General features: G+C 69.1%; 94 protein-coding genes (2 of these 94 only partly in view). 87 read left to right on the top strand and 7 right to left on the bottom strand.

What is annotated here, in order from left to right:
- The 6 genes from AC1G9L_RS10935 to AC1G9L_RS10910 all read left to right on the top strand — a co-directional run.
- Positions 1-271: the 3' portion of a hypothetical protein gene (locus tag AC1G9L_RS10935; RefSeq protein WP_019801425.1), read on the top strand. The gene continues 233 nt to the left of window position 1, outside the view; the window shows 271 of its 504 coding nt (coding positions 234-504); its start codon lies off the left edge, out of view; its stop codon occupies positions 269-271.
- Positions 271-729: an NUDIX hydrolase gene (locus AC1G9L_RS10930; RefSeq protein ID WP_010341730.1), complete on the top strand. Its 459-nt coding sequence runs from the start codon at positions 271-273 to the stop codon at positions 727-729. The genes AC1G9L_RS10935 and AC1G9L_RS10930 overlap by 1 nt, the downstream gene beginning before the upstream one ends.
- Complete coding sequence (gene mnmA, locus AC1G9L_RS10925) at positions 726-1,868, top strand: tRNA 2-thiouridine(34) synthase MnmA (RefSeq protein ID WP_481069019.1); 1,143 nt, start codon at positions 726-728, stop codon at positions 1,866-1,868. Before AC1G9L_RS10930 ends, mnmA begins: the two co-directional genes overlap by 4 nt.
- Entirely contained in the window at positions 1,865-2,479 is a 615-nt protein-coding gene (gene hflD, locus AC1G9L_RS10920) for a high frequency lysogenization protein HflD (RefSeq protein ID WP_019801423.1), read from the top strand. The genes mnmA and hflD overlap by 4 nt, the downstream gene beginning before the upstream one ends.
- A gap of 150 nt (positions 2,480-2,629) precedes the next feature.
- Complete coding sequence (locus tag AC1G9L_RS10915; RefSeq protein ID WP_019801422.1) at positions 2,630-3,820, top strand: methyl-accepting chemotaxis protein; 1,191 nt, start codon at positions 2,630-2,632, stop codon at positions 3,818-3,820.
- Between the two features lie 130 nt (positions 3,821-3,950).
- The gene (locus AC1G9L_RS10910; protein WP_371182188.1) at positions 3,951-4,250 is read left to right on the top strand and encodes a hypothetical protein; all 300 of its coding nucleotides are present in this window, start codon (positions 3,951-3,953) and stop codon (positions 4,248-4,250) included.
- A 720-nt stretch (positions 4,251-4,970) separates the two neighbouring features.
- Here AC1G9L_RS10910 and AC1G9L_RS10905 read toward each other — a convergent pair.
- The 3 genes from AC1G9L_RS10905 to AC1G9L_RS10895 form a co-directional block, all read right to left on the bottom strand.
- The gene (locus tag AC1G9L_RS10905) at positions 4,971-6,290 is read right to left on the bottom strand and encodes an ABC transporter ATP-binding protein (RefSeq protein ID WP_010341738.1); all 1,320 of its coding nucleotides are present in this window, start codon (positions 6,288-6,290) and stop codon (positions 4,971-4,973) included.
- A 16-nt stretch (positions 6,291-6,306) separates the two neighbouring features.
- Positions 6,307-8,064 carry an ABC transporter permease gene (locus AC1G9L_RS10900; RefSeq protein ID WP_481069016.1) on the bottom strand — a complete coding sequence of 586 codons (1,758 nt, stop codon included), beginning with the start codon at positions 8,062-8,064 and terminating at the stop codon, positions 6,307-6,309.
- 525 nt (positions 8,065-8,589) lie between these two features.
- Entirely contained in the window at positions 8,590-11,379 is a 2,790-nt protein-coding gene (locus tag AC1G9L_RS10895; protein WP_481069014.1) for a sensor domain-containing protein, read from the bottom strand.
- A gap of 163 nt (positions 11,380-11,542) precedes the next feature.
- On the opposite strand from AC1G9L_RS10895, the gene AC1G9L_RS10890 reads away from it, so the two are divergent.
- Positions 11,543-13,645, top strand: coding sequence for a PAS domain-containing sensor histidine kinase (locus tag AC1G9L_RS10890; protein ID WP_481069012.1), 2,103 nt, complete (start codon positions 11,543-11,545; stop codon positions 13,643-13,645).
- 4 nt (positions 13,646-13,649) lie between these two features.
- Positions 13,650-15,374 (top strand): EAL domain-containing protein, encoded by a 1,725-nt coding sequence (locus AC1G9L_RS10885; RefSeq protein WP_010341742.1) that lies wholly within the window; start codon positions 13,650-13,652, stop codon positions 15,372-15,374.
- 162 nt (positions 15,375-15,536) lie between these two features.
- On the opposite strand, the gene AC1G9L_RS10880 is transcribed toward AC1G9L_RS10885, so the two are convergent.
- From AC1G9L_RS10880 to flgA, 4 genes are all read right to left on the bottom strand, one after another.
- Complete coding sequence (locus tag AC1G9L_RS10880; protein ID WP_010341744.1) at positions 15,537-16,757, bottom strand: ATP-binding protein; 1,221 nt, start codon at positions 16,755-16,757, stop codon at positions 15,537-15,539.
- A gap of 84 nt (positions 16,758-16,841) precedes the next feature.
- The gene (locus tag AC1G9L_RS10875) at positions 16,842-17,186 is read right to left on the bottom strand and encodes a hypothetical protein (RefSeq protein WP_019800978.1); all 345 of its coding nucleotides are present in this window, start codon (positions 17,184-17,186) and stop codon (positions 16,842-16,844) included.
- The gene (gene flgM, locus AC1G9L_RS10870; protein ID WP_010341747.1) at positions 17,183-17,500 is read right to left on the bottom strand and encodes a flagellar biosynthesis anti-sigma factor FlgM; all 318 of its coding nucleotides are present in this window, start codon (positions 17,498-17,500) and stop codon (positions 17,183-17,185) included. Before flgM ends, AC1G9L_RS10875 begins: the two co-directional genes overlap by 4 nt.
- A gap of 66 nt (positions 17,501-17,566) precedes the next feature.
- On the bottom strand, positions 17,567-18,211 hold the full coding sequence (gene flgA, locus AC1G9L_RS10865; protein ID WP_019800976.1) for a flagellar basal body P-ring formation chaperone FlgA: 645 nt from the start codon (positions 18,209-18,211) through the stop codon (positions 17,567-17,569).
- Positions 18,212-18,324: 113 nt separating this feature from the next.
- On the opposite strand from flgA, the gene AC1G9L_RS10860 reads away from it, so the two are divergent.
- The 79 genes from AC1G9L_RS10860 to cheD all read left to right on the top strand — a co-directional run.
- Positions 18,325-19,275, top strand: coding sequence for a chemotaxis protein (locus AC1G9L_RS10860; RefSeq protein WP_160947292.1), 951 nt, complete (start codon positions 18,325-18,327; stop codon positions 19,273-19,275).
- A 157-nt stretch (positions 19,276-19,432) separates the two neighbouring features.
- Positions 19,433-19,831 (top strand): flagellar basal body rod protein FlgB, encoded by a 399-nt coding sequence (gene flgB / locus AC1G9L_RS10855; RefSeq protein ID WP_019800421.1) that lies wholly within the window; start codon positions 19,433-19,435, stop codon positions 19,829-19,831.
- A 2-nt stretch (positions 19,832-19,833) separates the two neighbouring features.
- A complete protein-coding gene (gene flgC, locus AC1G9L_RS10850; protein ID WP_019800422.1) occupies positions 19,834-20,241 on the top strand; it encodes a flagellar basal body rod protein FlgC in 408 nt (135 codons plus the stop codon).
- A 41-nt stretch (positions 20,242-20,282) separates the two neighbouring features.
- The gene (locus AC1G9L_RS10845) at positions 20,283-20,960 is read left to right on the top strand and encodes a flagellar hook capping FlgD N-terminal domain-containing protein (RefSeq protein WP_010341755.1); all 678 of its coding nucleotides are present in this window, start codon (positions 20,283-20,285) and stop codon (positions 20,958-20,960) included.
- 30 nt (positions 20,961-20,990) lie between these two features.
- On the top strand, positions 20,991-22,214 hold the full coding sequence (gene flgE / locus AC1G9L_RS10840; RefSeq protein ID WP_010341756.1) for a flagellar hook protein FlgE: 1,224 nt from the start codon (positions 20,991-20,993) through the stop codon (positions 22,212-22,214).
- A 106-nt stretch (positions 22,215-22,320) separates the two neighbouring features.
- Positions 22,321-23,076 (top strand): flagellar basal body rod protein FlgF, encoded by a 756-nt coding sequence (locus AC1G9L_RS10835; protein WP_010341757.1) that lies wholly within the window; start codon positions 22,321-22,323, stop codon positions 23,074-23,076.
- 102 nt (positions 23,077-23,178) lie between these two features.
- Complete coding sequence (gene flgG / locus AC1G9L_RS10830) at positions 23,179-23,964, top strand: flagellar basal-body rod protein FlgG (protein WP_019800423.1); 786 nt, start codon at positions 23,179-23,181, stop codon at positions 23,962-23,964.
- A 23-nt stretch (positions 23,965-23,987) separates the two neighbouring features.
- Positions 23,988-24,689 carry a flagellar basal body L-ring protein FlgH gene (gene flgH, locus AC1G9L_RS10825; RefSeq protein ID WP_010341760.1) on the top strand — a complete coding sequence of 234 codons (702 nt, stop codon included), beginning with the start codon at positions 23,988-23,990 and terminating at the stop codon, positions 24,687-24,689.
- Positions 24,690-24,697: 8 nt separating this feature from the next.
- Positions 24,698-25,816: a flagellar basal body P-ring protein FlgI gene (locus tag AC1G9L_RS10820; protein WP_010341762.1), complete on the top strand. Its 1,119-nt coding sequence runs from the start codon at positions 24,698-24,700 to the stop codon at positions 25,814-25,816.
- A 1-nt stretch (position 25,817) separates the two neighbouring features.
- Positions 25,818-27,026 carry a flagellar assembly peptidoglycan hydrolase FlgJ gene (gene flgJ, locus AC1G9L_RS10815; RefSeq protein WP_481069008.1) on the top strand — a complete coding sequence of 403 codons (1,209 nt, stop codon included), beginning with the start codon at positions 25,818-25,820 and terminating at the stop codon, positions 27,024-27,026.
- Positions 27,027-27,037: 11 nt separating this feature from the next.
- Positions 27,038-28,912 carry a flagellar hook-associated protein FlgK gene (gene flgK / locus AC1G9L_RS10810; protein ID WP_019801203.1) on the top strand — a complete coding sequence of 625 codons (1,875 nt, stop codon included), beginning with the start codon at positions 27,038-27,040 and terminating at the stop codon, positions 28,910-28,912.
- Positions 28,909-30,114, top strand: a complete 1,206-nt coding sequence (gene flgL / locus AC1G9L_RS10805; protein ID WP_019801204.1) for a flagellar hook-associated protein FlgL — start codon at positions 28,909-28,911, stop codon at positions 30,112-30,114. Before flgK ends, flgL begins: the two co-directional genes overlap by 4 nt.
- A gap of 335 nt (positions 30,115-30,449) precedes the next feature.
- Positions 30,450-31,637, top strand: coding sequence for a flagellin (locus tag AC1G9L_RS10800; protein ID WP_481069006.1), 1,188 nt, complete (start codon positions 30,450-30,452; stop codon positions 31,635-31,637).
- Between the two features lie 828 nt (positions 31,638-32,465).
- Positions 32,466-33,653, top strand: coding sequence for a flagellin (locus AC1G9L_RS10795; protein ID WP_371182205.1), 1,188 nt, complete (start codon positions 32,466-32,468; stop codon positions 33,651-33,653).
- 199 nt (positions 33,654-33,852) lie between these two features.
- The gene (fliD, locus tag AC1G9L_RS10790; protein ID WP_019801746.1) at positions 33,853-35,175 is read left to right on the top strand and encodes a flagellar filament capping protein FliD; all 1,323 of its coding nucleotides are present in this window, start codon (positions 33,853-33,855) and stop codon (positions 35,173-35,175) included.
- A 148-nt stretch (positions 35,176-35,323) separates the two neighbouring features.
- Complete coding sequence (gene fliS / locus AC1G9L_RS10785; protein ID WP_010341674.1) at positions 35,324-35,743, top strand: flagellar export chaperone FliS; 420 nt, start codon at positions 35,324-35,326, stop codon at positions 35,741-35,743.
- Complete coding sequence (locus AC1G9L_RS10780; protein WP_019801745.1) at positions 35,740-36,039, top strand: hypothetical protein; 300 nt, start codon at positions 35,740-35,742, stop codon at positions 36,037-36,039. The genes fliS and AC1G9L_RS10780 overlap by 4 nt, the downstream gene beginning before the upstream one ends.
- On the top strand, positions 36,036-36,614 hold the full coding sequence (locus AC1G9L_RS10775; protein WP_481069003.1) for a PilZ domain-containing protein: 579 nt from the start codon (positions 36,036-36,038) through the stop codon (positions 36,612-36,614). The genes AC1G9L_RS10780 and AC1G9L_RS10775 overlap by 4 nt, the downstream gene beginning before the upstream one ends.
- A gap of 90 nt (positions 36,615-36,704) precedes the next feature.
- On the top strand, positions 36,705-37,337 hold the full coding sequence (locus AC1G9L_RS10770; RefSeq protein ID WP_010341671.1) for a response regulator: 633 nt from the start codon (positions 36,705-36,707) through the stop codon (positions 37,335-37,337).
- A gap of 267 nt (positions 37,338-37,604) precedes the next feature.
- On the top strand, positions 37,605-39,008 hold the full coding sequence (rpoN, locus tag AC1G9L_RS10765) for an RNA polymerase factor sigma-54 (RefSeq protein ID WP_481069001.1): 1,404 nt from the start codon (positions 37,605-37,607) through the stop codon (positions 39,006-39,008).
- 15 nt (positions 39,009-39,023) lie between these two features.
- On the top strand, positions 39,024-39,407 hold the full coding sequence (locus AC1G9L_RS10760) for a response regulator (protein WP_010341669.1): 384 nt from the start codon (positions 39,024-39,026) through the stop codon (positions 39,405-39,407).
- On the top strand, positions 39,404-40,891 hold the full coding sequence (locus AC1G9L_RS10755; protein ID WP_019801389.1) for a sigma 54-interacting transcriptional regulator: 1,488 nt from the start codon (positions 39,404-39,406) through the stop codon (positions 40,889-40,891). Before AC1G9L_RS10760 ends, AC1G9L_RS10755 begins: the two co-directional genes overlap by 4 nt.
- A 271-nt stretch (positions 40,892-41,162) precedes the next feature.
- Positions 41,163-42,341, top strand: a complete 1,179-nt coding sequence (locus AC1G9L_RS10750; protein WP_019801390.1) for a DegT/DnrJ/EryC1/StrS family aminotransferase — start codon at positions 41,163-41,165, stop codon at positions 42,339-42,341.
- Positions 42,338-42,562, top strand: a complete 225-nt coding sequence (locus AC1G9L_RS10745) for an acyl carrier protein (protein ID WP_019801391.1) — start codon at positions 42,338-42,340, stop codon at positions 42,560-42,562. The genes AC1G9L_RS10750 and AC1G9L_RS10745 overlap by 4 nt, the downstream gene beginning before the upstream one ends.
- A 1-nt stretch (position 42,563) precedes the next feature.
- On the top strand, positions 42,564-43,604 hold the full coding sequence (locus tag AC1G9L_RS10740) for a 3-oxoacyl-[acyl-carrier-protein] synthase III C-terminal domain-containing protein (RefSeq protein WP_019801392.1): 1,041 nt from the start codon (positions 42,564-42,566) through the stop codon (positions 43,602-43,604).
- A gap of 2 nt (positions 43,605-43,606) precedes the next feature.
- Positions 43,607-44,368, top strand: coding sequence for an SDR family NAD(P)-dependent oxidoreductase (locus tag AC1G9L_RS10735; protein ID WP_019801393.1), 762 nt, complete (start codon positions 43,607-43,609; stop codon positions 44,366-44,368).
- Positions 44,369-44,382: 14 nt separating this feature from the next.
- Complete coding sequence (locus tag AC1G9L_RS10730) at positions 44,383-45,144, top strand: SDR family NAD(P)-dependent oxidoreductase (protein WP_481068999.1); 762 nt, start codon at positions 44,383-44,385, stop codon at positions 45,142-45,144.
- Positions 45,141-45,788, top strand: a complete 648-nt coding sequence (locus AC1G9L_RS10725; protein WP_481068997.1) for an acetyltransferase — start codon at positions 45,141-45,143, stop codon at positions 45,786-45,788. The genes AC1G9L_RS10730 and AC1G9L_RS10725 overlap by 4 nt, the downstream gene beginning before the upstream one ends.
- A 25-nt stretch (positions 45,789-45,813) precedes the next feature.
- Entirely contained in the window at positions 45,814-46,953 is a 1,140-nt protein-coding gene (locus AC1G9L_RS10720; RefSeq protein ID WP_019801397.1) for an SRPBCC family protein, read from the top strand.
- On the top strand, positions 46,950-47,567 hold the full coding sequence (locus AC1G9L_RS10715) for an acetyltransferase (protein ID WP_019801398.1): 618 nt from the start codon (positions 46,950-46,952) through the stop codon (positions 47,565-47,567). The genes AC1G9L_RS10720 and AC1G9L_RS10715 overlap by 4 nt, the downstream gene beginning before the upstream one ends.
- Positions 47,568-47,655: 88 nt before the next feature.
- Positions 47,656-48,585, top strand: coding sequence for a hypothetical protein (locus tag AC1G9L_RS10710; protein WP_481068995.1), 930 nt, complete (start codon positions 47,656-47,658; stop codon positions 48,583-48,585).
- 340 nt (positions 48,586-48,925) lie between these two features.
- The gene (locus tag AC1G9L_RS10705) at positions 48,926-52,420 is read left to right on the top strand and encodes a glycosyltransferase (RefSeq protein WP_481071097.1); all 3,495 of its coding nucleotides are present in this window, start codon (positions 48,926-48,928) and stop codon (positions 52,418-52,420) included.
- A gap of 258 nt (positions 52,421-52,678) precedes the next feature.
- The gene (gene fliE / locus AC1G9L_RS10700) at positions 52,679-53,041 is read left to right on the top strand and encodes a flagellar hook-basal body complex protein FliE (RefSeq protein WP_010341655.1); all 363 of its coding nucleotides are present in this window, start codon (positions 52,679-52,681) and stop codon (positions 53,039-53,041) included.
- 12 nt (positions 53,042-53,053) lie between these two features.
- Complete coding sequence (gene fliF / locus AC1G9L_RS10695; RefSeq protein ID WP_209249412.1) at positions 53,054-54,775, top strand: flagellar basal-body MS-ring/collar protein FliF; 1,722 nt, start codon at positions 53,054-53,056, stop codon at positions 54,773-54,775.
- Between the two features lie 10 nt (positions 54,776-54,785).
- Positions 54,786-55,775, top strand: a complete 990-nt coding sequence (fliG, locus tag AC1G9L_RS10690) for a flagellar motor switch protein FliG (RefSeq protein ID WP_010341652.1) — start codon at positions 54,786-54,788, stop codon at positions 55,773-55,775.
- Complete coding sequence (locus AC1G9L_RS10685) at positions 55,772-56,395, top strand: FliH/SctL family protein (RefSeq protein WP_481068993.1); 624 nt, start codon at positions 55,772-55,774, stop codon at positions 56,393-56,395. The genes fliG and AC1G9L_RS10685 overlap by 4 nt, the downstream gene beginning before the upstream one ends.
- Entirely contained in the window at positions 56,392-57,768 is a 1,377-nt protein-coding gene (locus tag AC1G9L_RS10680) for a FliI/YscN family ATPase (protein WP_209029224.1), read from the top strand. Before AC1G9L_RS10685 ends, AC1G9L_RS10680 begins: the two co-directional genes overlap by 4 nt.
- A 3-nt stretch (positions 57,769-57,771) precedes the next feature.
- Positions 57,772-58,233, top strand: coding sequence for a flagellar export protein FliJ (gene fliJ / locus AC1G9L_RS10675; RefSeq protein ID WP_010341649.1), 462 nt, complete (start codon positions 57,772-57,774; stop codon positions 58,231-58,233).
- A complete protein-coding gene (locus tag AC1G9L_RS10670; protein ID WP_481068990.1) occupies positions 58,230-59,546 on the top strand; it encodes a flagellar hook-length control protein FliK in 1,317 nt (438 codons plus the stop codon). The genes fliJ and AC1G9L_RS10670 overlap by 4 nt, the downstream gene beginning before the upstream one ends.
- Before the next feature lie 249 nt (positions 59,547-59,795).
- Positions 59,796-60,314, top strand: coding sequence for a flagellar basal body-associated FliL family protein (locus AC1G9L_RS10665; protein WP_019800353.1), 519 nt, complete (start codon positions 59,796-59,798; stop codon positions 60,312-60,314).
- Positions 60,315-60,326: 12 nt separating this feature from the next.
- Entirely contained in the window at positions 60,327-61,334 is a 1,008-nt protein-coding gene (gene fliM, locus AC1G9L_RS10660; RefSeq protein WP_010343864.1) for a flagellar motor switch protein FliM, read from the top strand.
- Positions 61,331-61,669, top strand: a complete 339-nt coding sequence (fliN, locus tag AC1G9L_RS10655) for a flagellar motor switch protein FliN (protein WP_010343865.1) — start codon at positions 61,331-61,333, stop codon at positions 61,667-61,669. Before fliM ends, fliN begins: the two co-directional genes overlap by 4 nt.
- The gene (fliO, locus tag AC1G9L_RS10650) at positions 61,666-62,082 is read left to right on the top strand and encodes a flagellar biosynthetic protein FliO (RefSeq protein ID WP_019800352.1); all 417 of its coding nucleotides are present in this window, start codon (positions 61,666-61,668) and stop codon (positions 62,080-62,082) included. The genes fliN and fliO overlap by 4 nt, the downstream gene beginning before the upstream one ends.
- Before the next feature lie 2 nt (positions 62,083-62,084).
- Entirely contained in the window at positions 62,085-62,915 is an 831-nt protein-coding gene (gene fliP, locus AC1G9L_RS10645; RefSeq protein ID WP_029562219.1) for a flagellar type III secretion system pore protein FliP, read from the top strand.
- A 3-nt stretch (positions 62,916-62,918) separates the two neighbouring features.
- Complete coding sequence (locus tag AC1G9L_RS10640) at positions 62,919-63,188, top strand: flagellar biosynthetic protein FliQ (protein ID WP_010343869.1); 270 nt, start codon at positions 62,919-62,921, stop codon at positions 63,186-63,188.
- Between the two features lie 478 nt (positions 63,189-63,666).
- Positions 63,667-64,458, top strand: a complete 792-nt coding sequence (gene fliR / locus AC1G9L_RS10635; RefSeq protein WP_010343870.1) for a flagellar biosynthetic protein FliR — start codon at positions 63,667-63,669, stop codon at positions 64,456-64,458.
- 232 nt (positions 64,459-64,690) lie between these two features.
- Positions 64,691-67,603: a ligand-binding sensor domain-containing diguanylate cyclase gene (locus AC1G9L_RS10630; protein ID WP_481068988.1), complete on the top strand. Its 2,913-nt coding sequence runs from the start codon at positions 64,691-64,693 to the stop codon at positions 67,601-67,603.
- A 100-nt stretch (positions 67,604-67,703) separates the two neighbouring features.
- Positions 67,704-68,834 (top strand): flagellar biosynthesis protein FlhB, encoded by a 1,131-nt coding sequence (flhB, locus tag AC1G9L_RS10625; RefSeq protein ID WP_019800058.1) that lies wholly within the window; start codon positions 67,704-67,706, stop codon positions 68,832-68,834.
- Between the two features lie 17 nt (positions 68,835-68,851).
- Positions 68,852-70,912 (top strand): flagellar biosynthesis protein FlhA, encoded by a 2,061-nt coding sequence (gene flhA, locus AC1G9L_RS10620; protein ID WP_481071095.1) that lies wholly within the window; start codon positions 68,852-68,854, stop codon positions 70,910-70,912.
- 170 nt (positions 70,913-71,082) lie between these two features.
- Positions 71,083-72,720 (top strand): flagellar biosynthesis GTPase FlhF, encoded by a 1,638-nt coding sequence (gene flhF, locus AC1G9L_RS10615; RefSeq protein ID WP_481068986.1) that lies wholly within the window; start codon positions 71,083-71,085, stop codon positions 72,718-72,720.
- Positions 72,707-73,591: a MinD/ParA family ATP-binding protein gene (locus tag AC1G9L_RS10610; protein ID WP_010341540.1), complete on the top strand. Its 885-nt coding sequence runs from the start codon at positions 72,707-72,709 to the stop codon at positions 73,589-73,591. The genes flhF and AC1G9L_RS10610 overlap by 14 nt, the downstream gene beginning before the upstream one ends.
- The gene (locus AC1G9L_RS10605) at positions 73,588-74,337 is read left to right on the top strand and encodes an RNA polymerase sigma factor FliA (RefSeq protein ID WP_010341541.1); all 750 of its coding nucleotides are present in this window, start codon (positions 73,588-73,590) and stop codon (positions 74,335-74,337) included. Before AC1G9L_RS10610 ends, AC1G9L_RS10605 begins: the two co-directional genes overlap by 4 nt.
- Positions 74,338-74,356: 19 nt before the next feature.
- Positions 74,357-74,749, top strand: a complete 393-nt coding sequence (gene cheY / locus AC1G9L_RS10600) for a chemotaxis response regulator CheY (protein ID WP_010341542.1) — start codon at positions 74,357-74,359, stop codon at positions 74,747-74,749.
- Positions 74,750-75,361: a protein phosphatase CheZ gene (locus AC1G9L_RS10595; protein WP_019800186.1), complete on the top strand. Its 612-nt coding sequence runs from the start codon at positions 74,750-74,752 to the stop codon at positions 75,359-75,361.
- A gap of 4 nt (positions 75,362-75,365) precedes the next feature.
- Positions 75,366-77,129, top strand: coding sequence for a chemotaxis protein CheA (locus AC1G9L_RS10590; RefSeq protein WP_481068984.1), 1,764 nt, complete (start codon positions 75,366-75,368; stop codon positions 77,127-77,129).
- Between the two features lie 325 nt (positions 77,130-77,454).
- On the top strand, positions 77,455-78,195 hold the full coding sequence (locus AC1G9L_RS10585) for a flagellar motor protein (protein WP_019801692.1): 741 nt from the start codon (positions 77,455-77,457) through the stop codon (positions 78,193-78,195).
- Positions 78,196-78,202: 7 nt separating this feature from the next.
- On the top strand, positions 78,203-79,150 hold the full coding sequence (motD, locus tag AC1G9L_RS10580; RefSeq protein ID WP_481068982.1) for a flagellar motor protein MotD: 948 nt from the start codon (positions 78,203-78,205) through the stop codon (positions 79,148-79,150).
- Positions 79,150-79,932, top strand: a complete 783-nt coding sequence (locus AC1G9L_RS10575; RefSeq protein WP_209029213.1) for a ParA family protein — start codon at positions 79,150-79,152, stop codon at positions 79,930-79,932. Before motD ends, AC1G9L_RS10575 begins: the two co-directional genes overlap by 1 nt.
- Positions 79,929-81,302 (top strand): chemotaxis protein CheW, encoded by a 1,374-nt coding sequence (locus tag AC1G9L_RS10570; protein WP_481068980.1) that lies wholly within the window; start codon positions 79,929-79,931, stop codon positions 81,300-81,302. The genes AC1G9L_RS10575 and AC1G9L_RS10570 overlap by 4 nt, the downstream gene beginning before the upstream one ends.
- A gap of 108 nt (positions 81,303-81,410) precedes the next feature.
- On the top strand, positions 81,411-81,719 hold the full coding sequence (locus AC1G9L_RS10565) for an STAS domain-containing protein (protein WP_010341777.1): 309 nt from the start codon (positions 81,411-81,413) through the stop codon (positions 81,717-81,719).
- Complete coding sequence (locus AC1G9L_RS10560) at positions 81,716-82,081, top strand: response regulator (RefSeq protein WP_010341778.1); 366 nt, start codon at positions 81,716-81,718, stop codon at positions 82,079-82,081. The genes AC1G9L_RS10565 and AC1G9L_RS10560 overlap by 4 nt, the downstream gene beginning before the upstream one ends.
- Before the next feature lie 31 nt (positions 82,082-82,112).
- Positions 82,113-84,116 carry a chemotaxis protein CheA gene (locus AC1G9L_RS10555; protein WP_371182250.1) on the top strand — a complete coding sequence of 668 codons (2,004 nt, stop codon included), beginning with the start codon at positions 82,113-82,115 and terminating at the stop codon, positions 84,114-84,116.
- 718 nt (positions 84,117-84,834) lie between these two features.
- Positions 84,835-87,099 (top strand): methyl-accepting chemotaxis protein, encoded by a 2,265-nt coding sequence (locus AC1G9L_RS10550; RefSeq protein WP_019800689.1) that lies wholly within the window; start codon positions 84,835-84,837, stop codon positions 87,097-87,099.
- A 319-nt stretch (positions 87,100-87,418) separates the two neighbouring features.
- Positions 87,419-90,046 carry a methyl-accepting chemotaxis protein gene (locus tag AC1G9L_RS10545; protein ID WP_481068978.1) on the top strand — a complete coding sequence of 876 codons (2,628 nt, stop codon included), beginning with the start codon at positions 87,419-87,421 and terminating at the stop codon, positions 90,044-90,046.
- Positions 90,047-90,277: 231 nt separating this feature from the next.
- Positions 90,278-91,039: a transporter gene (locus AC1G9L_RS10540; RefSeq protein WP_019801589.1), complete on the top strand. Its 762-nt coding sequence runs from the start codon at positions 90,278-90,280 to the stop codon at positions 91,037-91,039.
- Positions 91,040-91,052: 13 nt separating this feature from the next.
- Positions 91,053-93,422, top strand: a complete 2,370-nt coding sequence (locus AC1G9L_RS10535) for a methyl-accepting chemotaxis protein (protein ID WP_481068976.1) — start codon at positions 91,053-91,055, stop codon at positions 93,420-93,422.
- 249 nt (positions 93,423-93,671) lie between these two features.
- Positions 93,672-95,921: a methyl-accepting chemotaxis protein gene (locus AC1G9L_RS10530; protein ID WP_481068975.1), complete on the top strand. Its 2,250-nt coding sequence runs from the start codon at positions 93,672-93,674 to the stop codon at positions 95,919-95,921.
- A gap of 352 nt (positions 95,922-96,273) precedes the next feature.
- On the top strand, positions 96,274-98,517 hold the full coding sequence (locus AC1G9L_RS10525) for a methyl-accepting chemotaxis protein (RefSeq protein ID WP_019799140.1): 2,244 nt from the start codon (positions 96,274-96,276) through the stop codon (positions 98,515-98,517).
- A 669-nt stretch (positions 98,518-99,186) separates the two neighbouring features.
- A complete protein-coding gene (locus AC1G9L_RS10520) occupies positions 99,187-101,685 on the top strand; it encodes a methyl-accepting chemotaxis protein (RefSeq protein WP_019799141.1) in 2,499 nt (832 codons plus the stop codon).
- A 271-nt stretch (positions 101,686-101,956) separates the two neighbouring features.
- Positions 101,957-102,460: a hypothetical protein gene (locus AC1G9L_RS10515; protein WP_481070966.1), complete on the top strand. Its 504-nt coding sequence runs from the start codon at positions 101,957-101,959 to the stop codon at positions 102,458-102,460.
- Positions 102,457-104,664: a methyl-accepting chemotaxis protein gene (locus AC1G9L_RS10510; RefSeq protein WP_019799143.1), complete on the top strand. Its 2,208-nt coding sequence runs from the start codon at positions 102,457-102,459 to the stop codon at positions 104,662-104,664. The genes AC1G9L_RS10515 and AC1G9L_RS10510 overlap by 4 nt, the downstream gene beginning before the upstream one ends.
- 59 nt (positions 104,665-104,723) lie before the next feature.
- Positions 104,724-105,506 carry a flagellar brake protein gene (locus AC1G9L_RS10505; protein WP_029562131.1) on the top strand — a complete coding sequence of 261 codons (783 nt, stop codon included), beginning with the start codon at positions 104,724-104,726 and terminating at the stop codon, positions 105,504-105,506.
- A gap of 121 nt (positions 105,507-105,627) precedes the next feature.
- Positions 105,628-106,122, top strand: coding sequence for a chemotaxis protein CheW (locus tag AC1G9L_RS10500; RefSeq protein WP_010343304.1), 495 nt, complete (start codon positions 105,628-105,630; stop codon positions 106,120-106,122).
- Between the two features lie 175 nt (positions 106,123-106,297).
- Positions 106,298-106,678 carry a hypothetical protein gene (locus AC1G9L_RS10495; RefSeq protein WP_244667628.1) on the top strand — a complete coding sequence of 127 codons (381 nt, stop codon included), beginning with the start codon at positions 106,298-106,300 and terminating at the stop codon, positions 106,676-106,678.
- A gap of 100 nt (positions 106,679-106,778) precedes the next feature.
- Positions 106,779-109,160 (top strand): methyl-accepting chemotaxis protein, encoded by a 2,382-nt coding sequence (locus AC1G9L_RS10490; RefSeq protein ID WP_481070964.1) that lies wholly within the window; start codon positions 106,779-106,781, stop codon positions 109,158-109,160.
- A 165-nt stretch (positions 109,161-109,325) separates the two neighbouring features.
- On the top strand, positions 109,326-111,551 hold the full coding sequence (locus AC1G9L_RS10485) for a methyl-accepting chemotaxis protein (RefSeq protein ID WP_481070962.1): 2,226 nt from the start codon (positions 109,326-109,328) through the stop codon (positions 111,549-111,551).
- 440 nt (positions 111,552-111,991) lie between these two features.
- Complete coding sequence (locus AC1G9L_RS10480; protein WP_481070960.1) at positions 111,992-114,223, top strand: methyl-accepting chemotaxis protein; 2,232 nt, start codon at positions 111,992-111,994, stop codon at positions 114,221-114,223.
- A gap of 97 nt (positions 114,224-114,320) precedes the next feature.
- The gene (locus AC1G9L_RS10475) at positions 114,321-115,187 is read left to right on the top strand and encodes a CheR family methyltransferase (RefSeq protein ID WP_019802525.1); all 867 of its coding nucleotides are present in this window, start codon (positions 114,321-114,323) and stop codon (positions 115,185-115,187) included.
- A protein-coding gene (gene cheD, locus AC1G9L_RS10470) for a chemoreceptor glutamine deamidase CheD (protein WP_010343316.1) crosses the window boundary here: on the top strand, positions 115,184-115,343 show its 5' portion. Its footprint extends 443 nt past the window's final position; only the first 160 of its 603 coding nucleotides appear in the window; its start codon is at positions 115,184-115,186; the stop codon falls past the right edge of the window. Before AC1G9L_RS10475 ends, cheD begins: the two co-directional genes overlap by 4 nt.

The raw sequence follows: 115,343 nt of genomic DNA, 5'->3' as shown, positions 1-115,343 counted from the left end.
GACCTTCGGCAGCTACCGCATCCGCGAGGTCTGGTCGCCGGCCTACCAGGCGCAGGGCGACAGCCTGCCCGCCAAGGTCGCCAACCGGCTGCTGGAAGACGCGCAGTCGGACATCCTCGGCGGCTGGGTGCGCCAGGGCGGTACCGCCGTGTTCGTGGTCAAGCTGCCCGCCGATGCCGACGATACGGCGCTGCGCGAGGCGCTGGAGGCCGCCGCGCGCGGCGCCGACGCGATGGACGCCGAACTCAACGGCGGCAAGGATCTGTTCTGATGACGGCGATCGCCGAGCCCTGGCAGCCGGATGTGACCGTGGCCACGGTGGTGGTGCGCGATGGGCGGCTGCTGCAGGTCGAGGAAGCGATCGCCGGTGCGCTGGTGCTGAACCAGCCGGCCGGTCACCTCGAACCGGACGAGAGCCTGATCGAGGCCGCGGTGCGCGAAACGCTGGAGGAAACCGGCTGGCAGGTGCAGCCGACCGCCTTCATCGGCGCCTACCAGTGGAAGGCCGACAACGGCCGCCACTACCTGCGCTTCGCTTTCGCCGCCGACCCGGTCGCGCACGATGCGCAGCGGCCGCTGGACACCGGCATCGTGCGCGCGCTGTGGATGACCCCGGCCGAGTTGGAGGCCGCCGCGCCGCGCTGGCGCAGCCCGCTGGTGTGGCAGGTGGTGGCCGACTACCTGGCCGGGCGCCGCTACCCGCTGGACCTGTTGCGGCAGGTGGCATGAGCGGCGCAGCGGTCATGGTCGGGGTTTCCGGCGGCGTGGATTCGTCGGTGGCGGCCTGGCAACTGGTCCAGCAGGGCGCGGCGGTGTCCGGTCTGTTCATGCAGAACTGGGCCGACGACGGCAGCGGCGACTGCCGCGCCGACGACGACCGCCGCGATGCGGTGGCGGTGTGCGGGCGGCTCGGCATCCCGTTCCATTTCCGCGATTTCTCGCAGGAATACTGGCAAGGCGTGTTCGCGCACTTCCTGGCCGAGTACGCCGCCGGGCGCACGCCCAATCCGGACGTGCTGTGCAACCGCGAGGTCAAGTTCAAGCATTTTCTGGACGCGGCGCGGGAACTCGGCGCCGAGCGCATCGCCACCGGCCACTACGCGCGGGTGGACTGCGTCGGCGGCCGCTGGCGGCTGCTGCGCGGGCTGGACCGCAACAAGGACCAGAGCTATTTCCTGCACCAGCTGGGCCAGGCGCAACTGGCCGCGACCCTGTTCCCGGTCGGCGAACTGCCCAAGGAGCAGGTGCGCCGCATCGCCCGCGAGGCCGGCCTGCCGACCCACGCCAAGAAGGATTCCACCGGCATCTGCTTCATCGGCGAACGCGATTTCCGCGAGTTCCTGGGCCGCTACCTGCCGGCCCGGCGCGGCGAGATCCGCGACCCGCACGAGCAGGTCGTGGCCGAGCACCCGGGGGTGTTCTACTTCACCCTCGGCCAGCGCGAGGGCCTGAACATCGGCGGGGTGCGCGGGCGTGCCGCGGCGCCGTGGTACGTGGTCGGCAAGGACGTCGCCCGCAACGTGCTGTACGTCGATCAGGACCGCGACAGCCCCTACCTGATGGCCACCTGGCTGCAGTCCGAGACCGCCCACTGGATCGCCGGCGCGCCGCCGGCAGGGCGCTTCGACTGCACCGCGCAGACCCGCTACCGCCAGGCCGACGAGCCCTGCACGGTCGAGGTCGGCGACGATGGCACCCTCTCGGTCCGCTTCGCGCGCCCGCAACGCGCCGTCACCCCCGGGCAGTCGCTGGTGCTGTACCAGGGCGAGCAATGCCTGGGCGGCGCCGTGATCGCCACCACCGATGCCCCGCTGGAGCGCCGCCTGGCGCAGCAGGCCCCCGCCGTACACGAGGACTCCATTCGATGACCGATTCCATGGACGCGCGCATGCTGGCGCTGGCGGGCCTGGCCCAGGCCCTGCAGCAGGTGCGGCGCATCGCCGAGACCGGCCAGTCGGAGGCGTCGCTGGTGCGCACCCTGCTCGACAGCGTGTTCCGCATCGACGCGCCCAGCCCCGAAGCGGTCTACGGCCGCCGCGCCGACCTGGCGCCGGGCCTGCGCCTGCTGCACAACTACTTCCGCAACCAGGGCCAGGACGAAGTGCTGCCGCGGCTGGCGATGGCGGTGATCCAGCTGGAGCGGCGCTTCGCCGGCGATGCCGAGACCGACGCCAAGGTCGACGCCGGCCTGGCGCGGATCGCGCCTCTGCTGGAGCGCCATGGCGACAGCACCCACCCGGAGGTGATCATCGCGCTGGGCCAGCTCTATGCCGACACCATCAGCCACCTGCGCCCGCGGGTGATGGTGCAAGGCAATCCGCATTACCTGGGCCAGGCCGGGGTGGTGGCGGAGATTCGCGCCCTGCTGCTGGCAGCGGTGCGCGCAGCGGTGCTGTGGCGGCAGATGGGCGGCAGCCTGTGGGACTTCCTGCTGGCCAAGCGGCGCATGCGCGAGACCGTGGACCGCGCGCTGCGCTGAGCACGGAGGCGGACGGCGCGGGCCGCCCCGCGCCCGTTCTGCGACGCCGATCCTGCGAAAGGACGCAGGTTTCGACGATCCGGCGATGACGCTGCTAAAGACCCGGGGGGGACGGCCGATACAGCAATCGTGAATCTGCCGAGAACTTCCATGTACTCACGCCTCCTGATCCGTCTGGCCGCCCCGCTCGCCCTGACGCTGCTGTTCCCCATCGCCACCGGTTTCGACTGGCCGGCCCCGGTCCGTTGGGCCATCCTCACCACCATGACGCTGAGCTGGCTCGGCTTTGCCGGCTGGACCGCGTACAGCCAGAGCCGGCGCTCGCCGGAGCAGGCCAAGGTCATGCGCGAGCAGGACCACCTGCTGACCGAGCTGCGCAGCTTCGTCGGCAACGAGATCGAGGGCTCCCGCTCCGAGATCGAACGCGCCCGCGAACTGATCCGCCAGGCGGTCAGCGGCCTGGGTGGCAGCTTCGAGGCGATGAACCGCAAGTCGCGGCAGCAGAGCGTGGCGCTGGCCCGCATCGTCGACCGCGCCGGCGAAGACGGCGGCGCCGGGGTGGACGTGGCCCGCTTCGCCCAGCATGCCAGCCAGCGCATGGAGCAGCTGGTCGAGGCGCTGGAACAGGTCAGCGGCCAGAGCAGCACCACGGTGCACTACATCGACGACATGTCCCAGCACCTGGACGGCATCTTCGCCCTGCTGGAGGACGTCAAGTCGATCGCCGACCAGACCAACCTGCTGGCGCTGAACGCGGCGATCGAAGCGGCGCGCGCCGGTGAGGCAGGCCGCGGCTTCGCGGTGGTGGCCGACGAGGTGCGCAACCTGTCCGAGCGCTCGACCACCTTCAACGAGCAGATCCGCAAGCTGGCGCACAGCTCCAAGGACGCCATCGCCAAGGTCCGCGAGACGGTCTCGAACATGGCCTCGCGCGACATGGACCGCTCCCGCGAGGCGCGGGCCGAGGCTGCGGCGATGCTGGACAACGTGGCCGCGATCAACCACTCGCTGGGCGACGGCATGCGCGAGATCTCCGAATGCGGCCGCGCCATCGACAGCAGCGTCGCCGAAGCGGTGCGCGCCCTGCAGTTCGAGGACATCGCGACCCAGGCCCTGGGCGGCGTGCACACCCACCTGGACCGCCTTACCGCGATCAACCGCGAGGCCGTGGCGCTGCAGGAACTGCTGCATCGCAATGGCGGCGTGTTCGACCACGAACTGCTCGACGCCCTGCAGCGGGTCGGCAACCGCCTGCGCGACATGCGCGTGGAGTGGGAGCGTCCGCCGCACAAGCCGGTGGCGCAGCAGAGCATGGGTGCCGGCACGGTCGAGTTGTTCTAAGTCCGTCTTGTCGCGCTCCACGCCATGAACCGACGAGTCCCCGGCCCCTGCCGGGGCTTGTCGTCTCTGCCCTTCCCGTCCGGCCCCGTCGATGTCGATGCATCTCCAGTCCCTGTCCCGAGTTGCGGCCATGTCCTGCGATGAAAGCAGCAGTGTGCACGTGCCTGCGTCCGAGCCGGTGGCCGATCCCGGCATCCGGCCGGCGGCAGCACCGCGCCAGCCCGGCCACGCCCTGCGACGGCTGGAGACGCTGGCCCAGGCCGAATTGCGGCAATTGCTGCTCGCGCGCGCGCCGGCACCGCAGGACGCGCGCATCGCCGACCCGGTCTGGGCCGGCCTGGCCTGGGACATGGGCCTGAACGGCAGCGCGGTCGCCGCGGCTGGTACGCCGGCGCCGCTGGTGCACTTCCCGCTCTACGACGGCGACTGAGTCGACGCGGCGTTGGCGATTGCTGTTGCGGGCGGCGAGTGGAGCCTTATGTGGGCATTGCGTTCAGCACGTCGCCAAACGTTTTGTCTCAGCTAGTTATTCTCGATTTCGCTTGCCGCATAAGACCGAGAGGGACGAGACAACCATGCGCGTCCCGCATCCGTAGGAGCGGCTTCAGCCGCGACGGATGGTCTCGGCAATGCTTCGTCGCGGCTGAAGCCGCTCCTACGAGGCGATGGCTAATCTCGCTAAAACACGGCAAAAGGCAGCGATGCGCAATGCCGTTCGGTCGCGAAAAGCGAGCGACACATGCCTGGCCGGCCGCATGCAGTCGGGACTGAAGTCCCTCCACAACGACTCCGATCGAATCGCGACATCGTTGCTGGAAAGGCGCATTCGGCGGCGAGCTACGACACATTGACCGATCGACGTCGCATCCAGGCGCGCGCCTGAACCCTTCTCCCGATCGCAAGCGCCCGGCCGCGGGGAAGCGTCACTGTGGGAGCGACTTCAGTCGCGACGCGCGATGCCGTCCGGCGCTTCGATGCGCCTGCAGTCGGGACTGAAGTATCTCCCACAACGACTCCGATCGGATCGCGACATCGTTGCTGCAAAGGGCATTGGGCGGCGAGCAAGGCCGTGCCTGACGCCGTTCCTGCAATGTTGGCCGTCCTGTCGCGGCTGAAGCCGCTCCTACGCGCGGCTGTACAGCTCGCTTGATCAGCTCGGATTCTCCAGCGAGAACAGGTCTGCCTGCTTGTCGTAGGCGAAGTACTCGGCGTAGCGCGCCCAGCTGGTGACCGCCTGGACCGTCTCCGCCGCATAGGCCTCGGACATGTGGTCTTCCAGTTCGTCGCGAAAACGGCGCGCCGGTGCGTGATGCGCCGGGCGTTCGTCGAGGACGCGGCGGATGTGCGCGGCCAGCGGCACGTAGGTGGCCAGGTGCTGGGCGAACAGCTGCTTGCGCGCGTCGGTGCCAAGTTCGGCGAAGCGCTGCCCGGCTGGGGTCAGTTGCAGGTCGCCCTGTTCGAAGACGGCGAAGCGCAGCAGTTGCAGGGTCTCGGCGATCGGGAACAGTTCGTCCACTTCCAGCTGCAGGCCGGCCGCCAGCGGCGGCAGGTCGGCGCGGCCGTGGTAGGGCTCGGCCGCCACCGCCTCGATCAGGCCGGCCAGCAGGTTGCTCGACACGCGCGGCAGGACCATGGCGATGCCGCTGCCCGGGAACACGCCTTCGCGGGTCTGCGGCCGCTGGGGGCTGGCGGTCATGCGCGCGTAGATGTCGTCGACCAGGGCGCGGAACGCCGGCGCCAGACGGTTGCGCGGCTGCGGCAGGGTCACCTCGATCTCGCCGATCACCCGCCCCGGATTGGCGCCGAAGATGACGATGCGGTCGCACATCAGCACTGCCTCCTCGATGTTGTGGGTGACCATCAGGATCGATTCGATCGGCATGCGCCCTTCCGACCACAGGTCCAGCAGGTCGGTGCGCAGGGTCTCGGCGGTCAGCACATCCAGCGCCGAGAACGGCTCGTCCATCAGCAGCAGCTTCGGCCGCACCACCAGCGCCCGCGCCAGGCCCACGCGCTGGCGCATGCCGCCGGACAGTTCCTTCGGGTAGGCGCCCTCGTAACCGTCCAGGCCGATCAGGTCGATCGCCGCCAGGGCACGCCGGCGGCGTTCGTCGGCGGCCACGCCACGCGCTTCCAGGCCCACTTCCACGTTCTGCAGCACGGTCAGCCACGGGAACAGGGCGAAGCTCTGGAACACCATGGCGATGTCGTCGGCGACCTGGCCGGGCGCGGCGTCGCGGAAGGCGATGCTGCCGGCGCTGGGCTGCAGCAGCCCGGCGATGGCACGCAGCAGGGTCGACTTGCCCGAGCCGGAGCGCCCGAGCAGGCCGACGATCTGCCCCGAGTGCAGGGTCAGGTCGACATCCTCCAGCACCACCAGCGGCGTCGCCCCACCCTTGTCGTAGGTCTTGCGCACGCCCTGCACGCGGACCAGCGGGGCGCGCTCGGGCACGCTTGCGGAATAGCTCATGGTCGGTCTCCAGGAATCAGTCGAAACGCAGGCGGCGTTCGGCGAACACGTACAGGCGTCGCCAGACCGCGCGGTTGAAGAGGGTCACGAACAGCGACATCACCGCCACACCGAGCAGGACCCGCGGGCCATCGCCGGCGGCGGTGGCGCGGGCGATGTAGGCGCCCAGGCCGTAGGCCTGTACCTGGGTGTGGCCCCAACTGGCCAGCTCGGCCACGATGCTGGCATTCCAGGAGCCGCCCGACGCGGTCAGCGCGCCGGTGATGTAGTACGGGAAGATGCCGGGCAGGATCACCCGCCGCCACCAGGTCCACGAACGCAGGTGGTAGATGGTCGCGGCCTCGCGCAGATCCGTGGGGAACGCGCTGGCGCCGGCGATCACGTTGAACAGGATGTACCACTGGGTGCCGAGGATCATCAGCGGCGACAGCCAGATGTTGGGATCGGCTCCGGTGCTGACGATGGCCAGCACCGCGAACGGGAACAGCACGTTGGCCGGGAACGCGGCCAGGAACTGCGCCAGCGGCTGCACCCGTTGCGCCACCTTCGGCCGCAGCCCGATCCACACGCCGATCGGCACCCACACCAGGCTGGCCAGGGCAATCAGCACCACCACCCGCAGCAGCGTGGCCAGGCCACCGCCGAAGGCCTCGGCCAGGTCGTGCAGGCCCAGGTGGCGGCGGCCGTAGTCGTAGGCGAACCAGGCCGCGGCTGCGCCGGCCAGCGCCAGCGCCGCGCTCCACAGCCGGTCGCCCCACACCCCGCTGCGGCCGGGTGCCTGCGGGGCGGGCAGCAGTTGCGGCTGGCGCCGCGGCGTCCAGCGCACCAGCATGGCGCGCTGCCAGACCCAGGCCAGCGGCGCGACCAGGCGCTTGGCCAGACGCGTGCGCCGCAGCAGGTCGTACAGCCACGACTGCGGCTTGTCCTGCGAGGCGGTCAGTTCGGCGCGGAACTTGTCCGACCAGGCCACGATCGGGCGGAACAGCAACTGGTCGTACAGCGCGATCAGCACCGCCATCGCCACCACCGCCCAGCCGACCGCGGCGAAGTTGCGCTGGGCGATCGCAAGCGCCAGATACGAGCCGATGCCGGGCAGCTCCAGGGTGTGGTCGCCGACGCTGATCGCCTCGGAGGCGACCACGAAGAACCAGCCGCCGGACATGGACATCATCATGTTCCAGATCAGCGAGGGCGTGGCGTACGGCGCCTCCAGCCGCCAGAAGCGCTGCCAGGCGCTGAGCCCGAAGCCGCGCGACACCTCGTCCAGGTCGCGCGGCACGTTGCGCAGCGACTGATAGAACGAGAACGCCATGTTCCAGGCCTGGCTGGTGAAGATGGCGAAGATCGAGGCCAGCTCGGCACCGATCTGCCGACCGGGGAACAGGCCCAGGAAGAAGGTGACGGTGAAGGTGAGAAAGCCCAGCACCGGCACCGACTGCAGGATGTCCAGCGCCGGCACGATCACCCGCTCGGCGCGGCGGCTCTTGGCGGCCAGGGTCGCCACCACGAAGGTGAACACCAGCGAGGCGGCCATCGCCGCGAACATGCGCAAGGTGGTGCGCAGGCCGTATTCGGGCAATTGCCACAGGTCCAGCGACACCGCATCGGTGCCGGCCGGCGGCAACGGCGCGCGCATGTCGGCAGCGCCGTGCAGCAGCAGCGCCCCCAGCCCCAGCAGCAGCGCGAACACCGCCAGGTCGTGCAGGTTGGGCAGCACGCCGGGGCGTGCGGCGAGCTGTCCGGGCGCGGTGCGGTCGCGAGCGAATGGCAGCATGGGAAGATCCGGCAGGAGCGGCAGCGGGCGCCGCAGGAAAAAGGACGCTGGCGCGGGTCGCGGAGCGGACCGCCCAGTGTGACCGGGGAAGATGTACGGCGTGCGTCAGCCGCTGCCGGCTGCGCGGGCGTCGCCAGGCAATGTGGCGCAGGCAGGACGTCGCCACCGCGCGCGGCTGGGCCGCGATGTCAGGTGGATCGGGAACGATGGCGATGGCAGGCGCATGGACGGCTCCGACGACGGGCAACGCCAGGGGCTACGCTCGGAGTCCTCGCGGATCGGGCTTGCGCACTTTCGGAATCAAGGCCAGCGCCGCAAGGGGCTGGCGAACGATCCCGTCCTGAGCGGACGGGACCCATCTGGGACGACCCAGACCGTGGCGGTCCTGTCAGCTCTGTCGCTGCAGCGTCGGTCTAGGATGACTGTCCAAGGAAGGTGGCCTCTGGCCGGGAAACGATGGGCGCGCGCAGTATAGCCAGCTGCTGCGCCGCCGCAAGTCGGCACGGCGCACGCAGCGCCGCGCATTCACTGCGCAGCCAGCACCAGCCGTGGATGCGTGGCCGGCGCCACCTGCTGGCGCGCGCGCAACCAGGCGGCCAGCTCGCGCGGCGGCAACGGCCGCGCGTGCAGATAGCCCTGGATCTCGTCGCAGCCCTGCTCGCGCAGCAGCGCCTCTTCCTGCACCGTCTCCACGCCCTCGGCCACCACCTGCATGCCGAGCGCGTGGCCGAGCTGCACGATCGCCTGGGTGACCTTGGCGGTGCCGCTGTCGTGCAGCATGTCCTGCACGAAGCTGCGGTCGATCTTCAGGCGCTGCACCGGGAAGCGGTTGAGGTAATGCAGGTTGGAGAAGCCGGTGCCGAAATCGTCGACCGCCAGCAGCACGCCTTCCTGTTCGAACAGTTCGAAGCAACGGCGCAGCGACTCGCTGTCGCGGATCAGCGCCGATTCGGTCAGTTCCAGTTCCAGCCGCTTCGGCGACCAGCCGTTGCGCTGGCACAGCTCGATCACCCGCTCGGCGAAGCCGCGGTCGCGCAACTGCATCGCCGAAACGTTCACCGAGACCCGGTCGAAGCTCAGCCCCGCCGCATCCCAGGCCGCGGCCTGGCGGCAGGCCTCGCCGATCACCCAGTCGCCCAGGCGCACGATCTCGCCGCATTCCTCGGCGATGGGAATGAACTCGGCCGGGTTGCAGTGGCCATGGCCGGGGCGGTGCCAGCGCAGCAGCGCTTCCACCGCCGGGGCGCGCTCGCCCGCCGCATGCACCAGCGGCTGGTACACCAGCGAGAACTCCTCGCGGTCCAGCGCGCCGTGCAGCGCATGCTCGATCTCCAGGCGCCGCTGCGCGCGCAGCAGCACGTCCTGGCTGTAGTAGTGGCAGGTGTTGCGCCCTGACTCCTTGGCCGCGTACATCGCCGCATCGGCCGCGCGCAGCAGGCCGTCGAAGTCCTGGCGCCCCTCCTCCATCAGCGCGATGCCGATGCTGGCGCCGATCTTGATCACGTTCTCGCCGCTGTGCAGCGGCTCGGCCAGCGCCGCGATCAGCTTGCGCGCCACGTGCCCGGCGTCGCCCGGCTCGGCGAGGTCGCGCAGCACCACCACGAACTCGTCGCCGCTGAAACGGCCGAACAGGTCGCTGGTACGCAGTTGCTGATGCATGCGGGTGGCCGCCAGCTTCAGCAGTGCGTCGCCGGTGGCGTGGCCGAAGGAATCGTTGATGCTCTTGAAGCCGTCCAGGTCGACGAACAGCATCGCCAGCGTGGTGCCGCGCTCCACCGCCTCGTGCATCGCCTTCTCGGCCTGCTCGCGCAGCAGTTGCCGGTTCGGCAGGCCGGTCAGCAGGTCGTAGTGGGCCAGCAGCTCGATGCGCTCGCTGGCCTCGCGTTCGCGGGTGATGTCGCGGAACAGCACCACGAAGCGCGGCGGCAGGCCGTCGCGTTCGTCCAGCTCGATCAGCACCTGCACCCAGATGCGCTGCCCGGAGGGCCGGTGGAAGCACAGGTCCAGTTGCTCGGGCAGGCCGCCTTCGGCGATGCGCACCAGCGCCGACTCGAAGGCATCGCGCGAGTCCTGGGTGTACAGCGCCAGTGCGTGGTCCAGATCGATGGCCTCCTTGCGCAGGCCATGGATGCGGTAGCACTCCTCGGTCCACTGCATGCGCCGAGTGCCGACCTCGATCTCGCAGCCGCCGATCTTGCCCAGTGCCGAGACCCGGTTGAGCAGTTCGGTGCGCCAGCGGATCAGCGCGTCGGTCTGGCGCTGTTCGGTGATGTTCTGCACCTGGCCGAGCACGCGCTGGATGCGGCCGTCGGCCTCCACCTGCGGCTGCGCCCACACCCGCAGGTGCAACGGCGACTCGCCGCCGCGCACCAGCTCGACCTCGAAGTTGGCCGGCTTGGCCTCGCGCGCCATGCGCCGCCATACCGAGATCAGCTGCGCCATCGAATCGCGGCTGAGCAGGCGCAGCCAGCCGCGGCTGCTCGGCGCCTGCTGTTCGTCCAGGCCGGTGACGCGCAGGAACTCGCGCGAGCACCACACCCGGTCGCGCAGCGGGTCCCAGGACCAGTTGCCCATGCGGGTCATGCGCTGCGCCTCGCGCAGCAGGGTCTGCTGGTCGCGCAGGCGCTGCTCGAGCAGCTTCTGCTCGTGGATGTCGGTGTGCGTGCCGATCATGCGCAGCGGGCTGCCGTCGGCGGTGCGCGCCACGATGCGGCCGCGGTCCAGGATCCAGTGCCATTGCCCGTCCTGCCGGCGCAGGCGGAACTCGCACATGTAGGTTTCGGTGCGGCCCTCGAAATGCGCGCGGATCGCCTGGCGCAGGCGCTCCTGGTCGTCGCCGTGGACCAGCGGCAGCAGCGCGTTCAGGCCGTCGGCCGGGGCATCGCCCGCGTAGCCGAGCATCCGCTTCCAGCGCTCGGAGCGGAAGATGGTGTCGCTGGGGATGTCCCAGTCCCACAGGCCGTGCTCGGCGCTGTCCAGGGCGATCTCCCAGCGGGTGGCGCCGTCGCTGCCGACCGGTTCGGGCACGCTGAGGGTATAGGCCAGCAGGCCGCCGCCATCGTCGCGCACCGCGCGCAGCCAGCCGTCCAGGCGCCGCCCGGCGGTGCCGGGCAAGGCGCAGGCGAGCATGGTCTCGCCGCCGAGCAGGCGCTCGCGGGCCGCACGCAACAGCTCGGCATACGCCTCCACGGTGCGCGGCAGCTCCAGTGCCTGCGCTGCCCGGTTCGCCGCCAGCGGCCTGCCATCGGCGTCCAACAGGACGAGCGCCGAGGTGAGCGGGTGCTGCAGCAAGCTTGCGATGACTCCTTGATCCACGCCGAGATACTCCGTTTCGCCGCCCTGAAGGCCAGCGGTCGAAGGTGATAACGGCACCCGGAGGCATTAATTGAGCGCCGGCAGCGCCCGGCGATGGGCCGCGGCGGCCGTCAGCGGCTAAGATGTCCGCCGGACACGGACCACCGCAGCAGGCTGCCGGGGCATGCAACCACAACGCGACAGTTCCCTGCCCACCCAGGCGACCTCCGGCATGCGCCTGGCGCAGCGCCTGGACCGCGGCATCTGGCGGGTGGTGCTGCTGTATGTCCTGCTGGGGCTGGCGCTGTCGATTGGCAGCGATCTGGTTCTGGCGCATTTCGTAGACGATCCCCGCACGTTGATCGTCCTGCAGCTGGCCAACGACGCCTTGTTCCTGGCCCTGACCGCAGTCGCCCTGTACTACCTGCTGCGCCCATTGGTGCGCGCCGCGGTGCAGGCGCACACCCGGCTGGCGCTGTCGGAGGCCGGCTACCGGCAGATGTTCCACGCCAATCCCAGCCCGATGCTGGTCTACGACCTGGAAAGCCTGCGCATCCTCGACGTGAACCCCGCCGCGGTCGCTTTCTTAGGCTGGTCGCACGACGAGTTCGTCGGCCTGGAGCTGGCCCGGCTGTGGCCGCCCAGCGCCAGCGCCCGCCTGGCCGAGGTGATCGAGACGATCCGCCAGACCCCGTCCAAGACCTGCGTGGTGGCCGAGCCGCTGCGCCTGCGCGACGGCACCCAGTGCATGGCCGAGGCGCGCAGCACCAGCCTGGACTACCACGGCCGACAGGCGCGGCTGGTGGTCATCAGCGACCGCAGCGCCGAGTACGACGCGCAGCGCCGCCGCGACCAGGCCCTGCAGCATCTGCAGGAGGCGCAGTCGATCGCGCGGCTGGGCTCCTGGCAACTGGACCGGGCCAGCGGCCTAGGCAGCTATTCCGAGCAGGTCTACCGCATGCTCGGCCGGCGCGTGCCGGACCAGCCGCGCCAGCACCGCCTGGAAGAACTGCTGGTCCCGCCCGATGTGGCCTCGCAGGCGCGCATCCAGCGGGTGATCGAGGATCTGTGCGGCAGCGCGCCGCTGCAACTGGACATGCTGCTGCCGGTGCTGGCCGCCGATGGCCAGGCGCGCATGCTGCACCTGCGCGCCGAATCGGCCAGCGATGACGAAGGCGGCGCCTGCGTGCACGGCACCCTGCAGGACGTGACCGAGCACGAGCGCTCGCGGCGCCTGCTGCACGAGCGCGAGGAGCAGTTCCGCGAACTGGTGCGGGTGCTGCCGGATGGCGTGGCGATCCTGCACCAGGAGCACGTGCTGTACGCCAACGCCGCCTGCGCCGGGCAGTTCGGCTTCGAGGGCGAGAACCTGCTAGGCGAGCCGCTGCAGGGCCTGGTCGACAGCGCCGATCTGGCGCTGGTGCGGCAGCGGATGGGCACGGCGGGCGCCAAGGGGGAACGCGGCGCCACCGCGCGCATGTGCCGCCGCGACGGCTCGCTGTTCCATGCCGGGCTGTCGTTCGGCAACGTCCGCTACAGCGGCCGCGACTGCAAACTGATGATCGTGCGCGACCTCAGCGAACCGGAGCGCATGCGCGACGCACTGGCGCAGAGCAACCGCGAGCTGCAGGCGATGGCGCGGCGCCTGTTCTCGCTGCAGGAAGACGAGCGCCGGGCGATCTCGCGCGATCTGCACGACGACATCGGCCAGGCGATCACCGCGATGAAGCTGTCCGCGCATGCGGCGCTGGACGAGACCGACGCCGAGCGCCGCCGCGAGGACCTGAGCGAGATCGTGCAGCTGGCCGACAGCAGCATCACCAAGCTGCGCAACCTCTCCACCCTGCTGCGTCCGCCGCAACTGGACGCGCTGGGCCTGGAGGCGGCGCTGCGCTGGCAGGCCGGCATGCTGTTCCGCGCCTCGCCGGTGCGCCTGCAACTGGACATCGCCGCCCTGCCCGAGCGCCCCAGCGGCGAGGTCGAGCAGGCCTGTTTCCGCATCGCCCAGGAGAGCCTGACCAACGTGCTGCGCCATGCCAGCGCCGGCGAGGTGCGGATGACCCTCGGCGACGAGGAACGCCAGCGCCTGCGCCTGGAGGTGGTCGACGACGGCGACGGCTTCGATCCGGCCGGGCCACGCGGCCTGGGCCTGATCGTGATGCGCGAGCGCGCGCAGAGCGCCGGCGGTACCCTGCAGATCGACACCGCCCCCGGCGCCGGCACCCGGGTGACGCTGTGCCTGCCCTACACCACCGCGGCACCGCCGTCGCCCCCGCCTGGAACCTGAGCCGATGTGGAATCCCGCCAGCGCCGTACCCGTGGACGACGAACTGCCGTCGCGCCTGGGTGCGGGCCATCCCGCCCTGACCGGCATGATCGCCGAGGCGCTCGCCGGCGGGCCGGGGGTGATGTTGCTGCACATCGACATCGACCACTTCGCTTCGATCAACGAGAACATGAGTCCGGAGGTCGGCGACCAGGCGCTGGCGCTGCTGGCGCACCGGCTGCAGGCGCACCTGCGCGGCCGCGGCCTGCTGTGGCGCCACGGCAGCGACGAACTGGTGATGGCGGTACCGCGCACCGCCGACGTGCCGCCGCCGGAAGCCTTCGCCGAGGAGATCCGGCAGCAGATCGAACTGCCGCTGTCGGTGCTGCCGTACACCCTGTTCATGACCGGCAAGATCGGCGTGAGCCTGTGCCCGGAACATTCCACGCGCCTGTCGACCCTGCTCGACTTCGCCGAGGACGCGGTCTACCAGGCCGCGCGCGAAGGCGGCAACCTGGTGCGCCTGTACGCCGCCGACGGCCCGCCCAGCGCGCACAGCGAGAGCATCATCTCGCGGCAGATCGTCGACGCCATCCCCAACGGCGAGCTGCGTCTGCGCTACCAGCCGATGGTCAGCGCCCGCGACGGCCGTGTGGTGGGCATGGAATCGCTGCTGCGCTGGCAGTCGCCAACCCTGGGCATCCTGGTGCCGGAGCGCTTCATGCGCACCGCCGAGCGCCTGGGCGTGATCGTGCAGATCGGCACCTGGGTGATGGAAGGCGCGCTGCGCCAGGCGCGGCTGTGGCGCGACCAGGGCTTCGACGACTTCACCATCGCGGTCAACGTTTCCACCCTGCAGCTACTGCGCCCGACCTTCTTCAACGAAGTGATGTCGGCGCTGCAGGCGGCCGGGGTGCCGCCGCAGATGGTGGTGCTGGAGATCAACGAGAGCGCGCTGACCAACAACGTCAACTTCGTCCACGAAACCCTGGCCAATCTCTGCCGCGAAGGCATCAGCCTGAGTCTGGACAACTTCGGCACCGGCGATTCCAGCCTCAGCGCGCTGGTGCGCTACCCGGTGGACAAGCTGAAGATCGACCGCAGCTTCATCAAGAGCGCGCCGGCTGGCAACCGCGAGGCGGCGATCGCCCGCGCGATCATCGCCATGGGCCACCAGCTGGGCATGGTGGTGATCGCCAACGGCGTCGAGTCGCAGGCGCAGCTCGGCTTCCTGCGTCGCAACGATTGCGACATCTTCCAGGGCTACCTGTTCGGCGAACCGATGTCGGCCGAAGCCGCCGGCATGGCCCTGCGCCGGCGCTACCTGCGCCCGGAATCGTTCACCGAGACCCGCCCGGACCGCACCCTGCTGCTGCTCGACGACGAAGAGAACGTGCTGCGCTCGCTGGTGCGCCTGTTCCGCCGCGACGGCTACCGCATCCTCGCCGCCGGCAACGTCCGCGACGCCTTCGACCTGCTCGCCACCAACGACGTGCAGGTGATCCTGTCCGACCAGCGCATGTCCGACATGAGCGGCACCGAGTTCCTGGGCCGGGTGAAGATGCTCTACCCCGACACCATCCGCCTGGTCCTGTCCGGCTACACCGACCTGGCCACCGTCACCGACGCGATCAACCGCGGCGCGATCTACCGCTTCCTGACCAAGCCCTGGAACGACGACGAACTGCGCGAACACATCCGCCAGGCCTTCCGCACCCACGACGAACAGCGGCGGGATGCGGGGCCCTGAGGGGCTGGGAATCGGGAACGGGGAATCGGGAATGGGAAAAGCCGCATCGCGGCTTTTCATTTTTCATATCAGATCATTGATGCAAAATCGGGTACGCGGAAATCGAATAGCGGCAGTGCTGCCCGCTTTTCCGATTCTCCATTCCCGATTCCCCATTCCCAGCTACTTCGGCTGCCTAACCGGAATCACGATCCGGAACGTCGAGCCCTCGCCCACGACGCTGCTCACGTCGATGCGGCCGTGGTGCTTGTTGATGATGCCGTAGGAGATCGACAGGCCCAGGCCAGTGCCGCTGCCGACCGGCTTGGTGGTGAAGAACGGGTCGAAGATGCGCTGCAGCAGGTCTGCCGCAATGCCGGCGCCGGAGTCCTTGAACTCGATCCACACCTCTTCGCCGTCCTGGCCGGTGCTGACCACGATGGTGCCGCGCTCGCCGATCGCCTGGCCGGCATTGAGCAGCAGGTTCATGTACACCTGGTTGAGCTCGGACGGCAGGCACTCCACCAGCGGCAGGTTGCCGTAGTGGCGTTCCAGGGTGACCTTGTACTTGAGCTCGTTCCAGATGATGTTGATCGTCGATTCCAGGCCCGAGTGCAGATCCACCAGCTTCCACGACTCCTCGCGGCCGGAATAGGAGAAGTCCTTCAGGTCGCGGACGATGCGGGTGACCCGCTCGATGCCTTCGCGCGACTCGGCCATCAGTTGCGGCAGGTCGCGGCTGATGAAGTCGATGTCGAAGCGGTTGCGGATGTCGTCGATTTCCGGGATCAGCGCCTTCGGATCCGGCGCGCGCAGGGCGCGCTCGTAGGCCTCGATCAGGGTGAACAGGCTGCGCAGATATTCCTGCAGGCTGCCCAGATTGGAATGGACGTAGCCGATCGGGTTGTTGATCTCGTGGGCGACGCCGGCGGCGAGCTGGCCGATCGAAGCCATCTTCTCCGACTGCAGCAGTTTTTCCTGGGCGCCGTTGAGGCGCAGGTAGGCCTGGCGCAGTTCGGCGTGGCGCTGCTGCAGTTCCTGTTCGTAGTCCTGCTGGCCTTCGATGCCCTGGATCAGCATCAGGTAATGGCCGCCGTCCGCATCGGCATGAAAGTAAAGATGCGCCAGCACCACGTGCTGTTCGGTCGGCAGGCTGCCGCTCCAGCGGCCGCTGCTGCGCGCCTGCGACAGCGCATCGCCCGGCAGCCATTGCGCCAGGTGCGCGGCCAGGCCGCCGGTGTCGGCGCCGGACAGATGGCGGCGTGCGGCGCTGTTGGTCAGCAGCAACTGGCCGTCGGCGCGGAACAGCACCACGCCTTCGTACAACAGTTCGCTGAGGGCGAGCAGGCTCTCGCGCGCGGGCAGGACAAGTGCTGCGTTGGGATTGATTTCGGCGAAATTCACAACAGGCCGTGGGCGATCGATGGATGCCCAATATACGCCGTTGCCGCCGGCGGATGCGCGCCCCGCACCGGGACGCGATGCGGCTTACGCGATCGCCAGGGGACGCTGGGCGAGCGGCGTGCTGGACTGGCCGTTGGCGTCGTAGGACGAGGCGCTCTCACTGCGGCCGAGGTGGCGCAGCGCCCAGTTGACCTCGCGCCGGCGCCGCGACAGCAGCGCGCCGTTGGCGCGGTTGGCGTCAGCGAGTTCGCGCAGCCGCAGTTCGGCTTCGGCGCCGGCAGGCACGTCGGCCTCCAGGGCGCGCAGTGCCGCCAGCTTGGCGCTGGTCGCCTGCATGAGGCCTTCCACGTTGTGATCCAACAACGCCTGGCGCTCGCCGGCGAGCGCGTCGCTGAGCTGCTGCAGGGGGTTGGTCACCGACGTGTTCATGCGCTGAGTTGCCGATCCATGTCGATCATGCGGCTGGCGATCGCGTCGGGGTTGATCTTGTAGCTGCCGTTCTGCAGCGACGAGCGCACGGCCTCCACGCGGCTGCTGTCCACCGCCGGAGCGGCCGAGAGCTGGCGTTGCAGGGTCTGCAGGCCGGAGGCCTCGCCGGTCAGGCGCAGGCTGTCGGTGGCTGCGGCCGCACCGACCGCACGGTCCTTGCCTTCCTCGGACGCGCCGGAGGCGGCCTTGGTCGAGACGGACGAGGTGCGAAGGGTGGCCGGGCTCGGCAAATTCCCTTCAATTTTCTGTGTCATGGCGGAAATCCTGTTACGGGTTCGGTGTAGGTAACGGCACAGCGTCGGAGAACTTTAGCCGGATTCTTAGCGCGTCACTAAAACGTCGCCGTTTTGTGACACAGTTCCCTGAACGATGCGCTTGGACGACAGGTTTTCGACGGTCACCCGCTCGTTTTCGCCCGCATCGCCCAATGCACGGCCGGACATGCGCACTTCCAGGCCACCGCTGCGTGCCACCAGCGCCACATTGTCGCCGCGCCTCACCAGCCGCGGCGCGACCAGGTCGGTGGCGGACAACAAGGTGCCGGCCGGCAGGGTTCGCCGCACCACCTTGCCGATCGCCGCCTCCGGCTCGGTCATCGCGGCGCCGACGATGCGCGCCGCGTCGCGCTTCTCGGGGACGATATCGGCCGCGCCGATGGTTTCTCCAGCGGACAGGCCGCGCGCCAGCACCAGGACATGCTGCATGCGCCGCACCTTGACCGGCACGAACAGCCGCCACCCGGTATCGCGCGGGCAGCTCACCTCCACGGTGGTGGTCCCGGTCGGCTGGGCCTGCAACGGCACCGGGCACAGCGGCACCCGGACCGACGGGTCCAGGGTCGCCTCGGCATCGGCGTCGGGCCCGGCCAGGGACAGCGCCGCGGCACGGATCGAATCCACCGACTGGAAGTCCGCGGCCCAGGCCGGCGTCGCCGCCAGCAGGACCAGCAATAGGATCGGGCGCATCGCCGTCTCTCTCGGAAAGGTCGCCGACACCATGCAAAGGCCGTGCCGCAAACCGAACGTCCAATGCGGGACGCGCCCTCAAGTTCCGCCGCGAGGGCGCCGATATGAACGCCATGAGTCATGACCTTCTCAACCGAATCGACCAGCGCACCCGCTTGGCGGGCCACAACCGGCTTGCCCTGCTGCTGTTCCGGCTGGGCGGTCGTCAGCTTTTTGGCGTGAACGTCTTCAAGGTGCAGGAAGTGCTGCGCCGGCCGGAGTTGTTCCAGGTGCCGGGGCTGCCGCTGCAATTCTCCGGTGTCGCCGACGTGCGCGGGCGCTCGGTGCCGGTGCTCGACCTGGGCCTGGCCATCGGCCACCCGGAACGCGAGCCGAACGCGGACACCGCGCCAGGCTATCTGGTGGTGACCGAGTTCAACCGCTCGGTGCAGGGCTTCCTGGTCAGCGGCGTGGAGCGCATCGTCAACATCGCGGTGGAGGACATCCATCCGCCGCCGGAACTGGGCGCCGAGTCCAGCTACCTGACCGCGGTGACCCGCTTCCAGGGCGAGCTGATCCAGGTGATCGACGTGGAAAGCGTGCTGGCCGACATCGCCCAGACCCGGGTCGAGGCCAACCTGGACCCGTCGCTGGCGCTCACCGGCCCGCAGCTGCAGGTGCTGGTGGTCGACGACTCGCGGGTGGCGCGGCAGCAGATCCGCAGCGTGCTGGACCAGCTCGGGGTCGCAGCGACCCTGCTCTCGGACGGTCGCCAGGCGCTGGACCATCTCTTGCAGATCCACGCCGCCGGCGAGAATCCGGCCGAGCGCTACGCCATGGTGATCTCCGACATCGAGATGCCGGCGATGGATGGCTACACGCTGACGACGGAAATTCGCCGCCATGCCGGCCTGTCCGGCCTGTACGTGCTGTTGCACACCTCGCTGTCGGGCGTGTTCAACAACGCGATGGTCGAACGCGTGGGCGCCAACGCCTTCGTCGCCAAGTACAGCCCCAACGAGCTGGCCGAGTACGTGCTGGCCCGGTTGCGGGTGGTGGCCGCGGCCGCGCAAGCGGCCGCCTGACCCGGGCGCCGCGCCTGGCTGCGCGGCCTGCCTGACGTTCTAATGGAGCGCGGGCGCTCCCCGCCTCCCGAGGCAACCCTCTGATCTCACGGGCCTTGCGCCCAGCTTTGGCACGCGCCTTGCCTGTGGTTTCGGCAACGAACCGCGGGATCGTGCCATGTCCAATCCGATCACAGGCTATTTCGGCGTCCACGGCGACGCCCTGCCGCTGCGCGAGCAGCGCATGAAGCTGATCGCCAGCAACCTCAGCAACGTCGACACGCCCGGGTACAAGGCCCAGGACCTGGACTTCGATGCCGCGATGCGCGCGGCCCAGGGACAGCGCGAGGGCACCCAACTCGCGGTGGACGACAGCCGCCACATCGCCGTCGGCGGCGATGGGCTGAACCCGTTCCAGGTCACCCGGGCCGCCAGCCAGCCGAGCATGGACGGCAACACCGTCGATCCGGACGCCGAACGCGCCGCCTACGGTCGCGCCGCGCTGGAGTACCGCGCGTCGCTGAGCTTCATCGAGTCCAAGGTGCGCACCATGCTCACCGCGATCACGGGCCAATAAGCATGAGCAATCTGCCGATCTTCGACGTCGCCGGCTCCGCGCTGCAGGCGCAGTCGGTGCGCATGAGCACCATCGCCAGCAACCTGTCCAATGCCGATTCGGTGGCCGGTTCGGCGGAGGCGGCCTACAAGCCGATTGAGCCGATCTTCCAGGCGGTGCGCAACCCGCACGACAGCAGCCTGACCTCGGTCAACGTCAAGGAAATCGCGACGACCAACGCGCCGCCGATCAAGCGCTACGAACCCGGCCATCCGCTTGCCGATTCCGACGGCTACATCTATTCGCCCGATGTGGATCCGGTCTCGCAGATGGTCAACCTGATCTCCGCCTCGCGCAATTACCAGGCCGGCGTGGAGGTCCTCAACACCGCCAAGGAACTGGCGCTGGCCACTCTGACCATGGGCCGCTGATCCGCCATCCCTCCGCCGCGTCACGTCCCAGGACCGCTTCCATGACCAGCGTCACCAGCTCCACCGACACCACCTATTCCAGTCTGGGCCTGAGCGCCTCGAGCAACACCAGCACCACCAGCGGCAAGGCGCTGCAGCAGGCCGACTTCCTCAAGCTGATGACCGAGCAGCTGCAGCACCAGGATCCGCTCAAGCCGATGGACAACAGCCAGATGGTCGCGCAGATGGCGCAGCTGTCCACCGTGCAGGGCATCGGCGACCTCAACAAGACCGTCACCGCGCTGTCCTCGTCGATGAGCACCGACCAGGTGCTGCGCGGCGCCAACCTGATCGGGCACAAGGTGCTGGTGCCGTCGGCGACGCTGCCGCTGGCCGCCGAGGGCAGCACCGGCGGCCTGGTCGCGGCCAAGGCCGCCGGCGTGGTCGACGTCACCGTCAGCGATGCCAACGGCCAGCCGATCAAGAAGATCAGCCTTACCGCCGACAAGGCCGGCCAGCTCGACTTCGCCTGGGACGGCACCGACGCCAGCGGCAAGCGCATGCCGGCCGGCAGCTACAGCATCACCGCTGGGCAGACCGATGCCCAGGGCAACCAGTTGTCCCTGTCCACCTACGTCCAGGCACCGGTCGAGAGCGCCATCATCGGATCGGACGGCATCTATCTCGACCTGACCGGGCTCGGCACCACGCCGCTGACCAACGTCCTCCGCGTCAGCTAATCCCGCGCCGACCATCCACAGGAGTCCACCATGGGTTTCAACACATCGCTGTCCGGCCTCAGGGCGGCCAATACCGACCTCAACGTCACCGCCAACAACATCGCCAACGCCAACACCACCGGCTTCAAGGGCTCGCGCGCCGAGTTCGCCGACCAGTTCACGCTCAACGGCTACGGCCTGGCGCGCAACGCGGTGGGTTCGGGCGTGCGCGTCAGCAACGTCGCCCAGCAGTTCTCGCAGGGCACCATCGATCCGACCGGGCGCAGCCTGGACCTGGCCATCTCCGGCTCCGGCTTCTTCACCCTGTCCAACAACGGCGCCCGCGTGTATTCGCGCGCCGGCAACTTCCAGACCGACGCCAACGGCTATGTGGTCAATCCGCAGGGCGCGCGGCTGCAGGTGTTCCCGCCGGCGAGTAACGGCAACGGCTTCGCCGCCGGCACCCTGACCGACCTGCAGCTGCTGACCACCGACAGCCCGCCCAAGCAGACCAGCACGGTCAACCTGACCTTCACCCTGCCCGGCAACACCCAGCCGCCGACGGTGACCACGTTCGATCCGAACGACGCCAACAGCTACAACAACTCCAGCGGCGGCACCACGGTCTACGACTCGCTGGGCGTGGCCCACGTGCAGACCTCGTACTTCGTCAAGACCTCCACGCCGAACCAGTGGACCGTCTACAACTACGTCGACGGCGTCGCTGCGGGCGGTGCCAGCACGCTGCAGTTCTCCGACAGCGGCGCGCTGGTCAGCCCGGCCGACGGCAAGATCGCGCTGGGCACCTTCACGCCCTCCACCGGCGCCGGCACCCTGTCGCTGAACCTGAACGTGTTCGGGTCGACCCAGTACGGCGAAACCTTCGCCCTGCGTGGCGCGACCCAGGACGGCTACGCCAGCGGCAAGCTCAACTCGATCAGCATCGACGAAAAGGGCATCGTCTACGCGCGCTACTCCAACAATGCCGACAAGGCGCTGGGCCAGATCGCGGTGACCAACTTCGTCAATCCGCAGGGCCTGAGTTCGCTCGGCGACAACGCCTGGGCGGAAAGCTCGGCCTCGGGCATCGCCCGCACCGGTTCGCCGGCGACCTCGGACTTCGGCAGCGTGCAGTCCGGCGCACTGGAATCGTCCACCGTCGACCTGACCGAGCAGCTGGTCAACATGATCGTGGCCCAGCGCAACTTCCAGGCGAACTCGCAGGTGATCTCGACCCAGGATCAGGTCACGCAGACGATCATCAATATGCGTTGACGACCACCGGGAATCGGGAATGGGGAAACGGGAATCGTAAACGCGGTTCCCGCCACCGACCTCCCGCTTTCCCCCATTCACGATTCCCCATTCCCGGTTCCCTCCAATGGACAAAGCCCTCTACGTCGCCATGACCGGCGCCCGCGCGTCGCTGCAGGCGCAGGCCACCGTGTCGCACAACCTGGCCAACGTCGAGACCTCCGGGTTCAAGGCGGCGCTGGCCAATACCGAGGCGTATCGGATTCCCGGCGCCGGTTATCCGTCGCGGATCGATGCGCTGCATATCGACCAGGGGTTCAACCGCGATGTCGGCGCGCAGCACCAGACCGGCAATCCGCTGGACTTGTCGCTGGACGCCGACCGCTGGCTGGCGGTGCAGTCCGCCGACGGCAAGGAGGCGTACACGCGCGGCGGCGAATTGGCGCTGACCCCGAACGGCCAGCTGGTCACCGCCAGCGGCCATGCAGTGCTCGACGACCAGGGCAATCCGGTGTCGATCCCGCCGCACCAGTCGCTGGAGATCGGCAACGACGGCACGGTGTCGATCGTGCCGCTGGGCGAAGCGCCCACCGCGATGAGCACCGTCGCCACCTTGAAGGTGGTGCAGGCGCCGGCGGACCAGCTCACCCGCCGGCCCGACGGCCTGATGCGCAACGTCAGCGACGATCCGGCCAAGGCCTTTGCGCCGGCCACCGGCAATTCGCTGCGGACCGGCGTGCTCGAGGGCAGCAACGTCGATGCCGCCGGCGCGCTGGTGCAGATGATCCAGTTGCAGCGCCAGTTCGAAATGCAGGTCAAGGTCATCAAGAACGGCGACGAGAACGCGCAGTCGGCCAACACGCTGCTGCGTCTGAACGGCTAAGACGGGCCTCGGCGCCAGCGGCGCCGGTTTGGCACGGCACATGCTTCACTCCCTGCGCCCCCGGCGCGTCGTGCCGGGGCCACCATCAGAGGAACTCGGGTCATGAATCAGGCTTTGTGGGTCGCCAAGACCGGACTGGATGCGCAGCAGACGCGCATGTCGGTCGTCTCCAACAACCTGGCCAACACCAACACCACCGGTTTCAAGCGCGACCGCGCCAACTTCGAGGACCTGCTGTACCAACAGCTGCGGCAGCCCGGCGGCGCCAGTTCCTCGCAGACGCAGCTGCCCTCGGGCCTGCAGGTGGGTACCGGCGTGCGCGTGGTCGCCACCGCCAAGGATTTCGAGCAGGGCAGCCAGCAGCAGACCGACCGCGCCCTGGACGTGATGGTCAACGGCCGCGGCTTCTTCGAAGTGCAGATGCCGGACGGCACCTCGGCCTACACCCGCGACGGCAGCTTCCAGATCGATGCGCAGGGCCAATTGGTCACCAACAGCGGCTACCCGATCCAGCCGGGCATCCAGATCCCGGAAGGCGCGCAGTCGGTGACCATCGGCTCCGACGGCACGGTGAGCGTGCAGGTCGCCGGCACCGCCGCGGCGCTGCAGGTCGGCTCGCTGACCCTGACCGACTTCATCAATCCCTCCGGCCTGCAGGCCCAGGGCCAGAACCTGTACGTGGAAACCGCCGCCTCCGGCCCGGCCACCAACGGCACGCCCGGCCTCAACGGCCTCGGCAAGATCGCGCAGGGCGCGCTGGAAGGCAGCAACGTCAATGTGGTGGAAGAGCTGGTGAGCATGATCGAGACCCAGCGCGCCTACGAGATGAACGCCAAGGCCATCTCCACCACCGACTCGATGCTCGGCTATCTGAACAACAACGTCTGATCCCCTCGCCTCCGGAATCCGCCATGTCGCGCCTGTCCTCTCTTTCCTTCTCCGCCGCGCTGCTGCTGCCGGTCCTGCTCGGCGGTTGCGCCGGCCTGGGCGTGGCCGCCGGCGACGTGCGCCCGTACGCGCCGATGGCGCCGATCACGCCGGTGATGGCCCCGCAGGCCCAGCCCACCGCCGGTGCGATCTACGCCGCCGGCCCCGGCCTGCAGCTGTACTCGGACCGCCGCGCCCGCGACGTCGGCGACCTGCTGACCATCACCCTGGTCGAAAGCACCAACGCCAGCAGCACCGCCAACACCAGCATCAGCAAGAAGGATGCGGTGACCATGGCCACGCCGACCCTGCTCGGCGCGCCGCTGACCGTCAACGGCACCAACATCCTCAACAACGCCACCAGCGGCGACCGCAGCTTCGCCGGCAAGGGCAACACCGCGCAGAGCAACACCATGCAGGGCAGCATCACCGTGACCGTGATGCAGCGCCTGCCCAACGGCAACCTGGTGATCCAGGGCCAGAAGAACCTGCGGCTGAACCAGGGCGACGAACTGGTGCAGGTGCAAGGCGTGGTCCGCGCCGCCGACATCGCCCCGGACAACACCATTCCCTCCAGCAAGGTGGCCGAGGCGCGCATCGCCTACGGCGGCCGCGGCGCGGTCGCGCAGTCCAACGCGATGGGCTGGCTGAGCCGCTTCTTCAACTCGCGCATCTCGCCGTACTGAGGCCCGCCATGAACGTCCTGTCCCTGCCCTGCCGCCTGCTCGCCGCCGTCGCCCTGTGCGCCGGCCTGGCCGCCCCGGCCGCAGCCGAACGCATCAAGGACCTGGCCCAGGTCGGCGGCGTGCGCAACAACGCGCTGGTCGGCTACGGCCTGGTGGTCGGCCTGGACGGCAGCGGCGACCGCACCAGCCAGGCGCCCTTCACCGTGCAGAGCCTGAAGAACATGCTCGGCGAGCTGGGCGTCAACGTGCCGTCCAACGTCAACCCGCAGCTGAAGAACGTGGCCGCGGTGGCGATCAGCGCGCAGTTGCCGGCGTTCGCCAAGCCGGGCCAGACCATCGACATCACCGTCTCCTCGATCGGCAACGCCATTTCGCTGCGCGGCGGCACCCTGCTGATGGCGCCATTGAAGGGCGCCGACGGCCAGGTCTATGCGGTCGCCCAGGGCAACCTGGTGGTCGGCGGCTTCGGTGCGCAGGGCAAGGACGGTTCGCGGATCTCGGTGAACGTGCCCAGCGTCGGCCTGATTCCCAATGGCGCGACGGTGGAACGGGCGCTGCCGGACGTGTTCGGCAACACCGGCGAGATCACCCTGAACCTGCACCAGCCCGATTTCACCACCGTCTCGCGCATGGTCTCGGCGCTGGAGAGCACCTTCGGCCCCGGCAGCGCGCATGCGGTAGACGGCTCCACCGTGGCGGTACGCTCGCCCACCGACCAGAGCGCGCGCATCGGCCTGCTGGCACGCATCGAGAACGTCGAGCTGTCGCCGGGCGCGGCGCCGGCCAAGGTGGTGGTCAACGCACGCACCGGCACGGTGGTGATCGGCTCACAGGTGCGGGTCAGCCCGGCCGCGATCTCGCACGGCTCGCTGACGGTGACCATCAGCGAAGGCACCCAGGTCAGCCAGCCCAATGCACTGAGCGGCGGCCAGACCGTGGCCACGCCCAAGTCCACCATCACCGCCACCAACGAAGGCAGCCGCATGTTCAAGTTCGAGGGCGGCACCTCGCTGGATCAGATCGTGCGGGCAGTCAACGAGGTCGGCGCCGCGCCTGGCGACCTGATCGCGATTCTGGAAGCGCTCAAGCAGGCCGGTGCCCTGAGCGCGGAGCTGGAGGTGATCTGACATGCGTATCTCGGCCGCTCCCTTCGACCTGCACGCCTCTACCCAGAACGATCCGGCCAAGATCGACAAGGTCTCGCGCCAGCTCGAAGGGCAGTTCGCCAACATGCTGGTCAAGAGCATGCGCGAGGCCAGCTTCGGCAATTCGCTGTTCCCGGGCGAGAACCAGACCTTCCGCGACATGTACGACCAGCAGCTGGCCAAGGGCCTGACCGACGGCAAGGGGCTGGGCCTGCGGGCGATGATCGCCAAACAGCTCGGCGGCGGGCAGACGAGCGAGACCGGCACGCCGAACACCGCGCTGGACGCCGCCAAGGCGGCCAAGGCCTACTCGCTGGTGTCCGGCCAGTCGAGCAATGGCCCGATGCCGCTGCAGGGCGAGGCCGCGCTCGCCAGCGGTGCCGCGGCCGGCGCCGGCGTCGGCCCATGGAGCGGCACCGACGCGACCGCCTCCCCGCAGCAGCAGGTGCTGGACATGATCGCCGGCCGCGAGAGCAGCGCCATGCACCAGGCCATCGGCAGCAGCCCGGCCGACGGTAGCGCCGGCCTGTCCTGGGCCGGTGCCGACGACCGCTGGTCGAACGTGCAGGCGTCCGCCGACAGCAGCACCGCCATCGATCCCAGCGCCGCCGCGGCCGCCAACGCCGCCGCGGCCAGCCTCGGCGAGCGCACCCCGGAAGGCTTCGTCGCCAAGATCTGGAACCATGCGCAGAAGGCCGCGCAGGAACTGGGCGTGGACGCGCGCGCCCTGGTCGCGCAGGCCGCGCTGGAAACCGGCTGGGGCCGCCGCGGCATCTCCCGCGGCGACGGCGCCAGTTCCAACAACCTGTTCGGGATCAAGGCCACCGGCTGGGACGGCGATCGCGTGACCACCGGCACCCACGAGTACGTGGACGGGGTCAAGCAGTCGCAGACCGCCGATTTCCGTGCCTATTCCTCGCCGGCGGAGAGCTTCGCCGACTACGTGCGTCTGCTGAAGACCAATCCGCGCTACCAGCAGGCGCTGAAGGCCGGCACCGACATCCGCGGCTTCGCCCAGGGCCTGCAGCACGCCGGCTACGCCACCGACCCGGCCTACGCGGCCAAGATCGCCGCCATCGCCGGCGGCCCGACCATCGGTCGCGCGGTCGCCGCGATCGGCAGTGCCGCCGCCGGCGGCATCGAGCGCGTGCTGGCCAGCACCGTCGATTCGTCCGGCCTCGTGCGCCGTTGAGGTAGCCGCCCATGTCCATCCTCTCCACCGGTACCGGCGCCCTGCTCGCCTTCCAGCGGGCCCTGTCCACGGTCAGCCACAACGTCGCCAACATCAACACCGACGGCTACAGCCGGCAGCGGACGACGTTCGCGACCACGGTTCCCAGCCAGTACGGCAGCGAGTTCATCGGCAACGGCACCCAGATCACCGACGTCTCCCGCGTCGCCGACCAGCTGGCGATCTCGCGCCTGTTCGACAGCACCGGCGAAGTCGCCCGGCTGAAGCAGCTCTCCAGCATGTCCAGCCGGGTCGACGGCCTGTTCTCGGACAAGGCCACCAGCATCGCCGGGCAGTGGTCGAACTTCTTCGACGCCACCAGCGGCCTGTCCTCCGACGCCTCGGCCAGCGCCAACCGGCAGAACCTGCTGGACGCCGGCAGCTCGCTGGTGACCCGCTTCAAGCAGCTCAACGGCCAGCTCGACTCGCTCGGCAGCGAGGTCAACAACGGCCTGCTGGCCGGCACCGCCGAAGCCAACCGCCTGGCCACCGAGATCGCCAAGCTCAACGGCCAGATCGGCTCGAATGCGAACGCCGCCGCACCCGACCTGCTCGACCGCCGCGACCAGATGATCAGCCAGCTGATCGGCTACACCGGCGGCAGCGTCATCCAGCAGGACGGCGGGATGATGAACGTCTACACCTCCGGCGGCCAGGCGATGGTGGTCGGTACCAATGCCTCGACCCTGGTCACCAGTCCCGATCCGTACCAGCCGGAAAAACTACAGATCGCGCTGAAGACGCCCGGCGGCTCGACGCCGCTCGACAGCAAGGCGCTGAGCGGGCAGATCGGCGGCTTCCTGGAGTTCCGCAGCACCGTCCTGGATCCGACCAAGGCCGAACTCGGCCGCATCGCCACCGGCCTGGCCAGCAGCTACAACGCGCAGCACCACGCCGGCATGGACCTGTACGGGCAGATGGGCGGCGACTTCTTCAATCTGCCGCCGCCGACCGTGGTCGGCAACAGCGCCAACACCGGCACGGCCGCCTTCACCGCCAGCGTCAGCGACCTGAGCAAGCTCGACGGGCAGAACCTGCTGCTGACCTACAACGGCACCAGTTGGAACGCCAGCCGCGCCGACACCGGCGCCAGCGTCGCCATGACCGGTTCCGGCACCAGCGCCGACCCGTTCGTGGTCAACGGCGTGACCCTGCAGGTGTCCGGCACCGCCGCCAGCGGCGACAAGTTCCTGCTGCAGCCCACCGCCAATGCCATCAACAAGCTGTCCGTGGCCATCACCGACCCCTCGCGCATCGCCGCGGCCACGCCGATCCAGGCCAGCGCCACGCTGAGCAACCTGGGCACCGGCAAGGTCAGCAACGTCGCCGCGACCGACGCCAGCAACGCCAACCTGCTGACGCCGGCGAACATCGCCTTCATCGATTCCACCCACTACTCGATCAACGGCGGCGCGCCGCAGACCTACACCGCCGGGCAGACCATCAGCGCCAACGGCTGGAGCCTGACCATGGACGGCGTCCCGTCCGCCGGCGACAGCTTCGCGGTGGGCCCGACCGGGGTCGGCTCGAGCAACAACGGCAACGCCCTGCTGATGTCCAACCTGGACGATGCCAAGGCCTTCAACGGCGGCACCATCACCCTCAACGGCGCGGTGGCCGGCCTGACCACCACGGTCGGCTCGGCGGCGCGCCAGGCCAAGTACGCGGCCGACGCGCAGGACGTGATCCAGAGCAGCGCCCAGGACGCGCGCGACTCGCTGTCCGGCGTCAACCTCGACGAGGAAGCGGCGGACATGCTGCGGCTGCAGCAGGCCTACCAGGCGGCCTCGCGCCTGATCTCCACCGCCGACACCCTGTTCCAGTCCATCCTGAGCGCGGTCCGATGAGCAATCGCATCTCCAGCGGCATGATCTTCAATCAGTCGCTCAACACCATGCTCGGCAAGCAGGCGACGATCTCGCACCTGCGGCAGCAGCTCTCCACCGGCCAGCGCATCGTCAGCGCGGCCGACGACCCGGTCGCGGCCGGCACCGCGGTCAGCCTGGATCGCACGGTGGCCGCCCTGGCGCGCTTCGGCGACAACGCCACCAACGTGCAGAACCGGCTCAACCTGCAGGAGAACTCGCTGTCGCAGGCCGGTGACCTGATGGCGCGGGTCAAGGATCTGACGGTGGAAGCCAATAGTTCGGCGCTGACCACCCCCGACCGCAAGGCCATCGCCGCGGAACTGAAGACCCTGCACGACAGCCTGCTGAGCCTGTCCAACAGCACCGACGGCGCAGGCCGCTACCTGTTCGGCGGCACCGCCGACGACTCCGCCCCGTTCGCCGTGGTCTCCGGCAACGTGGTCTACAGCGGCAACCAGACACAGCGCAGCGTGGAGATCGCGCCGGATACCAAGGTCTCCGACACCCTGCCCGGCAGCGAGATCTTCATGCGCGTGCCCACCGGCGACGGCACCGTCGACGCGCATGCGGCCGCCGGCAACACGGGCACCGGCCTGCTGCTGGACTTCAGCCGCGACAGCTCCGGCAGCGCCTGGAACGGCGGCAGCTACAGCGTGGTGTTCACTGCCGCCACCACCTACGAGGTGCGCGACAGCAGCGGCGCGGTGGTCAACACCGGCACCTACGCCGCCGGAGAGAGCATCGGCCTGCCCGGGCTGAAGATGCGCGTGGACGGCGCGCCCGCCGCCGGCGACAGCTTCCAGATCGGCCCATCGACCACCAAGGACGTGTTCTCCACCATCAGCAACCTGGTCAACCTGCTCAATACCGATCCGATCACCCCGACGGCCAAGGCGGCGCTGCAGAACGGCCTGCAATCGTCGATGCGCGACATCACCCAGGCCTCGTCGAAGATGATCGACGCGCGCGCCGCCGGCGGCGCCCAGCTCGCGGCCATCGACAACGCCACCGACCTGCGCGAAGCCAACAACGTGACCCTGAAGACCACCCTGTCCTCGCTGCGCGACCTCGACTACGCCCAGGCGATTTCCCAGTACCAGTTGGAACAGTCGGCGCTGAAAGCGGCACAGACCATCTTCACCCAGATGCAGAAGATGTCGCTGTTCGACCGGCTCGGCTAAACAGGCGATATACCGGATATACCAAAAGGCCCGGAGCGCGGCGACGCCTCCGGGCCTTTTCCGTTATACAAAAGACCGCCATCGCCGCTGGCTAAGTAGACAACGCGCAGGCAGCCCTAAAGTTTGTCGAAGTGCGGCCGAGAAAGGCTCACCGCGGTGTTTCCAGGTGTTTTGCGCATCGCCGGAACGGCAAATTTTCTGCAGTAAATCGCTAAAGGTTGCGCGCCTGTCGCCGTTACTTATATCACCAGCCGCACTGGCCAAATTGATGGCCCCCTGCGGAGACTCCAGGCACCAACCGGTTGCCGGACAAATCGCTTAGAGGAGATATCAAAATGGCACAGGTCATCAATACCAACGTAATGTCGCTGAACGCTCAGCGCAACCTCAACACCACCAGCACCAGCCTGGCCACGACGATCCAGCGCCTGTCCTCGGGCCTGCGCATCAACAGCGCCAAGGACGACGCCGCCGGCCTGGCGATCTCCGAGCGCTTCACCACCCAGATCCGTGGTCTGGACGTGGCCTCGCGCAACGCCAACGACGGCATCTCGCTGGCGCAGACCGCCGAAGGCGCGATGGTCGAAATCGGCAACAACCTGCAGCGTATCCGCGAACTGGCCGTGCAGTCGGCCAATGCGACCAACTCCAGCACCGACCGCGGCGCGCTGAACTCGGAAGTCAAGCAGCTGGCCTCGGAAATCGACCGCGTCTCCAGCCAGACCAACTTCAACGGCACCAAGCTGCTGGACGGCTCGTTCTCCGGCGCCCTGTTCCAGGTCGGCGCCGACGCTGGCCAGACCATCGGCATCAACAGCATCGTCAACGCCAGCGCCGCCTCGCTGGGCAAGGCCGGCTTCGCCGCCACCCAGACCGGCTCGGCCGCCCTGGCCTCCGGTACCGCCACCGCCAGCGGCAGCTTCTCCGGTATGGTCGTCAACGGCGTCACCATCGCCTCGGTCTCGGTGGCCGTCGGCGACGTCGGCAGCGACATCTCCAAGAAGATCGCCTCGGCGATCAACGACAAGCTGGCCCAGACCGGCGTGTACGCCTCGGTCGACAGCACCAGCGGCGCGCTGAAGCTGGAATCGGTCAAGGGCGGCCAGGACTTCTCCTTTACGGCGGGCTCGGCCACCGGCGCCACCGGCATCACCTTCAGCAACGCCGGCATCGCCGCCAGCGCCGCTGCCACCGCCGGCACCACCAACTACCTGGCCGACGTGGACATCTCCACCTTCCAGGGCGCGCAGAAGGCGCTGAGCATCATCGACAACGCGCTGACCTCGGTGAACTCCTCGCGCGCCGACATGGGTGCGATCCAGAATCGCTTCACCTCCACCATCGCCAACCTGAGCTCCACCTCGGAGAACCTGTCGGCCTCGCGCAGCCGCATCCGCGATACCGACTACGCCAAGGAAACCGCCGAGCTGACCCGCACGCAGATCCTGCAGCAGGCCGGCACCGCGATGCTGGCCCAGGCCAAGCAGGCCCCGCAGAGCGTGCTGAGCCTGCTCCAGGGCTAAGCGTCGCCAGCCGCATCGCACCACCGAGGCCCCTCCGCAAGGAGGGGCCTTTTTTGTTCCCTGTTCCCGCCACGGGCCGTCGCATCTCGGAGGAAGCGCCATCTCCGCGCGTTGCCGGTCCTCGACGCCGAAGGCCAGAGCTGCGCTGCCTTGTAGAGCGGCGGCCAGCAGACGGCGTGGTCATGCTACCCGCGATGATCCCGGTGCATGCGACCCGTTGTGCGGGATCGACGGGAAACGGCCACGGCCACCGACCGCCGGACTGTCGCGCGCCCCTTGAGCAATGGATTGGATGGCGGTCAGCGTCGGCGATGACCGTGGCGGCGCTCCAAGACCGCCTGTCATGTGTCGTCAGCGCAGCACACGACCTGACAGCGCGCCGACATTGCCCACATCGCCGGACGACCGACACTCCTTCTACTTCATCGCCAAGGATGGCGGGAAGGCGATCGGAGAGGGAGAGGGAGAGATGGCCAAGCCGTCGCGTCGCGATGCGCTGCGTACCGGCAGGTCAAGCGTTCGCGTCGTCGACGCGACACACCATCGAGAGCATCGAGCACATCGCTCCCTGCACGATTCGGGCCGCCCTTTCTCCGACTTGGGCATGAAGCCTAAAGTTTGACAGAGCGCGGCCGAAACAAGCCTTTCGCCGCGTTTTTGGTGTCACGCAAATCGCCCAAACGCCAAATTTTCGGCAGTAAATCCCTAAAGGTTGCGCACCGGCTGCCGTTACTTATACCAGCAGCGGCAATGGCCAATTGATGGCCCCCTGCGGAGGCTCCAGGCACCAACGGGTTGCCGGACAAATCGCTTAGAGGAGATATCAAAATGGCACAGGTAATCAATACCAACGTAATGTCGCTGAACGCTCAGCGCAACCTCAATACCACCAGCGCCAGCCTGGCGACGACGATCCAGCGTCTGTCCTCGGGCCTGCGCATCAACAGCGCCAAGGACGACGCCGCCGGCCTGGCGATCTCCGAGCGCTTCACCACCCAGATCCGTGGTCTGGACGTGGCTTCGCGCAACGCCAACGACGGCATCTCGCTGGCGCAGACCGCCGAAGGCGCGATGGTCGAAATCGGCAACAACCTGCAGCGTATCCGCGAACTGGCAGTGCAGTCGGCCAACGCCACCAACTCCAGCACCGACCGCGGCGCGCTGAATTCGGAAGTCAAGCAGCTGGCCTCGGAAATCGACCGCGTCTCCAGCCAGACCAACTTCAACGGCACCAAGCTGCTGGACGGCTCGTTCTCCGGCGCCCTGTTCCAGGTCGGCGCCGACGCTGGCCAGACCATCGGCATCAACAGCATCGTCAACGCCAGCGCCGCCTCGCTGGGCAAGGCCGGCTTCGCCGCCACCCAGACCGGCTCGGCCGCACTGGCCTCCGGCACCGCCACCGCCAGCGGCAGCTTCTCCGGCATGGTCGTCAACGGCGTCACCATCGCCTCGGTCTCGGTGGCCGTCGGCGACGCCGGCAGCGACATCTCCAAGAAGATCGCCTCGGCGATCAACGACAAGCTGGCCCAGACCGGCGTGTACGCCTCGGTCGACAGCACCAGCGGCGCGCTGAAGCTGGAATCGGTCAAGGGCGGCCAGGACTTCTCGTTCACCGCGGGCAGCGCCACCGGTGCCACTGGCGTCACCTTCAGCAACGCCGGCATCGCCGCCAGCGCCGCTGCCACCGCCGGCACCACCAACTACCTGGCCGACGTGGACATCTCCACCTTCCAGGGCGCGCAGAAGGCGCTGAGCATCATCGACAACGCGCTGACCTCGGTGAACTCCTCGCGTGCCGACATGGGTGCGATCCAGAACCGCTTCACTTCCACCATCGCCAACCTGAGCTCCACCTCGGAGAACCTGTCGGCCTCGCGCAGCCGCATCCGCGATACCGACTACGCCAAGGAAACCGCCGAGCTGACCCGCACGCAGATCCTGCAGCAGGCCGGCACCGCCATGCTCGCCCAGGCCAAGCAGGCCCCGCAGAGCGTGCTGAGCCTGCTCCAGGGCTAAGCGCCAACGCAACGCAAGCGCCACCAGACCCCTCCGCAAGGAGGGGTCTTTTTTTTGACGCGGGCGGAAGCGGCACAGGATTTGCATCGCATTGCGGGCCGCAGCGACGCGCGGGCGGCGCTCAAGAAGCGGGCCCGCGCGCCGATACTCCCCTCAGCCGCTGGCGCGTCGCGCGCCCGCCACCTCAAGGAACGCGATCATGTCCACCACGTCGATCGGCTCAGGCCTGGACATCCCCACCTTCGTCGCCAAACTGGTGGCGAAGGAACGCCAGCCGCAGGAAGACCGGATCAACCGCGACGGCACCGCGTCCAGCGCGCAGTTGTCGGCCCTGAGCACGATCAAGAGCGCGTTGTCCAACCTGCAGACGGCCATGAGCACGGTCTCCGACAGCGCCGACAGCGGTGCCTACAAGTCGAGCGTGGACGATGGCGCCGGCTACACCGCCACTGTGACCTCCAGCGCCAGCGCCGGCAAGTACGGCATCGAAGTTGTGAAGCTGGCGCAGTCGCAGAAGCTGACCTCGTCGGGCTACGCCAGCGGCGCCGTGGTCGGCAGCGGCACCCTGACCATCGCTTACGGCAGCACCACGCTCAACGTCAACATCGATACGGGCAGCAAGCTCAGCGACGTGGCCGCCTTCATCAACAAGGCCGCCAACGGCGCCGGCGTCACCGCCAGCGTGGTCAGCGCCGACGATGGCGACCATCTCGTCCTCAACGCGGTGGACTCGGGCACCAAGGGCGCCCTGACCATCACCGCCTCCGGGGGCGACGGCGGCCTGGCCAACCTCACCTACCCTGCCGGCAGCAGCGGCGGCCTGACCCAGACCATCGCCGCCGACGACGCGGTGGTGAAGGTGGACGGCTTCACGCGCACCTCCAGCAGCAACACCATCGCCGACCTGGTGCCTGGCGTGGCCATCAACCTCACCAAGGCCGTTGCCGGCACCACCTTCAATCTCAACATCACCAACGACAACACCCCGCTGAAGGCCAACCTGACCGCCCTGGTCAGCGCCTACAACTCCGCCAACAGCGTGCTCAAGTCGTCCAGCGCCTACGACGCCACCAACAAGAAGGCCTCGCCGATGACTGGCGATGCCATGGTGCGAGGCCTGCAGCAGTCGCTGCGACGGCTGGTCAGCGACAACGTCAGCGGGCTGATGGCGCTGGGTGTCACCATCGACAAGAATGGGGTGATGAGCCTGGACAGCAGCAAGTTCGACACCGCCGTGGCCACCGATCCGTCGGCCGCCAAGACCATGCTCGGCAGCGCCGGCAGCTTCGGCGCCGGGATGACCACGCTGCTGAAGAGCAACCTGGACAGCACCAGCGGCACGCTGACCCAGCGGACCGATGCGCTCAACAAGCACATCTCCGACCTGACCGACCAGCTCAGCGATCTGGACGCGCGCATGCAGACACTGACCGACCAGTACACCGCCCGCTTCACGGCGATGGAAACGCTGGTGACGCAGATGCAGACAACGAGCGACAACTTGACCAAGCAGTTCAGCTGACGCACGCGTGGTCGCGGCTCAAGTCGAAGCGCGTCGCGGCCGATATAAAGAGTATCGACAGTCATTGTGGATCTGCGGCAACAACCGCCCGGCGTCACCGCCAACCGGCAAGGCGCCAGGCCCCGCACATCCACCCGAGGAGTTTTCCATGTACGGTTCCAGCCGCCAGTACGCTGAGCAATATCGCAAGATGGGCATTTCCACCAGCGTCACCGATGCCGATCCGCACAAGCTGGTCGCCATGCTGTTCGCCGGTGCCTGCCAGCGCATCCGCCAGGCCCAGGCCTGCCTGGCGCAGGGCGACCAGGCGCGCAAGGGCAAGGCGATCGGCGAGGCCTGCGCGATCGTCGGCCATCTCAACGGCTCGCTCGATCACGAGGCCGGCGGCGAGATCGCCGGCAACCTGTCGGCGCTGTACGACTACGTGATGCACCGGCTGACCGAAGCCAACCTGCACAACGACGACGCGGCGCTGACCGAGGCACTGGAGCTGCTCAGCGAGATCGACGCGGCCTGGGCCGCCATTCCCGCGCAGCAGCGCGAACTGGCAACGGCGAACGCGTCGTGAGCATCGCGCTCGCCGACCTGCACAACGACCTGCACGAACTGCGCGAGATCCTGCGCGGCGAGGATTACGCGCTGGCCCAGGCCATGGTCACCGACCATGCGCGGCGCCTGCAGGCGTATCTGCAGCAGGAAGGCGCCGACCGCTCGCGCGAGGCGCTGAAGCCACTGCTCGCCTTGCAGCAGGCGGTGACCGCGCAGATGCGCATGGAGCGCGACCACGCTGCGGCCTGGCTGCGCGCCAGCCGCCAGGCCAGCCATGCCGCGCGGAGCTATTCGCAGGCCGGACTGCTGGGATGAACACCGGCCCGGATGGCGCGGCGCAGCATCCGGCCGACGCCGAACTGTTCCACGACACCCTCAGTTGCGCGCTGGCGCTGCCGGCGGATTTCCGCCTGGGCAACGGCGCCGGCCGGCTGGCTGCCGGCGAGGCGCTGTTGCGCAGCCTGGCGCAGATCGAGGATCTGCGCGGCGAAGACGGCAGCGACGACCGCAGCGAAGCCACCGCGCAGACGCAGCGGATGGAGGCCAAACTCGACCTGATGCTGGTGCTGCTGGGCCGGTTGGCCCGCCAGCACGAGGATGCCCTGCCGTTGCGGCCGCTGTGCTGGTCGCGCCGGGGCGTGCGGCTGGACCTGGGCGCGCGCTCGGGCGCCGCGCCCGGCGCCGCCGGCCTGCTGCGCCTGCAGCCCTCGGACTGGCTGCCGGACCACCTGGAACTGCCGGTTCGGGTGCTGGCCGAGGCCACCACGGCCGGGGTCGTGCAACTTTGGCTACGGTTCGAGACACAGCCGCCGGGGCTGGAAGAGGCCCTGGAACGCCACCTGTTCCGGCTGCACCGCCGGCAGATCGCCGACAGCCGGCGGGCGCGCTGAGCCCGCCCCGCGGGCACCGGCCGCTGCGACGAGGTTGGCGGCGGCGAGCGGCTCGGCTAAGGTGCGGATCTGAATAGAAGGACCTGCACCGTGCGAGTCATCATCGTCGACGATCACACCCTGGTACGCGCCGGCCTGAGCCGGCTGCTGCAGACGTTTGCGGACGTCGACGTGGTCGCCGAGGCCAGCAACGCCCAGCAGGCGGTGGACCTGACCACCCTGCACCGCCCCGACCTGGTGCTGATGGACCTGTCCCTGCCGGGGCGCAGCGGCCTGGACGCACTCACCGACGTGCTGCACAGCTCGCCCAAGACCCGGGTGGTGATGATGTCGATGCACGACGACCCGGTGCATGTGCGCGATGCGCTGGACCGCGGCGCCACCGGCTTCGTGGTCAAGGACGCCGCGCCGCTGGAGCTGGAGCTGGCGCTGCGTGCGGCCAGCGCCAACCAGGTGTTCCTGAGTCCGCAGATCTCCTCCAAGATGATCGCGCCGATGCTCGGCCGCGAGCGCCCGGTGGGCATCGCCGCGCTGTCGCCGCGGCAGCGCGAGATCCTGCGCCAGATCGGCCGGGGCCAGAGCAACAAGGAAATCGCCTCGGACCTGGGCATCAGCGTCAAGACCGTCGAGACCCACCGCGCACGGATGATGGAGTCGCTGGGCTGCCGCCGCGCCAACGATCTGGTCCTGCTGGCCGCACGCCACCAGGGCGAGCTGAGCTGAATTGAGGACGGCATCCCGACACGGAAGATTGGCATAGCGCTTGCCTTAACCGGTCAGCAGGCGTGACGATCCCGCCGAACCCCGCCGCATCAGGCAATCCGCCGTCGACTGTCCGGCGCCCACGACGCAGATGTCGGGAAATTCCTGACACTCTGTCGGGAATTTGACTACTCTACTCAGGAACCCCCCGATTCTGTTACCGTCGGGCGACAAGCACTATGCGTTCCACGGGCGCCAGAGGGTTGGCGCCGAACCGAGGAAGTCCGCATGAAGCCGACCGTTTCCGCCCAACTGGGCCAGCAACTGCATCTGACGCCGCAACTGCTGCAGTCGATCCGACTGCTGCAGCTCGACGGGATGCAACTGGAACTGGAAATCCGCCGCGCACTGGAGACCAATCCGTTGCTCGAGCTAAAAGAGCCCGAGGGCGCGATCGAGCCGGTAGTGAAGCACGAGGATGCGGCGCTGGAAACCGCGGCATTCGACGAACTTCCCGAATCCTCGATGTGGGACATCCCGGCCGCCGGCTGGAACGACGGCGAAGACGACCGCATGCAGCGCATCGCCGCCGGCGAGTCCACCGATCCGCACCTGCGCGTGCTGCAGCGGCTGGCGCTGGAACTGCCGGCGGCAGAATTGGAGGCGGCCGCGTTCTGGCTGGAGCACTGCGACGATGCCGGCTACCTGGACGGCCCGCTCGACACCCTGCAACAACTGGCCAGCGCCCGACTGGGCCTGTCGGTGGCGCAGGCCGAAGCCGTCCGCCAGCGCCTGCTGCATGGCGACCCGGGCGGCCTGGGCGCCTGCGACCTGCGCGAGTGCCTGCAGGCGCAGCTGAGCGACCTGCCCGGCCGCGTGCCCGGCCGCCATCTGGCCGCGCGCATTCTCGCCGGCGACCTCGACCTGCTCGCCAGCCACGACTACGCCCTGCTGGGCCGCCAGCTCGACGCCGAAACCGACGACGTGCGCGAGGCGGTGCGGCTGATCCTGTCGCTGCAGCCCCGCCCCGGCGACAGCCTGCAGCCGCAGGACCTGGGCCACGTGCTGCCGGACGTGGTGGCCTGGCATGCCGACGGCACCTGGCGGGTGGCGCTGAACCCGGCCACCACCCACCGCGTCACCGTCAACCCGATGCACGAGCGCGCCCTGGCCGAAGCCGGCGACGCCGCGCAGCCGCTGCGCGAAATGCTGCAGGAAGCGCGCTGGCTGACCCGCGGCCTGTCGATGCGATACGAGACCCTGCTGCGCACCACCCGCGCCATCGTCGAGCGCCAGGCCGCGTTCCTGGTCAAGGGCGAGGAAGCGATGGCGCCGCTGACCCTGAAGGAAGTGGCCGATGCGATCGGCATGCACGAATCCACGGTCTCGCGCATCACCACCGGCAAGTACCTGCAGACCCCGCGCGGCACCTTCGAGCTCAAGCACTTCTTCGCCGTGCGCCTGGAGGGCGCGGCGGTCTCCGGGCAGGCCGTGCGCGCGATGGTGCGGCGCCTGATCGAATCCGAGCCGGCCGGGCGGCCGCTGGCCGACGAGGCCATCGCCGGGCTGCTGTCGCGACAGGGCGTAAACGTGGCAAGGCGCACAGTCGCCAAGTATCGTGAACAATTGGACATCGCTCCCGCACGCGAACGCCGCCGCGGCAGCAAAACGCTGCTGGCCCGTGCGGGCTAAGGAAAAACGACGCATATGAACAAACTGTCCGTGCTTCTGGTCGACGACCACGAAGGTTTCATCAACGCCGCCATGCGCCACTTCCGCAAGCTCGACTGGATGGAAGTGATCGGCAGCGCCGCCAATGGCCTGGAAGCCATCGAGCGCTCCGAGTCGCTGCGCCCGCAGGTGGTGCTGATGGATCTGGCCATGCCCGAGATGGGCGGCCTGCAGGCCACCCGCCTGATCAAAACCCAGGACCAGGCGCCCTACATCGTGATCGCCAGCCATTTCGACGACGCCGAGCACCGCGAGCACGCCATGCGCGCCGGTGCCGACAACTTCGTCAGCAAGCTGTCCTACATCCAGGAAGTGATGCCGATCCTGGAGGGACTTCGCACGGAAGGAGTGCCGGCATGAGCGAATCGCGGATCCTGGTGATCGACGACGACGCGGTGCGCGCCGAGCGGACCGTGAGCCTGCTCGAATTCATGGACCTCAACCCGCGTTGGGTGACCGACGTGGCCGACGTCCAGCCCGGCCGGCACCGGCAGACCGAATGGATGGCGATCCTGGTGGGCGGACTGGACGACCAGGACCAGGCCGATGCCTTCTTCGGCTGGGTGGCGCGCAGTTCGCTGCCGCCACCGGTGCTGCTGCTCAACGGCGACGCGCAGGCCTTCGCGCAGCGCCATGGCCTGCACGAAGCCAACGTGTGGCAGCTGGAAGCGCCGCTGCGCCACGCGCAACTGGAAACCCTGCTTCGCCGCGCCAGCCTCAAGCGGCTGGACGCCGAGCATCAGGCGGGCGCCGCGCAGGACAACGGCCCGACCGGCACCAGCTCGGCGGTGACCCGCCTGCGCCGGCTGATCGACCAGGTTGCGGCCTTCGACACCACCGTGCTGGTGCTGGGCGAGTCCGGCACCGGCAAGGAAGTGGTGGCGCGCGCGATCCACCAGCAGTCGCCGCGCCGCGATGGCCCGTTCGTGGCGATCAACTGCGGCGCGATCCCGCCGGACCTGCTGGAGAGCGAGCTGTTCGGCCACGAGAAGGGCTCGTTCACCGGTGCGCTGAGCGCGCGCAAGGGCCGTTTCGAGATGGCCGAGGGCGGCACCCTGCTGCTCGACGAAATCGGCGACATGAGCCTGCCGATGCAGGTCAAGCTGTTGCGGGTGCTGCAGGAGCGCAGCTTCGAGCGGGTCGGCGGCAACGTCACCATCCGCTGCAACGTGCGGGTGATCGCCGCCACCCACCGCAACCTGGAAGAACGCATCGCCGGCAACCAGTTCCGCGAGGACCTGTTCTACCGGCTCAACGTGTTCCCGATCGAGATGCCGGCGCTGCGCGAACGCAGCGACGACCTGCCGGCGCTGGTCCACACCATCGCCGCGCAGCTGGCGCGGACCGGGCGCGGCGAAGTGCGCTTCTCCGAAGAGGCGCTGCAGGCGCTGCGCAGCTACGAGTGGCCGGGCAACGTACGCGAACTGACCAACCTGGTCGAACGCCTGGCGGTGCTGCATCCGGGCGGCCTGGTGCGGGTGCAGGACCTGCCGGCCCGCTACCGCGGCGACTTCGCCTCATCCATCGACGTGTCGGCGCCGCCGGCGCCGATCGCGGCCGATCCGCGGCGGGTGCCCAACGTGGTGGACCTGCACGCCGGCGGCAAGACCGGCGGCGCGGACGCCGATGCGGCGGCCCCGGCTGCAGCGACGCTGCCGGAAAGCGGCCTGGACCTGCGCGGGCACATGGCCAACATCGAGCTGGCGCTGATCAACGAGGCGCTGGAGCGCACCCAGGGCGTGGTCGCGCATGCGGCACAGTTGCTGGGCCTGCGGCGCACCACCCTGGTCGAGAAGCTGCGCAAATACGGCATCGACCGCGACCAGACCGAACTGGCGAGCTGAGTCGGCGCACGGCGCCGGGTGCGACGGCACCCGGCGCGCCCGTTGTGCCGCCGGATGCCATCTCCCCTCTGCCTACCCTTGAGACCGGACCCGCGCTGGGGCTGCTGCGCTGCGCGCCCGCGGCGATCACGCCACCCTTCGTCTGCATTGCATCCCGGTCGAACGCGCCGACAGTGGACAGGCACCTTTGGCATGTGGCTTGCTTCACGTTTCCACAGCACCGGGCGGGCGTTCCGCACCGGGGACTTCCACCCGTCGCCAGGCAGGTCCCATGTCCATCCCCGTCACCAGTCCGCTGCTGCCGCCCCTGGAGGCGTTCGTCCCCTACCTGGAGCAGATCTGGCGCAGCCGCATCCTGACCAACGGCGGCGACATGCACCGCGCGCTGGAGAAGGCACTGGCCGAGTACCTGGGCGTGAACCACCTGGCGCTGCTGACCAACGGCACCCTGGCGTTGCTGACGGCGCTGCAGGCGCTGCGCATCACCGGCGAGGTGATCACCACCCCGTACTCGTTCGTGGCCACCGCGCACTCGCTGCTGTGGCGCGGCATCAAGCCGGTGTTCGTGGACATCGATCCGCAGACCATGAACCTGGATCCGCTGAAGATCGAGGCGGCGATCACCCCGCACACCACCGCGATCATGCCGGTGCACTGCTACGGCACGCCTTGCGATACTGCCGCGATCGAGCGCATTGCCGACACCTACAACCTCAAGGTCATCTACGACGCCGCGCACGCGTTCGGGGTCAAGGACGAAGGCGGCTCGATCCTGCGCCATGGCGACCTCAGCGTGCTCAGCTTCCACGCCACCAAGGTGTTCAACACCTTCGAGGGCGGCGCCATCGTCTGCCCCGACGCCAAGACCTACCAGCGCATCAGCCGGCTGAAGAACTTCGGCTTCGTCGACGAGACCACCGTGGTGGCGACCGGCATCAACGGCAAGATGAGCGAGATCAACGCCGCCTTCGGGCTGCTGCAACTGCAGCACATCGATGCCGCACTGGCGCAGCGCGGGGCGATCGATGCGCAGTACCGGCATCGCCTGGCGCAGGTGCCGGGGATCCGCTGCCTGGCGCCGCGGGAACCGGCACTGTCCAACTACGCCTCGTTCCCGATCCTGGTCGAGGACGCCTTCCCGCTGGCGCGCGACGAGCTGCACCGGCTGCTGCGCAGCCACGACATCCTGGTGCGCCGCTATTTCTACCCGCTGATCAGCGATTTCCCGATGTACCGCGGCCTGCCCTCGTCCGCCCCGGCCGGCCTGCCGGTGGCGCGGCAGATGGCCGACCGCGTACTGTGCCTGCCGATCTTTCCCGGACTGGAGGCCGCGCAGGTGGACGCCATCGTCGACCTGATCGCCGCGGCGGGCGGCGTCATGCCCGCGTCCGATTCCCGTCGCACCCTCGCCTCTCCCTCCTTCGCCCAACCCGTGGAACCTGCAGCATGAGCCAAGAGACGTTTATCGAGAATTTCCTGTCCGCGACCGATTTTCAGAATCCGGTTGAGGTGACCATGGATACGGTGCTGCGCGAACTGCCGGAATGGGATTCGCTGGCCGCGCTGGGCGTGATCGTGATGTTCGACATGGAGTACGGCAAGACCATCACCGGCGAGCACCTGGCCGCGGTGGTGACCCTCGGCGATCTGTACAAACTGACCGGGGCATAACATGCCGACCTCCACGCTGCGCAACGTCCGCTTTGCCGGCATGGCGACCTGCGTACCCAAGCGCGTCGTCTCCAATCTCACCGATTGCCGGCCGCAGATCCGCTCCGAGCGCGAGCGGCTGGTGCGCAACATCGGCATCCAGACCCGGCGCATGGCCGCGGACTGGCAGTGCTTTTCCGACATGGCCTTCGACGCGGCGCAGGTGCTGCTGGAGCGCCTGCAGTGGCAGCGCGAGGAGGTCGATGCGCTGATCGTGGTCACCCAGTCGCCGGACTACCCGATCCCGGCCACGGCGATCATCCTGCAGGACCGCCTGGGCCTGTCGCACGCCACCGTCGCGTTCGACGTCAACCTGGGCTGCTCGGCCTACCCGTTCGGCATCAACCTGCTCGGCTCGATGATCGCCGCCGGTGGGGTCAAGAAAGGCCTGCTGCTGGTCGGCGACCGCAGCGCCACCTTCGACGACCCGATCTTCTCCGACTCCGGCACCGCCACCGCGCTGGAGTTCAGCGCCGACGCGGCGCCGATGCACTTCGACCTCAACAGCGATGGCAGCGGCTACCGCGCGATCATCCTGCCGGTCGGCGGCCACCGCGAGCCGGTCGGGGTGCAGCACCTGATTCCGTACCGCGCCGACGAGAACGACCACTGGCATCGCGGCGTGGACCTGCAACTGGACGGCGTGGCGGTGCTGAGCTTCTCCACCCAGCGGGTGCCGCCGGCGGTGCAGAAGCTGCTCGACTACAGCGGCGTGTCCAAGGACGAGGTCGATTACTTCGTGTTTCACCAGGCCAACCGGATGATCAACGAGACCATCCGCAAGAAGCTCGGCCTGCCGCCGGAAAAGGTGCCCTCCACCCTGCACGATTTCGGCAACACCAGCGGCGCCTCGCTGCCGGTGACCATGACCGCGCGGATCAACAAGGAGCTGGAAGCCGGCCGCAAGCGTGTGCTGCTGTGCGGCTTCGGCATCGGCCTGTCGTGGGGCACCTGCCTGGTCGATATCGACGGCGCGGTGTTCCCCGACCTGATCGAGTCCTGACGATGGCGCCTGCCGCACCCACCGATGCCTTCGGGCTGCAGGGCAAGACCATCCTGGTGACCGGCGCCTCTTCGGGCATCGGTGCCGCCGTCGCCTCGCTCTGCGCGCGCCTGGGCGCGACGCTGGTCCTCAACGGGCGCGATGCGGAACGTCTGCAGGCGGTCGCCGCGGCGCTCCCTGGCGAGGGCCACCGCAGCGTCGTCGGCGACCTCACCGAGGACGCGACCCGCACGCAGCTGTTGGAGGCGGCCGAGCGCTACCACGGTCTGGCCTCGTGCGCCGGCATCGCGGCACTGGTGCCATTCCGGATGGCCGCCGAGAAGCACCTGCAGCAGATGCTGTCGGTGAACTATCTGGCGCCGATCGTGCTGACCCAACAGTTGCTGGCCAAGCGCCGGCTGCAGGAAGGCGCCTCGCTGGTCTACGTCTCGGCGCTGACCGCGCGCGCTGCGCCGCAGGCCAGCGCCGGCTACGCCGGCTCCAAGGCGGCGCTGGAGGCCGCGGTGCGGTCCTTCGCCCTGGAACAGGCCCGGCACCGCATCCGCGCCAACTGCATCGCCCCGGGCTATGTCGACACGCCGATGCTGAGCAAGTTGGGCAGCACGGCGGACATGGGCGACAAGATCGCTCTGACCCCGCTCGGCCGCATCGACCCGGCCGATGTCGCCAACGGTGCCGTCTACCTGCTGTCCGACGCCAGCCGCTGGATCACCCGCAGCACCCTGACCATCGACGGCGGGCTGTCCCTGCCGATCCGCCTATGAGCCCGGAGACCTCCATGTCCGTTGCGGAAACGCCTGCCACGCTGCTGCAGACGCTGTACGGCGTGCACGGCAAGCGCATCCTGGTGACCGGCGCCTCCAAGGGCATCGGCGAGGCGGTGGCCAAGGCCTGCGCCAGCGCCGGTGCGCAGTTGCTCGTCGCCGGCCGCGACCTGCCCCGGCTGCAGGCCCTGCTCGACGGCTTGCCTGGCGACGGTCACCGCCTGTTCGCCGGCGACCTCTGCGACGCTGCCACCGTGCAACGCCTGGCCGCCGAGAGCGGGCCACTGGACGGCGTGGTGCACAGCGCCGGCATCCGCGGCCTGTCGCCGATGAAACTGGTCAGCGAGCGCTTCCTCACCGAGGTGATGACCATCAACTACGTCGCGCCGACGATGCTGACCCGCCACCTGCTCGCGCGCCAGGCGCTGCGCCCCGGCGGCTCCATCGTCTTCCTCGCCTCGATCGCCGCGCTGACCGGCACCGTCGGCGTCGGCCCCTACGCCGGCTCAAAGGCGGCGCTGATCGGCATGCTGCGGCCGTTGGCGCTGGAACTGGCGCGGCGCCAGATCCGCGCCAACGCACTGTGCCCGGGCCTGGTCGAGACGACCCTGATCAACGAGGACAAGGCCTGGTTCGAGGAGAGCCGCAAGCGCTATCCGCTGGGCATCGGCGATCCCGAGGACGTGGCCCTGGCCTGCCTGTATTTCCTCTCCGACGCCAGCAGCAAGGTCACCGGCCAGGCCTTCAGCATGGACGGCGGCGTGGAGTTCGCATGAGCGCTGCGCCACCGCAACACGTGCTGATCGTCGGCGCCGGCGGCTTCGGCCGCGGCATCGCAGCAATGGCCTACAACGACGACCCGGGCCATGGCCAAGCCTGGGACATCAAGGGTTTCCTCGACAGCCGCAGCGAACTGGCCCCCGGTCTGCGCTGGCCGCTGCTCGGCGACCCGGATACTTACCAGCCGGTGCCTGGCGACCTGTTCGTGTGCGCGCTCGGCGATCCGGCGGCGCGCCGCCGCTACAGCCAGCCGCTGCTGGCGCGCGGCGCCGACTTCATGGTGCTGCGCCCGCGCCTGCGCGAAGCCTCGGACACCCCGATCGGGCGCGGCAGCCTGTTCGAGGTCGGCGTGTCGATCGGCGCCGACAGCCGCATCGGCGAATTCGTCACCATCCTCGCCACCACCATCGTCGGCCACGACGTGGTGATCGGCGACTACGTGCAGATCGGCAACTTCGTGTTCATAGGCGGCGGCGCCCGCATCGGCGACGACGTGGTGATCCACCCACACTCGACCGTGCTGCCCGGCATCGCCATCGGCGACGGCGCCGTGATCGGCGCCGGCAGCGTGGTGGTCAAGGACGTGCCACCGAATGTCACCGTCGCCGGGAATCCGGCGCGTACCATCTTCAGCCGTTGACCCTACGCGCAGGATGCCTCGCCGCATGACCCGCCACGCCCTCGACGCCGAGCACTACATCAGCCCGCACAGCCTCCGCCTGGAACAGCAGCGGCTGTTCGGCAAGCTGTGGATCTTCGTCGGCTTCGCCTCGATGGTGCGCGAACGCAACCAGTTCTTCGCGCGCCAGGTGGCCGGGGTGCCGGTGCTGGTGCAGCGCACCGAGGCCGGCATCCGCGCCTTCCTCAACCAGTGTCCGCACCGGCAGTCGGCGATCCAGATCGAGCCGCACGGCAAGCGCCCGTTGGTGTGTCCGTACCACGCCTGGTCGTTCGGCGCCGAAGGCGAGTTGCGCGGGCTGCCCAATTCCGGGCTGTACCAGTTCACCGCCGAAGAGAAGGCCGGCATCTGCCTGACCAAGCTGCATCTGCAGCAGGTCGGCGAACTGCTGTTCGTGAACATGGCCGAGCAGCCGCTGCCGCTGGAGGAGCAATTTGCGCCGGCGTTCCTGGAGACCATCGCGACCGCCTCCTCGCATCTGGATTCGCAAATCGCCTACAGCTGCCACCGGGTGCGCTACAACTGGAAGCTCAACATGGAGAATGTGAAGGACTACAACCATGTTCCTTTCGTTCACCCAAAGACGTTCGGCCCGCTGATGACGGAGGCGGAAAGAACCCCCGCCAACATCGAGCGCGCTGCCGATGTTCCTTCCGATGTCGAGCAACTCCTGAGCACGCACGCGCCTGCGCACTTGCATCGCTTGAGCTTCCCAGCCAAAGGAGCGCTTGTGCCCCAGGACAACTGGTTCCGGAGCCAGTGCGAGCGTTATGGCGACGAGTCTGCTTACTACAACTGGTTCATCTATCCGAACGTGAATTTCTGCTGCGTGCGCGGGGACCACTTCCTGCTGCAGCAGTACGATCCGGTCGCCCCAGGAGAAACCGACTATCACCTATGGGTCATGACCGCCCGCCGCAAGGACGCACGTACCGACTTCACCGCGTTGCTGAGCAGCTTGATCAGGGCCGAGCGGCTGGTGATCGCGGAAGACACGGCCTTACTGGAGCGCATGCAGGCCGGGATCGGTCCACACTCGCTGCCGTTCACGCATGGCGACTACGAAACCGAGCTGGTGCGCCAGCATCTCTGGTATCGGGCCAACGTGCTGGAGCAGCCGGCATGAAAACGCTGGTACTGATCGGCCAGGGCCACGCCTTGGAGCAGGCACAACGCACCGCGCAGGCCTGCAGCCTGGCGCACGCGAGCATCGCCCTGGAATCGGCCGATCGCTACAACTTCGACCTGGGCGCGCTGCATGCAAGCTATTCGCCGTCGGCGACCAACGTGTTCGTCGCGATGGACGAACGCGCAGTCAATCAGTCGCGGCACAAGCTGCTGGCCGACGTGCGCCTGGCCGGCTACGGCAGCGTCGATCTGGTGTGGCCGCAGGCGCACATCGATGCAGGCGTGCGCCTGCTCGGCAACGTGCATGTGGGCCCCGGCTGCAACCTGGCGGCCGGCAGCAGCATCGGCTCTGGCGCATGGCTGGAACGGCAGGTGATCGTCGAACAGGACGTGCGCATCGGCGCCTGCGTCACCCTGCATGCCGGCGTGCACCTTGGCCGCGACACCCAGATCGGCCAGGGCAGCACGCTGGGCGGCGGCAGCATGACCCGCAGCGGTTCCAAGATCGGTCGGCACTGCGAATGGCTGCTGCCCGGCACGGTGCCGGACGTGCTGCCGGACCGCTGTTTCTACGATGCGCTGATGCCTGGCGGCGCGCGGATCCTACGTTGAGGTTAGGACAGGCGCGCATGGCGCCCCCCGATCGGATTGCGGCCTGGTTGAGGAATGGATTACGCCAATTTCAAGGAGAATCGCCGTAATGACGCCAGACTTCGTTTTTATCGTGGGCATGGAAAAAAGCGGTACCACCGCGCTGGCCAGCTGGCTGGTCGACAACGGTCTGGCGCGCTTCAGCGTGCCGGGAGTCAAGGAACCGCATACCTATCTGCTGCCCGGAACCATGCAGCTTCCCCCAGCAGAACTGCCCTGGCTCGACGCCAGCGCCAGTTATGCAATGAGTCCGGACGCAATCGCGCGTTTGCCGCAACACCGCACGAAAATCGTATTGTGCCTGCGCAACCCGTTACAGCGCGCCTGGAGCGCCTACCGGATGAAGAAAATCGCGGCACTCGGCGGGGCTGCGGCATCGCAACTACACGCGGAATACACGCATCATGCGGGTTGCTTTTCCAGCAAGACCCCGGCAGGCGAGCCCAGCGATACTTCTACATTGAATGTTCTGCGCGACATCTCCTTACTGTTCTTTCCACGCGCCTCAGCGCCGCACGTCGAGCGCCACTTCGTTGCCGAGGCGCAGCGCCTGCGCACAACGACATTCGCCGACCGCGCCGCTTACGAGATGCGCTTCATGCTATCGCGCCGGGCGTTTCCGTTCCTGTCGATGCTGGAAGGCAGTTTCTGCTACAACGGCTTGCGCGCCATCGCCGACCGCTACTGCGCGCAGGACATCATCCTGGTCTCGCTGAATCGTCTGCATACCAGCGAGGGCCGAGCGGGATTCCTGCATCGGCTGCTTGGCCGAACGCCGACCACAGAGCCAGTTCCATTTGCGTTCTCGTCGCAGGATGTCCCGCTGGACGAGCTGCCACCGGACTACACAGCACCGGCGCTGAGCACGTTGCGCGACGCGCTGACCTACGATCTGCAGCAATGCATGCACCTGATCGCCTCATGCGGCATCGCCGACGATCTGCTGGATCTGAACGCGCTGCACCGCCATCTGCAGTGATCGCCGGGCAGCGGCCGACCTTGCGATGCAGTTCGGCCGACATGGCCAGCGCATCGCTGGTTCCCTCGACCGGTGCCGCATCGCCAACGCGAGCGGCATACCGGTTCTGCATGTGGCACAACGGCCACGGTGGCAATCCTGCCGCTCGCCCATCGAGGACGGCGATCCGGCGTCGCCACCCTACCCCGGCCAAGCAGCCTCCCCTGTCGCGCATCTCCAGCCGGCACACTTATTGCATTTCAGCCGTGCGGTCCGATCCTGCATCGGCATCGGGCCGCCCTGTTTCCCTTTCCGAGACGGTCCAACCTTCATGCGTTCCCAGCCCCTGGTCAGCGTGGTCATGCCGGCCTACAAGCTGCGCTACTTCGAGCAGGCACTCGACAGCGTGCTGGCCCAGACCTATCCGGCGCTGGAACTGGTCATCTGTGACGACAACCCCACCGAGGCGATCGCCGAGGTGGTGGATCGCCGCGCCGCCACTGCCCCGTTCCCGATCCGCTACCACCGCAATCCGGAGCGCTACGGCGAACTCGGCAGCACCGCGCGTGCCATCGCCCTGGCCCAGGGCGAGTACGTGAAGTTCCTGCACGACGACGACGTGCTGGCGCCGGATTGCGTGGCCGCGCTGGTCGCGGCGATGCAGTCCGCGCCGGACGTGCTGCTGGCCTCCTCGCGGCGGCAGCGTATCGACAGCCACGGCGCGCCGCTGGAGGACATCCACGCCACCGCCTTCCCGTTCGCCGGCGACGTGCTACTGGACGGGCCGGAGCTGCTGTCGTTCCTGGCCGACCACACCATCAACTTCGTCGGCGAGCCCAGCTGCGTGCTGTGCCGGCGCAGCGATTTGCTGGAGATCGGCGACGAGCTGATGACGCTGGCCGGCAAGGTCATCAACTGGGTCGGCGACCTGGCGCTGTACGCCAAGCTGCTGCACCGCGGCCACCTGGCGCTGCTGGCAAAGCCCTTGACCCGGTTCCGGGTGTCGGAAGAGCAATACAGCCAGGCCGGCCGCGACCAGCCGGGCATCGGCGACCAAGGCCACGCCAACTTCCGCCAGGGCGTGCGCGCCATGGGCTGGTACCGCGGCGATGGCGACGTCCGCCAGGTCACGGTGACGCCGCTGGGCGGCGGCCCCGGCACGCCGGTGGACCTGCTGCAGGCGATCCAGGACGCCTACGCGCGGGTCTGCGTGCAGGCCGCGCTGCGCGACTGGCAGGCGCGGCGGACGCTGACGCCGGCGCAACGCGACCTCCTCGACGCGCGCCTGGACGCCCTCGGCGGCGCGCCGCGGCTGGCCGTGCTAGTCGACGCACGCGGCGCCGACCGTGCCGCGCTGGACGCCACGCTGGACAGCCTGCTGCTGGAGGGCGCGCCGTTCGCGCAGGTGCAGGCGTTGGTGCTGGGCGACGCCTTCCTCCGCGTGTGGCCCGACCCGCGGGTGCGGATCCTGCCCCCGCTGCCGGCCGAGGCCGATGCCGCGGCGCTGTCCGCCGCGCTGGACGCCTCGCCGGCCAGCGACTGGTGCGTGCGCGTGGTCGCAGGCAGCCGTTTCTACGCCGGCGGCCTGCTGCGGCTGCTGCTGGAACTGGCGCGGCAACCGCAGTGCAACGCACTGTATGCGGACGAATGGCTGGCCGTGGACGCGGACACCCTGGCGCCGCTGCTGCGGCCCGACCCGGACCTGGACCTTCTGCTGGGCAACCCGCTGGTCACCGCCGGGCACTGGGTGTTCCGCCGCGCCGCGGTGCAGGCGCTGAGCGGCTTCGATCCGGCTTACGACGGCGCCAGCGAGCTGGACCTGATCCTGCGTTTGTTCCTGCGCGACGGCGGCGACGGCATCGCGCACCTGCCCGAGCCGCTGCTGGTCGCCACGTCGGCCAGCGCCGAGGCCGGCGGCCAGGCGCGCCAGCGCGCGATCGCCGCGCACCTGCAGGCCCGCGGCTATCCGCAAGCCACGGTCGAACCGTTGCCGGGCGGCCTGTTCCGCATCGACTACGGCCATGCCGCGCAGCCACCGGTCTCGATCGTGCTGTTGGCGCAGGACAACCTGCCGGCGCTGCAGCGCGCGGTGGTCAGCCTGCTCGAACAGACCGCCTACCCGGCCTACGAACTGCTGCTGGTGGACAACGCCAGCCAGGCGCCGGAGGTCACCGCGTGGATGCAGGCGGTCGCCGAACTGGGCAACGGCCGCATCCGCGTGTTCGCGCTGGAACAGCGGGTCTCCCAGGCCGAGGCGCACAACCTCGCCGCCACCCAGGCGCAAGGCGAGTACCTGCTGTTCCTGGACGCCGACAGCGCCGCGGTGCAGGACGGCTGGCTGCACGCGCTGATGAACCAGGCGCAGCGGCCCGAAGTGGGCATCGTCGGCGCCAAGGGGGTGTCCGCCGATGGCCGCATCACCCATGCCGGCCTGCTGCCGGGCCTGCTGGCCGGCGCCGGCCACGCCTTCACCGGCGAGGCGATGGCCCAGCCGGGCTACATGGGCCGCTTGCAGGTGGCACACCGCTACAGCGCGGTGTCGGCGCACTGCCTGCTGGTGCGGCGGGCGTTGTTCGAGCATTTGTCCGGCTTCGACGCGGCCGGCTTCGCCGCCGGCGGTGCCGACGTGGATCTGTGCCTGCGCGCTGCCGCGGCCGGCGCCTGGACCGTGTGGACGCCACAGGCGCTGCTGCTGCAGCCGGCCCCGGCCACCCGCAGCGAGGCGGCCGACGAGGCCCTGCTGCAACGCTGGCTGCCGGCGCTGGCGCAGGATCCGGCGTATTCGCCCAGCCTGGGCCTGGACCAGCCCGGCGGTTTCCAGCTGACCGAGTCCGAATTCTCTTGGCAGCCGCTGCCGTGGAAGCCGCTGCCGCGGGTGCTCGCCCACCCGGGCGACACCTTCGGCAGCGGCCAGTACCGGGTGATCCAGCCGTTCCAGGCGCTGGCCGAGGCGGGTCAGATCGACGGCCTGTACTACGCGCGCCTGCTCGATCCGGTGGAGCTGCAGCGCATCGGCGCCGACGCGGTGGTGCTGCAGCGCCGGGTCGGCGATGCGGAACTGGCGCGGATGGAGCGCATGCGCCGGTTCGGCAATGCCTTCATGGTCTACGAACTGGACGACTACCTGCCCAATCTGCCGCTGAAGAGCGCGCATCGCGAGCAGATGCCCAAGGATGTGCTGCGTTCGCTGCGGCGTGCCGCCACGCTGGTGGACCGGGTCACCGTCTCCACACCGGACCTGGCCGAAGCGCTGGCCGGCCTGCACGGCGACATCCGCGTGGTGCGCAACCGGCTGGAGCCGCAGCTGTGGGGCGCGTTGCCGGCGCCGGCGGCGTCCGCCGCGGCCAAGCCGCGGGTCGGCTGGGCCGGCGGGCTCAGCCACACCGGCGACCTGGAACTGATCGCCGACGTGGTGCAGGCGCTGGCCGGCGAGGTGCACTGGGTGTTCATGGGGCTGTGCCCGGAGCGGCTGCGCCGGCACGTGCACGAGGTGCATGACGGCGTGGACTTCGCCCGCTATCCGCAGGCGCTGGCCGCGTTGGGCCTGGACCTGGCGCTGGCGCCGCTGGAAGACAACCTGTTCAACCGCTGCAAGAGCAACTTGCGCCTGCTCGAGTACGGCGCCTGCGGCTATCCGGTGGTGGCCAGCGATCTGGCGCCCTACCGCGACGGCGGGCTGCCGGTGACCCTGGTCAAAAACCGCTTCCGCGACTGGGTCAATGCGATCCGTGCGCACCTGGCCGATGCCGACGCGCGGGCGGCGGCCGGCGCTGACTTGCGCGCGGCGGTGCAGCGCGACTGGATGTTGCAGGGCGCCAACCTGCAGGAGTGGCGGGCGGCCTGGCTGCCGGACTGAGGCCGCCCTTCCCGCCCGAGCCGAGGTCGCTGCGCTGGCGCCAGCGCGCGACCGTGACGACGCGCACAGCGTCAACCCGCCGACACGTCGCCCACGCCTGTCCCGCGTCATCGCCGCGGCCGGCGCCGGGAACCCGTCACCGGCCATCCGATGCCCCCACCCGCGCCCGCCTGGGTGCCGGGCGGCGCGTGCCGGCCGTTTCGGCACACCGCTTGCATTGCATACGGGCAAGCCGTTTCCCGGCAGGGACTTCACCGTATGAGCGACTCCATCAGCTCCATCCTTTCGCAGATCCGCAGCTACCAGGGCCAAGTCGGCCAGGCGGCGCAGACGCGGGTGGGCGATGTCGGCCGCAGCAATGCGATCGAAGGCCTGGGCGGCAGCCAGGGCGTGCAGGGCCCGAGCTTCACCGAGACCCTGCGCAACGCCATCGGCGGCGTGAACGAGGCCCAGCAGAAGTCCGGCGACCTCGCCAAGGCCTTCGAACTGGGCGACCCCAGCGCCGATCTGGCCAAGGTGATGCTGGCCGCACAACAGTCCCAGGTGGCGTTTCGCGCTACCGTGGAAGTCCGCAACCGACTCGTCCAGGCGTACCAGGACGTGATGAACATGCCGCTGTAAGGGTAGAAGACGATGGCGCTTGCGATCAGCAAAGAGACGTTCAGCAGCGAAAAGGCCGGCGCGTGGTTCGACCGCCTGCAGAGCCTGCAGCTCACCCGCCGCATCGGCCTGATGGCCATGATCGCGGTGGCGGTGGCGGCCGGCCTGTTCGTGTTCTTCTGGTCGCAGAAGCCGGCCTATACCCCGCTGTACACCGGCCTGGACGAGAAAGGCACGGCCGAGGCGACCGACCTGCTGCGCACCGCGCAGATCCCGTTCAAACTCGACCAGGCCACCGGCGCGATCACCGTGCCGGAGGACAAGCTGTACGACGCGCGGCTGAAGCTGGCCGGCTCCGGCCTGACCGACAACGGCAACATGGGCTTCGAGGTGATGGAGAAGGATCCCGGCTTCGGGGTCAGCCAGTTCGTGGAGAACGCGCGCTACCAGCACGCCCTGGAAACCGAACTGGCGCGCACCATCGCCAGCCTGCGCCCGGTGCGCGAGGCGCGGGTGCACCTGGCCATTCCCAAGCCGAGCGCGTTCACCCGCCAGCGCGAGGCCGCCAGCGCCTCGGTGGTGCTGGAACTGCGCGGCGGCACCACCCTGGAACGCAACCAGGTCGATGCCATCGTCAACATGGTCGCCTCCAGCATCCCGGACCTGGCGCCGGACCGCGTCACCGTGGTCGACCAGAGCGGGCGCATGCTGACCATCGCCGACCCCAACAGCGACGCCGCGCTCAATGCCGCCCAGTTCGATCAGGTGCGGCGCCAGGAAAGCGCCTACAACCAGCGCATCCGCGAACTGCTGGAGCCGATGACCGGCCCGGGCCGGGTCAACCCGGAAGTGAACGTGGACATGGACTTCTCGGTGGTCGAGGAAGCGCGCGAGCTGTACAACGGCGACCCGCCGAAGCTGCGCAGCGAGCAGGTCAGCGACAGCAGCACCAGCACCAGCGGTCCGCAGGGCGCGCCCGGCGCGACCAGCAACTCGCCGGGCAGCGCGCCTGGCCAGCCGGGCGCCACCGGTGCCCCGCCCGCCGCCGGCACCGCCGGCACCCAGCAGGCCGCCGCCGCGACCCCGACCGAAAGCTCCAAGAGCGCCACCCGCAACTACGAGCTGGACCGCACCCTGCAGCACACCCGGCAGCCGGCCGGGCGCATCAAGCGCGTGTCGGTGGCGGTGCTGGTGGACCACGTGATGCGGCCGGGTGCCAAGGGCAAGATGACCGAACAGGCGCTCAGCGCCGCCGAGCTGACCCGCATCGAAGGCCTGGTCAAGCAGGCGGTGGGCTTCAATGCCGAACGCGGCGACACCGTCTCGGTGATGAACGCCCCGTTCGTCCGCCAGGCCCCGGAAGCGACCGACAAGCCCGGTTGGTGGGAAGATCCGCGGGTGATGAACGTCGCGCGCCTGGTGCTGGGTGCGGCGGTGGTGCTGGCGCTGCTGTTCGGCGTGCTGCGCCCGGCGCTGCGCCAGATCGCCGGTCCCGCACCGGCTGCGGCCGTGGGCCACGACCGCGAGGGCGGCGAGCCGCGCGACGCCAAGCTGTCGATGCTCGACGACGACAACCCGCTGCTGCCGTCGCTGGGCGAGGACACCGCCAGCCTCAGCGGCGGCGCTGGCGGCAACCCCGCCATCGCCCTGCCCGACGCCTATGAAGAACGGTTGCGTCAGGCCCGCGAAGCGGTCAAACAGGATTCCAAGCGCGTGGCGCAGGTCGTGAAGGGATGGGTCGCCAGTGAAGCCTGATGCGAATGCAATGAATGGCACCCAGCGCGCCGCCGTGCTGCTGCTGTCGCTCGGCGAGGCCGACGCGGCCGAGGTGCTCAAGCACATGGACCCCAAGGAGGTGCAGAAGATCGGCATCGCCATGGCGACGCTGAGCGGCATCTCGCGCGACCAGGTCGAGAAGGTCATGGAGGAGTTCAACGCCGAGCTGGGCAGCAAGACCTCGCTGGGCGTGGGCGCCGACGACTACATCCGCAACGTGCTGGTGCAGGCGCTGGGCGCCGACAAGGCCGGCAGCCTGATCGACCGCATCCTGCTGGGCCGCAACACCACCGGCCTGGACACCCTGAAGTGGATGGACCCGCGCTCCATCGCCGACCTGGTGCGCAACGAGCATCCGCAGATCATCGCCATCGTGATGGCGCACCTGGACAGCGACCAGGCCGCCGAGGCGCTGAAGCTGCTGCCCGAGCGCACCCGCGCCGACGTGCTGATGCGTATCGCCACCCTCGACGGCATCCCGCCGCACGCGCTCAACGAGCTCAACGAGATCATGGAGCGGCAGTTCTCCGGCAACCAGAACCTGAAGTCGTCCAACGTGGGCGGGGTCAAGGTCGCCGCGAACATCCTCAACTTCCTGGACAGCGGCTCGGACCAGGGCGTGCTGTCGGCGATCAGCAAGATCGACGCCGACCTGGGCAGCCGCATCCAGGACCTGATGTTCGTGTTCGACAACCTGGTGGAGCTGGACGACCGCGGGCTGCAGACCATGCTGCGCGAAGTCAGCGGCGACCGCCTCGGCCTGGCCCTGCGCGGCGCCGACATCAAGGTGCGCGACAAGATCACCAAGAACATGTCCCAGCGCGCCGCCGAGATCCTGCTGGAAGACATGGAAGCGCGCGGCCCGGTGCGCCTGTCCGACGTGGAGGCCGCGCAGAAGGAGATCCTGGCGATCGTGCGGCGCCTGGCCGATGAGGGCGCGATCAGCCTCGGCGGCAGCGGTGCGGAGGCCATGGTATGAACGGCAACGTGGTGCGCTGGCTGGCGCCGGAACTCGATGCCCCGCCCCCGCTGGCGGCGCAGCCGTACGAGGATGTGCTGCCGGACGAGCCGGTGCTGCGCCCGCCGAGCCTGGAGGAGATCCAGGCGATCGAGGCCGCGGCCCAGCACGAAGGCTTCGAACGAGGCCACGCCGAGGGCCTGGCCCAGGGCCAGGCCGAGATCCGCCGCCTGACCGCGCAGATCGAAGGCATCCTGGACAACTTCTCGCGGCCGCTGGCGCGGCTGGAGAACGAAGTAGTCGGCGCGCTCGGCGAACTGGCCGTGCGCATCGCCGGCAGCCTGGTCGGCCGCGCCTACCAGGCCGACCCGGTGATGCTGTCGGAGCTGGTCGCCGAGGCGCTGGACGCGGTCGGCGGCGCGCGCCGCGACGTCGAGGTGCGCCTGCATCCGGACGACATCGCCGCGCTGACCCCGCTGCTGACGCTGATGGACCAGGGCATCCGGCTGGTGCCGGACCTGAGCCTGAGCCGCGGCGACCTGCGCGTGCACGCCGAATCGGTGCGCATCGACGGCACCCTCGAGGCGCGCCTGCGCGCGGCGCTGGAGACGGTGATGCGCAAGTCCGGAGCGGGCCTGTGAGCGCGCTGTCCGGCACCCACCCCGGCGACTGGCTGGATGCGCGCAACCTGCGCCTGGCCGGCCGCCTGGGCAAGCTCGATCTGGACGCGGCCGCCGGCCGCGGCCTGATCCGCGAGGGTATCCTGCGCCGTGCGGTCGGCCTGACCCTGGAAGCGGTCGGCTGCGAGGCGCCGATGGGCGCCACCTGCAAGGTCGAGGTTGACGGCGGCTGGGTCGATGCCGAAGTGGTCGGCTTCTCCGGCGATCGCACCTCGCTGATGCCCAGCGCCGAAACCCACGGACTGCTGCCCAACGCGCGGGTGGTGCCGCTGCACCGCCGCGGCGGCGTGGAAGTGGGCGAAGGCCTGCTCGGCCGGGTCATCGATTCGGACGGCGTGCCGCTGGACGGCAAGGGCCCGATCCGCGCCGAAGGCTCGGTGGGCATGGCCGGCGTGTCGATCAACCCGCTGGCGCGCGAACCGATCACCACCCCGCTGGACGTGGGCGTGCGCGCGATCAACGCGCTGCTGCCGATCGGCCGCGGCCAGCGCGTGGGCCTGTTCGCCGGCTCCGGCGTCGGCAAGTCCACCCTGCTGGGCATGATGACCCGCTACACCGCCGCCGACGTGATCGTGGTCGGGCTGATCGGCGAACGTGGTCGCGAAGTGCGCGATTTCGTCGAGACCACCCTGGGCGAGGAAGGCCTGCGCCGCGCCGTGGTGGTCGCCGCCCCGGCCGACCGCCCGCCGCTGGCGCGCCTGCACGGCGCCTACCGCGCCACCGCCATCGCCGAATGGTTCCGCGACCAGGGCCTGAACGTGCTGCTGCTGATGGACTCGCTGACCCGCTTCGCCCAGGCCCAGCGCGAGATCGGCCTGTCGGTGGGCGAGCCGCCGACCACCCGCGGCTACCCGCCGTCGGTGTTCGCCAAGCTGCCGGCGCTGGTCGAGCGCGCCGGCAACGGCGCCAAGGGCCGCGGCTCGATCACCGCCTTCTACACCGTGCTCACCGAAGGCGACGATCCGCAGGACCCGATCGCCGACGCCGCGCGCGCCATCCTCGACGGCCACATCCTGCTGTCGCGGCGCGTCGCCGACAGCGGCCTGTACCCGGCCATCGACGTCGAGTCCTCGGTCAGCCGCGTGGTCCAGGACATCGCCGACGAGCCGTGGCGCCTGCGCATCCGCTCGCTGAAGCGGCTGGTATCGGCGTACTCGGCCAACCGCGACCTGATCACCATCGGCGCCTACCAGCGCGGCAACGATCCGGCCGTGGACGAAGCGCTGGAGCGCTGGCCGGAGATCATGGAATTCCTCGGACAGGACGTCGCCAAAGCCGCAGATCTGCCCCACAGCCAGGCCGCCCTCAAGCGCCTGGTCGACCGCGAGAACTAAGCCATGATGCAATCGCAACGTCTCGATCCCCTGCTCCGCCGCGCCCAGCAGCACGAAGACGAGGTCGCCCGCGATCTCGCCGAGCGCCAGCGCGCCCTGGCCACCCACGAGTCGCGGCTGGAAGAACTGCGCCGCTACGCCGAGGAGTACGCCAACAGCCAGATGGCCGCGACCAGCCTGGCGCAACTGGCCAACCGCCGCGCCTTCCTGGACCGGCTGGAGAGCGCGGTGCAGCAGCAATGCCAGACCGTGGACCGCAACCGCGAGAAGGTGGAGATGGAACGCAGCCGGCTGCTGCTGGCCAGCCGCGACAAGCAGGTGCTGGAACAGCTCGCGGCCAGTTACCGCGCGCAGGAACGCAAGGTCGACGACCGCCGCAGCCAGCGCGAGATGGACGACCTCGGCGCGCGCCGCGCGCGCCTGGCGGCCACCGCCGACGAACACGATGACGGAGACGGACGATGAACAACGCGCTTTCCGCGCTGGGCGGCAGCGGCCGCGCCAGCCAGATCGGCGGCGGCAGCGGCACCCAGGGTGCGGACCGCAGCGGCGGTCGCGACAAGGACTTCGCCAAGCTGCTCGGTGGCGGCGGTTCGGCGCGCACCACCGCGCCCAAGCCCGCCGCCCGCGAGACGGCCAAGGCGGCGCAGGGTGCCGACAAGGACCAGGCCGACAAGCGCCCGGCCGCCGCGGACGACACCGCCAGCGATCCGGCGCGCAGCGCGCAGGCCGGCGACAAGGTCGCCCAGGACAATGAAAAGAGCAGCACCGAGACCAAGGCCACGGGCAAGGACAAGGCCAAGACCGAGGACAAGCGCGACGACGCCAAGCCGGACGACAGCGCCTGGCCGCCGGCCGGGCTGGCCGGCATCGGCCTGGGTCTGCTGCCGGCGATCGGCGCGGCGGTCCTGCCGGCCGCCACCGCGACCCCGCTGGGTGCGGCGGCCGGGCTGGCGGTCGGCGTCGCCGGCGCCGTGGCCAACGGTGTGGGCGCCCTGCTCGGCGGCGACGCCGCCACGCAGACCGCGGCCGGCGCCACCGATCCCAATGCCGCCACCGCCGGCAGCGCTGCCGCGACGGCCGGCACCGCGCCCGCGTCCGCCGCCGGTGGCTTTGGCGCGATGCTGCTGGCGCAGGCCGGGTCGGCCGACAAGGCCGGTGGCGCCGACACTGCGGCCCCGCTGGCGGCGCTGGCCGCCATCGCCGCCGCAGCCGGCGGCAAGACGGGCGAGAGCGGCGACGCCGCGCCCGCCGCCGACCCCAGCGCCATCGTGCCGACCGCGGCGACGGCGCCGCTGCACGCCACCACCCGGCTGACCGATCCGCAGCCGTTCACCGGCTCGCCGACCCCGACCCCGAACCTGCACGGCAACCAGTTCGACGAGGAACTGGGCGCGCGCATCAGCTGGCTCGCCGACCAGAAGATCGGCCATGCCCACATCAAGCTGAATCCGGCCGAGCTGGGCCCGGTCGAAGTGCGCCTGCACATGACCGGCGACCAGGTCAACGCCAGCTTCAGCAGCGCCCAGGCCGACGTGCGACAGGCCCTGGAGAACAGCCTGCCGCGCCTGCGCGACATGCTCGGCCAGCACGGCTTCCAGCTCGGCCAGGCCGATGTCGGCCAGCAGCAGCCGCAGCAACAGCAGGCCAATCCGCAGGGCACGTCGCAGGGCGGCAGCAGCCTCGGTGGCAGCGAGCTGGGCGACGACCTGTCCGGCAGCGTCGGGATTCCGTCGGTGGTCCTGCGCCAGCGCGGCCTGCTCGACGCCTACGCCTGATCCTGGCGGCGTAGCCGCCGCCCCGGCTGGGGCGATGTGGGTGGTGCAGGGGGCGACGGCCCCGGCGTATCTCGGGGGAGTGCGTCGGGGCCGTAACGCTTCCCCTGCCGGAACCCGTTGCCCCGCAAGGGTCTCGCCCGCGCCTGCATGGGCGCGCGGCGCCACCGTCAAACACCCGGCGCGCCAGGCGCGCGGTTTCGGCACGGCGATTGCATCCTCAGGGGCAGACCCCCTTCAGGAGCCCGCTCTGTGTCAGCCGCCGACAAATCCAAGAAAGACGCCAAGGACGCCCCGGAAGGCGGCAAGTCGAAGAAGAAGCTGCTGATCATCGTCGTTGCGGCGGTGCTGGTGCTGGGCGGCGGCGGTGCCGGTGCGTTCTTCTTCCTGAAGAAGCCCGAGGGCGGCCACGCCAAGGCCGAGGCGAAGACCGCCGAGATTCCCAAGCCGGCGCAGTACTTCCCGATGGAACCGGCGTTCGTGGTCAACCTCAACGGCGGCGCGGAAGACGGCCCGCACTATCTGCAGCTCGAAGTGCAACTGATGACCCGCGACCCGGAAGAGCTGAAGCTGATCACCGAGAACGCCCCGGCGATCCGCGCCAACCTGTTGATGCTGTTCTCGCAGGTGCAGGCCACCGACATCGCCAACATCGACGGCCGCAAGAAGCTGCAGGCCGAGGCGCTGGCCACCGCGCAGAAGCTGATGACCGCCGAGACCGGCAAGAAGTGCGTGGAAGAACTGCTGTTCACCAGCTTCGTCACCCAGTAAGGCGCCGCCGCGATGACCGACCTGCTCTCCCAAGACGAGATCGATGCCCTACTGCATGGCGTCGACGCCGGCGTGGTGGATACCGAGCCGGCGCCGGCCGAGCCTGGCGAAGCGCGCAGCTACGACTTCTCCAGCCAGGACCGGATCATCCGTGGGCGCATGCCGACCCTGGAGATGGTCAACGAGCGCTTCGCCCGCCTGTGGCGGATCGGCCTGTTCAACCTGATCCGGCGCTCGGCCGACCTGTCGGTGCGCGGCATCGACCTGATCAAGTTCAACGACTACATGCACTCGCTGTACGTGCCGAGCAACCTGAACCTGATCAAGTTCAAGCCGCTGCGCGGCACCGGCCTGATCGTGTTCGAGCCGACCCTGGTGTTCACCGTGGTCGACAACTTCTTCGGCGGCGACGGCCGCTACCCCACCCGCATCGAGGGCCGCGAGTTCACCCCCACCGAGATGCGGGTGATCCAGCTGATGCTCAAGCAGACCTTCGCCGACCTGGCCGAAGCCTGGGCGCCGGTGATGGAGGTGGAGTTCGAGTACCTCAATTCCGAGGTCAACCCGCACTTCGCCAACATCGTCACCCCGCGCGAGTACGTGGTGGTCAGCCGCTTCCACGTGGAGCTGGAAGGCGGCGGCGGCGAGATCCACGTGACCCTGCCGTACTCGATGCTGGAACCGATCCGCGAACTGCTCGACGCCGGCATCCAGAGCGACCGCGTGGACCGCGACGAGAGCTGGAACATCATGCTGCGCGAGCAGTTGTTCGGCTCGGAGGTGACCATCTCCAGCGTGCTGGCGCAGAAACAGATGAGCCTGCGCGAGCTGACCCGGCTGAAGATCGGCGACGTGCTGCCGATCGACCTGCCCAAGCAGGTGCCGCTGTGCGTGGAGAATATCCCGGTGTTCACCGGTGAGTTCGGCATCTCGCACGGCCAGAACGCGGTGAAGATCACCGCCACCCATCCCCCCGGCGCGCTGCGCCGCCGCCCCGCTCTCCAGGAAGACCTGCCATGACCCAGACCGATCCCACCCAGCCGGCGCCGGCCCAGTTCGACAGCCTGCAGCCGGATGCCATGGCCGAGTCCAACGACCTGAACCTGGACGTGATCCTGGACGTGCCGGTGACCCTGTCGCTGGAAGTGGGCCGCAGCCGCATCCCGATCCGCAACCTGCTGCAGCTCAACCAGGGCTCGGTGGTGGAGCTGGAGCGCGGCGCCGGCGAACCGCTGGACGTGTACGTCAACGGCACCCTGATCGCGCACGGCGAGGTGGTGACCATCAACGACCGCTTCGGCGTGCGCCTGACCGACGTGGTCAGCCCCAGCGAGCGCATCCGGAGACTGCGGTGAGCCTGCTGCTCGCCGTCGCCGCGCAGACCGCCAAGCACGGCGCGGGCGTCGGCAGCGCGGCGCCGTCGGCGCCCAGCCTGGTCGGTGCGGTGTTCGCGCTGCTGCTGGTGCTGGGCCTGATCCTGGCCATGGCCTGGGTGCTCAAGCGCCTGCCCGGCAGCGGCTTCCGTCCGGCGCAGGGCCTGCGCGTGGTCGCCAGCCTGGCGGTCGGCGCCAAGGAACGGGTGGTGGTGGTCGAGGTCAACGGCGAACAGCTGCTGCTCGGCGTGTCGCCCGGCGGGGTACGCACCTTGCATCACCTGCCCGAGCCGCTGCCGCAGGCGCCCGCGCCGACCCTGCCCTCGATCAAGCAGTTCAAGCAGCTTCCCGATTTCGCCCAGCTTCTGGCGCAGAAGCTGCGCAAGGACAAATGACCATGCCGTTTTTCTGGAACCGCAACGCCCGCCGCCTGCGCCTGCTGTTGATCCTGTTGACGCTGAGCCTGCTGCCCGCGTTCGCCTGGGCGCAGGCCAAGCCGGCGCCGGCCACCACGCCGACCGCGCAGGCCCCGCAGAACGCCGCGCCCACCCTGCCCTCGCTGCCGGAGGTCAACGTCGGCAAGATCGGCGCGCAGCCGGTGAGCCTGCCGCTGCAGACCCTGCTGCTGATGACGGCCATCACCCTGCTGCCGTCGCTGCTGCTGGTGCTGACCGCCTTCACCCGCATCACCATCGTGCTCGGCCTGCTGCGGCAGGCGCTGGGTACCGGGCAGACACCCTCCAACCAGGTGCTGATGGGCCTGGCGCTGTTCCTGACCGCGCTGGTGATGATGCCGGTGTGGGAAAAGGCCTGGGGCCAGGGCATGAGCCCGTATCTCAACGGCCAGATCGATTTCCAGACCGCGTGGACGCTGACCACGCAGCCGCTGCGCGCGTTCATGCTGGCGCAGGTGCGCGAGACCGATCTGATGACCTTCGCCGGCATGGCCGGTAACGGCACCTACAGCGGCCCGGACGCGGTGCCGTTCCAGGTGCTGGTGGCCTCGTTCGTGACCAGCGAGCTGAAGACGGCGTTCGAGATCGGTTTCCTGATCTTCATTCCGTTCGTGATCATCGATCTGGTGGTGGCCAGCGTGCTGATGTCGATGGGCATGATGATGATGTCGCCGATGCTGATCTCGGCGCCGTTCAAGATCCTGCTGTTCGTGCTGGTCGACGGGTGGGTGCTGACGGTCGGCACGCTGGCCGCCAGTTTCAACGGGGTCTGAGCCATGAGTCCGGAGCTGGCGTTGACCGAGTTGCGTGGCGGGTTGATCACGGTGTTGTGGGTGGCGGGGCCGTTGTTGCTGGCGATGTTGGCGGTGGGTGTGGTGATCGGTGTGTTCCAGGCGGCGACGCAGCTCAATGAGCCGACCATTGCGTTCATCGCGAAGGTGGTGGCGTTGACGGCGATGTTGTTCGCGACGGGGAGCATGTTGCTGGCGCATCTGGTGGAGTACACGACGATGCTGTTTCAGCGTATTCCGCATTTGATTGGGTAGCTGGGATGGCTGCTCTGCTTGCTGCTTTGCTTTTTGCTATTAAAGAGCAAGAGCTTTCGCCTGGCGGCGAGTCACTTTTCTTTGCTTGTGCAAAGAAAAGTAACCAAAAGAAAGCACACCCCGCCGCAGCGCCCGCTACGCGGGTCCGCTCCGCTGACGGGATTTTCGGACGGGGCATCCTGCCCCGGCCGAAAACGGCGCACATCCTTGTGCGCCGCCCCCCTCCGGGGGGTTTGACCCGCCAGCTCCGCCGCTGCGGAGGGGACCCGGTGGAGCAAGAGCAAAACAACAGCAAAAACAACGGCAACGGCAACGGCAACAGCGATAGCTGCGGCCATGGGGGCGTTGTCTTGGGTGACCGTCGTGCGGTATCCGTTGTTGTTCGCGGACTCGCTGATCCGTCTTCGGCTGCAGACCGCTCGCGTCGCGCGATTGGCGCTGGCAGTTCCTTCGTGATGTCTGCCGGGGTCTCGGGCTGATGGATGCCGCCACGCAAATGGTCGTCGATGGGTCGCGGGCGTTCGCGATGATCGGTGCGGTGCTGTGGACGATGCTGCGGATCGGGGCGATGTTGACGGTGATGCCGATGGTGGGGAGCAAGGCGGTGCCGGGGCGGGTGCGGGTGATCCTGGCCGGGACGCTGGCCATCGCGCTGGCGCCGATCCTGCCGCCGGTGCCGGATTGGGATGGGTTCAATGCCGCGGTGGTGCTCAGCGTGGCGCGGGAGCTGGCGGTGGGGGCCAGCATGGGCTTCATGCTGCGGATGATCTTCGAGGCCGGGGCGATGGCCGGGGAACTGGTCTCGCAGAGCACCGGCCTGGGCTTCGCGCAGATGGCCGATCCGCTGCGCGGGGTTAATTCGCCGGTGATCGGCCAGTGGTTCTACCTGGCCTTCGGCATGATGTTCTTTACCGCCAACGGGCATCTGGCGGTGGTGTCGCTGCTGGTGGACAGCTACAAGGCGCTGCCGATCGGCACCGCCCTGCCCGATGCGCAGGCCATGGCCTCGGTCGCGCCGAACTTCTTCATGAGCATCATGCGCGGGGCGGTGACCCTGGCATTGCCGGTGATGGTGGCGATGATGGCGGTGAACCTGGCCTTCGGCGCGCTGGCCAAGGCAGCGCCGTCGCTGAACCCGATCCAGCTCGGTCTGCCGGTGGCGGTGGTGCTGGGTCTGGCGCTGCTGGCGGTGCTGGTCGGCGAGATGGGGCCGCCGGTGCAGCGCCTGTTCGATGCCGCCTTCGACGCCGCGCGCGCGCTGACCGCATAGCCAGAACTCAAGCTGCACCACAACGCGGCCGATACCGGCAGAAGGCTATCGTTGGCGCGCCAGGATGGGCGGCACCGCCGACCGTCCCGGATACCGCCGATCGCCGCGGTCCGTCCCTTCGTCCATCGCTCGCCGCACGCCATGCCCTATCGCTCGCCAGCGTCCGCTCGTGCCTGCCCTCGCCGTGTCCCACGGCGGTGCGGCGGCGGCTGAGCGTCGTATGCGCACGGTCATGGGGCGATCCCTGTGGTGGCCGCTCTGGCTGCTGCTGTCCACCCTGACCTGCATGGGGTCCACGCAGGCCCAAGTCATCCCGTTGCGGCACTACGCACAGGACCAGGGGCTGCTCGGCCTGGCCGGGACCTGCCTACTGCAGCGGCGCGACGGCAGCCTGCTGGTCTGCAGCGAAAGCGGGCTGTACACCTTCGACGGCGACCAGTTCCAGCAAGTGACGCTGCAGGGCCGGGGTGGCCATTACATCTCCGATGCCGCCGAAGATGCCGAGCGGCGGCTGTGGGTGGCCACCTTCGATGCGATCTATGTGGACGACGGCGCGCCGGCGCGGTGGATCCCACTGGAACACGACCGCCTGCCGTCGCATCGAAAGTTGAATCGCCCGCGCCTGGCCGCCCCGGCCTGGGGCACGGTGGTGCTGGACGACCGCCGCCTCCTGCGCGCGGTGCGCAAGGCCGATGCCAGCGGATGGGAGCTGCGGCCCCTGTTCGATGCGGCGATGCTGGCGCGGCAACCGGAGCTGGCCGACATCCACGACCAGTTCGTCGTCGACGACACGCTATGGCTGGGCTGCGCCAAGGCCTTGTGCCGGGTCGATGCCGACGGCCGCGCCACCCGCTACGACCAGGCCCACGGCCTGCCGCCCGACTTCTGGCGCAACGCGGTGCGGGACCGCGCCGGCAGCCTGTGGGTCGTCGGCAGCAACAAGGTGATGCGGCTGCCGGCCGGCGCGACGCGCTTCCAGGAGCAGACACCCCCTGGTCTGGAGGGGCCGACCCTGGTGACATGGCGCACGCCGATCCTGCTGGACCCGCAAGGCCGCGTGCTGGTGCGCACCAACCATGGCCTGGCGCGCTGGGAGGATGGGCACTGGCGCAGCTTCGACCGTCGCAACGGCCTGCCCGAGGGCAACCTCGTCGCCATGCGCTTCGACCAAGCCGGCGACCTGTGGCTGAGCATGGACGGCGAAGGCGTGCTGCGCTGGAACGGCTATGGCTGGATCGAGAACTGGGATGTATCGCAGGGCATCAGCCGGGCGCCGACCTGGAGCATCCAGCGTACCCAGCGCGGCGAGCTGCTGAGCGGCAACGAGGGCGGCGTCGACCGGCTGCGCGAGGACGGCCGCTTCCAGCGCTGGCCCAGCGACCACGGCACGCAGATGATCGGCCTGCGCCGCGCCGCGGACGGCACGCTGTGGAGCATCGGTTCGATCGGCGTGCTGCGCCACTACGACGCGCAGGGCCGGCTGCTGCGTGCGTATCCACCGCTGCACAGCGGCAGCGGCCGCCAGCGAATGGTGATCGCCAAGCAACTGTTCGTGGACGCGAGCGACCGCGTCTGGATCCTCACCGACGACGGCGTCTACCTGCTGACGCAGGCGACTGCGGACGCCGTCCCGCAACGGCTGTGGACGCTGCCCGGCGGCGAGTACTCGGATATCCAGCAGCGCCACGACGGCAGCGTGCTGGTGACCGGCGCCGCCGGGCTGTTCCGCCTGCGCGGCGACACCTGGACCCCGATCCGGTTGGTCGCGGACGGCGCGCCGGCGCAGCCGGTGCTCAGCAAGCTGCTGGTCCTGGACGACGGCCAGGCCTGGGCCAGCCTGTACGGACCGGGCGCATGGCAAGGCCGGCTGGACGGCGACACGCTGCACCTGCGCCCGGCCGACGTGCAGTTGAGCGGCCTGCAGATCTACAGCCTGCGCCACACCCGCAACGGCTGGATCTGGATCAGCCACAACCAGGGCGTGGACGTCTATGACGGACGCGCCTGGGCGCGGCTGACCCAGGCGCAGGGCCTGCTCTGGAACGACATGTCCGAGTCGGCCTTCCTGGAGGACCACGACGGGTCGGTGTGGCTGGGCAGCAGCCGTGGCCTCACCCATCTGCTGAATCCGGCGCGGCTGTTCCCGGCGCAGCCGCCGCGGTTGGTGCTCAAGGAATTCAGCCGCGGCGGCGTGCCCGTCGGCGCCGGCACGCGCCTGCGCTGGAGCGAGGACCCCCTGCATATCGCGGTCGGCTCGCCGGACCTGTACGACGAACGCAACCGCATCAGCTTCCGTTATCGCTTCGAGGGCGCGCATACCCGCTGGCTGCACACGCCCAACTTCGAATTCGAGCAACCGCCGCTGGCACCGGGCGACTACGTGCTGGAGGTGCAGTTGCTGGACGCATACCGGCGCAGCGCCTCGGCGCCGCTGCGGGTGGCGTTCTCGGTGGCGCCGGTGTGGTGGCGCAGTCAGCCGATGCTGGTGCTGTACCTGTTGCTGGGCGGCGGCCTGGTGGTGGCGCTGCTGCTGTGGCGCGAACGCCGCCTGCACCAGCGCCAGCGCGAACTGGCCGACCTGGTGGCGCGGCGCACAGAGGAACTGGAACACGACAAGCGCGAACTGGAGATCGCCCGCGCGGCGCTGGCGGTGAAGGCCTCGCACGACGCGCTCACCGGCCTGCTCAACCGCGCCGGCATCCTCGAGGCGCTGGCCGCGCAGATGCGCCGCAGCGACGCCGAACAGACACCGCTGGCCGTGGCGATGATCGACCTCGACCACTTCAAGCGGATCAACGACGAGCATGGCCATCTGGTCGGCGACGCGGTGCTGATCGAGGTGGCGCGGCGCCTGGGCGCCAATCTGCGCGACGCCGACCTGGTCGGCCGCTACGGCGGCGAGGAACTGCTGGCGGTGATGCCCGGATTGCCGACGAACTGCGGCGACCGGCTGCAGGCCTTGCGCACCATCATCGCCGAGCAGCCGCTGCGCATCGGCGAGCGGCAGTTGGCGATCACCGCCTCGATCGGCGTGGCCTGGTACCGGCCCGGCGAACCGCTGCAGCAGTTGCTGGCGCGCGCCGACGCCGCCCTCTACCAGGCCAAGCGCCTGGGCCGCGACCGGGTGGAGTTGCAGCCGGCCTAGCTGACGCCGAGCGCCGCGCCGCGGCGGCGCCCGGCCTCGCTCCCGGGACCGGCACGGTCCTTGCAGTGCGCAGGGTCGATCCTGGCCGAGCGCACCCCCGATGTCCGAGAGCGAAGAAGGCGCAGAGCGCACAGAACAGCCAACAGACAAACGCCTGCGCGAAGCCCGCGAGCAGGGCAACATCCCGCATTCGCGCGAGCTGGCGACGGCCGCGGTGTTCAGCGCCGGCGTCTTCGCCCTGATGGGCCTGTCCACCTCCATGACCGCCGGGGCGGTGGCCTGGCTGAAACAGGCGCTGCGCCCGGACCTGTCGATGCGCGAGCATCCGGAGGCGATGTTCGGCCATTTCGGCGACCTGCTGCTGAACCTGCTCTGGGTGGTGCTGCCGCTGGTCGGCATCTGCCTGGCGGCCAGCTTCGCCGCGCCGGTGCTGATGGGCACCCTGCGCTTCTCCGGCCAGGCGCTGATCCCCAAGTTCGACCGGCTCAACCCGATGAACGGGCTCAGCCGCATGTACGGCGCCGAGACCATCGTCGAGCTGCTCAAGTCGATCCTGCGCATGGGCTTCGTCGGCGGCGCCGCGATGCTGTGTCTGTGGGGCAGCACCGACTTCCTGCGCGGCCTGCTGCTGCAGCCGCTGGAACAGGCCATCGGCCACGGCCTGGGCTTCACCCTGCGGCTGCTGCTGTACACCGCCGGCGCACTGGCGCTGCTGGCGGCAATCGATGCGCCCTATCAGAAATGGAATTACATCCGCAAATTGAAGATGACCCGGGAGGAAGTGCGCCGGGAAATGAAGGAAAGCGACGGCAGCCCCGAGGTCAAGGGCCGTATCCGCCAGATGCAGATGCAGATGTCGCAGCGGCGGATGATGGAAGCCGTGCCCAAGGCCGACGTGGTGGTGGTCAACCCCACCCACTACGCGGTGGCGCTGAAGTACGAGAGCGGGCGCATGCGCGCCCCCACCGTGGTCGCCAAGGGCGTGGACGAGATCGCCTTCCGCATCCGCGAGGTCGGCGAGCAGCACCGCGTGGCGGTGATCTCGGCCCCACCTTTGGCACGCGCCTTGTATAGGGAAGGCCAACTCGGCAAGGAAATTCCCGTGAGACTGTATTCCGCGGTGGCGCAGGTCCTCTCGTACGTCTACCAGCTGCGCGCCTGGCGCAGCGGGCCGATGCCGCCGTTGCCGCCGTTGGAAGTGGATGAATTCGCCCCGGGGAGCCAGCCATGAGCCAGCCTGCCGCGCAGATGAACACGCGCAAAGTGATGGACATGATCAAGCACGGGCTCGGCGCCCCGGTGATCGTGTTGCTGATGCTGGCGATGGTGGTGGTGCCGCTGGCCGCCCCGGTGCTGGACGCCCTGTTCACCTTCAACATCGCCATCTCGCTGATGGTGCTGCTGGCGGTGGTGTACGTGAAGCGGCCGCTGGAGTTCAGCATCTTCCCGATCGTGCTGCTGATGACCACGATGCTGCGCCTGGCGCTGAACGTGGCCTCCACCCGCGTGATCCTGATCAACGGCCAGGGCGGCCACGGCGCGGCCGGCAAGGTGATCGAGGCCTTCGGCGAATTCGTGATCGGCGGCAACTATGCGGTCGGCATCGTGGTGTTCGCGATCCTCACCATCATCAACTTCGTGGTCATCACCAAGGGCGCCGGACGCGTGTCGGAAGTGACCGCGCGCTTCATCCTCGACGCCATGCCCGGCAAGCAGATGGCGATCGACGCCGACCTCAACGCCGGCCTGCTGACCCGCGAGGAAGCCAAGGCCCGCCGCGAGGAAGTGCGCGAGGAAGCGGACTTCTACGGCTCGATGGACGGCGCCAGCAAGTTCATCCGCGGCGACGCCATCGCCGGCATCCTGATCCTGTTCATCAACCTGATCGGCGGCATGGCGGTCGGCGTCCTGCAGCACGGCATGCCGGTGGCGCAGGCCGCCTCCACCTACACCCTGCTGTCGATCGGCGACGGCCTGGTCGCGCAGCTGCCGGCACTGCTGGTGTCCTCGGCGGTGGCGATGCTGGTCACCCGTGCCTCGCGTTCGCAGGACATGGGCGCCTCGATGATGGGCCAGGTGTTCGGCCAGCATAAGGCGCTGGCGGTGGCCGCGGCGATCCTGGGCCTGGTCGGCCTGATCCCGGGCATGCCCAACGTCGCTTTCTTGACGCTGGCGCTGATCCTGGGCGTGCTGGCCTGGAAGATGTGGAAGCGCAGCCTGCAGCCGACCCCGGCCGCCGCCGAGGCGGCGCCGCAGGCTGCGGCCGCGGCCCAGGCCAACGCCGAACTGGGCTGGGACGAACTGCGCCCGATCGACCCGCTGGGCCTGGAAGTGGGCTACCGGCTGATCCCGCTGGTGGACAAGGCCCAGGGCGGCGAGTTGATGGCGCGGATCAAGGGCGTGCGCCGCAAGCTGACCCAGGACATCGGCTTCCTGGTGCCGCCGGTGCACATCCGCGACAACCTGGAACTGCCGGCCAACGCCTACCGCCTGCTGGTGCATGGCGTGCCGGTGGCCACCGCCGACATCCACCCGGACCGCGAACTGGCGCTGGACCCGGGCGGCGCGCTGGGCAAGATCGACGGCATTCCCGGCAAGGACCCGGCGTTCGGCCTGGATGCGATCTGGATCCAGCCGCACCTGCGCGCCCAGGCCGAGACCATGGGCTACACCGTGGTCGACCCGGCCACGGTGATCGCCACCCACCTTTCGCACCTGATCCGCGAGCACGCCCCGGAACTGCTCGGCCACGAGGAAGTGCAGCAGCTGCTGGCGACCCTGGCCAAGAGCGCGCCCAAGCTGGTCGAGGACCTCACCCCCAAGGCGCTGCCGCTGTCGGTGGTGGTGCGGGTGCTGCAGAACCTGCTGATCGAGAAGATCCCGGTGCGGCAGCTGCGCAAGATCGTCGAGGCCCTGGTCGAGCACGCCCCACAGAGTCAGGAACCCGGCGCGCTCACCGCCGCGGTGCGCAACGCCCTGGGCCGGTTCATCGTCCAGGAGATCGCCGGCATGGCCCCGGAACTGCCGGTGTTCACCCTGGCCCCGCAATTGGAACGTGTCTTGCAGGACTCTACCCAGGGCAACGGCGCGGCGCTGGAACCCGGACTGGCCGAGCGCTTGCACCAAAGTCTGGCGGACTGCGTGAGCAAGCAGGAGGCGCGCAACGAACCGGCCGTGGTGCTGGTCCCGGCGCAGGTCCGCGCCGCCCTCGCCCGCCTGGTCCGCCACAGCGTCCCCGCGCTGTCGGTCCTGTCCTACAGCGAAGTGCCGGAGGACAAGCGGCTGAAGCTGGTGGGGACGATCAGTTGAGATGACGGGAATCGGGAACAGGGAATGGGGAATCGCACCCTTGCCCCGGCAGCGGAGAGAGCAATGAACACGATCACGAAAAACCAGACACGACACCGCGGCCCGCCACGTATCGGCACCGATCACGCATCCATTCCCCATTCCCCATTCCCCATTCCCGGCTCCCACCCATGAAGATCAAACGCTTTGTCGCCCCCGACATGCGCACCGCCTTCCGGATGGTGCGCGACGAGCACGGGCCGGATGCGGTGATCCTGTCCAATCGGCGTACCGACGAGGGCATCGAGATCGTCGCCGCCAGCAACTACGACGAGGCCCTGGTGCAGCGGGCGCTGGATGCGGTGCGCCCGGACGAGGCGCCGCGCGCCGCGGCCGCGCAGGCAGCGGCCGCTCCCGCCCCGCGCGCTGCACGGAGCGACAGCGCCGCCGCCAGCCCGGCGATGGCGATGATGGCCGCGATCAGCGAGCGCCGCGGCAGTGCCGCGCCGGCCGCTCCCGCCGCACGGCCGCTGACCCAGCCGGCCGCCCTGGCCGCCTCGGCGATGCCCGCCGCGGCCGCCCCGGCTGCCGCCGCACGCCAGGCCGCCCCGGCCAAGGCCGCGGCACCGGTCACCGGCCGCGCCGACTTCAGCATCCCCGAGGACGTGTTCCGCAACGCCCCGATCAGCGTACCCATGCCCAGCCCGTTCGCCGCCGCAACCCCGGCCCCGGCCCCGGCCGCGGAGGCCATGCCGGCCTGGCGCGACGACGTCGCCGCGGTGGCGCTGACCCCGCTGGCGAGCCCGAGCACGGCTCCGGCCCCGGCCGCGCCGAGCGTGGCCAAGGCCGACGCGCCGGCCGCTGCCGGAATCCCGGCGGCCGCCACGCTGGCGGCGGTGCCGACCTTCCCCGCCCCGCAGAACGACGAACAATTGACGCAGCTGCGCGACGAACTGGCGCTGATGCGGCAGATGATCGAGCGCGAGATGAACCGCCTCACCGACGAGCGCCTGCGCGGCTCGCCGGTGCGCGCCCAGGCGCTGGAGCTGATGGACGACTACGGCTTCGACAGCGGCATCACCCGCGACGTGGTCATGCAGATCCCCGCCGACCTGGAGCTGCACCGCGGCCGCGGGCTGATGCTGGGCCTGCTCTCCAAGCGCCTGCCGATCGCCGCGCTGGACCCGCTCGAGGAAGGCGGCGTGATCGCCCTGATCGGCCCGACCGGCGCCGGCAAGACCACCACCATCGCCAAGCTGGCCTCGCGCTTCCTGGAGCGCCATGCCGCCCGCGACGTGGCCCTGGTCACCACCGACACCATCCGCGTCGGCGGCCGCGAACAGTTGCACAGCTACGGCCGCCAGCTCGGCATCGCCGTACACGAGGCCGACAGCGACGCCGCGCTGCAGCAGCTGCTGGAGCGGCTGGCCGACTACAAGCTGGTGCTGATCGACACCGCCGGCATGGGCCAGCGCGACCGCGCCCTGGCTGCCCAGCTGCACTGGCTGCGCGCCTCGCGGGTGGTCCGATCCTTACTGGTACTCCCCGCCAACGCCCATTTCTCCGACCTGGACGAGGTGGTGCGCCGGTTCGCCGGCGCCGACCCACAGGGGGTCATCATGACCAAGTTGGACGAGACCGGGCGGTTCGGCAGTGCCTTGTCGGTGGTCGTGGACCACCGCCTCCCCATCACCTGGGTGACCGATGGACAGCGTGTGCCGGACGACCTGCACCGCGCCAACGCCGCCAGCCTGGTATTGCGCCTTGAAGATTTGCGGCGCGCTGCCGATAAGCCCTGTACTCCGGAGCAGACCCATGCCGTCGCGTGACTACGTCAATCTGACCAATGCCTTCCCCCTGTCGGCGACGCGCAGCGAACCGCTGGGTCCGGTGCGCACCATCGCCGTGACCGGCGGCAAGGGCGGCGTGGGCAAGACCAACATCTCGGTGAACCTGTCCATGGCGCTGGCCGACATGGGCAAGCGCACCCTGCTGCTGGACGCCGACCTGGGCCTGGCCAATGTCGACGTGCTGCTGGGGCTGACCCCCAAGTTCACCGTGGCCGACCTGGTGGCCGGGCGCTGCACCCTGGAAGAGGTGCTGATCGACATGCCCAACGGGCTGATGGTGGTGCCCGCCGCCTCCGGCCGCCGCTACATGGCCGAGCTGCCGCCGGCCCAGCACGTGGGCCTGGTCAACGTGTTCTCGGAACTGCAGCGCGAGCTGGACGTAATGATCGTCGACACCGCCGCCGGCATCACCGACAGCGTGCTGACCTTCTGCCAGGCCGCGCAGGACGCGGTGGTGGTGGTCTGCGACGAGCCGGCCTCGATCACCGACGCCTACGCCCTGATCAAGGTCCTCTCGCGCGAGCGCGGGGTGGACCGGGTGCAGATCGTCGCCAACATGGTCCGCGACCTCAACGAAGGCCGCCTGCTGTACGACAAGCTCAGCCGGGTCTGCGAGAAGTTCCTCGGCGATGTGTCGCTGAACTACCTGGGCTGCGTGCCGCAGGACGACTGGCTGCGCCTGTCGGTGCAGCGCCAGCAGCCGGTGGTCAAGGCCTACCCGTCCAGCCCGTCGGCGCAGGCGATCTCCGAGATCGCCCGGCGCACCGCGCGCTGGCAGGCGCCGACCGCCCCGCGCGGCAACGTCGAGTTCTTCGTCGAACGCATCATCCAGCGCGGGGTGGCCGCATGAACGCCGCCGCCCACTACCGCGCCGTCCAGCGCAACAGCGCCAACGACTACATCACCCAGCACTCGGACCTGGTCCGGCGCATCGCCCACCACCTGGCGGCGCGGCTGCCGGCCAGCGTCGAGATCGACGATCTGATCCAGGCCGGCATGATCGGCCTGATCGAGGCCTCGCGCAGCTACGACGCCGAACAGGGCGCCTCGTTCGAGACCTACGCCTCGATCCGCATCCGCGGCGCGATGATCGACGAGATCCGCCGTGGCGACTGGGTGCCGCGCTCGGTGCACCGCCGCGCCCGCGACGCCGCCTCGGCGATCCGCAAGATCGAACAGAGCACCGGCCGCGCCGCCGCCGCCAACGAAGTGGCCGCGGCGATGGACATGCCGCTTCCCGAATACCTGCGTTTGATGGAAGATGCCGCCCGCGGCCAGGTGCTGAGCCTGGAGTCGCGCATCGAGGACCATGGCGAGCTGGATACCATCGCCAAGGGCGGACCCAATCCGCAGCAGATGCTCGAGCGCAGCGAATTCGGCCGCGAGCTGGGCAAGGCGATCGCGCAGTTGCCCGAACGCGAGCAGTTGGTGCTGTCGCTGTACTACGAGCAGGAATTGAACCTCAAGGAAATCGGCGCGGTGCTCGGGGTCAGCGAGTCGCGCGTGTGTCAGATCCATGGCCAGGCCACGGTACGGTTGCGCGGACGCCTGAAGGCGTTCGAGGTCGCCGATGCCGGTCTGGAAGACGAAGAATAGGAACCCTCAGGAGTCAGTGGTGAACAAGAACATGCGGATTTTGATCGTGGACGATTTCTCGACGATGCGACGCATCGTCAAGAATCTGCTCGGCGATCTGGGCTTCACCAATACCGCCGAGGCCGAAGACGGCAACAGCGCCCTGGCCGCGCTGCGCTCGGCGCCGTTCGAGTTCGTGGTCACCGACTGGAACATGCCGGGCATGACCGGCATCGATCTGCTGCGCAACATCCGCGCCGACGACAAGCTCAAGCACCTGCCGGTGCTGATGGTCACCGCCGAGGCCAAGCGCGAGCAGATCATCGAGGCCGCGCAGTGCGGCGTGAACGGCTACATCATCAAGCCGTTCACCGCGCAGACGCTGCAGGAGAAGCTGGGCAAGATCTTCGAACGCCTGGGAGCGACCGCCTAAATGGAAGCCACCGCCGAACGTACCGCCCTGATCGAACGCCTGCAAGGCGCGCTGGACGCGCTGGAAAACGGCGACGAGGCCGGCTGGCGCAGGGAGATCGACACCCTCGCCGCCTGGCGCACGCGGCCGATGATGCAGGGCCTGAGCCGGCTCGCGCGCGATCTTGGGCAGGCGCTCGGCGAACTGCCGGTGGTGCCCAGCGAGGCCGGCGAGCTGGACGACGCCTGCTCGCGCCTGGACCACGTGGTGGAGATGACCGAACAGGCCAGCCACCGCACCCTGGACCTGGCCGAGGAATGCCGTGCGCTGGCCGACCAGCTCGCCGCCGGCGGCCTCAGCGGCGACCAGGGCGAGATCCTCGACAAGATCCGCCACAACCTCACCGAAATGGCCCTGGCGCAGAGCTTCCAGGACCTGACCGGGCAGATCATCCGCCGCGTTGCCGGCATCGTGCGCCGCGTGCACGAGGGCTTCGGCGCGTTGGGTCTGCCGCCGAAGGAAGAAAACAGGAAGGCCGACGGCAGCCTGGCCGGCCCGGCCCTGCCCGGCCTGGACCGCCACGGCGTGTCGCAGCACGACGCCGACGACCTGCTGTCCGGACTAGGACTGTAACTTTATGAGCGCCGTACCCGACGACATCGCTGCCGACTTCATCATCGAGGCCCAGGAAATCCTGGACCGGCTCGGCGAGCAGTTGGTGTCGCTGGAGCAGGCGCCCGAGGACAGCGGCCAGCTCAACGCCGTGTTCCGCGGTTTCCACACGCTCAAGGGCGGCGCCGGCTTCCTGGCGATCAACGCCATGGTCGAGCTGTGCCACGCCGCGGAGGAAACCCTGGGCATGGCCCGCGCCGGCCAGGCCACCCTGCAGGCGCGGCACTTCGACGCCGCCCAGCAGTCGCTGGACTACCTGCAGTCGATGCTCGACGCCTTCGGCAGCGGCCAGGAGCCGCCGCGCGCGCCGCCGGAGCTGATCGCGCAGTTCGACGCGCACGGCGACGCCGCGCCGGCACCGGCACCGGCCAAGAGCGCCGCGCCGGCGCCCGCCGTAGCAGCGGCCGCCATCCCGGCCACCGCCGCGGCTGCGGGAGACCTGATCAGCGACGACGAATTCGAGGCGCTGCTGGACCAGTTGCACGGCGATGCGCCGCCGGCGGCCACGCCGCAGGCGCTGCAGCCGGCGCCGCGTGCGCCCAGCGCCGCGCCCAAGGCCGCGGCCGCCCCGGCCAAGGCCGCCGAGCCCGAGCACACCGTGCGCGTGGACACCAAGCGCCTGGACGCGATCGTCAACCTGATCGGCGAACTGGTGCTCTCGCGCAACCGTCTCAAGACCCTGCGCGTGCGCCTGCGCGACGAGGAACTGGACCGCGCGGTCAGCAGCCTGGACATCGCCACCGCGCGCCTGCAGTCGGCGGTGATGCGCACGCGCATGCAGCCGGTCGGCAAGGTGTTCTCGCGCTTCCCCAAGGTGGCGCGCGACGTCGCCCGCTCGCTCAACAAGGAAGTGGAGCTTGAGCTGATCGGCGCCGACACCGAACTGGACCGCAACCTGGTCGAGGCGCTGGCCGATCCGCTGGTGCACCTGGTGCGCAACGCGATCGACCACGGCATCGAAGCCCCGGCCCTGCGCGAAGCCACCGGCAAGCCGCGCGGCGGCCATGTGCGCCTGTCGGCGCAGCAGGAAGGCGACTACGTCAGCATCGAGGTGCAGGACGACGGCGCCGGCATCGACCCGGAACGGCTGCGCGCCAAGGCCCGCGAGAAGGGCCTGATCGACCCCGAGGCCGCCGCCCGCCTGACCACCGAGGAATGTCTGCACCTGGTGTTCCTGCCCGGCTTCTCGACCAAGTCCGAGGTCACCGACATCTCCGGCCGCGGCGTCGGCATGGACGTGGTGCAATCGCGCATCCGCGAACTCAGCGGGCAGATCCAGATCCAGTCGGAACTGGGCCGCGGCAGCCGCTTCCTGATCCGCGTGCCGCTGACCCTGGCGATCCTGCCGACCCTGCTGGTGCAGGCCGGCGACACCGTCTATGCGCTGCCGCTGGCGCGCGTGGTGGAAGTGCTGCATGCCCCGCGCCGCTCGCTGGGCTGGTTCGACGGCCGCGCCGTACTCGACCGGCAGTCGCACACCCTGCCGCTGGTGGACCTGCGCCAGTGGCTCAACATCGACGCCCCGCAACTGCCGCTGCTCACCGTGGTGGTGCTGCAGGCCGGCGAATCGCGCATGGGCCTGGTCGTGGACCAGGTCCGCGGCCGCGAGGAAGTGGTGATCAAGCCGCTGCCGCGCTCCCTGCGCGGCCTGCCCGGCTACGCCGGCGCCACCCTCATCGGCGACGGCCGCCTGGCGCTGATCCTGGATGTGGATGGCTTGAAGGCTTGAGGAGCTGGGATTGGGGATTCGGGAGTGGGGATTCGCAACGGCGACTTCCCTGGCGCCTCGTTTTCCCTGATTCCGCCGTAGGAGCGGCTTCAGCCGCGACGCGGTGAGGCTGGGATTGACGATAGCACGCACAGCGCAGTGCCAATTGCCGAGACGATCCGAACGATTGTGCTCAGGTAACGCGCCAAGGTCCGCGCGTCGCGGCTGAAGCCGCTCCTACGGCACACCGACCAACCCTCTGCCCTCGCGCTCTTGCGAATCTCCAATCTCCAATCCCAAATCCCGCCCCCATCAAGTCCCAAGCCCCGTTGCCGATACCTCCTGCATGGACAAGCTCAGTCTCATCGGCCTGCTGTTGGCGATTCTGTCGCTCATCGGCGGCAGCATCCTCAAGGGCGCCGGCATTTCGGCGCTGTGGTCGCCGGCTGCGTTCGTGATCGTGATCGTCGGCACCGTCGCCGCGATCCTGGTGCACACCCCGCCGTCCGTGTTCCGCCGTGCGTTCCAGATCGCCAAGTGGATCCTGTGGCCGCCGCCGAGCGATCGCCAGGCGCTGCTCAAGCAGATCGTGGAATGGAGCAACATCGCGCGCCGCCAGGGCCTGCTCGGGCTGGAGAACCAGGTGCCGCAGCAGCAGGATCCGTTCGTGCGCAAGGGCCTGCAGATGCTGGTGGACGGCGTGGAGCCGGAAGCCATCCGGCACATGCTGGAGATCGACCTGGACGGCCAGGAACATTGCGACCTGGCCGCGGCCAAGGTGTTCGAGGGCATGGGCATCTACGCACCGACCCTGGGCATCATCGGCGCGGTGCTGGGCCTGATCGCGGTGATGAAGAACCTGGCCGACCCGAGCAAGCTCGGCCACGGCATCGCCGCCGCGTTCACCGCCACCATCTACGGCATCGCCTCGGCCAACCTGCTGTTCCTGCCGATGGCCGCCAAGCTCAAGAGCGTGATCAAGCACAGCTGCGGCGAGCGCGAAATGATCATCGAAGGGTTGATCGCCATCGCCCAGGGCGAGAACCCGCGCAACATCGAATCGAAACTGGCCGGATTCTTGCATTGAGTTGCCAATGGCCCGCAAGCACTCCCACGACGAGCACGCCAACCACGAGGCATGGGCCATCCCCTATGCCGACCTGATGACGTTGCTGCTCGCCTTTTTCGTGGTGATGTACGCGCTGTCCACGATCAACGAAGCCAAGTACCGGGTCATGGCCGACGCGATGAGCGCGGCGTTCGGCGGCACCCCGACGACCCTGCGCCCGGTGCAGGTCGGCGACCACGCGCTGCAGGGCCAGGGCGGCGAGCGGCCGACCCCGATCAAGTCCAGCCCGGCGCTGACCCTGCCCGACCCCAACCGCCTGCCCTCCGGCACCGCGCAGCGCGGCGACGACCTGCGCGATGCGCAGCAGCTGCGCCGCGCGCAACGCCAGCTCGACAGCATCGCCGACCGCCTCGGTGCCGCGCTGGCGCCGCTGATCCAGAAGAAGCTGATCACCGTGCGCCGCGCCGGGCTGTGGATCGAAGTGGAGATCAACAGCGACATCCTGTTCGGCTCCGGCTCGGCCGCGCTCGACCAGAGCGCACGCGCCACTCTGGCGGAACTGGCGCAGGTGCTGTCCGGCGTGCCCAACGGGGTGCGCGTGGAGGGCTATACCGACAACACCCCGATCGCCACCGCGCAGTTCCCGTCGAATTGGGAACTGTCGGCGGCGCGCGCGGCCAGCGTGGTCCACCTGTTCGCCGACCAGGGCCTGCAACCCTCGCGGCTGTCGATGATCGGCTACGGCCAGTTCCGCCCGCGCGCCAGCAATGACACCCCGGCCGGCCGCAACGCCAACCGCCGCGTGGTGCTGGTGATCCTGGCCGATTCCGGCGACAGCAGCGATCCGACGCCGTCGGCCCCCGACCGTCTCAGCGCCGGCGCCACGCCGGCCACCCCGACACCCCCCGCCGCGGCGGCCGCCGGCAGCGCCGGCGGGCCCCGCGCAGTACCTGCCATTGAAGGAGTCAACTGATGCGCATCTGGGCGATCGCCAACCAGAAAGGTGGCGTGGGCAAGACCACCACCACGCTGGCCCTGGGCCGTGGGCTGGCCATGCTCGGGCACCGCGTGCTGATGCTCGATCTCGATCCGCACGCCTCGCTGACCCGTGCCTTCGACGTGCCGCAGGAACCGCAGCCGCCGGGCGTGCTGGATCTGTTCGGGACGCCGCCGGGCGAACTCGCCGCGCTGGCCCGCGACACTGCGGTCGAGCGCCTGAGCTTCGTCTGCGGGCAAACCGCGCTGGCCACCCTGGAACGCCGCAGCGCCAACCAGCCCGGCCTGGGCCTGGCGCTGCAGCAGGCCATGGCCCGCCACGCCGGCCAGCACGACTACATCCTGCTCGACTGCCCGCCGACCCTGGGCCTGCTGATGATCAACGCGCTGGCCGCGGCCGACCGCGTGATCATCCCGACCCAGGCCGAGCCGCTGGCCCTGCACGGCCTGGCCAGCATGGTCCGCACCGTGGACATGGTCGAGCGCTCGCGGCGCCGCCCCCTGCCCGCCTCGATCCTGCCGACCCTGTTCGACAAGCGCACCCGCGCCGGCAACGAGACCCTGCGGCAGATGCAGGACAGCTACGGCGAGCGGGTCTGGGAAGACGCGATCCCGGTCGACACCAAGATCTGCAACGTCAAGGCGCTGACGGTGGCCGGCGTGCCCGGCGACTACCCCGGCCGCGGCCTGGCCGCCTACCGCCGCGCGCTGGAATGGCTGGTGGCCAGCGATGCGACGCCGATGGAGCAAGCCGCATGAGCACTCCCGGCATCATCGACGATTATCTGGAAGGCCTGCTCCACGACGTGATCGCGGAGGAGCAGAAAGCCGTGCCGCCGAGCCCCGCGCCGGTCGCGGTCGCCGACGTGCAAGCACAAACCGAGACGCCGGCACCGGCCCCGGCCCCCGCCGGCCCGACGCCCGAACAGATCGCTGCCGCGGTCCTGGCCGAAGCCGACTCCGATCCGGCACTGGCCGGCATCATGTCGCAGCAGGCGCTGGCGCCCGCCCCGACCGGCCCGACTCCGGAACAGATCGCCGCCGCAGTCCTGGCCGAAGCCGACTCCGACCCGGCCCTGGCCGGCATCATGTCGCAGCAGGCACTGGCGCCCGCTCCGGCTGGTCCGACGCCCGAAGAAATCGCTGCCGCGGTCCTGGCCGAGGCCGATTCCGATCCGGCCCTTGCCGGCATCATGTCGCAGCAGGCGCTGGCACCCGCTCCGGCTGGTCCGACGCCCGAAGAAATCGCTGCCGCGGTCCTGGCCGAAGCGGATTCGGATCCCGCCCTGGCCGGCATCATGTCGCAGCAGGCGCTCGCACCCGCCCCGACCGGCCCGACGCCCGAACAGATCGCCGCCGCCGTCCTGGCCGAAGCCGATTCCGATCCGGCGCTGGCCGGCATCATGTCGCAGGACGCGCCCGCGCCTGTCGCGTTGACCCCGGCCCAGCAGGCCGAGCGCCAGGCCGACCTGGATGCGGTCGCGGCGATGGAGCGGCAGCGTGCCGCCGTGCCGCGCGATCTGGCCGCCGAAGACGATGCCGCCGCCGCGCACGCAGTCAAGCGCCCGCCGATGGCGGTGCCGCCGGAACGCCGCGCCGAGGCCAGCCGCGCCCAGGCCGCCGGCGCCAAGCTGCCGCCGAACCTGCAGTCCTTCATGGCCCCGAGCGTGCCGCACGGCTCGGCCATCGCCCCCGACCGCCTGTCCGAGCGCCGCACCCGCTGGCTGCGCCTGCGCTGCGGCGAGCAGGCCTACGCGCTGGAGCTGCTGAAGGTGCAGGAAGTGGTGCTGCCGGTGCCGCTACTGGCGCTGCGCGGCACCCCGCCGGCCATGCTCGGCATCATGAACCTGCGCGGCCAGGTGGTGCCGGTGCTCGACCTCGGCGTGCACCTGGGCGCGGCCCCGATCGAGATGGACATGCAGACCCGGGTGGTGGTGCTGGAAGAGAACGGCGAGACCCTCGGCCTGCGCGTATCGGCCGTGGAAGACGTGGCCAGCCTCAGCGACCAGCAGATCGAGCCGCCGGACAACGCGCGTATCTGCCGCATTTCCAATCATCTGTTCCGCGGCGTGGCGCGGCTGGCGCAACAGCCGATGATCCTGCTCGACGCCGAGCAACTGCTGCACTGACCCGGGCCGGCGGGCGGCAACTGCGAACGGTGCCGCACTTTCCAACCGCCGCTAAAGCTTTTCAGGCCACGGCCGTTATCTGCCATAGACCATTGGTGCGGAGTAGTGATGAGCACAGTCCCCCTTGGCGAAGATCTCGGTATCGAGACCAGCGCCGACCTGAAACAACGCCTGACCGCGTTCCTTGCGTCGGACGACGTGCTGCGGCTGGACGCCGGCGAGGTCCGCCGCATCCATACCGCGTCGGTCCAGGTGCTGTGCGCATTCGTCGATGCCCGCCGCAAGGACGGCAAGCGCACCGAATTCGAGGCCTGCAACGCGACCTTCCGCGACGCGGCCCGCCTGCTAGGGGTCAGCGAATCGCTGGGCCTTCCTGCAACCCCTGACAATCTGAAATCTGTGGAGAACGCGGCATGAGCGCACGTATCTTGGTTGTGGACGATTCGGCGTCGATGCGCCAGATGGTCTCCTTCGCCCTCACCTCGGCCGGCTTTGCCGTCGAAGAAGCCGAAGACGGCGCGGTCGCACTGGGCCGTGCCAAGGGCCAGCGCTTCAACGCGGTGGTCACCGACGTCAACATGCCGAACATGGACGGCATCACCCTGATCCGCGAACTGCGGCAGCTGCCGGACTACAAGTTCACCCCGATGCTGATGCTGACCACCGAGTCGGCGGCGGAAAAGAAATCCGAGGGCAAGGCCGCCGGCGCCACCGGCTGGCTGGTCAAACCGTTCAATCCCGAACAGCTGATCGCCACCGTCCAGAAAGTCCTGGGCTGATCCCTTCCCTCCTTTTCCGGATTCCCGCCCCATGAGCATGGACCTGCAACGTTTCCACGCCACCTTCTTCGAGGAAAGCCGCGAAGGGCTGGATGCGATGGAAGCCGGATTGCTGTCGTTGGAAGAAGGCAATCGCGACCCCGAGACCATCAACTCGGTGTTCCGCGCCGCGCACTCGATCAAGGGCGGCGCCGCCACCTTCGGCTTCGAGGCGATGGCCGGCCTGACCCACGTGCTGGAGACGCTGCTCGACGAGCTGCGCGCCGGCAAGCGCGAAGTCGAAGCGCACGCGATCGACGCCATCCTCGGCTCGGTGGACGTGCTGCGCGCCCTGCTGCGCGAAGCCGAGCACGGCGTCCCGGCCGATCCGGCCGCGGTGAAGGCCGTGCACGACCGCCTGCAGCACGCACTGAACGGCGGCCCGGCCGCACCGGCCGCGGCCACCCCGGCGGCGAACCAGCCGGCCGAGCCGGAAGCCTGGCAGATCGGCTTCACCCCGGCGCCGTCGCTGTTCATGAGCGGCAACGACCCGCTGCGCATCATCCGCGAACTCGAACACCTCGGTCCGCTGCAGGTCGCCTGCCGCACCACGCGCATGCCCGGCTTCGCCGAACTCGACCCGCTCGAGGCCTACCTGGCCTGGGACCTGGGCCTGGTCGGCAAGATTCCGCGCAGCGCCATCGAAGACACCTTCGCCTGGGTCATCGACGATTGCGAACTGGAGATCCGTCCGGTGCCGCCGCCGAGCCTGGCTACTGCGCCGGCACCGGTGCTGACCGCGCCGCCGACCGCCGCCACCGCCGCGCCGGCCGCCGCCGTGGCCGCCAACGCACCGGCCGGCAACGCCGCCGCCGCGCACGAAGCGGAAAGCTCGATCCGCGTCAGCGTCGACAAGGTCGATGCGCTGATCAACCTGGTTGGCGAACTGGTCATCACCCAGGCCATGCTCAAGCAGGTCTCCACGGGCCTGGACCAGGCCGTGGCCGAGCGCCTGTTCGCCGGCCTGGACCTGCTCGAACGCAACACCCGCGACCTGCAGGAAGCGGTGATCGGCGTGCGCATGCTGCCGGTGGACGCGGTGTTCCGCCGCTTCCCGCGCCTGGTCCGCGACCTCTCCACCCGCCTCGGCAAGCAGGTGCGCCTGCGCACGATCGGTGAGGGTACCGAGCTGGACAAGGGCCTGATCGAGAAGATCGCCGATCCGCTGGTGCACCTGGTGCGCAACTCCATCGACCACGGTCTGGAACTGCCGGAGGCGCGCCGCGCCGCCGGCAAGGACGAGACCGGCACCATCACCCTGGCGGCCTCGCACCAGGGCGGGCACATCGTCATCGAAGTCAGCGACGACGGCGCCGGCCTCAACCGCAACCGCATCCTGGCCAAGGCCGCCGAACGCGGCATCGCGGTGCCGGACAACCCGAGCGATGCGCAGGTCTGGGACCTGATCTTCGCCCCGGGCTTCTCCACCGCCGACGCGGTCACCGACCTGTCCGGCCGTGGCGTCGGTATGGACGTGGTCCGCCGCAACATCCAGGGCCTGGGTGGCGAAGTGCAGTTGGAAAGCGAATCCGGCCGCGGCACCCGCGTGCTGATCCGCCTGCCGCTGACGCTGGCGATCCTCGACGGCATGACGGTGGCGGTGTCGGGCGAAACCCTGATCCTGCCGCTGGCCTACGTCATCGAGGCGCTGCAGCCCAAGGCCGACGACATCCGCACCATGGCCGGCGAAGGCCGCGTGCTGCGGGTCCGTGGCGAATACCTGCCGATCCTCTCGCTCAGCGACTCCTACGGCTTCGGCCGCATCGAGCAGAGCGAAGAACCGCTGGTGGTCGTGGTCGAGGCCGACGGGCAGAAGCTGGCGCTGGAAGTGGACGAGCTGATCGGCCAGCAGCAGGTGGTGGTCAAGAACATCGAGAACAACTACCGGCGCATCAGCGGCATCTCCGGTGCCACCATCCTCGGCGACGGCCGCGTCGCCCTGATCGTGGACATCGGCGGCCTGGTCCGCTCGCTGCGGGTGCAGCAGGCGGCTTGATCGCACCGCCTGGCGCGTCGCGTCACACACGAGCCCCGGCAGCGATGCCGGGGCTTTTTGTTTGCGGTGCGCGCCGCAGCTCCACCTGTTCGCGCACGGTCGCCGCGGACAGGCGCGATGTGCGCTGCATGCGGCGCTAAAGAATTCCCTGCGCCTGTCGATACAAAATCAAGCGCACGCTTTTTGTCTACATCGGTGCGTGCCGGCACGGCCTGGGGAGGTCCACCGGCGCTTCAGAGGGAACGATCGGCAGACACGCCGGTCGCTGAAGTCGAATACCAAACGGGGGAAGGTCACAAGGCCTGAGGACTGATCTTTTCGTGCATGCATGCCATGCGCGCAGGCTCGACTTGCAGTTTTTCGCCACACGTTTCGTCCAGGTCGCACCACACCCCGGATCCCCGGCGCACCGCAACACGCGTCGTTTCTTCTCTCGTACACGGGGGCCCAGCATGCATGCGATCTTGCGACACCAGGACGCATCCACCGAGACGACCATTCGTCGCCACAGGCGATTCCAGGTGCGGATCGGGCATGCCAACGCCATGGTCACCGTCGCGATTGCGGCGCTTTCGCACGCCTTGCCCAAGGCGTCGCCAGTCATCACGCCATGTGACTGCCGACGTCTCCAACGCACGCCGTGTCTCTGTGCCCGCGTCAACCGCCGACGTCGCATCCCTGCGCGCCGAGCCACCTTTTTGCCCCTTGGAGATGTGAAATGACCCGCTTTCTGCAACGCTACAACGTCGGTATGCGCCTATCGGCCGCATTCGGCCTGCTGATTGTTCTTTCGGTGATCCTGGTGATCATCGGGCTGTCCGGCATGGCCGACGCGCGCAAGCAGTTGGACATGATCGTGCTGGACCGCATGGCGAAGATCGAATTCAGCAACCAGATGCTCGACGCCAATTCCTCGGTGCTCGTCGCCCTGAGCACTTACACCACCTCCACCGATCCTGCGATCCGCAAGCAAGCATTGGAGACGTTCACCAAGCAGCGCGAGCGCTACGCCGCGGCACGCGTCAAGATCGACACGCTCTCAAGCACCCCGACCGGCCGCGCGATGCGGGCGGACATGGATGCCAAGCGTGCCGTCGCGAAGAAGATCAATGACGCCATCGTGGCGACGCGCGAAGCGGGCGACATCGCCAAGGCTGTGGAGATGCTCAATCGCGACGCGCTGCCCGCGACCCTGGCATGGCAGAGCAAGATCCGCGAGTTCGCCGATCGGCAGAAATCGCAGGCGGCCGCGGGCTACCAGGCCGCGCTGGACGCGATGCAGCGCGGCCGCATGCTGCTGATCGGCGGCACCGTGCTGGCGCTGGCGCTCAGCGTACTGCTGGCACTGACCATCACCCAGAGCCTGACCGCGCCGCTGCGCCTGGCCACCCGCACCGCCGAGGCCATCGCCGATGGCCACATGGACAATGCCGTGCGCACCGAGGCCCGCGACGAGACCGGCCGCCTGTTGAACGCCATGGGACGCATGCAGCAGCAGTTGCAGGCCGTGCTCGCCGCGCAGGCCGAGATGGCGCAGCGCCACGACGCCGGCCAGATCAGCTACCGCATGGACGAAAGCACCTTCCCCGGCGACTACGGCCGCATGGTCCGCGACAGCAACGCCCTGGCGGCCTCGCACATCGCGGTGAAGCTGCGCCTGGCGCAGATCATGGGCCGCTACGCCATCGGCGACCTGTCCGACGACATGGACCGCCTGCCCGGCGAAAAGGCCGTGCTCACCGAGACCATGGACAAGGTGAAGCAGAACCTCACCGCGATGAACCACGAGATCAAGCACCTGGCCGGCGCTGCAGCCGCAGGCGACTTCAGCGTGCGCGGCGACGCCGAGCGCTTCCAGTACGACTTCCGCCTGATGGTCGACAGCCTCAACCAGTTGATGGCCACCGCCGACGGCAACCTGCAGGCGCTGTCCGCCCTGCTGCAGTCGATTGCCGCCGGCGATCTGACCGCGCGCATGCACGGCCAGTTCCAGGGCGTGTTCGCCACCATGCGCGACGACGCCAACGCCACCGCCGAACAACTCGCGGCGATCGTCGCGCGGATCCAGACCGCGGCGGTCAGCATCAACGGCGCCGCCAGCGAGATCGCCGCCGGCAACGACGATCTGTCGCGCCGCACCGAGCAGCAGGCCGCCAGCCTGGAAGAGACCGCCGCCTCGATGGAGGAGCTGACCTCCACCGTCAAGCAGAACGCCGAACACGCCCGCCAGGCCAACCAGCTCGCCACCGGTGCGGCCACGGTCGCCTCGCAGGGCGGCGCGGTGGTCGGCCAGGTCGTGGAGACAATGAGCGGGATCGAGGCCTCGTCGAAGAAGATCGCCGACATCATCAGCGTCATCGACGGCATCGCGTTCCAGACCAACATTCTGGCGCTCAACGCGGCGGTTGAAGCCGCGCGTGCCGGCGAACAGGGCCGCGGCTTCGCGGTGGTCGCCAGCGAGGTGCGTACCCTCGCCCAGCGCTCGGCCAACGCCGCCAAGGAGATCAAGGGTCTGATCGACGACTCCGTCGGCCGTGTCGCCCAGGGCTCGGCGCTGGTCGACCAGGCGGGCAAGACCATGCAGGAGATCGTGACCTCGGTGCAGCGTGTCACCGACATCATGGGCGAGATCGCCGCCGCCTCGCAGGAGCAGTCGGCCGGCATCGAGCAGGTCAACCAGACCGTCACCCAGATGGACGAGACCACCCAGCAGAACGCCGCCCTGGTCGAGGAAGCCACCGCCGCCGCCCGCTCGATGGAAGAACAGGCCGGCCAGTTAAGCCAGGCCGTGGCTGTGTTCAAGATCGAGGCGAGCAGCGCCCCGCTCGGCCAGCCTACTGTCGCCAGCGTTCCCAGCGCACCGGCTCGCCCGGTCGCCCGTTCGGCGGCCAAGCCGGTGGCCAAGTCCGCTCCTCGCCCGGTCCGACCATCGGCCCGTCCGGTCGCGGTCGCGGCGGGCGACGACAGCTGGCAGGAGTTCTGAGCCCACGCAGCGGCCGTCCATCCAGCGTCAACGGCCCCGGGAGCACGCGCTCCCGGGGCTTTTTCATTTCTCGCCTTACGCTCGGCAAGTGCCGAGCGCTCTCGTCCCGCGCCAAGGCCGCCTCTGTCGCGTGGGGGCGCAGCCGGCCCCGACGCTGGAACGCCTGGCGTATCGCACCCTAAACGCCCACTAAATTTTTGGGATGCCGTGCCGATAACGGAAGGGTCGCGCATGTCTCCGCTTCGTTTGCGGTGCCCGCAGGCTAGAAGCTCCAGTTCACGACGCGCGCGCGCTCCATCCTCCCATCGAGACGACCGCGATGCCCACGACGTCCTCCACACGCCCGAGCAGTGTCGCCACCCGCCTGATGCTGGGCGTGGCCGCGATCGCCCTGCTGTGCTTCGGCATTACCGCCGCCATCATCTACGCCCGCAGCAGTTCCGCCCTGCTCGCCTCGGCCAAGGTCGGCATGACCGACGCCGCGCGCCTGGAATCGGAGCGCATCGGCAACACCATCGGCGCCTCCGCCGTCTCCAACCAGGCGCTGGCCAATGCGCTGCTCGCCCAGCGCGGCCAGGACAAGGCGCGCGAGCTGTTCAGCGACAGCCTGCGCCGCGAACTGCAGCACCACCCGGACTGGACCGGCATCGGCACGCTGTGGGAACCGCAGGCGCTGGACGGCAAGGACGCGGACTACGCCAACAGCGCGGGCCATGACGCCAGCGGCCGCTACATGGTGTACTGGTCCTGGCAGAACGGAAAACTCGTGCGCGATCCGCTGCGCGACTACGACGTGGCCGGCGCCGGCGACTGGTATCTGAATCCGCGCAAGCTGCTGCGCCCAACGGTCGCCGAACCCTACGATTACGAGATCGCCGGACAGAAGGTGCTGATGACCACGGTCAGCACGCCGATCCTGGAAGACGGCAGGTTCCTGGGCGTGGTCACCACCGATTTCGGCCTGGCCGCGCTGCAGCAGCGTGTGGCCAAGCTGCGCCCGCTCGGCGCTGGCCACGTGCGCCTGCTCTCGCCCGGCGGCGCCATCATCGCCGACCGCGATCCCGCGCTGGTCGGCAAGACGCTGCAGGATCCGGCCACCCGCGCCTTGCTGGCCGACATCGCCCAGGGCAAGACCGTCAGCCGCGACACCGTGGATCCGCAGACCGGCGCCACCGACGTGGAAGTGTACGTGCCGCTGCAGATCGGCCAGGCCCAGGAGCGCTTTGCGCTGGGTGTGGCGGTGCCGAAGGCGGTGCTGATGGCGCCCGCGCACCACCTGCTGTGGACCATCGCCGCCGTCGGCCTGTGCGCCGCGCTGCTGCTCAGCGGCGGTCTGTACCTGCTGCTGCGCCGGCTGGTGGTCAAGCCGCTGGCGAGTGCGGTGGAAGTGTCCAGTGCGGTCGCCGCCGGCCGCCTGGACAGCCGCATCCAGTACCCGCGCAACGACGAACTAGGACAGTTGCTGGGGTCGTTGCAGCGCATGCAGCAGCAGCTGCGCGCGGTGCTCGACGCGCAGAAGGAAATGGCCCATCGCCACGATGCCGGCGAGATCAGCTACCGCATGGACGAGCGCGCCTTTCCCGGCGACTACGGGCGCATGGTCCACGACAGCAATGCCCTGGCCGCCTCGCACATCGCGGTGAAGATGCGCCTGGCGCAGATCATGGGCCGCTATGCCATCGGCGACCTGTCCGAGGATATGGACCGGCTGCCCGGCGAAAAAGCGGTGCTGACCGAAACGATGGACACGGTCAAGCGCAACCTGACCGCGATGAACACCGAGATCAAGCACCTGGCCGGCGCCGCCGCGGCGGGCGATTTCAGCGTGCGTGGCGATGCCGAGCGCTTCCAGTACGACTTCCGCCTCATGGTCGAAAGTCTCAATCAGTTGATGGCCACCGCCGATGGCAACCTGCACGCGCTGTCCACGCTGTTGCAGGCGATCGCCGCCGGCGACCTGACCGCGCGCATGCACGGCGACTTCCAGGGTGTGTTCGCGACCATGCGCGACGACGCCAATGCCACCGCCGAGCAGTTGGCGGCGATCGTCACGCGGATCCAGACCGCCGCGATGAGCATCAACGGGGCCGCGGCCGAGATCGCCGCCGGCAACGACGACCTGGCGCGCCGCACCGAGCAGCAGGCGGCCAGCCTGGAAGAGACCGCGGCATCGATGGAGGAGCTGACCTCCACCGTCAAGCAGAACGCCGAGCACGCGCGCCAGGCCAACCAGTTGGCCGCCGGCGCCGCCGCGGTGGCCTCGCAGGGCGGCACACTGGCCAGCCAGGTCTCGGACAAGATGAGCGGCATCGAGACCTCGTCCCGCAAGATCGCCGACATCATCGGCGTCATCGACGGCATCGCTTTCCAGACCAACATCCTGGCCTTGAATGCTGCGGTGGAGGCGGCCCGCGCCGGCGAACAGGGCCGCGGCTTCGCCGTGGTCGCCAGCGAAGTGCGCACCCTCGCCCAGCGTTCGTCGAATGCGGCCAAGGAGATCAAGACCTTGATCGACGATTCGGTCGAGCGTGTCGCCGAGGGCTCGGCCCTGGTCGAACAGGCCGGCACCACCATGCAGGAGATCGTGGCCTCGGTGCAGCGCGTCACCGACATCATGGGCGAGATCGCCGCCGCCTCGCAGGAGCAATCGGCCGGCATCGAGCAGGTCAACCAGACCATCACCCAGATGGACGAGGCCACCCAGCAGAACGCCGCACTGGTCGAGGAAGCCACCGCGGCGGCACGCTCGATGGAAGACCAGGCCGGCCACCTCAACCAGGCCGTGGCGCTGTTCAAGCTGGAGACCGGCGCCAAGGCGGGGACCGTTGCACCGGCGCCCGCACGCCGTCCTGCCGCGGCGACGCCACGGCGGCCGGCGGCGGCGCCGTTGCGCGCGGTCCCGCACGCGACCGCGCCGCCGGACGACGCGCAGTGGCAGGAATTCTGAGCCGCCCCACCGTCCCTGACACGCGCGAGGCGCCCGAGCGCCTCGCGCGCCCTCCAGCCCTCTGGTGCGTCGATCGCCGCAGAGCGCTTAGCACGTCACGTTCGTAAAGAAACGGTCTTCAGGGTCGATATAGACAGCGGAACTGCCACGCCATGGGCACCGCACGCGCCTCGGCGCCGGACGCACTGCGCCCGGATCCCCGGTTCCGACCGAACCGCCATGGGAGGCGCCATGAAGCCAGTCGTTCTTGCCAGTTGTCTGACACTGTTCGGCCTCGCCGGAGGGGCGCATGCCGAAGCCGAGCCGATCGCTACCGATCGCCCCGACTTCGTGGAATCCAGCCTCACCGTCGGCGACCGGCGCCTGCAGGTAGAAACCAGCGTGGCCTGGGAACGCGACGGCGACGTGGATGGCTACACCACGCCCCCCCTGTTCCGTTACGGCATCGGCCCGAGCTGGGAACTGCGCGTGGAAACCGACGGCTGGCAGACCATCGACGTCCCGGTCGGCGACGACGTCTCCGGCTTCTCCGACATCTCGCTCGGCCTCAAGCACCACCTCGCCAGCGAGATCGGCGGCGCTTCGCTGGCCTGGCTGCTGCATGTGGACCTGCCCAGCGGCGCGCGCGACGTGCGCGGCAGTGGTGCCCGCCCGTCGTTCCGTCTGGTGGCCGAATGGGAACTCAGCGAGAGCGTCTCGCTGGGCATGATGCCCGGCGTGATCCGCGACGAGGGCGACGGCGGACATCGCTACACCGCCGGCATCTTCGGCGTGGTGCTGGGCAAGGCCTGGAACGATCGCACCCGCTCGTTCGTGGAACTGGCCCTGCCGCAGATCGCGCATGCCGACGACGGCGGCACCGTCGCCCTGCTCGACGTGGGCTCGGCCTGGTTGCTCAGCCAGGACGTGCAGCTGGACGTGGTGTACAGCCGCGGCCTCAACGACCGTTCGCCGGACCACGCGCTCGGCGCGGGCCTGTCCTTCCGTTTCTGATCGGGCCACACCGATGAAAATCATGCATATGCTCGGGATCCTGGTGCTGGTGGCGGTGCTCGCCCTGCTCGCACTGAGCGGGGTCGGCTACGGCGCCCAGCAAGGCCTGCTGCGCTCGGTCGCCGCGCAGGTCACCTCTTCGGACGCGCTGCGCAACCACATGCAGGCCGACATGATGCACGACGCCCTGCGCGGCGACGTCACGTCCGCGCTCCTGGCGGCGGCGCGGCAGGATGCGGACGGGGTCAAGGCGGCGCGCACCGCGCTGGGCGAACACGCCGGCCAATTCCGCAAGGCGCTGGACGACAACCAGAAGCTGCCGCTGGACGGCACCCTGCGCGCGCAGCTGGATGCGGCGGGGCCAGCGCTGCAGCGCTACATCGCCGCCGCCGACAAGGTGGTGACGCTGGCCGAGACCCACGGCGACAGCAGCGCCGCCTATGCGGACTTCACCGCGCAGTTCACTCGGCTGGAAAGCGAGATGGACACGATCAGCGACAGCATCCTGGCGCTGAACGAGCAGAGCCGCAAGGCCGCCGAACAGCAGAGCCAGCGCGCCACCTGGCAGCAGGCCGGCGCGGTACTGGTCGCCATGCTGTGCCTGGCCGCCGCCGCGGCCTGGATCCTGCGCTCGGTCGCGCAGTTGCTCGGCGGCGAGCCGCGGGTGGCGATGGACGCCGCCCAGCACATCGCCGAGGGCCGCCTGGACCAGCCGATTCCGGTCGCCGCCAGGCACGGGCGCAGCCTGATGGCGGCGCTGGCGCGGATGCAGCGCGAACTGCGCGAGCGCATCGAACGCGAACGCAGCGTCGCCGCGGAGAACCTGCGCATCCGCACCGCCTTGGACAATGCCTCCACCGGCATGTACATCGCCGATCCCGACCTGACCATCATCTACGCCAACACCGCGCTGCAGACCCTGCTGCAGACCCACGCCGAGGACATCCGCGCCTGCGCGCCGGCGTTCGACCGCACCGCACCGCTGCTGGGCCAGTCGGTGGCGCTGCTGGAAGTGGGCAATTCGCAGGACGCGGAAATCTACCAGCGGCTGGACCGGCAAGGTGCGGCGCAGCGCGAGGTCCGCTACCGCGAGGTCTGCATCGCCCAGGAGATCTCCGCCATCCGCAATGCCGAGGGCGCGCACCTGGGCTTCGTCTGCGAATGGCGCGACCGCACCGCCGAGACCCGGGTGGAAGCGGAAGTGGCCGCGGTGGTGCGCAGTGCCGCCGCCGGCGACCTGTCGCAGCGCATCGACCGCACCGGCAAGCAAGGCTTCTTCCTGATGCTGGCACAGCAACTCAACGGCCTGCTCGACGCCAACGCCATCAGCATCGCCGAGGTCTCGCGGCTGCTCAGCGCGCTGGCCGACGGCGATCTCGGCGCGCGCATGCACGGCGAGTTCCATGGCATCTTCGCCACCATGCGCGACGACGCCAACGGCACCGCCGAGCGCCTGGCCGACATCGTCGGCCGCATCCAGCGTGCCGCCGGCGACATCCACAGCGCCGCCACCGAAATCGCCCAGGGCAATAGCGATCTCTCGCAGCGCACCGAGCAGCAGGCGGCCAGCCTCGAAGAGACCGCCGCCTCGATGGAAGAGCTGACCGCCACGGTCAAGCAGAACGCCGAGCACGCACGCCAGGCCAACCAGCTCGCCGCCGGCGCCGCCGCGGTCGCCTCGCAGGGCGGCACAGTGGTCGGCCAGGTGGTCGAGACCATGAGCGGCATCGAGACCGCATCGAAGAAGATCGCCGACATCATCTCGGTCATCGACGGCATCGCCTTCCAGACCAACATCCTGGCGCTCAACGCCGCCGTCGAAGCCGCCCGTGCCGGCGAACAGGGCCGTGGCTTCGCCGTGGTCGCCAGCGAGGTGCGCGTGCTGGCGCAACGCTCGGCCAATGCCGCCAAGGAGATCAAGGGCCTGATCGACGACTCGGTCGGCCGCGTCGCCACCGGCGCCGAGCTGGTGCAGCGCGCCGGCCAGACCATGCAGGAGATCGTGGCCTCGGTGGGCCGCGTGACCGACATCATGGGGGAGATTTCCGCGGCCTCGCAGGAGCAGTCCGCCGGCATCGAGCAGGTCAACCGCACGGTGACGCAGATGGACGAGAGCACGCAACAGAACGCTGCGCTGGTCGAGGAAGCCACCGCCGCGGCCCGCTCGATGGAGGACCAGGCCGCGCAGTTGAGCGACGCGGTGGCGGTGTTCCGATTGGAACAGCACGCCACGCGTGCCACCCCTGCCCCAGCCTTCGTCGCCACGGTGGTGGCCGGCCATTCGGCCACCGCTGCAACGTCGCATGCCACGCAGGCATCCCAGCCGAACGCGCAGGCCATCGCCGACGCGATCGGCACCGAATGGCAGCCGCTGACCGCGTGAGGAACCACGTAGGGAAATGAATCAGACAGCGTCGGGAATCGTCTTACGACCAACGACGTATCGAGGAATGTGCCGTCACGCCGATATCACATTCGGGTGACGGCGAAACATGTTGTACAGCAACGCAGTGGTTTTCCTTTCTTCACTTTTCTGACCGCTACGCCCCCCCTCCGGTCGCGCACCTGCCGCCGGAGCCAACAGGGACAAGGACCTGGACGTCCCAGGGACACCGTCAACGAAGAGGTCGACATGAATGCCTTTCTGCAACGCTACAACGTCGGACGCCGGCTTGCTGGTGCGTTCGGTCTGCTGATCCTGTTGTCCTGCCTGCTGGTCGCAGCCGGCATGGTCTCCATGTCGCGCGCCCAGACCGAGCTGGACCAGATCGTCAAGAAGAACGTCGAGAAGACCCGCATCAGCAACGACATGCTCGACGCCAACAACAAGATCCTTGGCGCGCTGGGCACGCTGGCGATGGTGACCAGCGACGAACTCAACCAGCAGGCTGTGGCAGAGGTCAAGAAGCAGCGTCAGCGCTACACCGAATTGCGTGCCGAGCTGGACAAGTTCCCGCCCTCCGCAAAAGGCAAGGTTGTACGTGCCAAGATCGACGCGGCACGGGCGACCGCGCGCGCCCTGAACGACCAGGTCATCGCGCTGTCTCTCGCCAGTCGCAACGACGAAGCGCAAACCCTGCTGATCAATCGCTCGCGCCCTGCGACCCTTGCCTGGAACGGCTACATCCGCGAGAACGTGGACCTGCAGAACGAGCAGTTGCAGACCGCCTACGCCAACGCGACGCAGGCCATCGCCAATGGCCGCAACCTGTTGCTCGCCGGCGGTGTCATGGTGCTGCTGGTCAGCGGCCTGCTGGGCTGGACCATCACCCGCAGCCTGACCCAGCCGCTGCACCGTGCCACACGTGCCGCGGAAGCCATCGCGAGCGGGCGCCTGGACAACGACGTTGCCACCGACGCGCGCGACGAACCGGCGCGGCTGCTGAATGCCATGCACACCATGCAGACGCAATTGCGCAACCTGATCCGGGCGCAGGAAGAAATGTCGCGCCGCCACACCCTCGGCGAGATCAGCTACCGCATGGACGAGACCGCGTTCATGGGCGACTACGCGCGCATGGTGCACGACGTGAACAAGATGGTCGGCGATCACATCGCAGTGAAAATGCAGACCGTGCATCTCATCGAACGCTACGCGATCGGCGACCTGTCCCAGGACATGCCGCAGCTGCCCGGCGAGAAGGCCACGATCACCACGGCGATGGCTGCGGTGAAGGGCAATCTGATGCGCATGAGCGGCGAGATCAACCAGCTCGCCGCCGCCGCCCTGGCCGGCAATTTCGCCGCACGCGGAGACGCCGTCTACTTCCAGTACGATTTCCGCGCCATCGTCGAGAGTCTCAACCAACTGATGGCCACCGCCGACGGCAACCTGCAGGCACTGTCGCAGATGCTGCAGTCGATCGCCGCCGGTGACCTCACCGCGCGCATGCACGGCGACTTCAATGGCGTGTTCGCCAGGATGCGTGACGACGCCAACACCACCGCCGAGCAGTTGGCGGCGATCGTCGGCCGCATCCAGACCGCCGCAGTCAGCATCAATGCCGCGGCCACCGAGATCGCTGCCGGCAACGACGACCTGTCGCGCCGCACCGAGCAGCAGGCCGCCAGCCTGGAGGAAACCGCCGCTTCGATGGAGGAACTGACCTCCACCGTGAAGCAGAACGCCGAACACGCGCGCCAGGCCAACCAGTTGGCGGTGGGTGCGGCGGCCGTCGCCTCGCAAGGCGGCAGCGTGGTCGGCCAGGTCGTCGAGACCATGAGTGGGATCGAGGCGTCCTCGAAGAAGATCGCCGACATCATCAGCGTCATCGACGGCATCGCCTTCCAGACCAACATCCTGGCGCTCAACGCCGCGGTGGAAGCGGCCCGTGCCGGCGACCAGGGTCGCGGTTTCGCCGTGGTCGCCAGCGAAGTACGCACCCTGGCGCAGCGCTCGTCGAACGCGGCCAAGGAGATCAAGGGGCTGATCGACGACTCGGTCACGCGCGTGACCGAAGGTTCGGTCCTGGTGGACCAGGCCGGCCGCACCATGAGCGAGATCGTGGCATCGGTGCAGCGCGTGACCGACATCATGGGCGAGATCTCCGCCGCCTCGCAGGAGCAGGCGACCGGCATCGAACAGGTCAACCAGACGGTGGTGCAGATGGACGAGACCACCCAGCAGAACGCGGCCTTGGTGGAAGAGGCCACCGCCGCAGCGCGTTCAATGGAAGAACAGGCCGGTCAGCTCACCAGCACCGTGGCGCTGTTCAAGATCGACAGTATCGGCGAAGCGGCCGGCGGCATGCGCCCGGCCCCGGTACGCGGGCCGTCCGTTGCGGCCAACGCACCGCGTGTCGCCAAGGCAGCAGTCCGTTCGCACAAGCAGCCCGCCAAGCGCGCTGCGGTCGCGGTCGGCGGCGACTGGCAGGAGTTCTGAGTCGCACGGTCGCCATGCCGCGGGCATGGCGACCGCTTCGGCGGCATCGCCCGGTATCCACCGAGCAGCCAGCCCATCCATGCACCCATGCATGCCCGCAAGACGCAAGGCAAAGACCGGTGCATTACGCGCCAGCGCATGTCGGAATCATGTCGGATTTCGCCCTCGCCGACCAGCACGCGCCAGAGGGCGGACAGCTTCCTGAGCGCTTGCCAACAATTCGGTGAGAAATGCTCAACTTCTCACCGACATGTCGATATTGAGGGTGCGACACGGCATTGCCAGGTCGTGTCGCAATCGCTGGTCGTCAGCACTTGCGCCCCGGTTCCCCTCTGTCCCCCGAAGGTCGGCTATGAACGCACTTCTGCAACGCTATAACGTCGGTCGGCGCCTGGGCATGGCGTTCGGCATCCTCATCCTGCTGTCCGGCGTGCTGGTCGCCATGGGCCTGTTGACCATGGCCAGGGCGCATCGCGAACTGGACAGCATCGTCAACCGCAACATGGAAAAGGTGCGCCTCTCCAACGAGATGCTGGATGCCAACACCAACGTGCAGATCGGGCTGTTGTCCATCACCATCGTCGATGGCGATGCGGCCAACCAGAAGATGATCGACATCGTGCAGCGCAACCGGGCGCGCTACAAGGCCGCGCACGATGCATTGTCGGCGATGCCGGCCACCCCGGCCGAACGCCAGGCCATGGCCACGATCGAGAATGCGCGCGCGCAGTCGGTGCAGCTCAACAATCAGGTGATGGCGCTGGGCGAGAAGGATCTCAACACCCAGGCGCAGGCGTTGCTGCTGGGCGATGCCGCGGTGGCGATGGAGAAGCAACAGGCGGCGATCCGCGCCAATGCCGATCTGCAGCGGCGCTTGAGCCGGGAAGCCTATGCGATCTCCTCGGCAGCGATGGCGCGCGGCCGCATCATCCTGATCTCCGGCGGCCTTGCGGTCCTGCTGGTCAGCGGCCTGCTGGGCTGGACCATCACCCGTAGCCTGACCGGGCCGCTGGGCCGCGCCACCCGCGCCGCCGAGGCCATCGCCGACGGCCGCCTGGACAACGACGTGGCGACCGATGCGCGCGACGAACCCGGCCGCCTGCTGGTCGCGATGAGCCGCATGCAGACCCAGTTGCAGCGCTTCTCCAGCGAAACCGCGCTGATGATCGAACTGCATGCCGACAAGGACATCAGCCACCGCATGCCGCAGGACTTCCCGGGCGTGTACGGCGAGCTGAGCAAGGGCATCAACACCATGATGTTCGAGCACCTGGACGCCATCGTCGACGCCATCGCCGTCCTCAACGAATACGCCAACGGCGACTTGCGCCGCGACGCGCGCCGCCTGCCCGGCAGTCGTGCGGTGCTGCACGAGTCGATGGATGCGGCCAAGGCCAGCCTGTTGGCGATCAATACCGAGATCAAGCGCCTGGCCGCCGCCGCCGCGGCCGGCGATTTCAGCGCCCGCGGCGACGCCGCGCACTTCCAGCACGACTTCCGGCTGATGGTGCAGGACCTCAACGCGATGATGGAGGTCAGCGACCGCAACCTCGGCAAGCTGTCGGCGCTGCTGCAGGCCATCGCCGCCGGCGATCTCACCGCGCGCATGCACGGCGAGTTCCAGGGGGTGTTCGCGCGGATGCGCGACGACGCCAACGCCACCGCCGACCAGTTGACCGGCATCGTCGGCCGCATCCAGACCGCCGCGGTCAGCATCAATGCCGCCGCCACCGAGATCGCCGCCGGCAACGACGACCTGTCGCGCCGCACCGAGCAGCAGGCCGCCAGCCTGGAAGAAACCGCCGCCTCGATGGAGGAGCTGACCTCCACCGTGAAGCAGAACGCCGAACACGCCCGCCAGGCCAATCAGTTGGCGGTGGGCGCCGCCTCGGTCGCCTCGCAGGGCGGCGACGTGGTCGGCCAGGTCGTCGAGACCATGAGCGGCATCGAGGCATCCTCGAAGAAGATCGCCGACATCATCTCGGTGATCGACGGCATTGCCTTCCAGACCAATATCCTGGCGCTCAACGCCGCGGTGGAAGCCGCCCGTGCCGGCGAACAGGGCCGCGGCTTCGCGGTGGTCGCCAGCGAAGTGCGCACCCTGGCGCAGCGTTCGGCCAATGCCGCCAAGGAGATCAAGACGCTGATCGACGACTCGGTCAGCCGTGTCGCCACCGGCTCGGCCCTGGTCGACCAGGCCGGCAAGACCATGCAGGAGATCGTGAGTTCGGTGCAGCGCGTCACCGACATCATGGGCGAGATCTCGGCTGCTTCGCAGGAGCAGTCGGCCGGCATCGAACAGGTCAACCAGACCGTCACCCAGATGGACGAGACCACCCAGCAGAACGCCGCGCTGGTCGAAGAAGCCACCGCCGCCGCGCGCTCGATGGAAGAGCAGGCCGGCCAGCTCAGCGATGCGGTCGCGCTGTTCAAGATCGACAGTGTCGCCAGCATCGCGCGGCCGGCCGCGGTGCGCGCGGCGCCGGCCAAGCCGCTGGCCCGGGTCGCGAGCAAGGCCGGCACGGCCCCACAACCGGCGGTACGCAGCCCCGTGGTGGCCGCCGCCAGCAATGGCGACGCCTGGCAGGAGTTCTGAGGCCATGGTGGCGAGGGCGCACACGGCCTCGCCACCTCGCGTCTGTCAGCGGCACCCCCAGTCGTCCCTGGCCTGATCGAACGCCGGCTGCGTGGACACGCGCAGCCGGCGATCGGCTGTCCACGCGTCTACGCGCATCGCGCGTCTCCTTCGGCACGTCAGCGCCGACCTGCCTCGTGCGCCCCCGCGTCACAGCGGCGCAGCCCGCTCTGTCGGCCGCGTGCGAAACCAGCAGCGCGGGCACGCAACGCGCCCATCGCGCGAACGGATCGGGCGAGGACGTTCCTCCCACCCGCAGACCGCCGCCGTTCACGGCATCTCGGCAGGTCGACGCATTCCGGAACCGTGCCGTCATCCGCGGATCGCACAATACCCTGCATCGCAGCTGCATCCGTGCGGCGTGGCGCCACGTATGTTTGGCCCAGTGTGTCCTCACGCAGGCGCTACGACCCTGATGACCGTTTAACTCGCTCGGATCACAGATTCAATTTTTGTCTAACGCCGCCGCTAAAGATTTGCCCGATTCGGTCGAGCCCCGGCGATCACGCCGCAGGCACGCGTTCCAGCCGGGCGAAGCTCGACGACGGTCCGCTCCACCCTGCATTCCCATGGCCTGCGCTCCCCCCCGGAACGCAGGCCTTCTTTCGCTCTTCCTCCGAGACCCGCGCAATGAAGTCGCACTCCGCGAACCACGCCGCTCCGCCCGCCTCCGAACGCCGCTCCCGTTTGCGGATCTGGCACGACCTCCCCATCGCGCGCAAACTCAGTCTGATCGGGGTCCTGGCCCTGATCGGCCTGGTCATTCCGCTGCTGCTGTACACCCGCACGCTCAACGACGGCGTGGAGGTCAGCCGCGCCGAGTTGCGCAGTTATGCGCCACTGCGGCAGATGCTGACGCTGCTGGCGGCCTTGCAGGAAGAGCAGGTCGGCACCGGCGCCGATGCGGCGCAGGCGCGAGTGACCGCGGACCGGGCGCTGGGCGAACTGCAACGGACCGTGCCGGCCCTCCCCGGCTTCGACCGCAGCACGGCGGCGCTGGCGCAGCTGCAGCAGACCTTGCAGACCAGGCGCAACGACTTCGCGGCGGTCGCCGACAAGGCCGACGACGCGCTGGACGCCCTGCGCGACGACAGCCAACTGGTCTACACCCCCTATGTGGAGAGCTACCACCTGGTGGTCAGCAGCCTGATCTACGCCCCGGTGACCAGCCAGACCCTGACCCGACTGGACGCGATGCCCGATCCGTCCCAGGCAGGCACGGAGACCCCGATCCTGCGCGCCCAGATCGGCGAGTTGGCACGCAACCAGGCGCGCCTGCGACATGAACTGAAGAAGGCCCTTGGCCTGCTCGAGCAGCAGGATCCGGCGCTGACCCAGGCGGTGAGCAACGAAGCCGCCGTCGCCGACCGCGCCCTGCCGCAACTGGCGCAGGCCCTGGACAGCGGCGGCGCCGACGCCGACCAGCGCTGGAACGCGGCCCTGCACGGCTGGGACGAGGCCCTGCATGGCCTGAGCGCCACCGCCTTGCAGGCGCTGCAGCGCCAGTCGCAGCGGCATCTGGACGCGTCGCTGCAGGCGATGTGGTCCGCGGCGGCCGGGCTCGGCGTGTTGACCCTGCTGATCGCGGCGATCTGTGCGCACACGCTGATCACGCTGACCCGCAATGTGCGTCGCGCTGCCGGTGTCGCCGCCGACATCGCCGAAGGCCGCCTCGACGCCCGCATCGTGGTGCCCAGCCGCGACGAAAGCGGACGGCTGCTGGCCGACATGCAGCGCATGCAGCAACAGCTGCGCGAAGTGCTGGCCGCACAGACCGAGATGGCGCGGCGCCACGACGTGGGCCAGACCAGCTACCGCATGGACGAAAGCAGCTTCCCCGGCGACTACGGGCGCATGGTCCGCGACAGCAACGCGCTAGCCGCCGCGCATATCGCGGTGACCGAGCGCCTGGCGCAGATCATGGGCCGCTACGCCATCGGCGACCTGTCCGAGGACATGGATCGGCTGCCCGGCGAGAAGGCCCGCCTCACCGAGACGATGGACACGGTCAAGCACAACCTGACCGCGATGAACACCGAGATCAAGCACCTGGCCGGCGCCGCGGCGGCCGGCGACTTCAGCGTGCGCGGCGATGCCGAACGCTTCCAGTACGACTTCCGGCTGATGGTCGACAGCCTCAACCAGCTGATGGCCACCGCCGACGGCAACCTGCAAGCGCTGTCCGCCTTGCTGCAGTCCATTGCCGCCGGCGACCTGACCGCGCGCATGCACGGCCAGTTCCAGGGCGTGTTCGCCACCATGCGCGACGACGCCAACGCCACCACCGAACAACTGGCCGCGATCGTCGCGCGTATCCAGACCGCCGCGATCAGCATCAACGGCGCCGCCGCCGAGATCGCCACGGGCAACGACGATCTGTCGCGCCGCACCGAGCAGCAGGCCGCCAATCTGGAGGAGACCGCCGCCTCGATGGAGGAACTGACCTCCACCGTCAAACAGAACGCCGAGCGCGCGCGCGACGCCAACCGCCTCGCCGCCGGCGCGGCCTCGGTCGCCTCGCAAGGCGGCGACGTGGTCGGCCAGGTGGTGCAGACCATGAGCGGGATCGAGACCTCTTCGAAGAAGATCGCCGACATCATCAGCGTCATCGACGGCATCGCGTTCCAGACCAACATCCTGGCGCTCAACGCCGCAGTGGAAGCCGCGCGTGCCGGCGAACAGGGCCGCGGCTTCGCCGTGGTGGCCAGCGAAGTGCGCACCCTGGCCCAGCGCTCGGCCAACGCCGCCAAGGAGATCAAGGGCCTGATCGACGAGTCGGTCGGCCGCGTCGCCGAAGGCTCGGCGCTGGTCGAGCGCGCCGGCACCACCATGCAGGAGATCGTGACCTCGGTGCAGCACGTCACCGACATCATCGGCGAGATCGCTGCGGCCTCGCAGGAGCAATCGTCCGGCATCGAGCAGGTCAACCGCACCGTCACCCAGATGGACGAGAGCACCCAGCAGAACGCCGCACTGGTCGAGGAAGCCACTGCGGCCGCGCGCTCGATGGAGGAACAGGCCGGGCAACTGCGCCAGGCGGTGGCGGTGTTCAAGGTGGAAGCGCAGACATCACCGCTGCGCCCGTCGGCGGTGTCGGCCGCACGCAGGCCGGCGGACGCCTTCGCCTGAGTCCACGCAGGCAGTGGCGCGAGCACAAACGCCACCTGTCGCGCCCAGGCCTCGGCCCCCCACGCCAAGACCTCACCCACACACCACTCGGCCGCGGACCAGTTCCGCAGCCGAGCGGGTTTCTGGCACTGCGCAGCAAGTTTTTCGCGAGATGCGCACATCAGCGTCGTTACCACCACGTGAATTGTGATGACTGCCACCTTAAGGAACGATAGGTGCTGTCGATAACGTGAGCAGCCGGTGAGTACCGGCGTCGCGCTGGCTGTTTCCCATGCAGGCACTCTCCGCCACGACGCACCGCTCGCGACATTTCGCCCGCGTGCCATGGGGACTGTTGCTGCTGGTGCTCTGGAGCATCTGGGCGGCCACCCGGTTGGTGGCACTCGCCACCCCGCCACCGGCCGACAGTGCCGACGCCATCCGCACACGCCTGCTGGCGTTCGCCCCCGCCGCCCTGCCCTCCGGCCAGGCCGTTGCGTTTCGCCTGCGCGTGGCCGGCTGTGCCTGCGCCGCACCTGCGGCCCTCGCGCTGCCGGGCATCCACAGCGTGGACCTGCGCGACCGCCCGGCGCCGCTGGCGCTGCCGTATGCGCTGATCGTGTTCGATGCGCATGCGCGCCTGATCTACGCCGGTCCGGCGCAACTGGCCGGATGCGGCACGTCGATCGCCGCCGCCGCGCTGATCCCACGCTTGCTGGCCAGCGCCGATACCTCGCCGCTGATCTCTCCTGTCCAGTGCAGCTGTCCCACCGACTCCAAGGAGCCCCTTGCATGAGCGCCTCGCCTACCCAAGGCCACTTTCTCGTCGGCAACGAGCGCTACGTCTACCTGCAGAAACTGGCGGCGCAGGCCGACCGGCTGTTCGTGGCGGTGTCCGTCGTGGCCACGCTCGCCAGCCTGGCCGCCGCCTGGCACGAGGCCGCGTGGACACCATGGCTGGCGGTCAGCCTGCCGACCCTGGCGGTCGTTGCCCTGCAGGTGAAGCTGTACCCCGGCAGCCTGTTGAGCCGCTGCACCGTGGCGCTGGGCCTGATGGTGCAGGCCGCCGTGCTGATCCAGCAGTCCGGCGGCATGGTCGAGGTGCACTTCGGCGTGATCCTGCTGATCGCGCTGCTGCTGTACTACCGCGACTGGCGCCCGATCGTGGTCGCCGCCGCGGCGATCGCCGTGCATCACGTGCTGTTCTTCTGGCTGCAGCACCGCGGCCTGCCGGTGCTGGCATTCACCGCCGACGCGGGCATCGGCATCCTGGTCATCCATGCGCTGTACGTGGCCGTGGAAACGGCGATCCTGGTGCCGATGGCGGTGCAGATGCGCCGGCAACTGCTGGACGTGGGCCACGATCCGCACGACCTGGCGCAGGCCGCGCGTGCGATGGCCCAGCAGCAGCCGCTGTCGGCGGCGATCCGCGCGCTGGACCTGCCGGAAGGGTCCATCGCCCACACCCTGGTGGCGGCCAACGCGCAGTTGCTGCGCAGCCGCGAGCAGGACAGCGAGGCGCAGCGCGAGACCCTGCGCATCCGCACCGCGCTGGACGACGTCACCACCAACGTGATGATCGCCGACGCCGAGCGCCGCATCGTCTACGTCAACCGGCCGCTGCTGCAGATGCTGAGCGACGTGCAGGACGACCTGCGCCGCGACCTGCCGCAGTTCGATGCCAGCGACCTGCTGGGCAAGACCATCGACGTGTTCCATCGCCATCCCGAGCACCAGGCGCGCATGCTCGCCGAGCTGAAGGGCACCCACCGCGCGCAGATCCGCGTCGGCGGCCACACCATGCGCCTGATCGTCAATCCGGTCACCGACGCGACCGGCAACCGCCTGGGCTTCGTGGTGGAATGGGCCGACCGCACCGAGGAAGTGGCGGTGGAAGAGGAAATCGCCGGTATCGTGCGCGGCGCGGTCGCCGGCGACCTGGGCGGGCGCATCCGCCTGGACGACAAGCACGGCTTCCTGCTGCAGCTGGGCGAACAGATCAACGCCATGCTCGCCGCCGGCGCCTCCGGCCTGGGTCACATCCAGCAGATGCTGCGCGCGCTGGCCCAGGGCGACCTGTCGCGGCGCATCGATGCCGACCTGCAGGGCGTGTACGCGAACATGAAGGACGACGCCAACGCCACCGCCGAGCAACTGTCGGCGATCGTGCGGCAGATCCAGGGCGCGTCGGATGCGATCAACACCGCCGCCGGCGAGATCGCCGCCGGCAACGAGGACCTGTCGCGCCGCACCGAGCAGCAGGCGGCCAGCCTGGAAGAGACCGCCGCGTCGATGGAAGAACTGACCTCCACCGTCAAGCAGAATGCCGAGCATGCGCACCAGGCCAACCAGTTGGCGGTGGGTGCGGCGGCCGTCGCCTCGCAAGGCGGCAGCGTGGTCGGTCAGGTGGTCGCCACCATGAGCGGCATCGAGACCTCCTCGAAGAAGATCGCCGACATCATCTCGGTCATCGACGGCATCGCGTTCCAGACCAATATCCTCGCGCTCAACGCCGCGGTCGAGGCCGCCCGTGCCGGCGAACAGGGCCGCGGCTTCGCCGTCGTGGCCAGCGAGGTGCGGGTGCTGGCGCAGCGCTCGGCCGGTGCCGCCAAGGAGATCAAGGACCTGATCGACGATTCGGTGACCCGCGTGGCCGAAGGCTCGGCGCTGGTCGACCAGGCCGGCAAGACCATGCAGGAGATCGTGAGCTCGGTGCAGCGCGTCACCGACATCATGCGCGAGATCGCCTCGGCCTCGCAGGAGCAGTCGGCCGGCATCGAGCAGGTCAACCAGACCGTCGCGCAGATGGACGAGGCCACCCAGCAGAATGCCGCACTGGTCGAGGAAGCCAGCGCCAGCGCCCGCTCGATGGAACAGGAAGCCGGCGCACTGGCGCGCGCCGTGGCATCCTTCACCCTGGAGCAGCGCCCGCCGCTGGGCGCCAGTGCCACAGTCGGCAACGTGCGTCCGGTCTACAAAAACGCCGTGCTCAGCCGATAGCATGCGTGGGGCGGGCCGACGCGCGCCGCCTCACCCACCACCAGTACGCATTGTCCACCATGGCCGAAGGCATCCCCAGCGACTCCCCTGTCCCGTCTTCGCCGGAAGAAGAAGTGGAGGACGATCGTTTCCTGCTGACCAAGCCCCGGCAGATCCGCCAGTTGCTGCAGTCGCTGATCCAGCAGCGTTCGCAGGTCAGCGCCCACGTCGGCGGCCGCGACCAGGCCTTCTCGACCGCGCTGCTGGACCTGGACGAGGACAGCCTGTTGCTGGACCTGAGCGTCAACGAAGCCTCCAACCGCGCCGCCGAGCAGGCCGAGTACCTGCTGTGCTTCGCCCAGTTGGACAAGGTGCGGGTACGTTTCCGCATCGAATCCCCGCAGCGCACCGACGACGACGGCCAGCCGGGCTTCCGCGCCGCGCTGCCGGAATCGCTGTACTACCTGCAGCGGCGCGAGCATTTCCGCCTGGAGACCCCGATCACCGACTCGCCGCTGTGCGTGCTGCGTTTCGAGGACGATGAGGGCAAGGTGGAACTGAAGCTGCGCGTGGTGGACATCAGCGGTGGCGGCCTGGCCGTGGCCCTGGTGCAGGGCCAGCCCATGCCGCAGCTGCAGCAGAGCTACCCCAACTGCGTGCTGCAGTTGCCCGATGCCGATGCCATCCGCCTGACCCTGCAGGTCTGCAACATGTATGTCTGCAAGCTGGCCAACGGCCAGGACACGCTGCGCGTGGGCATGCGCTTCCAGGACCTGCCGCGCGGTGCCGACGCGGCGATCCAGCGCTACGTATTCCGCATCGAACGCCAGCGCAGCGCCCGCAAGAGCGGCGTGCTTTCCTGAATGCCGGCAGCGGCACCCCGTTCCGGGCCTAAAGTTCGCCGCCACCGCGCCGATCTAGCATCAGAGTCGCGCTTTCCCCTTACGCCACCACCCGCAATCCCGTGCGCACCAGGAGCACACGATGAACGACAAGACCAGCTCCACCTCCGACGCCACTGGCGGCGAATTCCTCAGCTTCACCCTCGGCGAAGAACACTACGGCGTGGATATCCTCAAGGTGCAGGAAATCCGCGGCTACGATTCGGTCACCCGGGTCCCGGACGCCCCCGAGTACATCAAGGGCGTGATCAACCTGCGCGGTACCATCGTGCCGGTCATCGACCTGCGCCTGAAGCTGCGCCTGAAGGAAGCCCGTTACGACGCCTTCACCGTGATGATCGTGCTCAACGTGGAGAACCGCGTGGTCGGCATCGTGGTCGACAGCGTCTCCGACGTGATCCCGCTGAACCAGGAGCAGATCCGTCCGACCCCCGAGTTCGGCGCCGCGGTCGACACCCGCTTCATCTCGGGCATCGGCACCCAGGACGACAAGATGTTGATCCTGCTGGATATCGAGACCCTGCTCGACAGCGCCGAGTTCGGCCAGCAGCACGCCCACGTCGACGAAGCCGCCTGACGCGGCCTGCGCCGCCGGGCTGTAGACGAAACCCGCCGCCCGGCGGGTTTTTTATTGAAATGCGAACTGTTTATCACTTGTGAGAATCAAGTTAACCGGTTTCAGGCCGATAGCTGAAGAGTGGCCGGCATCACACGGCCCTCACTTCATCCCCCCGCCCTCAAGGAGTCGTTCCATGAAACCGAGCTTTCCCATGCTGCTGGTCCTGCTGCTCGCCGCCAGCCCCAGCACCTTCGCCCAGTCCCAGCAGATGATCCCGCCGGAGATGGCCACCCGGTTCGTCGGCAAGGACGGCATGGTCTGCGGCAAGGTCGAGAAAGCCAAGTACGCACAGAACTCCGAGGGCGAGCCGACCTTCCTGTACATGGGCGGCATGTTCCCGCGCCACACCTTCTCCGCCCGCATCGCCGGCGCCGACCGCAGCAAGTTCGGCTTCCCGCCGGAAACCCTGGAAGGCAAGGACGTGTGCGTGATCGGCAAGATCGAGCGGGACAGCTCGCGCGCCGAAATCCAGGTCAGCGCGCCGTCCAGCCTGAAGCTGGCCACCATCAAGTAAGCCCCGGCGCCGCCGTGCTGGACCCGTGCATGCGGTCCGGCGCGGCGGCGTTTGCCGTTCTTGCCCTTGTCGCCCCCTCCGAATTACGGGAAACGCGCTCATGCAGTGGATTAAAGATCTCAAGGTGATGCCCAAACTGATGCTGGCGTTCGGCGTCGTGCTGGCGTTGATGCTCATCCAGGGCGTGGCCGCCTATCGCGGTCTGCACTCGCTCAATGGCGTGGCCAGCAACGTGTCGGCGCAGGTCGTGCCGAGCGTGCGCACCGGCGGCGAAATGCGCGGCATCCTCGGCGAGTACCGCAATGCGGCCTACCAGAGCCTGATCCGCAGCAGCGATGCGCTGAAGAAGGAATCGGCCGCGCGCAAGGTCGCGCTGAAGAAGCAGATGGACCAGATCCTGGCCCAGTATCCGCCCAAGATCGGCAGCCCGCAGGAAAAGACCATCTACGAGCGTCTGGTCGCCGACTGGAAGAAGGCCAGCGCCTCCTACCAGTCCGTCGACGAGATGCTGCAGCTCGACCTGCACGACGACGCCATCGACACCTTCACCGGCGAGACCCGCACCCTGCACAACAAGGTGGTGGACGACGTCGTCGCCCTGATCGCCGAGAACGACCGCCAGGCCAAGGCCGCGGCCGATGCCGCCAGCGGCACCTACAGCAAGGCCTCCGCGACCCTGTTGATCTGCCTGCTGATCGGCCTCGGCGCGGCGGTCGGCCTGGCCGTCCTGTTCGGGCGGATGCTGGCCAACAGCGTGCGCGATGCGGTCAAGGTGGCCAGCGACGTGGCCGGCGGCAAGCTCGACGGGCATATCGACGCCAACGGCAAGGACGAATTCGGCGAACTGATGCAGGCGCTCAAGCGCATGCAGCAGGACCTGCGCGGGCGCATCGAGCGCGACGCCGCGGTGGCTGCCGAGAACCTGCGCATCCGCACCGCGCTGGACAATTCCTCGACCGGCATGTTCATCGTCGACCTGGACTACAACATCGTCTACGCCAACCCCTCGATGCAGGGCCTGACCGACAAGTACGCCGAGCAGATCCACTCGGTGGCGCCGGCCTTCGATTCGAGCCTGCCGCTGGTCGGCTCGCCGGTCACCGTGCTGGAGTACGGCAACCAGCACGATCCCAAGACCCTGTCGGAGCTGGAAAAGAAGGGTGTGATGGAACGCGAGATGGCCTACGTCGACGCACGCATCGCCCAGACCATCACCGCCATCCGCGACCAGCACGGCACCCACATCGGGTTCGTCTGCGAATCGCGCGACCGCACCCTGGAAGCGCAGGTCGAGCAGGAAGTGGCCAAGATCGTGCGCGAGGCCGCCGCCGGCGACCTCAGCGGGCGCGTCGGCCTCGACGGCAAGCACGGCTTCTTCCTGCAACTGGCGCAGCAGCTCAATGGCCTGCTGCAGGCCAATGGCGACAGCATCGGCGAAGTGTCCAAGCTGCTGACCTCGCTGTCGCAGGGCGACCTCACCGCGCGCATGCACGGCGACTTCAAGGGCGTGTTCGCGACCATGCGCGACGACGCCAATGCCACCGCCGAGCAACTGGCGGCCATCGTCGGCCGCATCCAGCAGGCGGCCAACGCGATCAATGCCGCGGCCGGCGAGATCGCTGCCGGCAACGACGACCTGTCGCGCCGCACCGAGCAGCAGGCCGCCAACCTCGAAGAGACCGCGGCCTCGATGGAGGAACTGACCTCCACCGTCAAGCAGAACGCCGAACACGCGCGCCAGGCCAACCAGCTGGCCGCGGGTGCGGCCTCGGTGGCCTCGCAGGGCGGCGACGTGGTCGGCCGGGTGGTCGAGACCATGAGCGGGATCGAGGCGTCCTCGAAGAAGATCGGCGACATCATCTCGGTCATCGACGGCATCGCCTTCCAGACCAACATCCTGGCACTCAACGCCGCAGTGGAAGCCGCGCGTGCCGGCGAACAGGGCCGCGGCTTCGCCGTGGTCGCCAGCGAAGTGCGTACCCTCGCCCAGCGCTCGGCCAACGCCGCCAAGGAGATCAAGGGCCTGATCGACGCGTCGGTCGGCCAGGTGGCCAATGGCTCGACCCTGGTGCGCCAGGCCGGCCAGACCATGACCGAGATCGTCGCCTCGGTGCAGCGCGTTACCGACATCATGGGCGAGATCGCCGCCGCCTCGCAGGAGCAGTCGGCCGGCATCGAACAGGTCAACCAGACCGTCACGCAGATGGACGAGACGACCCAGCAGAACGCCGCCCTGGTCGAGGAAGCCACCGCCGCCGCCCGCTCGATGGAAGAGCAGGCCGGCCAGCTGACCGAAGCCGTGTCGATCTTCCGTGTCGAGCAGTCGGCACAGGCCGTGGCGACGCATGCCCCGCACGCGGTGGCCACGCCGAAGCCGGCACCGGTGGCGAAGAAGCCGGCGGCCGTCGCTCCCGCCAAACCCGCCGTGCGCGCCCGCAAGGCCGAACCGGCGCTGGCCGATTCGGACTGGCAGGAATTCTGAGGCCGGCCCAGCCTGTCGCAGCGTTTCCCATCCCCGGCCTTCGCGCCGGGGATTTTTTTGTGGCCGCGTCGACGCGAGGATTGTCTACATCGCGCCGCACGGCGCACTCAACTTCTTCCCTGCCGCGGCCGTTAAAGCCTAGTGAACACTCCAAGGACCACGTCCATGTCGTCTCGCTCACTGCTCACCCGTCTCTCGGATCTGCCGCTGCGCCGCAAGTTCCTGTGGCAGACCGTGTTGTTGGGTGCCGGCATCGTCCTGCTGTCGGTGATCGCCGCGCGGATGCAGTACCTGGACATCCGCAATACCCGCGAGCAGGCGCTGAAGGGACAGATCGAACTGGCGCTGGGCGTGGTACGCGCCTATGCCGCGGAAGTGGACAAGGGCAGCATGCCGCTGGAGGAAGCGCAACGCACCGCCCTGCGCACGCTGGAGTCGATGCGTGCCCGCGACGGCGTGGATTACTTCTACGTGCACGACATGCATCCGACCATGCTGATGCACCCCACCCGCAAGGACCTGGTCGGCAAGGACATCGGCCAGGTGCTCAGCGCCGACGGCAAGCCGGTGTTCCGTGAGTTCGTGAAGGTGGCCGAGGCCGGCGGCGGCTACGTCGACTACCTGTGGCCCAAGCCCGGCAACGACAAGCCGGTGGAGAAGGTCTCCTACAACGCGCCGTTCGCGCCCTGGCACTGGGTGATCGGCACCGGCGTCTACATGGACGACGTGCAGGGGCAGGCCTTGATCTTCACCGGCGTCATGACCCTGGCCGGCGGCATCCTGGTGCTGCTCACCTTCGGCATCAACTGGCTGATCGGCAGCTCCGTGCTGCGCCCGGTAGCGCGCAGCCTGGACGCGATCCGCGCGGTGTCGCGTGGCGATCTCAGCGTGCGCATCGACAATCCCGGCCGCGACGAGACCGGCCAGATGCTGGGCGCCACCGGCGAGATGATCCGGATGCTGGAGCGCTTCTCCAACGAGACCGCACGGATGGCGGTGCTGCACGCCGACAAGGACATGTCCCACCGCATGCCGGAGGATTTTCCCGGCGTGTACGGCGACCTGGCCGCGAGCATCAACCGCATGATGTTCGAGCACCTGGACGCGATCGTCGATGCCATCGCCGTCCTCAACGAATACGCCAACGGCGACCTGCGCCGCGACGCCCGCCGCCTGCCCGGCAGCCGCGCGGTGCTGCACGAGTCGATGGACGCGGCCAAGGCCAGCCTGCTGGCGATCAACACCGAGATCAAGCGCCTGGCCGCCGCGGCCGCAGCCGGCGACTTCAGCGTGCGCGGCGACGCGGCGCGCTTCCAGCACGACTTCCGACTGATGGTGCAGGACCTCAACGCGATGATGGAGGTCAGCGACCGCAACCTGGGCAAGCTGTCCACGCTGCTGCAGGCCATCGCCGCCGGCGACCTGAGCGCGCGCATGCACGGCGAATTCCACGGGGTGTTCGCGCGGATGCGCGAGGATGCCAACACCACCGCCGACCAGCTTGCCGACATCGTCGGCCGCATCCAGGCCGCGGCGCGCAGTATCCACGGCGCCACCGCCGAACTGGCCACCGGCAACGAGGACCTGTCGCGCCGCACCGAGCAGCAGGCCGCCAACCTCGAGGAGACCGCCGCGTCGATGGAGGAGCTGACCTCCACGGTCAAGCAAAACGCCGAGCACGCGCGGCAGGCCAATCAGTTGGCGGTGGGCGCCGCCTCGGTGGCCTCGCAGGGCGGCGACGTGGTCGGCCGGGTGGTCGAGACCATGAGCGGCATCGAGGCCTCGTCGAAGAAGATCGCCGACATCATCAGCGTCATCGACGGCATCGCCTTCCAGACCAACATCCTGGCGCTCAACGCCGCGGTGGAAGCGGCACGCGCGGGCGAACAGGGCCGCGGCTTCGCCGTGGTCGCCACCGAAGTGCGGACGCTGGCGCAGCGTTCGGCCAACGCCGCCAAGGAAATCAAGACGTTGATCGACGAGTCGGTCGGTCGCGTCAGCGAGGGCTCGGCCCTGGTCGACCAGGCCGGCCGCACCATGAGCGAGATCGTGACCTCGGTGCAGCGCGTCACCGACATCATCGGCGAGATCGCCGCGGCCTCGCGGGAGCAGTCGATGGGCATCGAGCAGGTCAGCAGCACCGTGGCGCAGATGGACCAGGCGATCCAGCAGAACGTCGCCGTGGTCGAGGAAGCCGGCGCCTCGGCACGGGCGCTGGAAGAGCAAGGCCGCCGGCTCGGCGAGGCGGCGGCGGTGTTCCGGCTGGACGCGGCGCCGGCCGGCGCGGACGGCGGCGCGGGCACCGCGCCCCCGGTAACGGCACGCACCACCACACGGCAGGCGCCGCTGCGGCTGGTCCGCACGGCCGGCCCGACCGTCGGGGCCGATTGAGCGCCAATACCGCTGCGATAGGAACAATCACGCGACGCGCGAGGATTCGCCCCCTGGCGCGGTTCAAGCAATCGCCGCACGAGTCGATAACAGGATCACGCTCCGTGATCCGCGCATGACATCGCCGGGTCACGACCGCGACCGTTCAGGGAGCACGTGATGTCTAGCCTTCGCCATCCACCATCAGCCAGCCTCCCGTGGCGAGGCCGCGTCGCCGCATGCACGCGCAGTCCCGGCACCGGCCGGCGTTTGCCCGCCGGTGCCGCCCACCCGCTCTCCGCTACGCGGTCTCACCGGAGATCCTGGAGCCGCCTGCGCACGCTCCGGGATGGCCTCCGCCGCGCCTGCCCCCTGTCGCCGCCCTCGCCTCGCCTCATCGTTGCCGGCTGACCCGCCGGTCGCCCCGTCCTTTTCAATCCGCTGCTGCACATGGAATGCCCATGAACGTCCTCGCGCACCTGAAAATCCGCGACAAGCTGATCGTCGCCTTCGCCGTGACCACGCTGCTGACCTTGGTGCTGGGGGCCCTCACCTACTCGCGCACCAATCTCTCGATCGCCGAGTTCAGGCGCATCCAGCACGACTGGGTACCGGCGACCCAGGCCATGGCCGAGGTACGCGCGCAGCTCGGCGAATTCCGCACCTACGAACTGGCGCAGTTGGCGCGCGCGGACGATCCCAAGGCCCAGGCCGACTACTTCAAGCGCATGCAGAAGGTGCGCACCGAGGTGGCGAAGAACCAGCAGGTCATCGCGACGATGATGCGCGATGCCAAGCAGGTGCAGATGTACGCCGGCGTGCAGGAAACCTTGAAGGCCTACCTGCAGGCCAACACCGAGATGGGCGCCGCGCTGCGTGCCGGCGACGTGGCCGGCGCGCAAACGATCTCCGACACCCGGTCGCGGGCGCTGCGCCGGACCCTGTTCGATCGCATCGTGGCGCTCACCGAGTACAACGTCGCCGAACTGAATCGGGAAATGGACCGCGCCGACAGCCAGTTGTCCAACACCAAGACGCTGATCCTGGCGCTGCTGGGGCTGGCCGTGCTGTTCGCCGGCGTCACCGCCTGGCTGATCGCGCGCGGCATGGCACGCCAGCTGCACGCGGCCAAGCGCCTGTCGCAGGCGGTGGCACGCGGCGAACTGGAGGGCGCCACCTACCCGCACGCCAAGGACGAGATCGGCGAGCTGATGGACGACATGCTGATCATGCGCTCGCGCATCCACACGGTGATCCGCGCGCAGGAGGAGATGGCACGCCAGCACGCGTACGGCACCATCAGCTACCGCATGGACGAGAACGCCTTCCCGGGCGAATACGGGCAGATGGTCAAGGGCACCAACGACCTGGTGGCCTCGCATATCGCGGTGAAGATGCGCCTGCTGGACATCATCAAGCGCTATGCGATCGGCGACCTGTCCGAGGACATGGACCGCCTGCCCGGCGAAAAGGCCGTGCTCACCGAAACCATGGACATGGCCAAGCAGAACCTGACCGCGATGAGCGAGCAGATCAAGCAGCTGGCGGAGGCGGCGGCGGCCGGTGCGTTCGGCACGCGCGGCGACCCCGAGCGGTTCCAGTACGGCTTCCGGACGATGGTGCAGGACCTCAACGCGATGATGGACGTCAGCGACCGCAACCTGGGCGAGCTGTCGACGCTGCTGCAGGCCATCGCCGCCGGCGACCTGACCGCGCGCATGCATGGCGAGTACCACGGCGTGTTCGGACGCATGCGCGACGACGCCAACGCCACCGCGGCGCAGTTGGCGGCCATCGTCGGCCGTATCCAGGCCGCCGCCGCCAATATCAATGTCGCCTCCACCGAGATCGCCAGCGGCAACGGCGACCTGTCGCGCCGCACCGAGCAGCAGGCCGCCAGCCTGGAGCGCACCGCCGCGTCGATGGAGGAACTGACCTCCACCGTGAAGCAGAACGCCGAGTACGCGCGCCAGGCCAACCAACTCGCCGCCGGCGCGGCCGCCGTCGCCTCGCAGGGCGGCGACGTGGTCGGCCAGGTGGTCACCACCATGAACGGGATCGAGGCCTCGTCGAAAAAGATCGCCGACATCATCGGCGTCATCGACGGCATCGCCTTCCAGACCAACATCCTGGCGCTCAACGCGGCGGTGGAAGCCGCCCGTGCCGGCGAACAGGGCCGCGGCTTCGCCGTGGTCGCCACCGAAGTGCGGACGCTGGCGCAGCGCTCGGCCAACGCCGCCAAGGAGATCAAGGGCCTGATCGACGAGTCGGTCGGCCGCGTCGCCGAAGGCTCGGCCCTGGTCGACCAGGCCGGCCGCACCATGCAGGAGATCGTGACCTCGGTGCAGCGCGTCACCGACATCATGAGCGAGATCGCCGCCGCCTCGCAGGAGCAGTCGGCCGGTATCGAGCAGGTCAACCAGACCGTGGTGCAGATGGACGAGAGCACCCAGCAGAACGCCGCGCTGGTCGAGGAAGCCACCGCCGCAGCGCGCTCGATGGAGGACCAGGCCGGCCAGTTGGGCGCGGCCATCGCCGCCTTCAAGCTGGACACCTACCACGGCGTCGCCGCCAATGCGCCGACCGCGCCGAGCACCCCCGCCCCCGTTCGTGCCGGAACCCGGGCGACGGCGCGGCCGCGGCCGGCCATCGCGGCGGTCGCGACCAGCGAGGCGCAGTGGCAGGAGTTCTGAGCAGGCAAGCCACCGCCGGCGGCCGTCCCTGACCGCCGGCTGTCAATTTCGGCCGCGCCCGGCCGATAACCCGATTGACCGACCATCGCTGCGCACCATGGCCATCCAGACTCCCGCTTCGCCCTCCTCCGGTTCCGACAATCGCGACTTCGACTTCAGCGACCGCGATTTCAAGCGGGTCTGCGACCTCATCTACCAGAAGGCCGGCATCGCCCTGGCCCCGGCCAAGCGCGACATGGTCTACGGCCGGCTGTCGCGGCGCCTGCGCGTGCTGGGCCTGCGCTCGTTCCGCGACTACCTGGACTGGCTGGAGCGCGACGGCGGCGACGAATGGGAGGCGTTCACCAACGCGCTGACCACCAACCTGACCTCGTTTTTCCGCGAGCCGCACCATTTCGAGCGGCTGCGCGAGGAGCTGCAGAAGCATTCCGGCGCCGCACCGCTGAAGATCTGGTCCTGCGCCTCGTCCACCGGCGAGGAGCCCTACTCGCTGGCGATCACCGCCTGCGAGGCGTTCGGCACGCTGACGCCGCCGGTGCGGATCCTGGCCACCGACGTCGACACCCAGGTGCTGGCCACCGCCTCGCGCGGCGTGTACGCGCTGGAGCGCGTCGCCAGCCTCGACCCCGCCCTCAAGCGCAAGTACTTCCAGCGCGGCAGCGGCGCCAACGAAGGCCAGTGCCGGGTGCTGCCGGCGCTGCGCGACCTGCTCGAGTTCCGCCAGCTCAACCTGCTGGAGCCGCGCTACGATGTGGCCGGTCCGTACCTGGCGCTGTTCTGCCGCAACGTGATGATCTACTTCGACAAGCCGACCCAGCGCGGCATCCTGTCGCGGCTGATTCCGCACCTGGACGAGGATGGCATGCTCTACACCGGCCATTCGGAAAACTATCTGCATGCGGCCGACCTGATCCAGCCCTGCGGCCGCACGCTGTACCGCCGGGCGCAAAAGGATCGCACATGAGCCCCGCAGCCATGGCCGTAGACCAGGTGATGCGCTATCACGATACGCGCTTCCAGACGACGGCGGCCAAGCTGCTGCCGACCCAGTACCTGGTGGTGGACGACGACACCGCGCTGACCACGATCCTGGGGTCGTGCGTGGCCGCCTGCATCCGCG

Source organism: Xanthomonas sp. NCPPB 1132 (genome assembly GCF_056629235.1).
The sequence above is the reverse complement of the archived record's forward strand: the minus strand, read 5'-3'. Positions and strand labels throughout refer to the sequence as shown.

Excerpts from the sequence above, each read along its gene's own strand:
- flgG (WP_019800423.1), top strand. The coding sequence starts at position 23,179 with ATGAATCAGGCTTTGTGGGTCGCCAAGACCGGACTGGATGCGCAGCAG.
- flgM (WP_010341747.1), bottom strand. The coding sequence starts at position 17,500 with ATGACACAGAAAATTGAAGGGAATTTGCCGAGCCCGGCCACCCTTCGC.
- AC1G9L_RS10890 (WP_481069012.1), top strand. The coding sequence starts at position 11,543 with ATGCAACCACAACGCGACAGTTCCCTGCCCACCCAGGCGACCTCCGGC.
- AC1G9L_RS10900 (WP_481069016.1), bottom strand. The coding sequence starts at position 8,064 with ATGCTGCCATTCGCTCGCGACCGCACCGCGCCCGGACAGCTCGCCGCA.
- AC1G9L_RS10515 (WP_481070966.1), top strand. The coding sequence starts at position 101,957 with ATGCAGGCACTCTCCGCCACGACGCACCGCTCGCGACATTTCGCCCGC.
- AC1G9L_RS10820 (WP_010341762.1), top strand. The coding sequence starts at position 24,698 with ATGAACGTCCTGTCCCTGCCCTGCCGCCTGCTCGCCGCCGTCGCCCTG.
- AC1G9L_RS10670 (WP_481068990.1), top strand. The coding sequence starts at position 58,230 with ATGAACAACGCGCTTTCCGCGCTGGGCGGCAGCGGCCGCGCCAGCCAG.
- AC1G9L_RS10760 (WP_010341669.1), top strand. The coding sequence starts at position 39,024 with ATGAACAAACTGTCCGTGCTTCTGGTCGACGACCACGAAGGTTTCATC.
- fliJ (WP_010341649.1), top strand. The coding sequence starts at position 57,772 with ATGATGCAATCGCAACGTCTCGATCCCCTGCTCCGCCGCGCCCAGCAG.
- flhB (WP_019800058.1), top strand. The coding sequence starts at position 67,704 with ATGTCCGAGAGCGAAGAAGGCGCAGAGCGCACAGAACAGCCAACAGAC.
- flhF (WP_481068986.1), top strand. The coding sequence starts at position 71,083 with ATGAAGATCAAACGCTTTGTCGCCCCCGACATGCGCACCGCCTTCCGG.
- AC1G9L_RS10630 (WP_481068988.1), top strand. The coding sequence starts at position 64,691 with ATGGGGCGATCCCTGTGGTGGCCGCTCTGGCTGCTGCTGTCCACCCTG.
- flgC (WP_019800422.1), top strand. The coding sequence starts at position 19,834 with ATGAGCAATCTGCCGATCTTCGACGTCGCCGGCTCCGCGCTGCAGGCG.
- fliM (WP_010343864.1), top strand. The coding sequence starts at position 60,327 with ATGACCGACCTGCTCTCCCAAGACGAGATCGATGCCCTACTGCATGGC.
- flgB (WP_019800421.1), top strand. The coding sequence starts at position 19,433 with ATGTCCAATCCGATCACAGGCTATTTCGGCGTCCACGGCGACGCCCTG.
- AC1G9L_RS10540 (WP_019801589.1), top strand. The coding sequence starts at position 90,278 with ATGAAGCCAGTCGTTCTTGCCAGTTGTCTGACACTGTTCGGCCTCGCC.
- flgL (WP_019801204.1), top strand. The coding sequence starts at position 28,909 with ATGAGCAATCGCATCTCCAGCGGCATGATCTTCAATCAGTCGCTCAAC.
- AC1G9L_RS10485 (WP_481070962.1), top strand. The coding sequence starts at position 109,326 with ATGTCGTCTCGCTCACTGCTCACCCGTCTCTCGGATCTGCCGCTGCGC.
- AC1G9L_RS10910 (WP_371182188.1), top strand. The coding sequence starts at position 3,951 with ATGTCCTGCGATGAAAGCAGCAGTGTGCACGTGCCTGCGTCCGAGCCG.
- AC1G9L_RS10560 (WP_010341778.1), top strand. The coding sequence starts at position 81,716 with ATGAGCGCACGTATCTTGGTTGTGGACGATTCGGCGTCGATGCGCCAG.
- AC1G9L_RS10500 (WP_010343304.1), top strand. The coding sequence starts at position 105,628 with ATGAACGACAAGACCAGCTCCACCTCCGACGCCACTGGCGGCGAATTC.
- AC1G9L_RS10640 (WP_010343869.1), top strand. The coding sequence starts at position 62,919 with ATGAGTCCGGAGCTGGCGTTGACCGAGTTGCGTGGCGGGTTGATCACG.
- AC1G9L_RS10775 (WP_481069003.1), top strand. The coding sequence starts at position 36,036 with ATGAACACCGGCCCGGATGGCGCGGCGCAGCATCCGGCCGACGCCGAA.
- fliP (WP_029562219.1), top strand. The coding sequence starts at position 62,085 with ATGCCGTTTTTCTGGAACCGCAACGCCCGCCGCCTGCGCCTGCTGTTG.
- AC1G9L_RS10795 (WP_371182205.1), top strand. The coding sequence starts at position 32,466 with ATGGCACAGGTAATCAATACCAACGTAATGTCGCTGAACGCTCAGCGC.
- AC1G9L_RS10545 (WP_481068978.1), top strand. The coding sequence starts at position 87,419 with ATGCCCACGACGTCCTCCACACGCCCGAGCAGTGTCGCCACCCGCCTG.
- AC1G9L_RS10480 (WP_481070960.1), top strand. The coding sequence starts at position 111,992 with ATGAACGTCCTCGCGCACCTGAAAATCCGCGACAAGCTGATCGTCGCC.
- fliN (WP_010343865.1), top strand. The coding sequence starts at position 61,331 with ATGACCCAGACCGATCCCACCCAGCCGGCGCCGGCCCAGTTCGACAGC.
- AC1G9L_RS10585 (WP_019801692.1), top strand. The coding sequence starts at position 77,455 with ATGGACAAGCTCAGTCTCATCGGCCTGCTGTTGGCGATTCTGTCGCTC.
- AC1G9L_RS10520 (WP_019799141.1), top strand. The coding sequence starts at position 99,187 with ATGAAGTCGCACTCCGCGAACCACGCCGCTCCGCCCGCCTCCGAACGC.
- AC1G9L_RS10570 (WP_481068980.1), top strand. The coding sequence starts at position 79,929 with ATGAGCACTCCCGGCATCATCGACGATTATCTGGAAGGCCTGCTCCAC.
- AC1G9L_RS10710 (WP_481068995.1), top strand. The coding sequence starts at position 47,656 with ATGACGCCAGACTTCGTTTTTATCGTGGGCATGGAAAAAAGCGGTACC.
- AC1G9L_RS10565 (WP_010341777.1), top strand. The coding sequence starts at position 81,411 with ATGAGCACAGTCCCCCTTGGCGAAGATCTCGGTATCGAGACCAGCGCC.
- AC1G9L_RS10715 (WP_019801398.1), top strand. The coding sequence starts at position 46,950 with ATGAAAACGCTGGTACTGATCGGCCAGGGCCACGCCTTGGAGCAGGCA.
- AC1G9L_RS10915 (WP_019801422.1), top strand. The coding sequence starts at position 2,630 with ATGTACTCACGCCTCCTGATCCGTCTGGCCGCCCCGCTCGCCCTGACG.
- AC1G9L_RS10705 (WP_481071097.1), top strand. The coding sequence starts at position 48,926 with ATGCCGGCCTACAAGCTGCGCTACTTCGAGCAGGCACTCGACAGCGTG.
- AC1G9L_RS10800 (WP_481069006.1), top strand. The coding sequence starts at position 30,450 with ATGGCACAGGTCATCAATACCAACGTAATGTCGCTGAACGCTCAGCGC.
- hflD (WP_019801423.1), top strand. The coding sequence starts at position 1,865 with ATGACCGATTCCATGGACGCGCGCATGCTGGCGCTGGCGGGCCTGGCC.
- AC1G9L_RS10720 (WP_019801397.1), top strand. The coding sequence starts at position 45,814 with ATGACCCGCCACGCCCTCGACGCCGAGCACTACATCAGCCCGCACAGC.
- AC1G9L_RS10525 (WP_019799140.1), top strand. The coding sequence starts at position 96,274 with ATGAACGCACTTCTGCAACGCTATAACGTCGGTCGGCGCCTGGGCATG.
- AC1G9L_RS10730 (WP_481068999.1), top strand. The coding sequence starts at position 44,383 with ATGTCCGTTGCGGAAACGCCTGCCACGCTGCTGCAGACGCTGTACGGC.
- AC1G9L_RS10725 (WP_481068997.1), top strand. The coding sequence starts at position 45,141 with ATGAGCGCTGCGCCACCGCAACACGTGCTGATCGTCGGCGCCGGCGGC.
- AC1G9L_RS10610 (WP_010341540.1), top strand. The coding sequence starts at position 72,707 with ATGCCGTCGCGTGACTACGTCAATCTGACCAATGCCTTCCCCCTGTCG.
- flgA (WP_019800976.1), bottom strand. The coding sequence starts at position 18,211 with ATGCGCCCGATCCTATTGCTGGTCCTGCTGGCGGCGACGCCGGCCTGG.
- AC1G9L_RS10735 (WP_019801393.1), top strand. The coding sequence starts at position 43,607 with ATGGCGCCTGCCGCACCCACCGATGCCTTCGGGCTGCAGGGCAAGACC.
- AC1G9L_RS10905 (WP_010341738.1), bottom strand. The coding sequence starts at position 6,290 with ATGAGCTATTCCGCAAGCGTGCCCGAGCGCGCCCCGCTGGTCCGCGTG.
- AC1G9L_RS10845 (WP_010341755.1), top strand. The coding sequence starts at position 20,283 with ATGACCAGCGTCACCAGCTCCACCGACACCACCTATTCCAGTCTGGGC.
- AC1G9L_RS10590 (WP_481068984.1), top strand. The coding sequence starts at position 75,366 with ATGAGCGCCGTACCCGACGACATCGCTGCCGACTTCATCATCGAGGCC.
- AC1G9L_RS10535 (WP_481068976.1), top strand. The coding sequence starts at position 91,053 with ATGAAAATCATGCATATGCTCGGGATCCTGGTGCTGGTGGCGGTGCTC.
- mnmA (WP_481069019.1), top strand. The coding sequence starts at position 726 with ATGAGCGGCGCAGCGGTCATGGTCGGGGTTTCCGGCGGCGTGGATTCG.
- AC1G9L_RS10595 (WP_019800186.1), top strand. The coding sequence starts at position 74,750 with ATGGAAGCCACCGCCGAACGTACCGCCCTGATCGAACGCCTGCAAGGC.
- AC1G9L_RS10930 (WP_010341730.1), top strand. The coding sequence starts at position 271 with ATGACGGCGATCGCCGAGCCCTGGCAGCCGGATGTGACCGTGGCCACG.
- flgK (WP_019801203.1), top strand. The coding sequence starts at position 27,038 with ATGTCCATCCTCTCCACCGGTACCGGCGCCCTGCTCGCCTTCCAGCGG.
- AC1G9L_RS10860 (WP_160947292.1), top strand. The coding sequence starts at position 18,325 with ATGAGTCATGACCTTCTCAACCGAATCGACCAGCGCACCCGCTTGGCG.
- AC1G9L_RS10755 (WP_019801389.1), top strand. The coding sequence starts at position 39,404 with ATGAGCGAATCGCGGATCCTGGTGATCGACGACGACGCGGTGCGCGCC.
- motD (WP_481068982.1), top strand. The coding sequence starts at position 78,203 with ATGGCCCGCAAGCACTCCCACGACGAGCACGCCAACCACGAGGCATGG.
- AC1G9L_RS10490 (WP_481070964.1), top strand. The coding sequence starts at position 106,779 with ATGCAGTGGATTAAAGATCTCAAGGTGATGCCCAAACTGATGCTGGCG.
- AC1G9L_RS10550 (WP_019800689.1), top strand. The coding sequence starts at position 84,835 with ATGACCCGCTTTCTGCAACGCTACAACGTCGGTATGCGCCTATCGGCC.
- AC1G9L_RS10745 (WP_019801391.1), top strand. The coding sequence starts at position 42,338 with ATGAGCCAAGAGACGTTTATCGAGAATTTCCTGTCCGCGACCGATTTT.
- AC1G9L_RS10875 (WP_019800978.1), bottom strand. The coding sequence starts at position 17,186 with ATGAACACGTCGGTGACCAACCCCCTGCAGCAGCTCAGCGACGCGCTC.
- AC1G9L_RS10885 (WP_010341742.1), top strand. The coding sequence starts at position 13,650 with ATGTGGAATCCCGCCAGCGCCGTACCCGTGGACGACGAACTGCCGTCG.
- AC1G9L_RS10510 (WP_019799143.1), top strand. The coding sequence starts at position 102,457 with ATGAGCGCCTCGCCTACCCAAGGCCACTTTCTCGTCGGCAACGAGCGC.
- AC1G9L_RS10685 (WP_481068993.1), top strand. The coding sequence starts at position 55,772 with ATGAACGGCAACGTGGTGCGCTGGCTGGCGCCGGAACTCGATGCCCCG.
- AC1G9L_RS10575 (WP_209029213.1), top strand. The coding sequence starts at position 79,150 with ATGCGCATCTGGGCGATCGCCAACCAGAAAGGTGGCGTGGGCAAGACC.
- fliR (WP_010343870.1), top strand. The coding sequence starts at position 63,667 with ATGGATGCCGCCACGCAAATGGTCGTCGATGGGTCGCGGGCGTTCGCG.
- fliF (WP_209249412.1), top strand. The coding sequence starts at position 53,054 with ATGGCGCTTGCGATCAGCAAAGAGACGTTCAGCAGCGAAAAGGCCGGC.
- fliS (WP_010341674.1), top strand. The coding sequence starts at position 35,324 with ATGTACGGTTCCAGCCGCCAGTACGCTGAGCAATATCGCAAGATGGGC.
- fliG (WP_010341652.1), top strand. The coding sequence starts at position 54,786 with ATGAATGGCACCCAGCGCGCCGCCGTGCTGCTGCTGTCGCTCGGCGAG.
- flhA (WP_481071095.1), top strand. The coding sequence starts at position 68,852 with ATGAACACGCGCAAAGTGATGGACATGATCAAGCACGGGCTCGGCGCC.
- AC1G9L_RS10555 (WP_371182250.1), top strand. The coding sequence starts at position 82,113 with ATGAGCATGGACCTGCAACGTTTCCACGCCACCTTCTTCGAGGAAAGC.
- AC1G9L_RS10605 (WP_010341541.1), top strand. The coding sequence starts at position 73,588 with ATGAACGCCGCCGCCCACTACCGCGCCGTCCAGCGCAACAGCGCCAAC.
- AC1G9L_RS10475 (WP_019802525.1), top strand. The coding sequence starts at position 114,321 with ATGGCCATCCAGACTCCCGCTTCGCCCTCCTCCGGTTCCGACAATCGC.
- flgE (WP_010341756.1), top strand. The coding sequence starts at position 20,991 with ATGGGTTTCAACACATCGCTGTCCGGCCTCAGGGCGGCCAATACCGAC.
- flgJ (WP_481069008.1), top strand. The coding sequence starts at position 25,818 with ATGCGTATCTCGGCCGCTCCCTTCGACCTGCACGCCTCTACCCAGAAC.
- AC1G9L_RS10750 (WP_019801390.1), top strand. The coding sequence starts at position 41,163 with ATGTCCATCCCCGTCACCAGTCCGCTGCTGCCGCCCCTGGAGGCGTTC.
- AC1G9L_RS10740 (WP_019801392.1), top strand. The coding sequence starts at position 42,564 with ATGCCGACCTCCACGCTGCGCAACGTCCGCTTTGCCGGCATGGCGACC.
- AC1G9L_RS10495 (WP_244667628.1), top strand. The coding sequence starts at position 106,298 with ATGAAACCGAGCTTTCCCATGCTGCTGGTCCTGCTGCTCGCCGCCAGC.
- fliE (WP_010341655.1), top strand. The coding sequence starts at position 52,679 with ATGAGCGACTCCATCAGCTCCATCCTTTCGCAGATCCGCAGCTACCAG.
- AC1G9L_RS10505 (WP_029562131.1), top strand. The coding sequence starts at position 104,724 with ATGGCCGAAGGCATCCCCAGCGACTCCCCTGTCCCGTCTTCGCCGGAA.
- fliD (WP_019801746.1), top strand. The coding sequence starts at position 33,853 with ATGTCCACCACGTCGATCGGCTCAGGCCTGGACATCCCCACCTTCGTC.
- AC1G9L_RS10835 (WP_010341757.1), top strand. The coding sequence starts at position 22,321 with ATGGACAAAGCCCTCTACGTCGCCATGACCGGCGCCCGCGCGTCGCTG.
- rpoN (WP_481069001.1), top strand. The coding sequence starts at position 37,605 with ATGAAGCCGACCGTTTCCGCCCAACTGGGCCAGCAACTGCATCTGACG.
- AC1G9L_RS10530 (WP_481068975.1), top strand. The coding sequence starts at position 93,672 with ATGAATGCCTTTCTGCAACGCTACAACGTCGGACGCCGGCTTGCTGGT.
- flgH (WP_010341760.1), top strand. The coding sequence starts at position 23,988 with ATGTCGCGCCTGTCCTCTCTTTCCTTCTCCGCCGCGCTGCTGCTGCCG.